The 112,874-nt window shown below is 69.8% G+C and carries 101 protein-coding genes, 5 pseudogenes and 1 riboswitch (2 of these 107 running past the window's edge); of the genes and pseudogenes, 48 read left to right on the top strand and 58 right to left on the bottom strand.

Annotated features, from left to right (window positions below; genetic code table 11):
* Both ACZ3H8_RS01925 and ACZ3H8_RS01920 read right to left on the bottom strand, forming a co-directional pair.
* Positions 1-451, bottom strand: partial view of a hypothetical protein gene (locus ACZ3H8_RS01925; RefSeq protein ID WP_467396279.1) — the 5' portion only. It extends 152 nt beyond the left edge of the window; 451 of the gene's 603 nt are visible here — the first part of the coding sequence; the start codon lies at positions 449-451; its stop codon lies beyond the left edge, outside the window.
* A gap of 116 nt (positions 452-567) precedes the next feature.
* Positions 568-1,914 carry a pyridoxal phosphate-dependent aminotransferase gene (locus ACZ3H8_RS01920; protein WP_467396277.1) on the bottom strand — a complete coding sequence of 449 codons (1,347 nt, stop codon included), beginning with the start codon at positions 1,912-1,914 and terminating at the stop codon, positions 568-570.
* 77 nt (positions 1,915-1,991) lie between these two features.
* Between ACZ3H8_RS01920 and ACZ3H8_RS01915 the strand changes: the two genes are divergently transcribed.
* Positions 1,992-2,729: a class I SAM-dependent methyltransferase gene (locus ACZ3H8_RS01915; protein WP_467396275.1), complete on the top strand. Its 738-nt coding sequence runs from the start codon at positions 1,992-1,994 to the stop codon at positions 2,727-2,729.
* Positions 2,730-2,813: 84 nt separating this feature from the next.
* Here ACZ3H8_RS01915 and ACZ3H8_RS01910 read toward each other — a convergent pair whose 3' ends face one another.
* The 5 genes from ACZ3H8_RS01910 to ACZ3H8_RS01890 form a co-directional block, all read right to left on the bottom strand.
* Entirely contained in the window at positions 2,814-3,950 is a 1,137-nt protein-coding gene (locus ACZ3H8_RS01910; RefSeq protein WP_467396273.1) for an XdhC family protein, read from the bottom strand.
* 36 nt (positions 3,951-3,986) lie between these two features.
* Positions 3,987-5,468 (bottom strand): NCS2 family permease, encoded by a 1,482-nt coding sequence (locus ACZ3H8_RS01905; protein ID WP_467396271.1) that lies wholly within the window; start codon positions 5,466-5,468, stop codon positions 3,987-3,989.
* Positions 5,469-5,751: 283 nt separating this feature from the next.
* The gene (locus tag ACZ3H8_RS01900) at positions 5,752-8,160 is read right to left on the bottom strand and encodes a xanthine dehydrogenase family protein molybdopterin-binding subunit (RefSeq protein WP_467396269.1); all 2,409 of its coding nucleotides are present in this window, start codon (positions 8,158-8,160) and stop codon (positions 5,752-5,754) included.
* A gap of 2 nt (positions 8,161-8,162) precedes the next feature.
* Complete coding sequence (locus ACZ3H8_RS01895; protein WP_467396267.1) at positions 8,163-8,756, bottom strand: (2Fe-2S)-binding protein; 594 nt, start codon at positions 8,754-8,756, stop codon at positions 8,163-8,165.
* Positions 8,747-9,634, bottom strand: coding sequence for an FAD binding domain-containing protein (locus ACZ3H8_RS01890; RefSeq protein ID WP_398981517.1), 888 nt, complete (start codon positions 9,632-9,634; stop codon positions 8,747-8,749). The genes ACZ3H8_RS01895 and ACZ3H8_RS01890 overlap by 10 nt, the downstream gene beginning before the upstream one ends.
* Before the next feature lie 278 nt (positions 9,635-9,912).
* On the opposite strand from ACZ3H8_RS01890, the gene ACZ3H8_RS01885 reads away from it, so the two are divergent.
* Together ACZ3H8_RS01885 and ACZ3H8_RS01880 are read left to right on the top strand one after the other, a co-directional pair.
* Complete coding sequence (locus tag ACZ3H8_RS01885) at positions 9,913-11,637, top strand: PucR family transcriptional regulator (protein ID WP_467396264.1); 1,725 nt, start codon at positions 9,913-9,915, stop codon at positions 11,635-11,637.
* Positions 11,638-12,161: 524 nt separating this feature from the next.
* On the top strand, positions 12,162-13,016 hold the full coding sequence (locus ACZ3H8_RS01880; RefSeq protein WP_467396262.1) for a hypothetical protein: 855 nt from the start codon (positions 12,162-12,164) through the stop codon (positions 13,014-13,016).
* Positions 13,017-13,032: 16 nt separating this feature from the next.
* Here the strand turns inward: ACZ3H8_RS01880 and ACZ3H8_RS01875 are convergent, their stop codons facing one another.
* From ACZ3H8_RS01875 to ACZ3H8_RS01865, 3 genes are all read right to left on the bottom strand, one after another.
* Positions 13,033-13,461 (bottom strand): pyridoxamine 5'-phosphate oxidase family protein, encoded by a 429-nt coding sequence (locus ACZ3H8_RS01875; protein ID WP_467396260.1) that lies wholly within the window; start codon positions 13,459-13,461, stop codon positions 13,033-13,035.
* A gap of 65 nt (positions 13,462-13,526) precedes the next feature.
* Entirely contained in the window at positions 13,527-13,886 is a 360-nt protein-coding gene (locus ACZ3H8_RS01870) for a hypothetical protein (protein ID WP_467396258.1), read from the bottom strand.
* Between the two features lie 73 nt (positions 13,887-13,959).
* Positions 13,960-14,157 carry a hypothetical protein gene (locus tag ACZ3H8_RS01865; protein WP_467396256.1) on the bottom strand — a complete coding sequence of 66 codons (198 nt, stop codon included), beginning with the start codon at positions 14,155-14,157 and terminating at the stop codon, positions 13,960-13,962.
* A gap of 199 nt (positions 14,158-14,356) precedes the next feature.
* On the opposite strand from ACZ3H8_RS01865, the gene ACZ3H8_RS01860 reads away from it, so the two are divergent.
* Positions 14,357-15,139, top strand: coding sequence for a MerR family transcriptional regulator (locus tag ACZ3H8_RS01860; protein WP_467396254.1), 783 nt, complete (start codon positions 14,357-14,359; stop codon positions 15,137-15,139).
* Between the two features lie 114 nt (positions 15,140-15,253).
* On the top strand, positions 15,254-15,838 hold the full coding sequence (locus tag ACZ3H8_RS01855) for a hypothetical protein (RefSeq protein ID WP_467396252.1): 585 nt from the start codon (positions 15,254-15,256) through the stop codon (positions 15,836-15,838).
* A 24-nt stretch (positions 15,839-15,862) separates the two neighbouring features.
* Here the strand turns inward: ACZ3H8_RS01855 and ACZ3H8_RS01850 are convergent, their stop codons facing one another.
* From ACZ3H8_RS01850 to ACZ3H8_RS01820, 7 genes and pseudogenes are all read right to left on the bottom strand, one after another.
* Positions 15,863-17,494 carry an alpha/beta hydrolase gene (locus ACZ3H8_RS01850; protein WP_467396249.1) on the bottom strand — a complete coding sequence of 544 codons (1,632 nt, stop codon included), beginning with the start codon at positions 17,492-17,494 and terminating at the stop codon, positions 15,863-15,865.
* Between the two features lie 206 nt (positions 17,495-17,700).
* Positions 17,701-17,991: pseudogene (locus tag ACZ3H8_RS01845) on the bottom strand (FCD domain-containing protein); the annotation flags it as partial.
* A gap of 94 nt (positions 17,992-18,085) precedes the next feature.
* Positions 18,086-18,634, bottom strand: coding sequence for an SUKH-4 family immunity protein (locus tag ACZ3H8_RS01840; protein ID WP_467396247.1), 549 nt, complete (start codon positions 18,632-18,634; stop codon positions 18,086-18,088).
* A gap of 49 nt (positions 18,635-18,683) precedes the next feature.
* Positions 18,684-20,216: a nucleic acid/nucleotide deaminase domain-containing protein gene (locus ACZ3H8_RS01835; protein WP_467396245.1), complete on the bottom strand. Its 1,533-nt coding sequence runs from the start codon at positions 20,214-20,216 to the stop codon at positions 18,684-18,686.
* 97 nt (positions 20,217-20,313) lie between these two features.
* Positions 20,314-21,960, bottom strand: coding sequence for a WD40 repeat domain-containing protein (locus ACZ3H8_RS01830; protein ID WP_467396243.1), 1,647 nt, complete (start codon positions 21,958-21,960; stop codon positions 20,314-20,316).
* Complete coding sequence (locus tag ACZ3H8_RS01825; RefSeq protein ID WP_467396241.1) at positions 21,957-22,835, bottom strand: SUKH-4 family immunity protein; 879 nt, start codon at positions 22,833-22,835, stop codon at positions 21,957-21,959. Before ACZ3H8_RS01825 ends, ACZ3H8_RS01830 begins: the two co-directional genes overlap by 4 nt.
* Before the next feature lie 50 nt (positions 22,836-22,885).
* A complete protein-coding gene (locus ACZ3H8_RS01820; protein WP_467396238.1) occupies positions 22,886-23,704 on the bottom strand; it encodes a GntR family transcriptional regulator in 819 nt (272 codons plus the stop codon).
* Positions 23,705-23,852: 148 nt separating this feature from the next.
* Here ACZ3H8_RS01820 and ACZ3H8_RS01815 point away from each other — a divergent pair, with 148 nt between their 5' ends.
* Both ACZ3H8_RS01815 and ACZ3H8_RS01810 read left to right on the top strand, forming a co-directional pair.
* Positions 23,853-24,698 (top strand): (2Fe-2S)-binding protein, encoded by an 846-nt coding sequence (locus ACZ3H8_RS01815; RefSeq protein ID WP_467396236.1) that lies wholly within the window; start codon positions 23,853-23,855, stop codon positions 24,696-24,698.
* A gap of 209 nt (positions 24,699-24,907) precedes the next feature.
* Positions 24,908-25,993, top strand: a complete 1,086-nt coding sequence (locus ACZ3H8_RS01810) for a DUF2637 domain-containing protein (protein WP_467396234.1) — start codon at positions 24,908-24,910, stop codon at positions 25,991-25,993.
* 50 nt (positions 25,994-26,043) lie between these two features.
* On the opposite strand, the gene ACZ3H8_RS01805 is transcribed toward ACZ3H8_RS01810, so the two are convergent.
* The 3 genes from ACZ3H8_RS01805 to ACZ3H8_RS01795 all read right to left on the bottom strand — a co-directional run bounded on the left by ACZ3H8_RS01805 (position 26,044) and on the right by ACZ3H8_RS01795 (position 29,858).
* Positions 26,044-26,505, bottom strand: coding sequence for an ATP-binding protein (locus tag ACZ3H8_RS01805; protein WP_307665766.1), 462 nt, complete (start codon positions 26,503-26,505; stop codon positions 26,044-26,046).
* A gap of 137 nt (positions 26,506-26,642) precedes the next feature.
* The gene (locus tag ACZ3H8_RS01800; RefSeq protein WP_467396232.1) at positions 26,643-28,385 is read right to left on the bottom strand and encodes a pyruvate dehydrogenase; all 1,743 of its coding nucleotides are present in this window, start codon (positions 28,383-28,385) and stop codon (positions 26,643-26,645) included.
* A gap of 60 nt (positions 28,386-28,445) precedes the next feature.
* Positions 28,446-29,858: a protein phosphatase 2C domain-containing protein gene (locus ACZ3H8_RS01795; RefSeq protein WP_467396230.1), complete on the bottom strand. Its 1,413-nt coding sequence runs from the start codon at positions 29,856-29,858 to the stop codon at positions 28,446-28,448.
* 246 nt (positions 29,859-30,104) lie between these two features.
* Between ACZ3H8_RS01795 and ACZ3H8_RS01790 the strand changes: the two genes are divergently transcribed.
* From ACZ3H8_RS01790 to ACZ3H8_RS01775, 4 genes are all read left to right on the top strand, one after another.
* A complete protein-coding gene (locus tag ACZ3H8_RS01790; protein ID WP_467396228.1) occupies positions 30,105-31,100 on the top strand; it encodes a helix-turn-helix domain-containing protein in 996 nt (331 codons plus the stop codon).
* Between the two features lie 26 nt (positions 31,101-31,126).
* Entirely contained in the window at positions 31,127-31,609 is a 483-nt protein-coding gene (locus ACZ3H8_RS01785; protein WP_467396226.1) for a DUF456 domain-containing protein, read from the top strand.
* 166 nt (positions 31,610-31,775) lie between these two features.
* Positions 31,776-34,139 (top strand): glycosyl hydrolase family 95 catalytic domain-containing protein, encoded by a 2,364-nt coding sequence (locus ACZ3H8_RS01780; RefSeq protein WP_467396223.1) that lies wholly within the window; start codon positions 31,776-31,778, stop codon positions 34,137-34,139.
* Positions 34,140-34,233: 94 nt separating this feature from the next.
* Positions 34,234-34,602, top strand: a complete 369-nt coding sequence (locus ACZ3H8_RS01775; RefSeq protein ID WP_467396221.1) for a PPOX class F420-dependent oxidoreductase — start codon at positions 34,234-34,236, stop codon at positions 34,600-34,602.
* A gap of 268 nt (positions 34,603-34,870) precedes the next feature.
* On the opposite strand, the gene rsgA is transcribed toward ACZ3H8_RS01775, so the two are convergent.
* The 5 genes and pseudogenes from rsgA to ACZ3H8_RS01750 form a co-directional block, all read right to left on the bottom strand.
* A complete protein-coding gene (rsgA, locus tag ACZ3H8_RS01770) occupies positions 34,871-35,986 on the bottom strand; it encodes a ribosome small subunit-dependent GTPase A (protein ID WP_467396219.1) in 1,116 nt (371 codons plus the stop codon).
* A 587-nt stretch (positions 35,987-36,573) separates the two neighbouring features.
* A pseudogene (locus ACZ3H8_RS01765) lies at positions 36,574-36,876 on the bottom strand (acetamidase/formamidase family protein); the annotation flags it as partial.
* A pseudogene (locus tag ACZ3H8_RS01760) lies at positions 36,876-37,050 on the bottom strand (AmiS/UreI family transporter); the annotation flags it as partial. The pseudogenes ACZ3H8_RS01760 and ACZ3H8_RS01765, both read right to left, overlap by 1 nt.
* Positions 37,051-37,157: 107 nt before the next feature.
* Positions 37,158-37,436, bottom strand: coding sequence for an FmdB family zinc ribbon protein (locus ACZ3H8_RS01755; RefSeq protein WP_467396217.1), 279 nt, complete (start codon positions 37,434-37,436; stop codon positions 37,158-37,160).
* 307 nt (positions 37,437-37,743) lie between these two features.
* The gene (locus tag ACZ3H8_RS01750) at positions 37,744-38,001 is read right to left on the bottom strand and encodes a hypothetical protein (RefSeq protein ID WP_467396215.1); all 258 of its coding nucleotides are present in this window, start codon (positions 37,999-38,001) and stop codon (positions 37,744-37,746) included.
* Here ACZ3H8_RS01750 and ACZ3H8_RS01745 point away from each other — a divergent pair.
* Positions 37,925-38,104: a hypothetical protein gene (locus ACZ3H8_RS01745; RefSeq protein WP_467397980.1), complete on the top strand. Its 180-nt coding sequence runs from the start codon at positions 37,925-37,927 to the stop codon at positions 38,102-38,104. The two genes, ACZ3H8_RS01750 and ACZ3H8_RS01745, sit on opposite strands and share 77 nt — an antisense overlap.
* A 217-nt stretch (positions 38,105-38,321) precedes the next feature.
* The gene (locus ACZ3H8_RS01740; RefSeq protein ID WP_467396213.1) at positions 38,322-39,485 is read left to right on the top strand and encodes an NAD-dependent formate dehydrogenase; all 1,164 of its coding nucleotides are present in this window, start codon (positions 38,322-38,324) and stop codon (positions 39,483-39,485) included.
* Between the two features lie 426 nt (positions 39,486-39,911).
* Here the strand turns inward: ACZ3H8_RS01740 and ACZ3H8_RS01735 are convergent, their stop codons facing one another.
* A complete protein-coding gene (locus ACZ3H8_RS01735) occupies positions 39,912-40,208 on the bottom strand; it encodes a hypothetical protein (protein WP_382728206.1) in 297 nt (98 codons plus the stop codon).
* A 271-nt stretch (positions 40,209-40,479) separates the two neighbouring features.
* Here ACZ3H8_RS01735 and ACZ3H8_RS01730 point away from each other — a divergent pair, with 271 nt between their 5' ends.
* Positions 40,480-41,229 (top strand): transposase, encoded by a 750-nt coding sequence (locus tag ACZ3H8_RS01730; RefSeq protein WP_467396209.1) that lies wholly within the window; start codon positions 40,480-40,482, stop codon positions 41,227-41,229.
* A 543-nt stretch (positions 41,230-41,772) separates the two neighbouring features.
* Here ACZ3H8_RS01730 and ACZ3H8_RS01725 read toward each other — a convergent pair.
* A complete protein-coding gene (locus ACZ3H8_RS01725; protein WP_467396207.1) occupies positions 41,773-42,624 on the bottom strand; it encodes a sulfurtransferase in 852 nt (283 codons plus the stop codon).
* A 14-nt stretch (positions 42,625-42,638) separates the two neighbouring features.
* Positions 42,639-43,994, bottom strand: a complete 1,356-nt coding sequence (locus tag ACZ3H8_RS01720; protein WP_467396205.1) for an MBL fold metallo-hydrolase — start codon at positions 43,992-43,994, stop codon at positions 42,639-42,641.
* A 738-nt stretch (positions 43,995-44,732) separates the two neighbouring features.
* On the opposite strand from ACZ3H8_RS01720, the gene ACZ3H8_RS01715 reads away from it, so the two are divergent.
* The 6 genes from ACZ3H8_RS01715 (at position 44,733) to ACZ3H8_RS01690 (ending at position 50,907) form a co-directional block, all read left to right on the top strand.
* Positions 44,733-45,401: a hypothetical protein gene (locus tag ACZ3H8_RS01715; RefSeq protein ID WP_467396203.1), complete on the top strand. Its 669-nt coding sequence runs from the start codon at positions 44,733-44,735 to the stop codon at positions 45,399-45,401.
* Positions 45,402-45,514: 113 nt separating this feature from the next.
* Entirely contained in the window at positions 45,515-45,751 is a 237-nt protein-coding gene (locus ACZ3H8_RS01710) for a ferredoxin (protein WP_467396201.1), read from the top strand.
* A gap of 16 nt (positions 45,752-45,767) precedes the next feature.
* Complete coding sequence (locus ACZ3H8_RS01705; RefSeq protein WP_467396199.1) at positions 45,768-47,135, top strand: NAD(P)/FAD-dependent oxidoreductase; 1,368 nt, start codon at positions 45,768-45,770, stop codon at positions 47,133-47,135.
* 54 nt (positions 47,136-47,189) lie between these two features.
* Positions 47,190-48,428 (top strand): cytochrome P450, encoded by a 1,239-nt coding sequence (locus tag ACZ3H8_RS01700; RefSeq protein ID WP_467396197.1) that lies wholly within the window; start codon positions 47,190-47,192, stop codon positions 48,426-48,428.
* A gap of 326 nt (positions 48,429-48,754) precedes the next feature.
* Positions 48,755-49,819 (top strand): right-handed parallel beta-helix repeat-containing protein, encoded by a 1,065-nt coding sequence (locus ACZ3H8_RS01695; RefSeq protein WP_467396195.1) that lies wholly within the window; start codon positions 48,755-48,757, stop codon positions 49,817-49,819.
* A 35-nt stretch (positions 49,820-49,854) separates the two neighbouring features.
* Positions 49,855-50,907 carry a methyltransferase gene (locus ACZ3H8_RS01690; RefSeq protein ID WP_467396193.1) on the top strand — a complete coding sequence of 351 codons (1,053 nt, stop codon included), beginning with the start codon at positions 49,855-49,857 and terminating at the stop codon, positions 50,905-50,907.
* A gap of 73 nt (positions 50,908-50,980) precedes the next feature.
* Here the strand turns inward: ACZ3H8_RS01690 and ACZ3H8_RS01685 are convergent, their stop codons facing one another.
* From ACZ3H8_RS01685 to ACZ3H8_RS01655, 7 genes are all read right to left on the bottom strand, one after another.
* Positions 50,981-51,313 (bottom strand): TcmI family type II polyketide cyclase, encoded by a 333-nt coding sequence (locus ACZ3H8_RS01685; RefSeq protein ID WP_307660448.1) that lies wholly within the window; start codon positions 51,311-51,313, stop codon positions 50,981-50,983.
* A gap of 40 nt (positions 51,314-51,353) precedes the next feature.
* Positions 51,354-51,833 (bottom strand): SRPBCC family protein, encoded by a 480-nt coding sequence (locus ACZ3H8_RS01680; protein ID WP_467396190.1) that lies wholly within the window; start codon positions 51,831-51,833, stop codon positions 51,354-51,356.
* A 1-nt stretch (position 51,834) separates the two neighbouring features.
* The gene (locus ACZ3H8_RS01675; protein ID WP_398981457.1) at positions 51,835-52,092 is read right to left on the bottom strand and encodes an acyl carrier protein; all 258 of its coding nucleotides are present in this window, start codon (positions 52,090-52,092) and stop codon (positions 51,835-51,837) included.
* A 15-nt stretch (positions 52,093-52,107) separates the two neighbouring features.
* A complete protein-coding gene (locus tag ACZ3H8_RS01670) occupies positions 52,108-53,358 on the bottom strand; it encodes a ketosynthase chain-length factor (protein WP_467396188.1) in 1,251 nt (416 codons plus the stop codon).
* On the bottom strand, positions 53,355-54,623 hold the full coding sequence (locus ACZ3H8_RS01665; protein WP_398981453.1) for a beta-ketoacyl-[acyl-carrier-protein] synthase family protein: 1,269 nt from the start codon (positions 54,621-54,623) through the stop codon (positions 53,355-53,357). The genes ACZ3H8_RS01670 and ACZ3H8_RS01665 overlap by 4 nt, the downstream gene beginning before the upstream one ends.
* Positions 54,620-55,087, bottom strand: a complete 468-nt coding sequence (locus ACZ3H8_RS01660; protein ID WP_356229345.1) for a cupin domain-containing protein — start codon at positions 55,085-55,087, stop codon at positions 54,620-54,622. The genes ACZ3H8_RS01665 and ACZ3H8_RS01660 overlap by 4 nt, the downstream gene beginning before the upstream one ends.
* Before the next feature lie 66 nt (positions 55,088-55,153).
* On the bottom strand, positions 55,154-56,275 hold the full coding sequence (locus tag ACZ3H8_RS01655) for a SchA/CurD-like domain-containing protein (protein WP_467396184.1): 1,122 nt from the start codon (positions 56,273-56,275) through the stop codon (positions 55,154-55,156).
* A gap of 274 nt (positions 56,276-56,549) precedes the next feature.
* Between ACZ3H8_RS01655 and ACZ3H8_RS01650 the strand changes: the two genes are divergently transcribed.
* Positions 56,550-58,181 carry an FAD-dependent oxidoreductase gene (locus ACZ3H8_RS01650; protein WP_467397891.1) on the top strand — a complete coding sequence of 544 codons (1,632 nt, stop codon included), beginning with the start codon at positions 56,550-56,552 and terminating at the stop codon, positions 58,179-58,181.
* Positions 58,182-58,321: 140 nt separating this feature from the next.
* Positions 58,322-61,003, top strand: a complete 2,682-nt coding sequence (locus ACZ3H8_RS01645; protein WP_467396182.1) for a SpoIIE family protein phosphatase — start codon at positions 58,322-58,324, stop codon at positions 61,001-61,003.
* Between the two features lie 9 nt (positions 61,004-61,012).
* On the opposite strand, the gene ACZ3H8_RS01640 is transcribed toward ACZ3H8_RS01645, so the two are convergent.
* Entirely contained in the window at positions 61,013-61,591 is a 579-nt protein-coding gene (locus ACZ3H8_RS01640) for a histidine phosphatase family protein (protein ID WP_467396180.1), read from the bottom strand.
* Between the two features lie 110 nt (positions 61,592-61,701).
* Positions 61,702-61,849: riboswitch (adenosylcobalamin (AdoCbl) riboswitch) on the top strand.
* A gap of 3 nt (positions 61,850-61,852) precedes the next feature.
* Between ACZ3H8_RS01640 and ACZ3H8_RS01635 the strand changes: the two genes are divergently transcribed.
* Together ACZ3H8_RS01635 and ACZ3H8_RS01630 are read left to right on the top strand one after the other, a co-directional pair.
* Positions 61,853-62,068 carry a CbtB domain-containing protein gene (locus ACZ3H8_RS01635; protein ID WP_175263808.1) on the top strand — a complete coding sequence of 72 codons (216 nt, stop codon included), beginning with the start codon at positions 61,853-61,855 and terminating at the stop codon, positions 62,066-62,068.
* A gap of 28 nt (positions 62,069-62,096) precedes the next feature.
* Complete coding sequence (locus tag ACZ3H8_RS01630; RefSeq protein ID WP_467396176.1) at positions 62,097-62,867, top strand: CbtA family protein; 771 nt, start codon at positions 62,097-62,099, stop codon at positions 62,865-62,867.
* 164 nt (positions 62,868-63,031) lie between these two features.
* Here the strand turns inward: ACZ3H8_RS01630 and ACZ3H8_RS01625 are convergent, their stop codons facing one another.
* From ACZ3H8_RS01625 to ACZ3H8_RS01615, 3 genes are all read right to left on the bottom strand, one after another.
* Positions 63,032-63,910, bottom strand: a complete 879-nt coding sequence (locus tag ACZ3H8_RS01625; RefSeq protein WP_467396174.1) for a substrate-binding domain-containing protein — start codon at positions 63,908-63,910, stop codon at positions 63,032-63,034.
* A gap of 162 nt (positions 63,911-64,072) precedes the next feature.
* Complete coding sequence (locus ACZ3H8_RS01620; protein ID WP_398981440.1) at positions 64,073-65,194, bottom strand: sensor histidine kinase; 1,122 nt, start codon at positions 65,192-65,194, stop codon at positions 64,073-64,075.
* A 5-nt stretch (positions 65,195-65,199) separates the two neighbouring features.
* Positions 65,200-65,976: a response regulator transcription factor gene (locus tag ACZ3H8_RS01615; protein ID WP_467396171.1), complete on the bottom strand. Its 777-nt coding sequence runs from the start codon at positions 65,974-65,976 to the stop codon at positions 65,200-65,202.
* A gap of 143 nt (positions 65,977-66,119) precedes the next feature.
* Between ACZ3H8_RS01615 and ACZ3H8_RS01610 the strand changes: the two genes are divergently transcribed.
* Entirely contained in the window at positions 66,120-66,515 is a 396-nt protein-coding gene (locus ACZ3H8_RS01610) for a VOC family protein (protein WP_467396168.1), read from the top strand.
* Here ACZ3H8_RS01610 and ACZ3H8_RS01605 read toward each other — a convergent pair.
* Positions 66,455-66,667: pseudogene (locus tag ACZ3H8_RS01605) on the bottom strand (AraC family transcriptional regulator); the annotation flags it as partial. The gene ACZ3H8_RS01610 and the pseudogene ACZ3H8_RS01605 sit on opposite strands and share 61 nt — an antisense overlap.
* Between ACZ3H8_RS01605 and ACZ3H8_RS01600 the strand changes: the two are divergent.
* Entirely contained in the window at positions 66,566-68,200 is a 1,635-nt protein-coding gene (locus ACZ3H8_RS01600; RefSeq protein WP_467397888.1) for a protein kinase domain-containing protein, read from the top strand. The pseudogene ACZ3H8_RS01605 and the gene ACZ3H8_RS01600 sit on opposite strands and share 102 nt — an antisense overlap.
* 26 nt (positions 68,201-68,226) lie before the next feature.
* On the opposite strand, the gene ACZ3H8_RS01595 is transcribed toward ACZ3H8_RS01600, so the two are convergent.
* Positions 68,227-69,399: a YihY/virulence factor BrkB family protein gene (locus ACZ3H8_RS01595; protein WP_467396166.1), complete on the bottom strand. Its 1,173-nt coding sequence runs from the start codon at positions 69,397-69,399 to the stop codon at positions 68,227-68,229.
* 17 nt (positions 69,400-69,416) lie between these two features.
* Here ACZ3H8_RS01595 and ACZ3H8_RS01590 point away from each other — a divergent pair, with 17 nt between their 5' ends.
* From ACZ3H8_RS01590 to ACZ3H8_RS01525, 14 genes are all read left to right on the top strand, one after another.
* Positions 69,417-71,051, top strand: coding sequence for an acyl-CoA dehydrogenase family protein (locus tag ACZ3H8_RS01590; RefSeq protein ID WP_467396164.1), 1,635 nt, complete (start codon positions 69,417-69,419; stop codon positions 71,049-71,051).
* Between the two features lie 307 nt (positions 71,052-71,358).
* The gene (locus tag ACZ3H8_RS01585; protein WP_467396162.1) at positions 71,359-72,657 is read left to right on the top strand and encodes a helix-turn-helix domain-containing protein; all 1,299 of its coding nucleotides are present in this window, start codon (positions 71,359-71,361) and stop codon (positions 72,655-72,657) included.
* A 66-nt stretch (positions 72,658-72,723) separates the two neighbouring features.
* Complete coding sequence (locus ACZ3H8_RS01580) at positions 72,724-73,290, top strand: GNAT family N-acetyltransferase (RefSeq protein WP_467396160.1); 567 nt, start codon at positions 72,724-72,726, stop codon at positions 73,288-73,290.
* Positions 73,291-73,386: 96 nt separating this feature from the next.
* Complete coding sequence (locus ACZ3H8_RS01575; protein WP_351448512.1) at positions 73,387-73,470, top strand: putative leader peptide; 84 nt, start codon at positions 73,387-73,389, stop codon at positions 73,468-73,470.
* Positions 73,471-73,585: 115 nt separating this feature from the next.
* Positions 73,586-75,283 (top strand): nitrite/sulfite reductase, encoded by a 1,698-nt coding sequence (locus ACZ3H8_RS01570; protein ID WP_467396158.1) that lies wholly within the window; start codon positions 73,586-73,588, stop codon positions 75,281-75,283.
* A complete protein-coding gene (locus tag ACZ3H8_RS01565; RefSeq protein ID WP_467396156.1) occupies positions 75,280-75,459 on the top strand; it encodes a hypothetical protein in 180 nt (59 codons plus the stop codon). The genes ACZ3H8_RS01570 and ACZ3H8_RS01565 overlap by 4 nt, the downstream gene beginning before the upstream one ends.
* On the top strand, positions 75,456-76,160 hold the full coding sequence (locus ACZ3H8_RS01560) for a phosphoadenylyl-sulfate reductase (protein WP_467396155.1): 705 nt from the start codon (positions 75,456-75,458) through the stop codon (positions 76,158-76,160). Before ACZ3H8_RS01565 ends, ACZ3H8_RS01560 begins: the two co-directional genes overlap by 4 nt.
* A complete protein-coding gene (cysC, locus tag ACZ3H8_RS01555; protein ID WP_467396153.1) occupies positions 76,142-76,726 on the top strand; it encodes an adenylyl-sulfate kinase in 585 nt (194 codons plus the stop codon). Before ACZ3H8_RS01560 ends, cysC begins: the two co-directional genes overlap by 19 nt.
* Positions 76,723-77,658 carry a sulfate adenylyltransferase subunit CysD gene (gene cysD, locus ACZ3H8_RS01550; protein ID WP_467396151.1) on the top strand — a complete coding sequence of 312 codons (936 nt, stop codon included), beginning with the start codon at positions 76,723-76,725 and terminating at the stop codon, positions 77,656-77,658. The genes cysC and cysD overlap by 4 nt, the downstream gene beginning before the upstream one ends.
* Before the next feature lie 2 nt (positions 77,659-77,660).
* The gene (locus ACZ3H8_RS01545) at positions 77,661-79,001 is read left to right on the top strand and encodes a sulfate adenylyltransferase subunit 1 (RefSeq protein ID WP_467396149.1); all 1,341 of its coding nucleotides are present in this window, start codon (positions 77,661-77,663) and stop codon (positions 78,999-79,001) included.
* Positions 79,002-79,220: 219 nt separating this feature from the next.
* A complete protein-coding gene (locus ACZ3H8_RS01540) occupies positions 79,221-80,336 on the top strand; it encodes an aliphatic sulfonate ABC transporter substrate-binding protein (RefSeq protein WP_467396147.1) in 1,116 nt (371 codons plus the stop codon).
* A 33-nt stretch (positions 80,337-80,369) separates the two neighbouring features.
* Positions 80,370-81,170 (top strand): ABC transporter ATP-binding protein, encoded by an 801-nt coding sequence (locus tag ACZ3H8_RS01535; protein ID WP_467396145.1) that lies wholly within the window; start codon positions 80,370-80,372, stop codon positions 81,168-81,170.
* On the top strand, positions 81,157-82,062 hold the full coding sequence (locus ACZ3H8_RS01530; protein WP_467396143.1) for an ABC transporter permease: 906 nt from the start codon (positions 81,157-81,159) through the stop codon (positions 82,060-82,062). Before ACZ3H8_RS01535 ends, ACZ3H8_RS01530 begins: the two co-directional genes overlap by 14 nt.
* 8 nt (positions 82,063-82,070) lie before the next feature.
* On the top strand, positions 82,071-82,817 hold the full coding sequence (locus ACZ3H8_RS01525; protein WP_467396140.1) for a sirohydrochlorin chelatase: 747 nt from the start codon (positions 82,071-82,073) through the stop codon (positions 82,815-82,817).
* A 34-nt stretch (positions 82,818-82,851) separates the two neighbouring features.
* Here the strand turns inward: ACZ3H8_RS01525 and ACZ3H8_RS01520 are convergent, their stop codons facing one another.
* The 3 genes from ACZ3H8_RS01520 to ACZ3H8_RS01510 form a co-directional block, all read right to left on the bottom strand.
* Positions 82,852-83,436 carry a TIGR03086 family metal-binding protein gene (locus ACZ3H8_RS01520; protein ID WP_467396138.1) on the bottom strand — a complete coding sequence of 195 codons (585 nt, stop codon included), beginning with the start codon at positions 83,434-83,436 and terminating at the stop codon, positions 82,852-82,854.
* Positions 83,437-83,516: 80 nt separating this feature from the next.
* Positions 83,517-84,137: a mycothiol-dependent nitroreductase Rv2466c family protein gene (locus tag ACZ3H8_RS01515; protein ID WP_467397884.1), complete on the bottom strand. Its 621-nt coding sequence runs from the start codon at positions 84,135-84,137 to the stop codon at positions 83,517-83,519.
* Between the two features lie 78 nt (positions 84,138-84,215).
* The gene (locus tag ACZ3H8_RS01510; RefSeq protein WP_467396136.1) at positions 84,216-85,226 is read right to left on the bottom strand and encodes a ketopantoate reductase family protein; all 1,011 of its coding nucleotides are present in this window, start codon (positions 85,224-85,226) and stop codon (positions 84,216-84,218) included.
* Positions 85,227-85,262: 36 nt separating this feature from the next.
* On the opposite strand from ACZ3H8_RS01510, the gene ACZ3H8_RS01505 reads away from it, so the two are divergent.
* Complete coding sequence (locus tag ACZ3H8_RS01505; RefSeq protein ID WP_467396132.1) at positions 85,263-86,108, top strand: aldo/keto reductase; 846 nt, start codon at positions 85,263-85,265, stop codon at positions 86,106-86,108.
* 21 nt (positions 86,109-86,129) lie between these two features.
* Here the strand turns inward: ACZ3H8_RS01505 and ACZ3H8_RS01500 are convergent, their stop codons facing one another.
* Entirely contained in the window at positions 86,130-86,678 is a 549-nt protein-coding gene (locus ACZ3H8_RS01500; protein ID WP_467396130.1) for a DUF1697 domain-containing protein, read from the bottom strand.
* 76 nt (positions 86,679-86,754) lie between these two features.
* The gene (locus ACZ3H8_RS01495; protein ID WP_467396127.1) at positions 86,755-87,954 is read right to left on the bottom strand and encodes a S8 family peptidase; all 1,200 of its coding nucleotides are present in this window, start codon (positions 87,952-87,954) and stop codon (positions 86,755-86,757) included.
* A gap of 368 nt (positions 87,955-88,322) precedes the next feature.
* Between ACZ3H8_RS01495 and ACZ3H8_RS01490 the strand changes: the two genes are divergently transcribed.
* The gene (locus ACZ3H8_RS01490) at positions 88,323-90,590 is read left to right on the top strand and encodes an MMPL family transporter (RefSeq protein ID WP_467396125.1); all 2,268 of its coding nucleotides are present in this window, start codon (positions 88,323-88,325) and stop codon (positions 90,588-90,590) included.
* A gap of 205 nt (positions 90,591-90,795) precedes the next feature.
* On the opposite strand, the gene mgt is transcribed toward ACZ3H8_RS01490, so the two are convergent.
* The 3 genes from mgt to ACZ3H8_RS01475 all read right to left on the bottom strand — a co-directional run bounded on the left by mgt (position 90,796) and on the right by ACZ3H8_RS01475 (position 94,125).
* Complete coding sequence (gene mgt / locus ACZ3H8_RS01485; RefSeq protein ID WP_467396123.1) at positions 90,796-92,001, bottom strand: macrolide-inactivating glycosyltransferase; 1,206 nt, start codon at positions 91,999-92,001, stop codon at positions 90,796-90,798.
* 42 nt (positions 92,002-92,043) lie between these two features.
* Positions 92,044-92,646, bottom strand: a complete 603-nt coding sequence (locus ACZ3H8_RS01480; protein ID WP_467396120.1) for a cysteine hydrolase family protein — start codon at positions 92,644-92,646, stop codon at positions 92,044-92,046.
* 228 nt (positions 92,647-92,874) lie between these two features.
* A complete protein-coding gene (locus ACZ3H8_RS01475; RefSeq protein ID WP_467396118.1) occupies positions 92,875-94,125 on the bottom strand; it encodes an MFS transporter in 1,251 nt (416 codons plus the stop codon).
* 138 nt (positions 94,126-94,263) lie between these two features.
* On the opposite strand from ACZ3H8_RS01475, the gene ACZ3H8_RS01470 reads away from it, so the two are divergent.
* The gene (locus tag ACZ3H8_RS01470; RefSeq protein ID WP_467396116.1) at positions 94,264-95,196 is read left to right on the top strand and encodes a LysR family transcriptional regulator; all 933 of its coding nucleotides are present in this window, start codon (positions 94,264-94,266) and stop codon (positions 95,194-95,196) included.
* Between the two features lie 46 nt (positions 95,197-95,242).
* Here the strand turns inward: ACZ3H8_RS01470 and ACZ3H8_RS01465 are convergent.
* The 6 genes and pseudogenes from ACZ3H8_RS01465 to ACZ3H8_RS01440 form a co-directional block, all read right to left on the bottom strand.
* Positions 95,243-96,314, bottom strand: a pseudogene (locus tag ACZ3H8_RS01465) (transposase).
* A gap of 43 nt (positions 96,315-96,357) precedes the next feature.
* Positions 96,358-98,262 (bottom strand): DUF4158 domain-containing protein, encoded by a 1,905-nt coding sequence (locus ACZ3H8_RS01460; RefSeq protein WP_467397883.1) that lies wholly within the window; start codon positions 98,260-98,262, stop codon positions 96,358-96,360.
* Positions 98,263-98,375: 113 nt separating this feature from the next.
* Complete coding sequence (locus ACZ3H8_RS01455; RefSeq protein WP_467396114.1) at positions 98,376-98,534, bottom strand: hypothetical protein; 159 nt, start codon at positions 98,532-98,534, stop codon at positions 98,376-98,378.
* Positions 98,535-98,786: 252 nt separating this feature from the next.
* Positions 98,787-100,082 (bottom strand): ABC transporter substrate-binding protein, encoded by a 1,296-nt coding sequence (locus ACZ3H8_RS01450; RefSeq protein ID WP_467396112.1) that lies wholly within the window; start codon positions 100,080-100,082, stop codon positions 98,787-98,789.
* On the bottom strand, positions 100,082-100,924 hold the full coding sequence (locus ACZ3H8_RS01445) for a carbohydrate ABC transporter permease (protein ID WP_467396110.1): 843 nt from the start codon (positions 100,922-100,924) through the stop codon (positions 100,082-100,084). Before ACZ3H8_RS01445 ends, ACZ3H8_RS01450 begins: the two co-directional genes overlap by 1 nt.
* Positions 100,921-101,865, bottom strand: a complete 945-nt coding sequence (locus ACZ3H8_RS01440; RefSeq protein WP_467397881.1) for a carbohydrate ABC transporter permease — start codon at positions 101,863-101,865, stop codon at positions 100,921-100,923. Before ACZ3H8_RS01440 ends, ACZ3H8_RS01445 begins: the two co-directional genes overlap by 4 nt.
* Positions 101,866-101,987: 122 nt before the next feature.
* On the opposite strand from ACZ3H8_RS01440, the gene ACZ3H8_RS01435 reads away from it, so the two are divergent.
* Positions 101,988-102,839: a phosphotransferase enzyme family protein gene (locus ACZ3H8_RS01435; protein ID WP_467396108.1), complete on the top strand. Its 852-nt coding sequence runs from the start codon at positions 101,988-101,990 to the stop codon at positions 102,837-102,839.
* A 34-nt stretch (positions 102,840-102,873) separates the two neighbouring features.
* On the opposite strand, the gene ACZ3H8_RS01430 is transcribed toward ACZ3H8_RS01435, so the two are convergent.
* Both ACZ3H8_RS01430 and ACZ3H8_RS01425 read right to left on the bottom strand, forming a co-directional pair.
* A complete protein-coding gene (locus ACZ3H8_RS01430; protein WP_356229178.1) occupies positions 102,874-103,596 on the bottom strand; it encodes a 3'-5' exonuclease in 723 nt (240 codons plus the stop codon).
* 72 nt (positions 103,597-103,668) lie between these two features.
* The gene (locus ACZ3H8_RS01425) at positions 103,669-104,901 is read right to left on the bottom strand and encodes an SAV2148 family HEPN domain-containing protein (RefSeq protein WP_307660485.1); all 1,233 of its coding nucleotides are present in this window, start codon (positions 104,899-104,901) and stop codon (positions 103,669-103,671) included.
* A gap of 297 nt (positions 104,902-105,198) precedes the next feature.
* Here ACZ3H8_RS01425 and glgX point away from each other — a divergent pair, with 297 nt between their 5' ends.
* Positions 105,199-107,319, top strand: coding sequence for a glycogen debranching protein GlgX (gene glgX, locus ACZ3H8_RS01420; RefSeq protein WP_467396103.1), 2,121 nt, complete (start codon positions 105,199-105,201; stop codon positions 107,317-107,319).
* A 196-nt stretch (positions 107,320-107,515) separates the two neighbouring features.
* Positions 107,516-109,873, top strand: a complete 2,358-nt coding sequence (gene treY / locus ACZ3H8_RS01415; RefSeq protein WP_467396101.1) for a malto-oligosyltrehalose synthase — start codon at positions 107,516-107,518, stop codon at positions 109,871-109,873.
* A gap of 36 nt (positions 109,874-109,909) precedes the next feature.
* Here treY and ACZ3H8_RS01410 read toward each other — a convergent pair whose 3' ends face one another.
* Positions 109,910-110,458, bottom strand: coding sequence for a DUF1707 and FHA domain-containing protein (locus ACZ3H8_RS01410; RefSeq protein ID WP_398981372.1), 549 nt, complete (start codon positions 110,456-110,458; stop codon positions 109,910-109,912).
* A 336-nt stretch (positions 110,459-110,794) separates the two neighbouring features.
* Between ACZ3H8_RS01410 and ACZ3H8_RS01405 the strand changes: the two genes are divergently transcribed.
* Both ACZ3H8_RS01405 and ACZ3H8_RS01400 read left to right on the top strand, forming a co-directional pair.
* Positions 110,795-111,685: a GNAT family N-acetyltransferase gene (locus ACZ3H8_RS01405; protein WP_467396097.1), complete on the top strand. Its 891-nt coding sequence runs from the start codon at positions 110,795-110,797 to the stop codon at positions 111,683-111,685.
* Between the two features lie 73 nt (positions 111,686-111,758).
* Positions 111,759-112,874, top strand: partial view of an MFS transporter gene (locus tag ACZ3H8_RS01400; protein ID WP_467396095.1) — the 5' portion only. The gene runs 105 nt beyond the window's last position; only the first 1,116 of its 1,221 coding nucleotides appear in the window; it begins with the start codon at positions 111,759-111,761; the stop codon falls past the right edge of the window.

Here is a 112,874-nt window from a genome sequence, read left to right as displayed (position 1 = left end):
TGCCCACTTGGTGAACGGTGTTGACCCGTACGCTCGTGCCGACCGTCGCCCCATTGGCCACGGTGGCGCCGCCGTGCACCGCGTACAGCCTGCCGCCGCGTTCCACGGCCAGCATGAAGTACGGCCCCGCGGACGGCGCGTCCCTGAACGTCTGCTTGAGGCTGATCCGGGTGCCGCCCAGGCTGGTGATCTTGAAGTAGCCCTCGAACTGGCGGGTGCCGCCGGTGTACGTGGCATACCGCCGCTCGGCGCGCTGATCGCCACTTCCGGTCGAGCAGGTGAGCTTGAAGGTGAGGTTGTCGACCTGGCCGCAGCCTCTCTCCTGGACGTTGAACGAGGGCGACTGCGAGGTCCAGCCGCCCGGCTCGACTTCGGCGGAGGCGCTCGGGGCCACCAGCAGGACTCCGCAGATTCCTGCTAAGCCGGCGAGCACGGGGCGTTTACCGGTCATCTTCCACTCCCTCGAGGCAGACTGTTCAGATATCTGAATGTTGGGCCGGTGGCTGAACAGCTCAGCGCGTAGCAACGTAAGGGCATGGCGTGTATACGTCAAGACAGTGGCCGGCTCTATGCCTGGGCGATCAGGCGGTCCACCGCCGCCGTGCCCGTGGAACGGACCGGCCCGAGGCCCCGCGCGTCGACCGGCTGCTGGGCGAGCGCCAGCATCGGCATCGGCCCCGGCTGCTGCACCGCCGGCTGTGGCTGTGCCTGCGGCAGCGGCTGCGGCTTCGGCTGGGGCGCCTGCGCCAGCATCGGCGCCAGCGGCTCCGGAAGCGGCTCGGGCACCTGGGTGCGCTGCCCGTACAGCACCTGCTCCATCGCCGACATCAGCCGCATCACATCCTGCTGCGGGCGCACCACCAGCCGCAAGAACCGGCTCGAACTGCCGATCTTGTTGCTGCACTCGCGCACCAGCACCCCGTGCTCGGCGAGCAGCCGGTCCCGCAGGACCGTCCCGTCCACGCCCTCCGGCAGGCGTACGTAGAGGAAGTTGCCCTGCGAGGGGTAGACGGTCAGCCCCGGCAGCTGGGAGAGCCGCCAGGTCATCTCCTGCCGGTCGCGGCAGGCCTGCTGAAGGCTCTCGGCGTACTCCTGGCGGTGCTCTTTCAGCATGAACACCACGGTCTCCGCGAAGGAGTTGAGGTTCCACTTCGGCAGTGCGGCCCGCACCTTGCCGGCCAGACTGGGATTCGACACGAGATAGCCGAAGCGCACTCCGTGCAGCCCGAAGTTCTTGCCCAGGCTGCGCAGCACGATCACATTCGTCCGCAGGACGGCCTCCGCGGCGACGCTCGGCTCCTGTTCGGCGTCCGAGAATTCGAGGAAGGACTCGTCGACGACGATCAGGTCCAGGTCCTGGAGCGAGTCGAGCAGAGCGATGACCTGCTGCTTGGGCAGGAAGCCGCCGTCGGGGTTGTTGGGGTTGCAGATGACCGCGGCGCGGGAGCCACGGGTCCGGACGAACTGTACGAAGGACGTCGGATCGAGGCGGAAGCCGTGCGCCTCGGGCAGCAGGAGCATGTCGACGCGCTTGCCGGTCTCCATCGGCTGGTCGGTCCACCGGCCGAAGGTGGGGACGGGCACGGCCAGCGACTCGTGCACCAGCAAGTGGTCGATCCAGGTGATCAGTTCGGTGGAGCCGTTGCCCATGGCGACGGTCTGCGGGTTGAGCCCGAGCACCTGGCACAGCTCGGCGGTGATGGTGTCGGCGCCGCTCGGGTAGTAGGTGAGGATCTCGCGCAGCCCGCGGCCGAGCTGGTCGAACATCGCGGGGGTGGGGAAGTACGGATTGCAGGGGATGCAGAAGTCGGTGATCTCACCGGCGGGGCCACCGCCTGCCCGGTTCAGCGTGAAGTACGACGGGCTGTGCGCGGTGGACGCGCGGAAGAGTGCGGTGACATTGCTGCCGGCCATTGACCCTGCCTCCCCTGCATGGAACGGCCCGTACGGATGCGCAGGGACCCTCCACGTATACGGAGGAAGATGGGGTGATGTTCACTCCTTCGGGCCCCACCTTCCGCGAGCTCGCCATGCAGGCGCTCTCGTCCACCGAACACGGCTACGACCTGCTCGCGCCGAAGTTCGACGAGACGCCCTTCCGGACGTCGGAGCGCCTGCTGGACGCGGTGGTTCACGCGGTCCGGCCGCTCGGCCCCTTCTCGTCGGGACTCGACGTCTGCTGCGGCACCGGCGCCGGAGTGGGTGTCCTGTCGCAGCTGTGCGAGGACCGGGTCACCGGTGTCGACTTCAGCGCGGGCATGCTCGCCGAGGCCAGGAGGTCGGCGGAGACCCGGCCGGGCGGACCGGGCGGACCGGCGGTGAGCTGGGTACGGGCCGACGCCCGCGCTCTGCCCTTCGAGCGGGCCTTCGACCTGGCCGTGAGCTTCGGGGCGTTCGGCCACTTCCTGCCCCGGGAGCGGCCGCTGCTGTTCGCCCAGGTCCACAAGGCCCTGCGGCCGGGCGGCCGGTTCGTCTTTCCCGTTCCCGCGCCGCCCCGGATCGGCTCGCGGCTCTACTGGACGCTGTGGGGTTTCGATGCGGCGATGCGCGTACGGAATCTGCTGTGGCGGCCGCGGTTTGTCATGTACTACCGCACCTGGCGGCTTCCGGATGTGCTGGCCGATCTGAGGCGGGCGGGGTTCTCGGTGGAGCTGCTGCCGATGAAGGATCTGCGCCGGTTGCCGGACGGCAGCCCGCGCTGCCGACTGGTGGTGGCACGCCGCGCGTGAGGTCCGGAGGTGCCACGCCGCCCAGCACGCCGTTCCAGCCAGGGCCCCGCGCCGGGGAAGCCCATGGCCCCCGTCAGGCGATCGTCAGGCGACCGACCCGATTCGTCCCGTCAGCTCCTGCTCGGCGTCGTGGTGGATCGGGGTGTGCGCTCCCGTCAGGGAGACCCCGCTGCCGCCGCGGCGGTTTGCCACGATCTCCGCTGCGATCGAGAGCGCCGTCTCCTCCGGCGTGCGCGCCCCCAGGTCCAGGCCGATCGGGCTGCGCAGGCGGGCCAGTTCGAGTTCTGTGACGCCGACCTCGCGCAGGCGGGTGTTGCGGTCCTCGTGGGTGCGGCGGGAGCCCATCGCACCGACGTAGGCGACGGGAAGTCTGAGGGCCAGTTCGAGGAGGGGGACATCGAACTTGGCGTCGTGGGTGAGCACGCAGAGGACCGTGCGGGAGTCGACCTCCGTCGACTCCAGATAGCGGTGCGGCCAGTCGACGACGATCTCGTCCGCCTCCGGGAAGCGGGTCTTCGTCGCGAAGACGGGGCGGGCGTCGCACACCGTGACATGGTAGCCGAGGAATTTTCCGACCCGCACCAGCGCGGAGGCGAAGTCGATCGCACCGAAGACGACCATCCGGGGAGCGGGGACCGAAGACTCCACGAGGAGGGTCAGCGGCTGCCCGCACCGGCTGCCGTCCTCACCGATGACCCGCGTGCCCGTGCGGCCCGCGTCGAGCATGGCGCCCGCCTCTGCCGCCGCCGTACGGTCCAGTGACGGGTGGCCGCCCAGCGATCCCTCGTACGAACCGTCGGGGCGGACCAGCAATGCGCGGCCCATCAGATCGGACGGGCCGTCCGTGATTCTGGCGAGGGCCGCCGCCTCCCCTCCGGCGGCGGCCGCCAGCGCGCCGGGGAAGACCCCGCCGCGTACCGGCGTGACGAGGATGTCGATGATGCCGCCGCAGGTCAGGCCGACGGCGAACGCGTCCTCGTCGCTGTAGCCGAAGCGCTCGAGGACGCTCCCGCCGTCCTCGAGCGCCTGCCGGCACAGCTCGTACACCGCGCCTTCCACACACCCTCCGGAGACCGACCCGATCGCCGTGCCCTCGCTGTCCACGGCGAGGGCCGCGCCCGGCTGCCGGGGCGCGCTGCCGCCGACGGCCACCACAGTGGCGACAGCGAACTCGCGGCCCTGCTCGACCCACCGGTTCAGCTCTTCGGCGATGTCCAGCACGTCGGTCTCCTCAAGGGTGTGGGTGGGCGGCGGGACTTACTTGACTCCCAGCCAGCCCTCGATCGGGTGAAGGGCGAAGTACGCCAGGAAGACGACGGACAGCACCCACATCAGCCAGCCGACGTCACGCGCCTTGCCCTGTACGGCCTTGATCAGGACGTGCGCGAGGACGCCCGCCGCGATGCCCGCCGTGATCGAGTACGTGAAGGGCATCAGCACGGTGGTCAGGAAGACCGGGATCGAGGTCGCCTGGTCGTTCCAGTCGATGTGCTTGGCATTCGTCAGCATCATCGATCCGATGACGACGAGCGCGGCGGCGGCCACCTGCGTCGGGATGACTTGGGCCAGCGGGGTGAAGAACAGGCAGAGCGTGAAGGCGAGGCCGGTGACGACGCTGGCGAAGCCGGTGCGCGCACCGTCGCCGACGCCCGCGGTGGACTCGACGAACACCGTCTGGCCGGAGGCGCCGGCGAGGCCGCCCATCGCGCCGCCCGCGCCGTCGATGGCCAGGGCCTTGTTGAGTCCGGGCATCTTGCCCTTGTCGTCGGCGAGGCCCGCCTGCTGGCCGATGCCGATGATGGTGCCCATGGCGTCGAAGAAGCCGGCCAGTACGAGGGTGAAGACGATGACGCCGACCGTGATGCCGCCGACGCTGCCGATGCCGTCGAAAGAGACGCTGCCGAAGAGGCCGAAGTCCGGCGTGCTGACGATGGAGCCGGTGATCTCGGGGGCGTTCAGTCCGCCCCAGGCCTTCCTGTCGAGCCCGGCGAACTGGTGGACCACGGCGGCGAACAGCGTGCCGCCGATGATCCCGATGAGGATCGCGCCGGGCACCTTGCGGACCTGCAGCATGAAGATCAGCAGGACGGTGACGGCGAAGCAGAGCACCGGCCAGCCGGTGAGCATGTCACTCGTACCGAGCTGGATCGGCTTGGCTCCCGCGATGCCGCCCTCTCCGGGCATGGAGGTGACGAAGCCGGCCTGGACCAGGCCGATGAGGCAGACGAAGAGACCGATCCCCATGGTGATCGCGTGCTTCAGTGCCAGCGGGATGGCGTTCATGATCAGTTCGCGCAGGCCGGTGACGACGAGCAGGACGATCACAAGACCGTAGATGACGCACATGCCCATCGCGTTTTCCCAGGTCATCTCCGGAGCGACCTGGAAAGCCATGACGGCGGAGACGCTGAGTCCCGCGGCGAGGGCCAGCGGCACATTGCCGAGGAGGCCCATCACGATGGTGGTTGTGGCGGCGGCGAAGACGGTCGCGGTGGTCAGCTGATCACCGTCGAGCTTGTGGCCGGCAGCATCAGGCACCGACAGGATCACCGGGTTGAGAAGGATGATGTACGCCATCGCCATGAAGGTGGTGATGCCGCCACGCACCTCCCGGCCGATGGTCGACCCTCGCTGGGTTATGTGGAAATACCGGTCGAGCCAAGACCGGCCGGCGGGCTGGCGCGAACCCGCGCCGGCGTCCTCCGCCGTGGTCTTGGTCTCAAGGGACTGCTGGGTCATGGTGCCTACTCCCAAGGTTCACAGGGGCACCCGCGTGAGCGTCGTAGCTGCGGGATTTGGGATGGTGCGTTGGCTGCACGACCCGGGGGACGGCCCGAGACGAACTGGTTTTGCCTGGTGTTACTGGTACTGCTGGTGTCGCTTGGTACTGCTGGTGTTGCTGGGATACGCAAGAACCGCGAGCGGTGCGGTACTTGAGTTCTCCGGGCGGTGCGGACGGGCGGAATTGTGACGTTCCTTGGAGGCACGGCGCCCCGCCCGGAGAGTTTGTGGGGGACGGTGATCAGGTGCCGGTGAGGTGCTCGGGGCGCACCGGCGTCCTGTTCAGCTCCAGACCCGTCGCGTTCCGGATCGCCGCGAGGACGGCCGGAGTCGAGGACAGGGTCGGGGCCTCGCCGACGCCGCGCAGTCCGTACGGCGCGTGGTCATCGGCAAGCTCGAGTACGTCGACGGGGATGGTCGGCGTGTCGAGGATGGTGGGGATCAGATAGTCCGTGAAGGAGGGGTTGCGCACCTTCGCGGTCTTCGGGTCGACGATGATCTCCTCCATGACCGCGACGCCCAGCCCCTGGGTGGTTCCACCCTGGATCTGGCCGACGACGGACAGCGGGTTGAGCGCCTTGCCGACGTCCTGGGCGCAGGCCAGCTCGACGACCTTGACCAGGCCGAGCTCGGTGTCCACCTCCACCACCGCGCGGTGTGCGGCGAAGGAGTACTGGACGTGGCCGTTGCCCTGGCCGGTGGCCAGGTCGAAGGCCTCGGTGGGACGGTGGCGCCATTCGAGCTCCAGGTCGACCGCCTCACCCTCGAGGACGTCCACCAGGTCGGCGAGTACCTCGCCGCCGTCGGTGACGACCTTGCCGCCTTCGAGCAGCAGCTCGGCGGTGGCCCATGCCGGGTGGTACGGGCCGAACTTGCGGCGGCCCATCTCCAGGACCTTCTCGCGGACGTTCTCGCAGGTGTGCTTGACCGCGCCGCCCGTGACGTACGTCTGGCGGGAGGCCGACGTCGAACCTGCGGAGCCGACCTGGGTGTCGGCCGGCTGGATCGTCACCTGCGTGACGCCGAGCTCGGTGCGGGCGATCTGCGCGTGGACGGTGACACCGCCCTGGCCGACCTCCGCCATCGCGGTGTGCACGGTTACGACCGGCTCGCCGCCCACGGCCTCCATGCGCACCCGCGCGGTGGAGTAGTCGTCGAAGCCCTCGGAGAAGCCGACGTTCTTGATGCCCACCGCGTAGCCCACGCCACGGACGACGCCCTCGCCGTGCGTGGTGTTGGACAGCCCGCCCGGCAGGGCGCGTACGTCCGCCTCCTCACCGGCCGCGAGCCACTGCTTCTCGGGCGGCAGCGGCCTGGCCTTGATACGGCGCAGCAGCTCGGCGACGGGAGCCGGCGAGTCGACCGGCTGCCCGGTCGGCATGATCGTGCCCTGTTCCATGGCGTTGAGCTGACGGAACTCGACCGGGTCGATGCCCAGCTCGGCCGCGAGCTTGTCCATCTGCGCCTCGTACGCGAAGCACGCCTGGACCGCGCCGAAGCCACGCATGGCGCCGCAAGGCGGGTTGTTGGAGTAGAGCGCGAGCGCCTCGATGTCGACGTCGTCGAGGACATACGGGCCGACGCTCAGGGACGCGGCGTTGCCGACGACCGCCGGGGAGGCCGACGCGTATGCGCCGCCGTCCAGGACGATCCTGCACTTCATGTGCGTGAGCTTGCCGTCCTTGGTGGCGCCGTGCTCGTAGTAGAGCTTTGCCGGGTGCCGGTGCACATGTCCGAAGAAGGACTCGAACCGGTTGTAGACGATCTTGACCGGCTTGCCGGTACGGAGTGCGAGCAGGCAGGCGTGGATCTGCATCGACAGGTCCTCGCGGCCGCCGAACGCGCCACCGACCCCGGAGAGCGTCATCCGCACCTTCTCCTCGGGCAGGCCGAGGACGGGAGCGATCTGGCGGAGGTCGGAGTGCAGCCACTGGGTGGCGACATACAGCTCGACACCGCCGTCCTCGGAGGGGACCGCGAGGCCGGACTCCGGGCCGAGGAACGCCTGGTCCTGCATGCCGAAGGTGTACTCGCCCTTGACGATCACGTCGGCGCGCTTGGCGGCCTCGTCGGCATTGCCGCGGACGATCGGCTGGCGGTGCACGATGTTCGGGTGCGGGACATGGCCGATGTGGTGGTCGGTACGGCCCTCGTGGACCAGGACCGCGTCGGGCGCGGTCGCCGATGCCTCGTCCGTGATGAGGGGGAGCTCGGCGTACTCGATCTTGATCTTGGCGGCGGCGCGGCGCGCGGTCTCCGGGTGGTCGGCGGCGACCAGGGCGACCGGCTCGCCGTGGTGGCGGACCTTGCCGTGGGCGAGCACCGGGGTGTCCTGGATCTCCAGGCCGTAGTTCTTCACCTCGGCGGGGAGGTCGTCGTAGGTCAGCACGGCGTAGACGCCGGACGTCGCGAGCGCCTCGGAGACGTCGATCGACTTGATCTCGGCGTGCGCGACGGTGGAGCGGAGCGTGTGGCCCCACAACATGTCCTCGTGCCACATGTCCGAGGAGTACGCGAACTCACCGGTGACCTTGAGCGTGCCGTCGGGCCGGAGCGTCGACTCGCCGATGCCGCCCTTGGTCTGGGAGCCCTGGGAGATGTTGGTGGGAGTGCCGACCGGAGCGGTGGCGACTCTGGTGTTCCGTGCCATCGTCAGACCGCCTCTTCCTGGCGGGCAGCCGCGAGGCGGACCGCGTCGAGGATCTTCTCGTATCCGGTGCAGCGGCAGAGGTTGCCGGAGAGCGCCTCGCGGATGTCCGCGTCGGACGGCTCGGCGTTGCGCTCGAGCAGCTCGTCGGCGGCGACCAGCAGGCCGGGGGTGCAGAAACCGCACTGGACGGCACCGGCGTCGATGAACGCCTGCTGGATCGGCGAGAGTGTCAACGGGTCGCTGCCGCACTCGCCGGTCTGCGAGTCCTGGGGCCTGGACTCCCACTGCTGGGCGTCCTGGAGGGAAGTACCGCAGGCACCGGTGGCGCAGCCGTGCTCGGCGCGCTGCTTGGCGAAGTCCGCCAGGCCCTCTACGGTGACGACCTCGCGGCCCTCGACCTGACCCGCGGCGACGAGGCAGGAGCAGACCGGCACGCCGTCCAGGCGGACCGTGCAGGAGCCGCATTCGCCCTGCTCACACGCGTTCTTGGAGCCGGGCAGGCCCATGCGCTCGCGCAGTACGTAGAGAAGGCTCTCGCCCTCCCACACGTCGTCGGCTTCCTGCTGACGACCGTTGACCGTGAAGTTCACGCGCACTGTGCGCTCCTCTCGTTGCCTCGAAAGGCCTCCCAGGTCCAGCCGAGGGTCCGGCGGGCCATGACGCCGACCGCGTGGCGGCGGTAGCTCGCGGTGCCGCGCACATCGTCAATCGGGCTGCAGCCGCCGGATGCGAGCTCCGCGAACTGCTTGGCGACCGACGGGGTGATGATCTTCTTGCTGTCCCAGAAGCCGCCCTCTTCGAGCGCGGCATTGAGGAACTCCTCGGCCGCCTTCGCCCGGACCGGGGTCGGGGCGGCGGAGCCGATGCCGGTGCGCACCGTGCGGGTCTCGGGGTGCAGGGCGAGGCCGAAGGCGCAGACCGCGATGACCATCGCGTTGCGGGTGCCGACCTTGGAGAACTGCTGCGGCCCGTCGGCCTTCTTGATGTGGACGGCGCGGATCAGCTCGTCCGCGGCGAGCGCGTTGCGCTTCACGCCGGTGTAGAACTCGTCGATCGGGATGAGGCGGCTGCCTCGCACCGACTCGACCTCGACCTCGGCGCCGGCGGCGAGCAGCGCCGGGTGGGCGTCGCCGGCCGGGGACGCGGTGCCGAGGTTGCCGCCGACGCCGCCGCGGTTGCGGATCTGCGGGGAGGCCACGGTGTGCGACGCCAGTGCCAGACCGGGCAGCTCGGCCCGGAGGTGCTCCATGATCTGGGTGTACGGCACGGAGGCGCCCAGGCGAACGCTCTCCTCGCCGACCTCCCACTCGCACAGCTCACCGATGCGGTTCAGGTCCATGAGGTACTCGGGCCGGCGGTGGTCGAAGTTGATCTCGACCATCACATCGGTGCCACCAGCAATGGGTACAGCGGTGGGGTGCTCGGCCTTGGCGGCGAGCGCCTCCTCCCAGCTGGCGGGGCGAAGGAAGTCCATGAGTGGCTCTCTTCTTCTTCATCGGGGGTCGTTCGTCGCAAGCGGGCCCGGACGGTTGGCCCTCGACTGGTTATTCATGTGCTGTTAACGCGGTGTGGCCCCAGTACACAAGCCGTGCCCCGCTCGGTGCAGTCACCGAAACCATGAAGGAGTTGGCTGGTCGCCCGTCTCGTCTTGTAGATTCGAACGAAAGGCGAGGCCCAGTAACCTCACCGTTTTCCCATGAAAACCGTGGCCACGGGCCACCGGCAACAACGAGACAGATCGGCGGCGACGAGATGCGGCTGCGCGCACTTCTGGAAACCGAAGCGCTGGGGCTGCGGCTGCTCGGCGGCGAGGACGAACTCGACCGTGGTGTACGTGGCGTGATGACGACCGACCTGCGGGACCCGAGCCGGTATCTCTCGGGCGGCGAACTGGTGCTGACCGGGCTCGCCTGGTGGCGTACGGCCGCCGACTCCGAGCCGTTCGTCCGGATCCTGGCGGGTGCCGGGGTGGCAGGTCTGGCGGCCGGTGAGGCGGAGCTCGGAGACATTCCCGGTGATCTGGTCGAGGCGTGTTCGCGCCATCGACTGCCACTCTTTGCAGTCAATGAATCCGTTGCATTTGCGACGATCACGGAGTACGTCGTACGCCAGGTCTCGGGTGAGCGGGCCGGTGATCTCGCGGCGGTGGTGGACAGGCACCGGCGGCTGATGACGTCGGGACCGGCGGGCGGCGGACCCGAGGTCGTACTGGACCTCCTCGGCTCCGATCTGGACCTCCGTGCCTGGGTGCTGTCCCCCACCGGACGTCAGATCGCGGGGGCGGGCAAGCCGCTGCCGCCCGCGGTGAGCGCCGCGCTGGCGGGCGAGCACCTGGCCGCCACGCGCACCGGCCGCCGGGGGCCGCACCGGGCGACAATCGGCGGAGTCACGTACTCCCTCTTCCCTATCCGGAACACCGGTCGCGGGGCCGCCCCCGCCTCCAGGGATGTACGCGAGACCGTCCTGTCGGACTGGCTGCTGGCGGTCGAGGCGGACGCGAGCGACTGGCCCGCCGCCCGTCTTGACCTGCTGCAGGGTGTGACCCAGCTGATCGCCGTCGAACGGGACAGGCGCGAGGCGGCCCGTACGGTACGGCGCCGGCTCGCCCAGGAGGTCCTGGAACTGGTCCAGGCGGGCGCCGCGCCCGCCGAGATCGCGGCCAGGCTGCGGGTGGCTGCGCCGGTGCTGCTGCCCGGCCTCGGGACCGCGCCGCACTGGCAGGTCGTGGTGGCCCGGGTGGACTGGGGTCAGGACGGCGCCGCGGGTGCGGGGGTGGCGGCCGGCGGGACGGCTACGGCGATCGAGGCCGGGCCTGTCGCCCAGTCCCTGCTCGAGGAGATCCTGGTCGACCCGGCGGCGGCCGGACCCGACGCCACCGACCGGATCGCGGTCGCCCACACCGGCGAAGAGGCCATCGCACTGCTCCCGCTGCCCGCCGTCCCCGTCGACCCGGACGCGCCCGACGCCGGGTCCACGGAGGCCGGGCTGCACGCGGACGCACTGCTGAGCTCCGTACGCGACCCGCTCTCGGCCGGCCTCGCCGACGACGGCAGGCTCACGCTGGGCGTCTCCGCCGCGGTCAGCTCGGCGGAGGGGCTGCGCGGCGCACTGGAGGAGGCCCGCCACGCCCGCCGCGTCGCGGCGGCCCGCCCGGGCCGGGTCTGCGCGGCGGGCCACCACGAACTGGCCTCGCACGTCCTGCTGCTCCCCTTCGTCCCGGACGACGTCCGCCGCGCGTTCACGGCCCGCCTGCTGGACCCCCTGCGCGACTACGACCGCCGCCACCGCGCGGAGCTGATCCCGACGCTGGAGGCGTTCCTGGACTGCGACGGGTCCTGGACGCGATGCGCGACGCGGCTGCATCTGCATGTGAACACGCTGAGGTATCGGGTGGGCAGGATCGAGCAGCTGACGAGCCGTGATCTGTCCCGGCTGGAGGACAAGCTGGACTTCTTCCTGGCGCTGAGGATGAGCTGAGGGGGGTCGCCTGCGGCGGGCCCGTTCCCCTGCCCTCCCCCTACGCCCTGGCGGGCGTGGGGCCCCCACTTCCCGAACTGGGGGCAAGCCCCCAGCCCCCCGTACGCCCTTCGGGCGTTGTCCTCAAACGCCGGTCGGGCTTGAAGTCCCGCCCGTCCGGCGGAAACTCAAGCCTCTCCGGCCAGAACTTCAAGTCCGACCGGGCGAAAATCCAGCCCCTCCGGCGATTGAGGCGCGGGGTCCGGGGCGGAGCCCCGAAACCAGCCCGTCCGGACGGAAACTCAAGCCTCGCCGGCGATCGAGGCGCGGTCCCGGACGCGAAATCCAGCCCCGCCGGCGATCGAGGCGCGGGGTCCGGGGCGGAGCCCCGAAACCAGCCCGTCCGGACGGAAACTCAAGCCTCGCCGGCGATTGAGGCGCGGGGGTCCGGGGGCGGAGCCTCCGGCGGGGCAAGCCCATCCGCCACCCGCGATTGTGAATTCATTCACCTGACCCCTTGGCCAGGCATGCCCATCCATGCTGAGATGCGACAGACTCAACAGCTCAATGGCGTGCTCGGGGAGGGCAATGTGGCGCATACCGCCATGTCTGGTTCCGGAACCACTGCAGGTGACGATCCACTCCAGACCGCGGTATGGCGGCTGCGCTCGCGCGGCTGTTGGACCGATGCGGCAGCTCTGCTCGAAGCCCACACAGCGAATCCCGCCGCAGCACTCGAACGGGCCGGACTGCTCGTCGAGCGCTGTCTGTTCACCGCCGACGGCTGGGCCGAGGCGGAGGACGCGCTGCGTACGGCGGAGGCCGTGGCCCAGGACGACGAGGAGCGCGGCGGCGCGGCGAGCGAGCGCGGGCGGCTCGCGTACGCGGCGACCCGCCTCGGCGTACGCGACCGTGCCGACGAGGCCCGCTCCGCGCTCGGCCGGGCTGCGGCGCTACTCGCCCCCACTTCAGCGAGACGCCCGCTGCTCGACTTCCGCCGCGGCCTGGTCGCGGAGCACATCGCGGACTCTCCGCAGGCCGCCCGTGCCGCGTACCAGCGCGCCCACGCCGGAGCCACCGCGCAGGGGGACGCGCTACTGCTCTCCTTCACCTGGCACCACCAGGCCGGACTCGCCCTGCGGGACGGGGAGTTGGCGGAAGCGCGGCACGGTTTCACCGAGTCGCTGCGGATCCGCGAGGAGCTCGGCTATCTGATCGGCACGGCCCCGGTGCTGGCCGCGCTCGCCGACTGCGAGCCGGAGCCGGAGGCGGGCCGACTGCGGGCGGAGGCGGGCCGGCTGTTCCGCCTGCTGGGCGGCGTACCGGTGTGGCTGGCGGGCCAGTTGTCATCTTCGGCCCCGGCCCAGTCCTCCCCTCCGCAGCCCGAGCCTGCGGCTTGACCGGAGGCGGGCCCGGTCACCCCTCGCCGAGGTCCGAGCTGATCCAGCGCTGCGGCCGCATGTGAATGACCACCTGCTCGCCGTGCTCCTTCCAGGCGAAGTCGACGTAGCCGTCGACCTTTTCGGCCGGGAGGTAGCGGGCCGAGATCTGGACGAGCTGTTCGCGGGTGGCCGGGACGGTCTCGATGACGGGCCCTTCGACGGAGACGTACCGGACGGTGGGCGTGAAGCGGTCGACCATCAGGCTGAACCGTCCCGCCCGGGCGATCAGAGCGGCCTTACGCGAGTCACGCCCCGTCATGATCCAGATGTCGCCGCCCGGCGCGTACTGGTACCAGATGGGCACGGTGAGCGGAGCCCGCCCGTCCTCGCCCGCGTCCACCGCCAGCGCGGCGATGTGGGGCTCACCCAGAAACTGCTCACGCTCTTCACGGGTCAAGGCCACGGATGACTCCTTCGCAGGGTTTCGGGGCGCTCCCGGCCGGGATGCCTCCTACCCAGCTTCCCCTCTTAGCCGACCAGCCAGGAAAGGGACTTGGCCGGATTCATCACGACCAGAACGGTCCCGACGACCACGAGCACCCAGAAGACGCCCCACACCCTGCGCCGCCGCGCCTGCCGCTGCTGGGACGGCCACGCCCGCCACGCGTCGGGTTCCGCCCGAACCTGGGTCCTGCGCCTGCCCCATCCTCGTACTTTGCCGTGCCGCCGCGCGGCCTCCTCGTCCTCGCGCCGCAGCCGCTCGGTCACCATCCGCGCCCGCGCGGACGGCTCCTTGGGCGCGGCGAGGCGTGCGGGTCCTTCGCTCTCGCGCTGGAACTCCTCCCACGCCTCGTCAGGTATGGACGACTCGGGCAGCTCCGCGGACATGAATGACCCCCCACTCGATGGACAACCCAGCTCTGGCCAAAGGTTAGCGGCGGATTCGGCGCGGCAGCGAAGCTCAGGACTCGGTGGTCGTGATGACGCTCCACTGGCCGACCTCGTGGTAGTTCGAGTCGTAGACGACCGAACCAGTGCCGGGTTTCAGGTCGTAGTGGTGGAGGTTCCCACCCCAGTACCGCAGGATCCGGCCCAGCTCGCCGACGGCGTTCCCGTCAAATGCCTTGTCACCCATATCGACTTCGAGAAGAAACTTCACCTCTCGCCTCCATTTCCAGATTGGTCACCGATGCCGATGCGCCCACCGGCTCGTGGCTTCAATCATTTCATTGAACTGCTATGAGGGACTTTTGAGGCAGCATCCTTGATCAGCGATCAGAAATGCCCGAAAAGTCTCAACCCGCAGTGAGGCAGTACGGTGTGCTGTCCCGCACGCAACTGCCAGGAGGCGAGGCGGTGTGAGTGACCGATTGCGAGCCATCGACCTCGCACGTACGGCAGGCATCTCGGTTCAACAGGTCCGCAACTACATAGAGATGGGGATTCTGCCGCCGGTCGAACGCACCGCCGGTGGCTACCGCATCTTCACGAGCGCCCACGCCAAGGCGCTCGTCGCCGCCCGGGAGGTAGCCGCCGGTCACGGCTGGAAGACGGCTCGTACCGTCATGCGTGCCGTCCACGACGGCGACCTGGAGACCGGGCTGGCCGCCCTCGATGCCGGCCACGCCGAACTGGACCGGGAACGGGCCGAACTCGCCAAGGTGCACGATGCCCTCAACGCAATCCTGGCGAGCCAGACCACGTCCGGGCCCACGTTCCGGCGGGGTATGCGCATCGGCCAGGTTGCCGGCGTCGTGGGCGTACGGCCACCGGTGCTCCGGCTCTGGGAGGCCCGCGGTCTGCTGCGTCCAGCCCGTGAAAAGTCCACGGGATACCGCGTCTACACCGATTCCGAGGTGCGGATGGCACACGTCGTCGCGCTTCTGCGACGCGGCAATCACCCCCTTGCCACCGTGCGCGCGGTTCTCGATGAACTGCGCACCACCGGCAGCCCCGAGCGCGTGGGCGACGAGCTGGCCAACCGCGAACGGGATCTGCACCGCCGAAGCCTGCACCGGCTCAGGGCCTCTGCGGCCCTGTACACCTACGTTCAGTACCTCGGACAGCCTCAGGGATCGGCGGCAGCGGCACCGGGCTCGCCAAATGAATCCAGCCCGCTTGTCGCCGAACCCGAAGTCTGACGGTCAGTCCGCCTCGCGGCCGGGTCACGCAGGCCGGGCGTCAGCCCAGCGGACCACCTGGAGCAGGCGCAGAGGCTGATGGAACGCGACGGGTGGGGCGGCAGGATGAGCCCCATGAGCACTCTGGACGCCGCCACCACCGCAGACTCCGTTGCGCCGCCGCCCCGTTGGGCGATCTGGGCCGCGCATCTGACCACGTTGGTTGTACTGCCGAGCGGGCTGTGGCGGATCGCCCTGGTGCTCGGCCATCCGGCCGGCTACCTGGACGAGAGCTTCGCGGACTTCGAGGCGCTCGGTGCGAAGGTCTGGATGCTGACGCTGAGCGTGGTCTGCGAGCTTCTCGCCTTCCTGACGATCGGTCTGGTGCGGCCCTGGGGCGAGGTCGTGCCCCGTTGGATACCGCTGATCGGAGGGCGCGCCGTGCGCCCGGTGGCCGTCGTCGTCGCAGCCGCCCTCGGCGCGGTGGCACTGACCGTGATGTGGGCCAATGTTCCCTGGTGGTGGACGTACCCGCACGATGACATGACGGACACCGGCGACCTCGTGGTCGGCATCCTCTACCAACCGCTGGTCCTGTGGGGCCCCCTGCTCGCCGCCGTCACCGTCTCCTACTACCGCCGTCACCACTCCCGGCGCAGCCGGAGCTTCGGGTCGTCCGTGGGGATACCGAAGGGCACCAAGCCACGGCGCACTCACTGAGGCTGAGAACATGTGAGTCATGACTCAGGAGGCGACGCCGGCCATCCCGCCCCCGCCCGTGGTTACGCCGCCGTGAGGCTTGGGTGCGCGGAACGGGGGCGTGTCCTGTTGGCACGTTGTTCCGGCCGGCGGGAGGGTGCCGTCGATGAAATAGCGGCTCTCGTATTCCTTGACGCAGCTGCTGGGGTTGATCAGTGCGGTGTGCCCGTACCCGCTGTTGGTGAGCAGGCGGGCGTTGGCCAGCTCTTTGGCCATGGCCTGCGAGCCCGAGTAGGGAGTGGAGGGGTCGTAGGTGGTGCCGACCACCAGGACGGGGTGCGCCGTCGGCTTGTTCCACGGGCCGCGATAGCGGTTGGCCGCTACGGCCGGCCAGTCGGCACACTCCTCGGTGGCCCAGGTCCAGAAGCGTCCGGCGTCACCCGCACGGAGGGCGCTGGCCTCCTCCAGGGCGTGGTAAGCACCGGGGTCACGCGGATTGGGGCTGTCGCCGCAGAGCACCGCACCGGCCTGTTCATCGCCCGTGTACGGCTTCGGATTCGGGACCGGTGGTGCGGGTGGGGGTGGGGACGGCTCCGGGACGCGGCCCTGCCAAAGGGTCTGCAGCCTGCCGGCGAGGTCCGTCCATCCGGGGTGGACAACGTAGAGGCTGCTCACTGCGTCACTGGCCGTACGGCCATAGGTCCACGCGCCCACGGGATGTTCCCGGAGCCGCCGCAGCAGCTGGTCGAACTTGTCCCGGGTCGCTTTCGGACTGCCGGCGGAGAAGGCGCAGCGGGCGGTGGTGGTGGACCCGCACAGGGCGAGGAACCTGTCCAGGATCGCTGCCGCGCCGCGGTCCGCGCCCATGCGCAGGGATGTCGTGAGCCGGGGCTCCTCGTTGGACACGTGGTTCGTCCAGGCCTGCGGGTCGATATTGCTGTCGAGGGCCATGGCGCGGACCTTGCCGGGGAACAGGTTGGCGTAGGTCGCGCCGAGGATCGTGCCGTAGGAGATCCCGAGGTAGGTGAGTTGTGGGTCGCCCACCGCCTGGCGGAGCTGGTCGAGGTCGCGAGCGGTGTCGGCGGTCGGCACATGCCGTAGGAGCTCGGGGTCACGCTGCTGGCAGCGCCGGGCCAGATCCTTGTACGCGGCGATCCAGGTCGTCCGCTCCTTTTCGCCCACCGGGAAGCCGCCGGCCGGTTTGCCCGAAATCCAGGCCTCGGCTTCCTCGGGACTCTCGAAACAGTTCACCGCGGTGCTGCTGCCGACCCCGCGGGGGTCCCAGCTGACGATGTCGAACCGCTCCCGTACCTCCCGCGGGAAGGCCTCGTAACTCTGTGGCATCTGCACCGTTCCGGGCCCGCCGGGGCCTCCGGGGTTGAAGAACAGGGTGCCGATGGGCCGTCCTGGGCCGGTTGCCTTGTGTCTCACGACTGCCAGCTCGATGGTGCGACCACCAGGGTTGAGGTAGTCCAGCGGTACCTTCGCGGTCGCGCAGTCGAACGGACTGCCCTGGACACAGGGTTTCCAGTCCAGCTGCGGGGCGGGCACCGAAGGTGACGGCGCGCCGCCGGCCGGAGCGAGATCCGTCCCGGTGAATATCGTCGAGGAGATCACCGCCGCGGCGAGGGCCGCCGCATGATGCCGGCGGCCCGCTGTGGATCCGGGTATGTGCATACTCCGTCCTTCCTCCTTCGTGGCTGGGCGCCGGATGCCACCAAGGCCCTGGACGTCGGCACGCATTCGCATCAACACCACCGCGGTCCTACAAGGCGCACAAGCCGACCGCGGCCGAATGCGCGACCTACTCGAGGGCGCGTACATCGCCGGCCGCTCCGGGCAACGTCACGGCCGTGCGCGGCGCACCACTGTCCTTGGGGCCGTCAGCCGTCCGCGCCCGTGAAGTGCTCCCGCACCAGCGACCGCACCACCGCCAAGTCCTGCGCGGTCAGCGCCTCCAGCAGTGCCATGTGTTCCGCCGCGTCCGCCACCAGGTCCGCGCGGCGCATGGCGGGGGCGCTCGTCAGGGGCCATTGGGAGCGGCGGTGGAGGTCGTCGGCGACCATCACCAGTTGGTGGTTGCCGGACAGCGCGAGCACCGCGCGGTGGAAGGCACGGTCCGTTTCGGCCTGGGCAACCACGGTGTTGTCCTCGGCCCGTGCCCCGACAACGGCCGTATGGCTGTCTCACCAGGGGGATGTTGGCTGTCCACCCCTGGCCGGTCGACGAGGCGCTGCCCAGGGAATCCGAGGACGGCAAGCCCACCGGTCAGGCGGACCAAGACTCCTCAAGAACCCCGTCGATGATGCGAACCCATTCCGATTCCTCGTCCGAGAACGGGATCGGGTCGAACGCGTCGATCTTCTCCTTGAAGCGGCTCTCCAACTCATCGAGCCCGGCTCCATCGCTGCACGCATCCTGGAATTCCATGAAGGCGACAATGGTGTAGACGAGGGACTCGACATCCCGGTGCAGCCGGCTGTAAGCGTCGAGCGGGTCACCCTCGCCGAAGCCATACACCTTCCCGTCATCCGGGTCCAGGGCGATCACCATGTACTGGAACCAGCCCAACACCAGCCAGGACCGGCATTCCTTGGGAAGCCCGTCGCTTTCCTCCGCGAAGTGCTCGGCAATGCTGACCGTATCTCCTTCCGCACGCGAGAGGAACTGGTCGCCATGGGGCAGACCCACGGAGCTCAGGAAGTCCGCGGTTTTCGCGTCGAAAGCGTGCTCAGCGGACTCGTAGCGCGGGAAGTAGACGACGCCTGAAAGACCGAACGTCCGGATCAGTTCGTCCGGCGTGACCGCGTAGCTCATGGGCTGCTGACCTTCGTGTTACGGGGTGGGAGGCGTGCTGGTTCGGGTGTCACCGACCATGCGACATCTTCAAGGCTGCCACATAGTCCTGATGTTCCTTGTCGCGGCGGTGGCGCGGGATCGACTGATCATAGTCGGCCACATGGTGCACCGTTTGGGCATCCTTGAAGTGAAGGTCAAGCCACCGGTCGCAACTTGGCTTCAGTTGGCATGGTTCTCGCTCCGTAAAGACTTCCTTTAATCCGGACTGCTTGTTGTTGTGCAGAATCGGATACCCGATGGAGCGCTCCGAGTGCATCCCCTTGGGCTTTTCGCTGTAGCCGACGAGTATGCTCTCGCCTTTTCCATCGGGATCGATGTAGCGGCCCGCAGCGTAGTTGTTTCCGTTGTAGTCATTTCTGGCATATCGGGCCAGCTGTGTGGCCTGGCCCAACTGGTCGGAGTAGGGGTCGACCTTGGTGGAGGCGACCTTTTTGGTATGACCGTTCGGCACCTTCGTGTCGTCCTGATCCCGCCTCGTCGTCGGACGCCACGCCTTGCCATTGTCGAGGACTCCGTCCAGCCTGGCCTGATCCACGCCGTCGAGGGCGCGCGTCGTGCCGTTCGGCAGAAGGCGTTCCACGGTTCCATCCGTACTGAGCAAGTACGTGCGGACCTCCTCGTCCTCCCCCTCCCCGCACTCCTCGAACTTCCGCTTGCGACGGTCCTCGTGGTCCTTGTGGCTGCCCTTGCTCTTGTCGATCTTGCCGCCGTGGTCCTCCAGCGTCTTGACCATCTCGTCGGACTTCTTGTCGACTGCGTCTTCCGCCTTGTCCATGACGGTGCCCAGCTTGTGGAAGCGGCTGTCCTTCTTGAGAGTGCTCCGGCGCTTGCCGCCGCCGTCCTTGAAAGAACCTTTCTTCTCGTCGAAGTTCTTGGCGGTCTTCTTGTAGTCGCCGGACGCCTTGTCGAATTCGTCGAACTCGATGACGAGGTCCTGGGCCATGAGGGCGCTACCCACGGCCTTGACGTCCGCGTCGTCGTCCGTGCCCAACTGGTCGGTGAAGAGCTTCTCGATCTCCGCGAGGATCTTGGCCTCGATCTTGTCAACGACGATCGTGGTGATCTCGTCGACCGCGTAGTCGATGGCCTCATGGATCACGATGCGCGCGGCCGCGATCGCGCCCGCGGTCAGGAGTCCGCTGAGGCCGGCGGTGAAGAACATGCCGATGACGCCCGCGGTGGCGGCCGCCGCGGTCGTCCCCAGTTCGGCGATGACGGCGACCTTGCAGCCCAGGATCAGGTCGGCGCAGTCGTCCAGCGCGCCGGCGAGGTCGTCGCAGCCTTTGGCGAAGGTCGTGAGGTCCTTAGTGGTGAGCGTGCCCCAGCGCTTGTCGATCGCCGTGACGGTCTTGCCCTTGCTCTTGCCCGCGACGATGTTCGAGCAGGCGTTGTTGCCTTCCTTGATCGCATCGCGTATGCCTTCGGCCAGATGCCGGTAGTCCTTCGCCGAGGCCTTGACCTCGTCCTCGTCGATCTGTGGCCACTCGATGCCTATGAGGTCGAGGACCTCGACGAGTTCGTCGGGCAGCTTCTTCCCCACGTGACACGTCCCCCTCGCAGTCAACTCCCTTCACCCTTGCAATCGAATGAATGACCGTCAACTCTGAATCACCACGCGGGGTGTGAGATGCGCCAACTCACCGGGGTTGCAGACAGACCAAGGACTCATCCGTGCCAATGAGCAGGCCTCCACAGGGAGTTGCCGCGAGTGCGCGGACCGGTGAGCCCGGGTGGAAGGTCAGCGTCCGGCCCGAGTCGAGGGCTCGGTACTCGACCCGGCCGTCGCGCCAGCCAACTGCAAGGACCGGCCCCTGAGGTGTGCGAGCAGCGGTCAGAGCGACCACCGGGGAAGGTGCCTCAGCCACCGGCGCTGCGAGCGGTTCGAGTCCCGGGGCCCAGGCCCGTACCCTGCCGTCGGCGCCGCCGCTGTAGATCAGCGGCGCTACCGTCCCCTCCTCGTCGACCGGCACGTCGAGCGCTGCCAGGGCCGTGACGCGTCCCTCGTGCAGAGTGGCAGCGGCGGTCTCCTCGCCGAAGGCGCGCACCGTACCCGCCGCATCGCCCACGGCCGCCACTCCCCCGCCCGTCGCCAGCGCCGTGCCCTCGTGCTCCAAGAGGGCCTCTGTGAGCTGTTCCGTATCGGTGGGGCCGTCGTTCAGCAGCGCGTCTATGCCGGAGCCAGCAGGGCGCGCCGCCCAGGCCCGTTCCGCGTGCACTCGACCGGACTCGTCCAGCGACAGGACCGTGCCGTCCGGCAGTCCGGCGATCGCCGTCAGCAGTCCGGCGGCCGACGGACGGCGGCCGTACGGCATCGCGTCGGACGTACCCAACAGGCGTACGGTGCCGAGGTGATCGGCGGTCAGGAGCCGGCCCGCCAAGGGGCCGACGCCGACCGCCAGGGCCGCGACCGGTCCCGGCCAGGGCGGTGTGAGGTCGCCCCGGCCTCGGGACCACACCGCTTGCCACGGTGCGTCCTCGGCGAGTTCGGTCAGGGCCGGTCCCAGTCTCGGGTCGGCGCCGTCGCCCAGTGCGGTGAGCAGGACCAGCGCGCGATCCGCCGGAGCCTGGTCGCGGGACAGCGACTGCCCTGCCCTCAGCCACGCCGGACGCAGGCCGCCACAGTTGTCCGGTTCGGCTTCGTACGCAGCGGTGACGCGCACCGGGTCGGCCGCGCAGACCGCCGCCGGGTCGTCCAGGTCCACCACCGCGGGTGCCCGAGCGGGGGCAGCGGCTCGGTACTCGGTGGATTCCGCTCGCCACGCCTCATAGCGCGCCCGGTCCGTCCACTGCTCCAGGTTCAGGTCGAGCTCCGCGGCCGCCCGCTTCCCCGCGAGGAGACCGTGCGCCTGGCCACCCGAGCGCACCTCGACGATCAGCCGGATGTGCTCCAACTTCCAGAGGACGAGGACCAGTTCGGCCAGCGCCTCGGGGTCCTGGCCCGAGTCGAGGTCCGGCAGGACGATGACGGTACGGCGCGCATCGGCTGCCAGCGCCTCGGCCAGCTCGCCCGGGGCCCGGGCCACCACCCCCAGCTGGTCGGCGAGCGCCCACACCGTTCCCCGTACGCTCTGCCCCTCCAGTGGGACCACCGCGTGGACCGCGCGCTCCGCAGGTGTCCCCAGGCGGCGGCCGTGGTGGACCAGCCAGGCAAGCAGGGCGGACTTTCCGCAGCCCGCGGTGCCGAATATCAGGCACAGGCGCGGGGCGTGCGGGTCGGCGAGCCAGCCCAGCAGGGCCGCAGCGGCGGGTTCACGGCCGGCCGCGGGGCGCTCCCAGCGGGTCACTGCCCCCTCGCCTGCTCGGCCGCGTAGGTGATCAGCGCCTTCAGCCCCTCCTCGCGGGACTCGGCCGTGTCGCCGTAGTCGAAGCTGTGGGTGAACTCGGCCCCGGGAAAGGTCTCTTGGAGCCAGACCGCGCAGTAGTGGCCGGGCATCAGGCACGGCTCCAGCTCGCAGTACACGCGGCGTACCTGGTCCGGTGCCACGCCCTCCCCGTACAGTCGTCGCCAGATCAGCTCCTCCGGGTGCGGCTGCCCCGGCCCGGTCGCCGCGGTGACGATCTGCTTCTTGCCCGCCTTGTCGAGGTACTCGAAGGCGGCGGAGAAGGGGAAGTTGAGCGTGTGCCGGACGTCGTCGAGGACCCGTGGCCACCAGCTCTCCCGCTCGGCGAACGCCGCGGCGTCGATCCGCCGCAGTTCCCCGGACAGTTCGCGGAAGACTCCGGCGGATTCGGCCAGTCCCGAGGACGCCGCGATCGTGGGCAGCGCCCGGTCCAGCGCCAGCAGGGAGGCATTGAGCGTGGACACATCCGTATTGACGAACATGTCATCGGCGACCTCTTCGAGCACGACCGCCTGCACCGCGCCGTCCGGCCGTACGCACAGATGCGCCAGGCCGTCGCCGCCGACCCGCGGCCAGTCCTCCAGCTCGGCCGGCGGCCGCGGCAGATCCGCACGGGCGGCGACGACGCCCAGCGCGACCGCGTCGTCTGCGTCCGGCGCGCGGAAGTACGGGGTGACGCCCAGTGGTACGCCCGTCTCCTCCAGCAGTGTCCGCGCTGTCTCCGGCAGCCGGGCGCCCTGCAGGCTGCCGCGCTCGAACCGTCGCAGGCCGTCCCGGCCGAAGTGCTGGACCAGGGGATCTGGATAAGGCGACGACATGGACTACCTCACGCACAGGGTCGGTTGACGGGCACAACCGACCTTAGCCGTCAGCCGTCCGCGCCCGTGAAGTGCTCCCGCACCAGCGACCGCACCACCGCCAAGTCCTGCGCGGTCAGCGCCTCCAGCAGTGCCATGTGTTCCGCCGCGTCCGCCACCAGGTCCGCGCGGCGCACGGCGGGGGCGCTCGTCAGGGGCCATTGGGAGCGGCGGTGGAGGTCGTCGGCGACCATCACCAGTTGGTGGTTGCCGGACAGCGCGAGCACCGCGCGGTGGAAGGCGCGGTCCGTTTCGGCGTAGGCGGCGCGGTCGCCGGTGGCCGCAGCCGCCGCCGTTGCCTCGGCCAGGGGACGCAGGGCCGCCCAGCGGGCGGCCGGGACCGTGCGGGCCAGGCGGAGCATGACCGGGACCTCGATCAGGGAGCGGACCTCTGCCAGGTCGGCCAGTTCGCGGGCGCTGCGTACCGTGACGCGGAAGCCGCGGTTGGGGACGACCTCGACCGCGCCCTCGATCGCCAGTTGCTGCATTGCCTCGCGTACGGGCGTCGCCGAGACGCCGAAGCGCTCGCCGAGGACGGGGGCGGAGTAGACCTCGCCCGGGATCAGCTCGCCGTCGACCAGGGCGGTGCGCAGGGCTTCGAGGATCTGGCCGCGGACCGAGTGGCGCTGGACCGTGCGTGGCGCGGTGCCGGGAGCAGGGGGCTCGCTGTGGGTGTGCTCGCCTCGCGCGTCTTCCGGGGCGCGGGCGGACTGCGCCGGAATGCGTGGCTGCGCGGGGCCCGGGCGGCCGGGCGGGCTTGCCTGTCCGGGGACGCGGGCGGACGCGTACGGCTGCGGCATCGCGGCATCGCGCGCTCGGGCCTGCTCCACTCGGGTCCTCCTCCGGCTTGGCGCCAGGCCCGGCACCAAGCGCAGGGCCCCTGTGCACCATAGGCGGACGCTGCCGCAGTTCAAACATCGAATGCGTCGGGTAAGGTAAGGCTTACCTGCCAACGATCGCGATCGGTGGTCCCTCAGCATGACCGTTCCCGACCTGTTGCCCGCCCTTGCCTCGCCCTTCGGCGAGGCGTACGCGCGCCTGGCCGAGGTCTTCCCCGGACTGCGGGTGCGGGAGCTCACGGAGGGCGAGCGGCCCCCGTCCGGCGCGGGCTGGGTGGGCGCGGCCGAGCTCGCCGGCGGAGGACCCGCCCTCGACGCCTTTCTCGCCTGGGACAACGCTCAGGTCCTGCGGGACTACGGACAGCAGGCCCGCCCCGACGTGATCGCCAGCTTCGGTCTGCACCGCTATGCCTGGCCCGCCTGTCTGCTGATCACGGTCCCCTGGTTTCTGCACCGCCGGGTGGTGCGGGCGCCCGTCGAGGACGTCGCCTTCCACCGCGCGCGGGGGCGGATGGCGGTCCGGGTGACAGAGTTCGCCTGCCTGCCGGACGACCCCGCGGCACAGCTGCCCGGCGCCCGTGTCGTACCGGACGAGGAGGCGCTGCGCGCCGAGGTCCGCGCCGCCGTCGCCGAGCACATCGAGCCCGTCCTGGACGGCTTCGGGCAGCGGATGCGCCGCGGCAAGCGCGCGCTGTGGGGCATGGCGACCGACGAGATCGTCGAAGGCCTTTGGTACGTCGCGCATCTGCTCGGCGAGGAGCAGCGCGCCGTCGTGGAGCTCGAGCAGTTGCTGCCGGGCGCCGCCAAGCCGTACGTCGGCACCGCCGGCTTCCGTGAGCTCGCCGGGCCGGGCGGCGAGCCGCTGCCGACCCGCGACCGGGCGAGCTGCTGCCTCTTCTACACGCTGCGGCCCGACGACACCTGCGTCACCTGTCCGCGCACGTGCGACGCCGACCGAGTGAGCAAACTGCGGCCGAACGCCTGATCTCCCGCAGCCCGCTGTCACGTCACCTGACCGGATGGCGTAAATCGAACCAAAACCCCTTGCCCATACGGCAGTTCGACCGAAACGCACCTATCCGTATGCGATGCGACCCCGTTGGCGTTCTATTGCCCCGAAAGCCCCTGGGGGTCCCTGGAGTTCGGCCACTATTGCGGCCGAAACGCCCTACCGCGATGCAAGGGACACCGCCCATGAGACTGACCGACATATCACTGAACTGGCTGCTTCCCGGCGGCGTGATGCTCGTGGGCGTCCTGGTGGCGATGGCGGTGCTCGCGCGCGGCAGGCGCGCCGGTGACAAGGCCGCGGCCGAAGACTCCTGGGAGCGCAGCGAGGAGCGCCGAAGGCGCAAGGAAGCGGTCTACGGCACGGCCTCCTATGTGCTCCTGTTCTGCTGCGCGGCGGTCGCCGCCGCGCTCTCCTTCCACGGCCTGGTCGGCTTCGGCCGGGAGAATCTCAGCCTCAGCGGAGGCTGGGAGTATCTGGTCCCCTTCGGCCTCGACGGCGCGGCCATGTTCTGCTCGGTGCTCGCGGTGCGCGAGGCCAGCCATGGCGACGCGGCGCTCGGCTCACGGCTGCTGGTGTGGACCTTCGCGGGAGCGGCCGCCTGGTTCAACTGGGTCCATGCGCCAAGAGGGCTGAGCCACGCGGGCGCCCCGCAGTTCTTCGCCGGCATGTCACTGTCGGCCGCGGTGCTGTTCGACCGCGCGCTGAAGCAGACCCGCAGGGCCGCGCTGCGCGAGCAGGGCCTGGTGCCCCGCCCGCTGCCGCAGATCCGGATCGTACGGTGGCTGAGGGCGCCCCGGGAGACCTTCGGCGCCTGGTCGCTGATGCTGCTCGAAGGCGTACGCACGCTGGACGAGGCAGTCGACGAAGTCCGCGAGGACCGGCAGGAGAAGCAGCGGAACCGTCTGCGCAGGCGGGACAGGGAGAAGCTGGAGCGGGCGCAGATAAGGGCACTGAACCGGCAGCACCGGGCCTGGGGCCGCGTTCACGGCGACCGCCGGGCGGAACTTCCCGCCCTCAGCTCCACGGCGGGATCCACGCAGACCGCCTCCGGCGGCGTCGGGTCCGGCGTCGGGTCCGTCGCGGAGCCTGTCATAGCTGAACCTGGGCAGCTGCCGCTTCGTTCCCGGCCCTCACTCCAGGCCGTGAAGGCGGCCAACGGCACTGAGCCGCACAGGGTCGACCTCACCGCCGAGGACGACACTCTGACGCTGCCGCGTCTCGACTCCCTGGAGCGGAAGCTCAGGGATCTCGAGCGGCAATACGGGTAGAGGCCGAAAGCCCGTCGGCACACAGTCACGCGAAGGCCGGTCTGCGACTGTCAGGCCGGCCTTTCGTGCAGCTCGAACCAGACCACCTTGCCCACGCCGTGGGTGCGCACACCCCACGCGTCCGCGAGACTCTGCACCAGGACCAGCCCTCTGCCATGGGTGCCGAGGTGCGCTGCTGCCGGCACATGCGGCACCGGCAGTCCGGCCATGAAGTCCCGTACCTCCACGCGGAGTGTGGAGGCGGCGACGGTGGCCGTGACCACCGCGCCGTGATCGGTGTGGACCAGCGCATTGGTCACCAGCTCGCTGGCGAGCAGCTCGGCCACCTCCGCCGTGTCCTGCTTTCCCCAGTGCCGCAGCAACTCCCGCAGCGCACGCCGTACTTCAGGGACAGCGGTGAGATCCGCGCAGCCTAATCGGCGACGCAGCCGACCGCCCGGGTCCCCCTCCGCCCCAGGTTCCCGGCCGTGCCCGCTCGCTGCAGGCCCGGCCCCTCCCTGACGCCCAGTCATCATCCCCACCCGCACGTCGAACAGCCCTCTCTCCGGAATGGCCCCTTGTGTCGAATACGTTCACGGAAATGCATGCCCCGCGCGGAGAGCGCCACTCATACCGATTCATGTCGATCCCTCAACCAACGGCAGCGGCGTCAGAGCCTCGGTACGTTCCGCAGATTGGAGCGGGCCATCTGGACCATCCGGCCTACGCCCCCGTCCAGCACGATCTTGCTGGCGGAGAGCGCGAAGCCCGTCACCATCTCCGCGCTGATCTTCGGCGGGATGGAGAGCGCATTCGGGTCGGTGACCACATCCACCAGGGCGGGGCCCTTGTGCCGGAAGGCATCCTTGAGCGCGCCCGCGAGCTGCTTGGGCTTCTCGACCCGTACGCCGTGCGCCCCCGCCGCCCGCGCGATCGCCGCGAAATCCGGATTGCGGTTGGTGGTTCCGTACGACGGGAGTCCGGCGACCAGCATCTCCAACTCCACCATGCTCAGTGAGGAGTTGTTGAACAGGACGATCTTCACGGGAAGGTCGTACTGGACGAGGGTGAGGAAGTCGCCCATCAGCATGGTGAAGCCGCCGTCGCCCGACATCGAGACGACCTGTCGGTTCCGGTCGATGAACTGGGCGCCGATGGCCTGCGGCAGGGCATTCGCCATCGAGCCGTGGCTGAACGAGCCGATGATCCGGCGGCGGCCGTTGGGCGAGAGATAGCGGGCCGCCCACACATTGCACATGCCCGTGTCGACGGTGAACACCGCGTCTTCGTCGGCGAGTTCGTCCAGTACGGAGGCGACGTACTCGGGGTGGATCGGGACGTGCTTCTCCACCTTGCGGGTGTACGCCTTGATCACACCCTCGAGCGCGTCGGCGTGCTTCTTCAGCATCTTGTCGAGGAACCTGCGGTCCGTCTTGGCCCGCACGCGCGGGGTGAGACAGCGCAGTGTCTCGCGTACGTCGCCCCAGACGGCCAGATCCAGCTTGGAGCGGCGGCCCAGGTGCTCGGGCCTGACGTCGACCTGAGCGATCTTGACGTCGTCGGGGAGGAAGGCGTTGTACGGGAAGTCCGTGCCGAGCAGGATCAGCAGGTCGCACTCGTGGGTGGCTTCGTAGGCCGCGCCGTAGCCGAGCAGACCGCTCATGCCGACGTCGAAGGGGTTCTCGTACTGAATCCACTCCTTGCCGCGCAATGCATGCCCGACCGGGGACTTGATGCGCTCGGCGAACTCCATGACCTCGGCGTGCGCGCCCGCCGTGCCGCTGCCGCAGAAGAGCGTGACCCTGTCCGCATCGTCGATCATCCTGACCAGCTTGTCGATCTCCGCGTCGCCCGGCCGCACGGTGGGACGGGAGGTGACCAGGGCGTGCTCGATCGACTTCTCCGGGGCGGAGTGCGAGGCGATGTCGCCGGGGAGCGAGACGACGCTGACGCCGCTCCGGCCGATGGCGTGCTGGATCGCGGTCTGCAACAGGCGTGGCATCTGCTGCGGGCTGGAGATCAGCTCGCTGTAGTGGCTGCACTCGCGGAACAGCTGGTCGGGGTGGGTCTCCTGGAAGTAGCCGAGGCCGATCTCGCTGGAGGGGATGTGCGAGGCGAGGGCGAGCACGGGGGCCATGGAGCGGTGGGCGTCGTACAGCCCGTTGATGAGGTGGAGATTGCCCGGGCCGCAGGAGCCGGCGCAGGCCGCGAGCTTCCCGGTGATCTGGGCCTCGGCGCCCGCCGCGAAGGCGGCGGCCTCCTCGTGCCTGACCTGGACCCAGTCGATGGCGGAATTGCGGCGGATGGCGTCGACGACGGGGTTGAGGCTGTCGCCGACGACTCCGTACAGCCGCTGGACGCCGGCGCGGACGAGGATGTCGACGAACTGCTCCGCCACATTCTGCTTGGCCATGGGATGCGTACCCTTTCTCGGCTTGGGGCCTGAACATCCATCAACCCATGGCGGGGTCGGTTACGCCTCCCAGACTGCGACAGCCGTACGGTCGTCGGCGTATCCCTTCACCCTCACCTGGGTGTCGGCGAGGAACGCGGCCAGGCCCGGCGGCTCGCCGTGCGCCCAGCGGCCGCCCAGCTCTTTGGCGAGTGCGGGCTCGCCGCGCAGCGGTTCGGCGAGGCCGGTGCTGCACAGCAACAGGGCGTCGCCCGGGTGGGCCACGGAGGCGCGGAACCGGAACGGTTCGGCGGGTGGCGGGGGCGGTGCCTCGATGTACGGGGACGGAGGCGTCGCGATCCCCAGGTCCATCGTGAGCCGGTCGCCGTCCGGGGTCTCGGAGGGCGGTGAGCCGAATCCGACAACGGGTTCGCCTCTGGCCGCCGCGGGCTCGGGAACCAGGGGCTCGAGGTCCTGCCAGACACCGTCGCGGAGGCGGAAGAGACCTCCACCGCCGACGCCGAAGAACACGCGGGTACGGCACTCGGGGTCGGCCGAGAGCAGCAGGCACCGCAGGTTGGCGGTGTACTCCTGCGGCTCCACGCCCTGTTCGGCCGCGCTGGCGCGCAGCTTGCCGAAGCTGCGGTCGGTGAGCCGGTGCAGCCCTGATTTGAGGTCGCCGCGGCGGCCTGCCCTTATGTCCTCGGAGAGGCGGGCGTGGCTGCGGCCGACGGCTGTGCCGATCCAGCGGCAGGCGTCGGCGGCGGCGCGATGGGCGCCCTCGGCGGCGCGTGCGCCGCTGGCGACGGCGACCAGGACGAGCGCGGCGTCGCCGGTGCCGAAGCGCGCGGTGAGCAGGGCGTCGCGGCGCGGCTCGCCGCGGTAGCGCGCGGAGTCCCCCCGGATGGAGACGGCGCGCAGGGTGTACGTGCCGTAGCTCGCGCCGTCGAGCACGGTGTCGGCGACGAGCTCGTCCAACTCCTGCGGCTGGGCGGCGGGCAGGGCGGTGGGCTCGGCGTCGTAGGTGGGCGGGCCCTCTCCGACATACGCGACGTGCGGCCGCGCGCCACCGGTCTGCGCCTGGACGGCCGGGGCGGGGCCGGGCCGGGGCGGTTCGGTCCGGGGCGGTTCGGTCCGGGGCGGTTCGGGCGGCGGCAGGGGCGGTAACGCGGGCGGTCGTTCGGGGGTCGTCGGCGGTTCCCACGGTGCGCGTTGCCGCGGGGGCGCGGTCGGCCGTGGCGGGGTTTCCCGCGCGGCCGCATCCGTCTCCCACCAGGCGCGCGGACGCGCCGGTTCCGGCGCCGCTTCGGGCGGCTCGGGCGGGTCAAGCGGCTCAGGCGGGTCGTCCGCGGCCACCGCATCCGCCGCGGAGTCGAATCGGTCGTCCAGCGTGTCGCCCGCCCTCGCCGCGGGACCTGTGTCCGGGGCGGACTCGTCGTACAGCCGGTTCCACCAGTCGTCCTCGGCGGCGGGCCTCTCCCCCTGCTGACTCATGCCCTTATTGTCCACCGCGTCGGCCGTACGAAAACGAGGCATCCCAAAAAAGCACAGTACGACAAGTGTTCAGGCCACGGCGTATGCGTTGGCCACGAGCTGGGTGACGGAATTTGCGGCATCACTGTCGGGCGCATCGCTCTCCCCATCCGAAGCAGGGATAGGGATGATGTACGCGGCGGGAATACGCCGTGGCCGGTCTCCGCCACGGCGGCTGGGGAAGTGCACGTCCGGGGAGGGGTCTGGGTGCTGGGAGCGATAGGTCTCGACGAGAGACAGGAGTCGGCGTACCGCGCGCTGGTCGCGCTCGGGGCAGCGGAGGTCACCGATCTCGCCCACCGTCTCGCTCTGCCGGAGACGGACACCGAGCGCGCGCTGCGCCGACTGGAGCAACAGGGGCTGGCGGCGCAGTCGTCGGCCCGCACCGGCCGCTGGGTGGCGGCCCCACCAGGCGTCGCGCTCGGCGCGCTGCTGACCCAGCAACGGCACGAGCTGGACCGGGCGGAGCTGGCGGCGGCACTTCTCGCCGACGAGTACCGCGCCGAGGCCACCGAGCCCGCCGTGCACGACCTGGTCGAGGTGGTGACGGGCGCGAGCGCCATCGCGCACCGTTTCCTACAGCTCCAACTGGGCGCGGCCGAGGAGGTCTGCGCCCTGGTCACCGGCGATCCGATGGCCATCTCCGCCACGGACAACGAGGCCGAGGAGAAGGCGGCACAGCGCGGAGTGACGTACCGCGTGGTCATCGAGCGGGCGGTGCTCGCGGCGCCCGCGGGCATCACCGAGCTGACCGCGGCGCTGGGCCGTGAGGAGCAGGTACGGGCGGTGGACCGGGTGCCGACCAAGCTTGTCGTCGCCGACCGCGCCCTGGCGATGCTGCCGCTGACGGCGCGCGGGGCGGAGCCCGCGGCGCTCGTCGTCCATGCGAGCGGGCTGCTGGAGTCGCTGATGGGCCTGTTCGAGGCGGTGTGGCGGGAGGCGCTGCCGCTGCGGCTGCGGCTCGGAGCGGGCGGCGGGGTTTCGGAGGAGGACGCGCCGGGGCCCGACGCCACGGATCTGGAGATCCTTTCGCTGCTGCTCGCCGGGATGACGGACGCGAGCGTGGCCAAGCAGCTGGACCTCGGACTGCGGACCGTACAGCGCCGTGTGAAGGGGCTGATGGAGCTGACCGGCGTGACGACCCGGATGCAGCTCGGCTGGCAGGCGTACGCGAAGGGCTGGGTGGCTCGCGACCTGCGGTAGTGATCCCGATCCTGCACCCTTGGCAGATGGGCGTGTGGCAGCTCCTGATGGTCGGCCTGGTGATGCTGCTGGGCCTGTTCGGGGTACTCGTCCCCGGCGTGCCGGGACGCTGGCTGATATGGGCCGCCATCCTGTGGTGGTCGATGAACGTGAAGTCCGGTCTGGCCTGGGCGTTGCTGGTGGCCTCGACGGTGGTGCTGCTGATCGACCAGGTAGTGGTGTGGCAGCTGCCGCCGCGCCGGCCGCGTGGGGTGGGGGTGACCCGGCGCATGGTGGTGTGGGCGGGCGCGGGGGCGCTCATCGGTTTCATCCTGGTGCCCGTCGTGGGCGCGATACCGGGATTCATCGGGGGGATCTACGCCTCCGAGCGGCAGCGGCTCGGCGGGCACGGACCGGCGGTGGCCTCCACCCGGGCGGTGATGCGGGCGGTGGGGACGAGTGTGCTGGTGGAGCTGTTCGCCTGTCTGCTGGTCGTGGGGGCGTGGCTGGGCGTGGTGATCTCGGGCTGACGGCCGAGCCCCTCCTCTGCACCGGCGCGCTGAACACCGTGCAGATAGAGAGATACACATCGGATCTCTTCCGCTGTATTGACTGCCTCCCGCCGCGTCCCTACCTTCCGTCGAGGGATAGCTCGGATGAATTGACATGTCTGCGTACGAGCCGCCGGGAGGCGACATGGCCACTGCATCAGACCCGTCCAGGGACCCGTCCAGGAGATCCGTTCTTGCCACGGGCACGGCGATCGGCGGAGCGCTGGTGGTGGGCGCCGCCGGAACGATCCCCGCACAGGCCGCGCCCTCGTCCGCTCTCGTCGGGGCAGCCTCCCTCACCGCGCCCGAGGACTCCTGGCGCACGGTCCTCGACGACGCCGACCTCGTCTGGCAGAAGATGCCGAAGACTTGGTACGAGGGCCCGTATCTCGGCAATGGCTGCCTCGGCTCCGGCATCTACGCCGAGCCCGGGGGCAAGAACGCCGTCCGCTTCAATGTCCAGCACTCCGAAGTCCAGGACCACCGTCCGCAGTTCGGCTCCCTCTTCGGCCTCGCCCGGCTGCCCATCGGCCACTTCACTCTGGAGCCCGTCGGCACCATCACCGGTCTCGACTGGCGGCTGCGGCTGCGCGACGCCGAACTCACCGGCACCCTCACCACCACGGCGGGCACCCTGCGCGTGCGCGCCTTCGTGCACACCACAACGTCCGTACTCGCCGTCGAGATCACGCCGAGTGAGGGCGAGAAGGACTTCCGCTGGGTCTTCCACCCGGCCGATGCCATCAGTCCGCGCGCCGCCTTCCGTCCGCTGCCCGACGGGTACACCGGCAACCCGCCCCCCGTCGTCGAGCGGCACGGCGAACTGACCGCCGCCGTCCAGCCGTTGCTCGCGGGCGGCCAGCATGTCACCGCCTGGCGCGAGCGCGTCCGGAACAGCGCACGGACGCTGTACGTCTCCGTCGCGCACTCGTTCCCGAAGACGACCGCCCGCGACCGGGCGCTGCGTACGGTGCGGGGCGCGTCCTCGGTTCCGTACGACGTACTCGCCCGCCCCCACCGCACCTGGTGGGAGCGCTTCTACCGCAAGAGCTTCCTGTCGCTGCCCGACGCGCGGCTGCAGCGGTTCTACTGGATCCAGCTGTACAAGACGGCAGCGGCGGCCCGGCGCGACGCCCCCGTCATGGCGACCTGCGGCCCCTGGCTGGAGTCCACGCCCTGGCCCAACACCTGGTGGAACCTCAACGTCCAGCTGGAGTACTGGCTGATCCACGGTTCGAACCATCTCGAACTCGACGCCGTATCAAGGGCCTTGGGTGAATTCCGGGACCAGCTGACCGCCGAGGTCGCCGCCCCCTACCGCGGCGACTCCGCGGGCATCCCCCGCACCACCGACACCCGCCTGGTCAACGGCGGCGCCACCCCGAACGGCAACGGCTACGGCGTCGGCATCCCCGGCCAGAACCCGCCCACCCCCGAGGTCGGCAACCTGACCTGGGCGCTGCACAACGTCTGGCTGACCTACCGTCACACCATGGACGAGTCGCTGCTGCGCGACCTCCTCTTCCCGCTGCTGCGCAAGGCGGTCAACTACTACCTGCACTTCCTCGACCCCGGCCCGGACGGCAAGCTGCATCTGCCGCCGACGTTCTCGCCGGAGTACGGATTGGACGCCCCGGACTGCAACTACGACCTGATGCTGCTGCGCTGGGGCTGCCGCACGCTCATCGACTCGGCCGCCGAACTGGGCATCTCCGATCCGCTGGAGCCCCGTTGGCAGGAGGTCCTGGCCAAGCTCGTCCCGTATCCCGTGGACGCCAACGGCTACATGATCGGCGCCGGGGTCCCCTTCGCGAAGTCGCACCGCCACTACTCGCATCTCCTCGCGGTCTACCCGCTGTACGAGATCACCGGCCGTACGCCGCAGGAGCGCGCCCTGATCGAGAAGTCGCTCAGCCACTGGGTCAGCTTCGAAGGGGCGCTGCAGGGATATACGTTCACGGGCGCGGCGTCCATGTCCGCGCTGCTTGGCAAGGGCGAGGACGCACTGAAGTATCTGGGCGAGCTGATGACCCGCTTCATCCAGGCCAACACCATGTACAAGGAGTCGGGCCCGGTCATCGAGACCCCGCTCTCGGCGGCGCAGTCGCTGCACGACATGGTGTGCCAGTCGTGGGGCGGGGTGATCCGGGTCTTCCCGGCGCTGCCGGCGGCGTGGCGGGAACTGGTCGTGCACGACTTCCGTACACAGGGGGCGTTCCTGCTCAGCGCGGTACGCGAGGCGGGCAGGACCCGCTGGATCCGGATCACGAGCGAGGCGGGCGCGCCCTGCGTCGTACGACACGGCATCGAGGGCGAGATCGAGGTCCGCGACGGGCGAGGCGGTCGGCTGCGATGGGAGGAGGCGGGGGACGGCGCGATCCACATCCGGCTGCGGAAGGGCGAATCGGCGCTGATCACGGCGCGGGGGGACCGTCCGGACCTCCGCATCCGCCCGGTGAAGCCGAACGCGCCGGCCCCGGCGTGGGGGCTGCCGGCCCGACCGGCGTGAACCTGACCGGCGTGAAACCGGGCTGAGGTCCTAGGACTCGCCTAGGTCCCGCATCCGATGCGGCAGACGAGGTACGCGTGTGAGGCTGCTATTCATGACCGAATTCAGCGAAGCCGAGCGCGCGTACCTCTCGTCCCAGCGGCTGGGCCGGCTGGCGACCGTCGACCATAAGGGTCAGCCGCAGGCGAACCCGGTCGGCTTTTTCCCGCAGGACGACGGGACGATCCTGATCGGCGGCTATGCCCTGGGCACGACGAAGAAGTGGCGCAACCTGAAGGCGAACCCGAAGGTGGCGCTGGTTGTCGACGACATTGTGAGCTTCCGCCCGTGGAAGGTACGCGGAGTGGACATCCGGGGCGAGGCGGAACTCCTGACGGGGCCGCACGAGTTGGGGCCGCACTTCAGCGAGGAGCTGATTCGTATCCACCCGAGGAAGATTCACAGCTGGGGCCTGGAGGAGTAGGGGCCTTTCGCCACCCCGCCCCTTCCCGTAACTGGGGCTCCGCCCCAGACCCCGTACGGCCTTCGGCCGTGTCCTCAATCTCCCCCAGACTTCGTCCGGGGGACCCCCAACGGGCTTGAATTTCCCGCCGGTCGGCCTGAAAAATCAGGCCGACCGGCGGAACTTCAAGTCCGCCCGGGCGAAAATCAAGCCCCGCCGGCGATTGAGGCGCGAGGCCTGAGCCCCGGGCCCGACCCCGGGCTCGGGGCTCGGGGCCGAGCCCCGAAAATCAGCGCACGCGGCCGCGCTTCGCCCGCATCGCCGCGCGGCCCTCCGCGCCCTTCTGCTTCCAGTCGCGCAGAATCTCCGCCCGCACCCTCGCGTCCGTCTTCGCGACGATGCGCTGGTTCTCCCGCAGTAGCTTGCGGTAGCTCTCCAGCCGCCGCTCCGGCAGCGAACCGTCCTCGATCGCGGCGAGCACCGCGCATCCCGGCTCCGCATCGTGCGCGCAGTCGTGGAAGCGGCACCCCTCGGCGAGTTCCTCGATCTCCGAGAAGACCTGGCCCACACCGGCCTCCGCGTCCCACAGCCCGACCCCCCGCAGCCCCGGGGTGTCGATGAGCACGCCCCCGCCGGGCAGGGCGAGGAGGTTGCGGGTCGTCGTGGTGTGCCGGCCCTTGCCGTCGACGTCGCGGGTGGCCTGAACATCCATCACGTCCTCGCCGAGCAGCGCGTTGGCGAGCGTCGACTTGCCCGCGCCGGACGCCCCGAGCAGCACGCTCGTACCGCCCGACACGACTGCCGCGAGCACCTCGACACCCTCACCGGTCGCCGAACTGACGGGCAGCACCTGCACTCCCGGCGCGGTCGTCTCCACGTCCTGGACAAGGTACGAAAGCCCGGTCACATCCGGTACGAGGTCCGCCTTGGTGAGGACGACCAGCGGCTGCGCCCCGCTCTCCCACGCCAGCGCGAGGAACCGCTCGATCCGCCCGAGGTCGAGCTCGACGGCGAGCGAGACCGCGATGATCGCGTGGTCGACGTTGGCGGCGAGGATCTGCCCCTCGGAGCGGTTCGACGAGGTGGAACGTACAAAGGCGGTACGGCGCGGCAGATACGTCCGTACGAAGCGGGGATCGCCGTCCCGGTCGACGGCGCCCCAGTCACCGGTGCAGACGACCCGCAGCGGATCGTGCGGCGTCACGAACGCGGTGTCGGCGCGGACCAGCCCGTCGGCGGTGACGACATCGCACTGGCCACGGTCGACCCGTACGACCCGGCCGGGCAGCAGCCCCTGCTCGGCGTACGGAGCGAACTCCGCCTCCCAGCCCTCATCCCAGCCGTAGGAGGCGAGGGCGTGCTGGGCATCAGAAGTGGAAGAGGTGTTGAGCGAAGCGTGGAACAAGGGGAACCCTTCGAAGGGTGGCCCCGGCGGCGCGCTCGGCGCGCGGAAGATGTGTGGGTGTCAGCCGGAGACCACAGGGGTGGAAACGATGATGAACTCCTGAATGCGGGCAGCGCCCGTCACCGTGACAGTCATCAATGTCCTCACCTCCTGCTTCCTCAACGAACCAACGCTGTTCCCTCGGGAACGGAACACGACCGTGCCCCGGAACGAAGAGAACCGTAGCCCCACCCCAGGGCACGGCGCCAGCGATTAACTGTCGGGGCTCATGCGTACGAAACCCGCAGCCAGCGGACCGACCTCACGCCGCGAGTCGTACAGCGTTCTGCGCGAGGTCCAACAAAACAGCGCCTCTGTGTGTCGACCAGCTGACGCGAGTCGGTTCCGCTGGTCTCGCTTCATCGTTCGGTAGACCACGTTGGACAGACGTCGTTTGAGGACCCTTCGAGCCTCGGTGGGTGTCTTTCTCTCGGCGATATTGCGCAGGCATATCCCTGGCCGCGGCCCGCCGTCACGGATCTGGCAAATGGCGATGATGTGCAGGGCTGAGATGCAGCCGGGACCGCGGGGCCGCAGCTGGGGTCCGGTCATGCGGTGGTCAACGCGCACTTGCCTCGGTCGGCCTTCATCGGGCCGGCGGGGGTGGGCCGGACGTCGAAGTCGAACATGGCGGTGGGTACGTACAGCGAGCAGCAGGCGTTGGGTATGTCGACGATGCCGCTGATACGTCCCTCTATGGGGGAGGAGCCGAGCAGCAGGTAGGCCTGCTCTCCGCTGTAGCCGAACTTCTTGAAGTACTCGACGGCGTTGAGGCAGGCCCGGCGGTAGGCCAGCGTCGCGTCCAAGTAGAAGTTGGTGTCCGTGTCGTGGTCGACGGAGATCCCGATGAACCTACGTAGAGGTAGGTGAAGCCGAACAGATAGTTACCGGATGCCGCCAGGATCCTGGTGGGGTCACCAGCGGCGGCGAAGATGAGGTAGGTCGGCGTCAGTACCTGCAGTGCGCCTACGAAAAGATTGAACACCCCTGCCGCCCGGGCATCGACCCTTTCCGAGCAACAGCATTCCGCTGATGAAGAGCACCGCACCGACAAAGAGCAGTCCCACGTTGCGCCTGGGGGACGGAATCGTCGAAACCCGCCTGAGACGTTCTGCCTTGACGACCACCGTCCTCAGGGACGCGGCAACCGCGAGAGCGCGGGATGCGGGTGCCTTGGCACCCTCCTGCGTGGCGGCACTTCGGAGACCACTGCCGGGGCCTCACGGGCCCGCTCCTCCCGGCCATGGAGGGCGGCGACCGCGTGCGAGGTCAGCGTAAGGCCGGGCGAGGAGTACACACGTCTCGCGGCGCCTGCACAAAGAGGGCAGCCGTAATTTCTGGGCGCCGTCCCGATCGCCAGCTTCACGTCGAAAAGCCCACAGCGGCTGCATAGATATTCATAGGTTGCCATCAGCAGCCTCCGGATGCCGGTGGACGCTGGCCAACCCGAGTGTGTGCGGCACGCCCCGATAAGCGTGCGCCACAACCCATTTCGTCTCTTCAAGAGACGTCTTGTAAATCCACGTGTCAAGTCCCGGACGGCTGGGCCCGTCCTTTGTCAGAACGCCCCGACGGCGAGCCCCGACGCTGCTGCCTGTGATGTTGATCAGCCAGGTGCCGCGCGGGAACATGCCCGGGCTTCGGTACTGCACGTACTGGTCGAGTACGTAGCGCGACTGCCCCGGCCGCGGCCGCCGCAGCGACGGCGAGCAGGGTGATCACCGTACCCACCAACCGTATCGGCGGGCGCGGCCGCGCCGCGTGGCGATCCGTGCCCGCCGGGCCGGCCCCAGCCTCCCGACCGCCAGGCCCAGAACGGTTGCGGCCAGGCCGGCGAAGAGACTGCCGAAGACGTTGAACGGCGCGGCAGTGTAATGGCCGTGGCCCAGAAGGCGATCGGTGCCGACCATCCAGGTCGAGAAGGTCGAGAAGGTGGTGAACGAGCCGAGGAGCGAGACGGCGGCGAACGGCCGCACGTTCCAGGCCCAGCGCGTAGCGGGCCGTCCCGCCCAGGAGGCCGCCCAGCGCGACAGCCGCCAGGACGCCCCGGTGCAGACGGGCGCGGAACGGCTCGCGTGATCGTGCGGGCCCACCATCCGGTTCGGGCACCCGAGCTCCTGCCGCAGGCCTCATTGGAATGGCCGTATCCCTATCCACTAGCACAGCTCCCCCATTGTCGCCGGGGATTGCAGCGCCGATGCCCACTCGACTAAAATTCAAGATCATCGGTGCCCGACCGGTTCAAGGTGCCCGGCCGGTTTACCGGAGCAGTGGCCCCCACCGATGGAGGACGGCCATGGCAAAGATTCTTGCGGTGCTCTATCCGGACCCCGTGGGCGGTTACCCCCCCGATTACGCCCGCGACGAGATTCCCAGCATCACCGGCTATCCGGGCGGTCAGACCGCGCCGACCCCGCAAGCCATCGATTTCACCCCGGGTCAGCTCCTCGGCAGTGTCTCGGGCGAGCTGGGACTGCGCCGGTTCCTGGAGGACCGGGGGCACACCTTTGTCGTCACCTCCGACAAGGAAGGGGCGGACTCGACCCTGGACCGCGAGCTTCCCGGCGCCGACGTGGTGATCTCGCAGCCCTTCTGGCCCGCCTATCTGACCTCCGAGCGGATCGCCGCGGCTCCCCGGCTCAGGCTCGCGATCACCGCGGGAATCGGGTCGGACCACGTCGACCTGCCGAGCGCCATCGCCCACGGCATGACGGTGGCGGAGGTGACCTACAGCAACAGCATCAGTGTGTCCGAACACGCCGTCATGCAGATCCTCACCCTGGTGCACAGCTACATGCCCGCCCATGACTGGGTGACCGCCAAGAAGGGCTGGAACATCGCCGACAGCGTCTCGCGCGCCTACGACCTCGAAGGCATGGACGTCGGCGTCCTCGGCTCCGGCCGTATCGGCCAGGCGGTACTGCGCCGCCTCAAGCCGTTCGACGTCACGCTGCATTACTGCGACGTGCACCGGCTGCCCAAGGAGGTCGAGGAGGAGCTGGAGCTGACCTGGCATCCCGACGCCCGTTCGCTGGCCTCCTCCGTCGATGTGCTGTCGATCCACACTCCGCTGCATCCACAGACGGAGAACCTCTTCGACGACGAGCTGATCGGGGCCATGAAGCGCGGTTCGTACATCGTCAACACCGCACGGGCACTTATCGTCAACCGGGACGCCGTGGTGCGGGCCCTCAACAGCGGCCAACTGGCCGGTTACGCCGGTGACGTCTGGTACCCGCAGCCACCACCGCCCGACCATCCCTGGCGCACCATGCCGTACGAGGCGATGACGCCGCACGTGTCCGGTACGACCCTCTCGGCGCAGGCACGCTACGCGGCCGGTACGCGGGAGATCCTGGAGTGCTGGCTCGACGGGCGCCCCATCCGCCCGGAGTACCTGATCGTCGAAGGCGGTGGGCTCGCCGGGACGGGAGCAAGCTCCTACACGGTCGCCGGATAGCCGACACAAACGGGGATGACGTCCGGCGGACAAGAAATCAGCTGAAGATTCAACAGAAGATCCACCACCCCGGCTGCGAGCCGATTTCACGCACAATTTGCGGGACGGGCACGGGCGAGGCCTTTAGCGTCCGTAAATAGGTTGTTCTTTTCACTATGCGGAGATACCGGCGCCGCGTGTCTCGTAAGAAAAAACCAAGGCGAACGCCGGGAAGGTGGATCAGTGAGCTCTTTCAACGTGGCCACGGATCGGGTGAGGGCTACCGACGAAATGCGTTGACCTGTGGTTCTGCGGATCGCGCCAGTGGCGATCCCCCTGTCGAGTCGCAGCATTCCCTGAGGACGGGGGCTGAGGGGGTGCCGTGGCACCCCCTCAGCCGGGGCTGTGGGTCATGCCTCAGCTCGTCGTGTACCAGAAGACCGACGGCTACGGGGTCACCAGGTTGAAGACCGGGTAGATCTTCGGCTCCACCTCCGGAGCACCGGCCTCCCGCAAAAGCGGCAGGACGACTTCACTGAACCGGTGGAACGCCTCCTCGGACTCCCAGACGTCGGCGACGTACCAGCCATCGGGAGTGGGGGCGGAGGTGTGCGAGATGAGGCCGGGTACGGGCCAGTCCGCGGGCTTCTTGACCAGGCCACGGTCGCGGTTCACCTTGTTGGAGACCTGTTCGTACTGGGCCTGGGTCATGCCGGGTTGGTCGAAGATCGCGATGATTGCCACGCTGGGCTCCCTTGCGCGCAAGTTTGCAGAGTCAGGCCCAGCCGACCATCTCGGGCAGCCGGCCGCACCTCCGGCTGCGCCGTACGGACGGACGGCTCGAAGCTGTCCACGCCGCTCAAGCCCTTTAGGGGCAGCACGCCCCCCTTTCGTCACCCAGTACCCGCGCATTTCGTCGGTGACCCGGTGAGGGGGTCGGTGTCCGCAACGCACGACGCTCCCGTGCCGTTGAGGGAGGTGTTCGAAGTCTCAACTCACCGGCGCAGGAGCCTCGTTGGTTTCCAATCCTGCCGCACTCGACCTGCCCCATGCCCTGGTCGAGTGGGTCACCATGCTCATCGTCACCCGCGAGGGTGACCGCCGCTGCAAGCTCCCGCCGCACCAGCGTGCCCTGGTCGGCCTGGTGTACCTGCGACGGCACGACCCTCTTGCGCAGATCGCGGCCGGTTTCGGTATCGCCGTCGGCACCGCCCACGCCTACACGGCAGCCGTCATTGACCTGCTTGCCGAGCGCGCACCCGGCTTGCTGCGTGCCCTGCGTGAAGCCGACCCCGACTACGTCCTGCTGGACGGCACCCTGGCGGAGTGCGACCGGGTCGGCGACGGCCGGGCCGACTACTCCCACAAGCACCGTCGGCACGGGGTGAACGTGCAAGTGGTGACCGATCCGGCCGGGCGGCTGCTGTGGATCTCGCCCGCCCTGCCTGGCCGCACGCACGACCTGACCGCGGCCCGTACCCACCGGATCATCCGGATCTGCGAACGCCAGGGCATCCCGGTGCTCGCCGACCGCGCCTACCTGGGGGCAGGGCCGTGGGTGACGACACCCGTCAGGCGCCCACCCGGCCGCGGGTTGCCGCCGACCCAGCAAACGGTCAACCGCGCATCCTCGGTGGCACGGGCACCGGTGGAGCGGGGCGTGGCCCGTCTGAAGTCCTGGCACATCTTCCGCAAAGCCCGGTGCAGCCCGAATCGAATGTCGTCAATCGCCGCGGCCGTCCGCACCCTGGAGCGGCAACGCTGAAAGAGCTCAATGAGCATGGACGCAGTGTGGGTCCGGGGCGTGACCAGCATTGAGATGCACCACGTGACCGACCTTCAGGATGCCGGCAGGTTTTTGGGCAACGCAGCGATGGCACTGCGGGCCGCGCACGTAAGGACCGGCGCCGACCGGTACTCCGGCATCTCCGCCGAGCTGAAGGCTCTGGTGGAGCGAGTGCGGGAGCTGGAGGACGAGGCGCGGTCGAGCATGCACGAACTGCACTCCACCGACCCCGAGCGGTTCGTCCGCTGCCGGGACGGCCACGAGCCGTGGCCCGGCGAGATCCCGGCAGGATTCATCCCGCGCCACACCTGCAAGGACGAGTGCCCGCGAGGTCCTCGACGCCATCATGCAGTGCACCTGCGGCCTGGCCGCCGTGCCGGGCCTGTGAGATCGGCGGGAAGCTCTGACGAGCCCCGTGGCTCCCGTAGCCGAGCCGGATCGAAACACCACCTGATCACCGACGGTCATGGCACCCCACTCGCGGTGATCCGGACTGACTGTAACCACAACGACGTCACCCGATCACCCCATCTCGACGGGGGCCCGTACCAGCGAGCCGTACTCGGTCCAGGAGCCGTCGTAGTTCTTGACGTCCGGGTAGCCAAGCAGTTCGTGGAGGGCGAACCACGTGTGCGACGAGCGCTCACCGATACGGCAGTAGGCGATGATCTCGCGGTCGGACGTGATGCCCTTCCGCGCGTAGAGCGCCTTCAGCTCGTCGGCCGACTTGAACGTCCCGTCGTCGTTGGCCGCCTGCGCCCAGGGGACGTTGGCCGCGCCGGGGATGTGGCCGGGCACCTGTGCCTGCTCCTGCGGCAGGTGAGGGGGCGCCAGCTTCTCGCCCCGATACTCTTCCGGGGACCGTACGTCGACCAGGCGAGCGGCGGACCCCACCTTCTCCAGCACTTCGCCGCGCAGCGCGCGGAACTGCGGGTTCTCCTCCCCCGCCACCCTGAAGCCGGTGTGCCGGCGGTCCATGACCTCCTGGGTCATCTCCCGGCCTTCCAGCTCCCACTTCTTGCGCCCGCCGTCGAGCAGCTTCACCTTGCCGAAGCCGCGCAGCCGCAGGATCCAGTAGGCGTACGCCGCAAACCAGTTGTTGTTGCCCCCGTAGAGGACCACGGTGGTGTCGTCCTCCACGCCGGCCGCGGCCAGAAGCCGCCCGAGCGCGGCGCGGTCCAGGTAGTCCCGGCCCACGGCGGTGTGCAGGTCCCTGGTCCAATTCCAGCCGACGGAGCCGGGGATGTGGTCATTTTCGTATGCGGTGGTGTCCTCGTCCACGTCGATGACGCGCACCGTTCCGTCGTCGAGGTGGGCGGCCAGCCACTCGGTGTCCACCAGCGTCTCCGGATGTGCGTAGCCACTGCTGCCCATGATCTTCTCCTCACTCACATGAGTGCCATCAGGTCCTGCACGCCACCGCTGACCACCGCCGTCACGGGCATGCCGGCCTGGTCGAGCAGGCTCGCTGCGATGATCGCCCGGCGACCGCTTCCGCAGACTGTCCATATCTCGCGGTCCCTGGGGATCTCGTCGAGCCGCCCGGGCAGTTCGGCGAGGGGCACGCCGAGCGTGCCCGGAATTCCGCCCTCCGGACGTATGGGCCGAACGTCGAGCACCCGCACCTCGGCGATGTGCGCGGCCAGCTCGGACACGTCCGCAGTACCGAAGGCACGAAGCGGGCGGCCGTCGGCCTGCCAGGCGTAGATGCCTCCCTCCAGGTAGCCCGCGACGTTCTCGTATCCGATCCGCAGCAGCTGGGTCATCGCCTCGTCGGCCGCCTCCTCCTCTGCCGGCTCCGGCAGCACCAGCACCATGCGTGTGCCGAACGGCACAACCTCGCCGATCAGGCTCGCGAAGCGGTCGTCCAGCTCGTCGCAGAGCGACCCGGGCACATGGGCTGCGGCGAAGGTTCCGCGGTCACGCCCGTCGACGATCTGCGCCCCTCCCGCGGCCATTCCTTGCGCCATGCCCGGCGTCAGCGGCCCAAGAGCGGGCGGACCACCGAGTACACCCGGTCCGAACCGGTTGATCGGTGCCATGTACTGGTAGTAGGCGGGGTACGGCGCCATGCCGGACAGCCGTTGGCTGATGAACTCCTCCTCGTCCTGGGTGGTCAGTGCGGGGTTGGTGCGCCGCTCGGCGCCCACGGTGGTGGTCCTGTCCTGCGACACCGGTCCGGCCGCACAGGAGCTGCCCGCTCCGTGCGTCGGCAGCACCCGGGTGGCGTCCGGCAGCAGCGACAGTCGCCTCAGCGAACGGAATTGCGCCCGGGCGAGCTCTTCGGTGTGGTCGTCACCGGACAGGTCGGTACGGCCGGCGCCGCCGACCAGCAGGCTGCCTCCGGTGAAGACGGCTGTCGGCACCGGCTGGGTGTCTTCGAAGACGAGGTACGACGTGTGCTCAACCGTATGCCCGGGTGTCTCCATCGCCCGGACGATCACGTCTCCGACGGCGATCTCGTCGTTCTCCGCCAGCGGCAGGTGGTCGAAGGCGTACGGCGCCCGTGCCGGGCCGGCCACCGTGGCGCCGGTCGCCGCGCGGACCTCCAGCGCGCCGGAGACGTAGTCGTTGTGCACATGCGTCTCCAGGGCGTACCGGATCCGCACCCCCCTGGAGGTACAGGACTCCATCAGCTCCCAGCTGTCCCGCTGGGGGTCGACCAGCGCGGCCTCGTCTCCGCTGACGAGGAGGTAGCTGGTGTCACCGAGTGATGCGGTGGTGATGATCTCGATCTCGTTCATGCCGTCACCCTGCTCCGCCTTCGTTCCCCAGGCGTTCCCTGTTCGTCCGCGGCACGACTCGGGTGCCCGGGCCGTGGCGCAGAGCTCCGGGGGATTGCCGATGCGGGCGCGGGTTATTTCAAGGCTACGTCCGGAGGCCGACGGCCCGATGTGGCCCAGCGGCATGCCCGCAGCGGGGCGAAAATTTCGTCCCGCGGAAAGCGAGGCAGGCCCTTGACTAGAACAGAATGGGGAGGAAACTGGTCAATACACCGGACAACCGGAAAGAGCCGCAATGCCTATGGAGACGTCCATAGGTGGCGTGACCCTATTCTCGGCTCTGGCCAGGCCCCCGGCGGAATCTGTCGGTATCGGAGCCAGCAGCGACGACTGAGACTCACGGCATCGACAAGGACTTGCCGGGGACTGTCGTGTCCGCAGCTATGCCGCGGCCCTCGCGCGGTCGAGGGCGCCCCGGTCACCGGTGCTGATGACCCGCAGCGGATCGCGCGGCGTCACGACCGCGGAGCAGGCTCCACAGGAACCCGTACTCCCCCACCCCAGGCAGGGCCGCCCGCTCGCGACGCTCCGTGCGGCACAGCTCGTGTCCGCGTGCCGGGGCCGGTGCTCACTGCTGGTCCCCGCACGTCACCCTCACGCGTGGTCCGGGTGGCGCTGCCGCGTGCGCGGGTGCTTGCTGGTCCTAGTCGTCCTCGGATCGGGTGACGCAGGGACAGGGAGAGGAGCGAACGGCCGCCCATGGAGACGAGACATCAGTCGTTGCGCACTCCACGAGCCGCGGGTCTGGTAGGGATCATCTTCGCCCTATTGCTGGCCGGCGCCATCATTCTGGTCCGCCTGGCGATACCGGACGAGCCGAGCAACGGGGGCAGCAACTGGTTCATCGATCCCTCGCGTCGGCGCACGGTTCAGACGGCGCTCGACCTCATCCCATTCGCGGGCATCTTCTTCCTGTGGTTCATGGGCGCTGTGCGCGCACGTATCGGAGAAGCGGAAGACAAGTTCATCGCCACTGTATTCATGGGCAGCGGTCTGCTGTTCGTGGCGACTCTTTTCGGGGCCTCGGCAGCAGCCGGAAGCCTGCTGGCCACGGCTGATGGGTCCGGGGCCGGCTCCAACGAGCAACTGTCGTCATTCGGCCAGCACTTCACCTACAGCCTTCTGACGACCTACTCGATGCGCATGGCCGCGGTATTCGTCTTCTCGACCTCCTCCATCGGGCACCGGCTCGGAGTTCTTCCGCGCTGGCTTTCCCTCCTGGGCTATCTCGTCGCCCTGACACTGCTCCTCGTGACGGACAGCATCGCCTGGTCCGAGCTGGTCTTCCCGCTGTGGGCGCTGATTGTCAGCATCCACATTCTTGTGGCCAGCTTCCGCCCACGGCCCGCACCAGGTGTCTCTTCATGACGAGCCATTTCCCGAGCGTTATCGACCGATAACTCCTTTGGCCTGCTGTGCTCGCGGAAGCACAACAACGCTCGCATGCTGGGGCAGGGGACTACTGAAAGGGCGGCCCCTTGATGAGGCTTGTCGTCGATCTCAACCGGTGCCAGGGGTACGCGCAGTGCGCCTTCCTCGCACCCGATGTATTCGCCATGCACGGCGACGAGGCGCTGTTGTACAACCCGCACGCCGACGACGCACAGCGCGAGCACGTGGCACGCGCCGCCGCGTCGTGTCCGGTCCAGGCCATCTTGGTGGACGACCTGGGCGATGGGGCCGGCACGGTGAAGGGGGGCCTGTCCAGTGGCCAGTGACGGGTTCTTGGAATGGATGAGGCGCGAGGGGCGGATCGTGATCGTGGGCGCCTCCCTCGCCGGCCTCCGGGCCGCGGAGACCCTACGGGAGGAGGGCTTCACCGGTTCACTGACGCTGATCGGCGACGAGCCCCACGAACCGTACGACCGGCCGCCGCTCTCCAAGCAGGTCCTGCTGGGCAAGGCGACCGCCGATCGCACCGCACTGCCCCGGCGTATGGCGATCGACGCAAACTGGCGGCTCGGTGTCGCCGCAACCGGGCTGGACATGGCGGCCAAACGGGTGCGCCTGGCCGACGGCGACGAGGTGGAGTACGACCGGCTGCTGATCGCGACCGGCGTTCATGCCCGGCCATGGCCGCATGAGGCAGAAGCCGACCTGGAGGGGGTCTTCGTACTGCGTACGCGCGACGACGCGGCCGGTCTGCACCGGCGGCTGATGGCCGCGCCGCGCCGGGTGCTCGTCATCGGCGCCGGCTTCACCGGCTCGGAGATCGCATCCGCCTGCCGCGAGCGCGGGCTGCCGGTCACTGTCGTCGAACGCGCAGCCGCGCCTCTCGTGGGCGCGCTCGGCGGCGTCGTCGGCCAGGCGGCCGCAGAGCTGCAACGCGAACACGGCGTGGACCTGCGCTGCGGAATCATGGTCACGGGGTTGGAGGGCGACTCGGCAGGACGCCTGCGGAGCGCCCACCTGTCCGACGGCACCACCATCGACGCGGATATCGCGGTGGTCTCGCTCGGCGCGACGCGCAACACCGCGTGGCTGGCGGATTCCGGACTCGGCGCCGGTCCGCGCGGAATCGCCTGCGACGCCGGATGCCGCGCCTTTGACGTCCGGGGCATCGTGACCGACGACATCTTCGTCGCCGGCGACGTGGCACGATCCCCGCACGCGCTCTTCGGGTACCAGTTCCTGTCCCTCGAACACTGGGGCAATGCCGTCGCACAGGCCGAGATCGCGGCGCACAACATGATCAGTGCCAGTTCGGACCGCCGTCCGCACCTGTGGGTGCCGGCCTTCTGGTCCTCCCAATTCGGGGTCAGCATCAAGTCGGTCGGCGTCCCGTCCCTGGGCGAGGAGGTCCTCATCGCCCAAGGGTCACTCGCCGAGCGCCGCTTCACCGGCGTGTACGGATACCAGGGCCGCGTCATCGCCGCCGTCACCTTCGACCAGACGAAGTGGCTGGAGTTCTACCAGCAGCAGATCGAAGCGGCTGCGCCGTTCCCGCCGGCATTCCCCACGGTGGACCGCCGTCCCGAAGGTCTACGGCCGGTCCCGGCCGACTTCCCCGACCCCTCACTGCCCACCCACGGGCCGTCTGTCACCCTCAGCGGCTACTCGCCGACCGACCGGCGGATCACCTTCACCCCTGCCCGAGCCTGACCGCGGCACGGGGAACCCGGAAGCCCGCTGTCCAACGCCCACAAGGACGCCACCATGACGCAAGGCATGCTCCTGCGGCAGATCACCGACCACGCCAACCGTGCCGACCCCTATCCCCTGTACGCCGAGCTCCGCAAGACGCCGGTGTCCCAGCAGGGAGACGCTCTGTTCGTCGTCAGTACCTACTGGGAGATCAAGAGCCTGCTGCACGATCCGCGGATCAGCTCGGACGCCCGTAACCTCTCCCCCCAGGCCGCCGGCGCACTCCCCCAGCAGGAAGAGGAGACAACGGCTCTGCCGCCCGCCTTCCTGAAGCTCGACCCTCCGGAGCACGACCGGTTGCGCCGTATGACGATGCGCCCGTTCGGACCGCCGCACACACCCCGGCGCGTCCACAACATGCACGGCGAACTCGCCCGGATCGTTTCCGACCTCATCGACGGCTTCGGAGACCGGGACCAGGTCGACCTCGTCGACAACTTCTCCTACCCCTTCCCCGTGACCGTGATCTGCCGACTGCTCGGGATTCCACGCGAGGACGAGGCACGCTTCCACTCCTGGGCCGACACCATCGCCGCCAGCCTCGACCCGGACCCGGACCAGGACCCCGGCGAGCGGCTCCGCGTCACCCAGCAAGCCCGCACCGAACTGGGCATGTACCTGTCGGGGCTCATCGACGAACGTCGCGGCGCACCCGGCGACGACATGCTCTCCGCGCTGGTCACCGACCATGGCCCGGACGGGCAGATGACCCCGTTGGAGGTGCTCAGCACTGCTGCCCTGCTCCTGATCGCCGGCCACGAGACCACGGTCAACCTCATCACCAACGGCATGCTCACCCTGCTGCGCAACCCGGACGTTCTCAAGCGGCTGCGGGACGAACCCCGCCTGGCCGTACCGCTCGTGGAAGAACTCCTGCGCTTCGAGCCCCCCGTGCAGCTGCTTCCACAGCGCACCACCCTCGCGGACATCGACATCGCCGGCACCACCATCCCCAAGGGCGCCTCCGTCTGGCTCGTCCTGGCCTCCGGCAACCGGGACCCGCAACGGTTTCTCGACCCCGACCGGTTCGACCCCGACCGGAAGGACAACCAGCACCTCGGCTTCGGCAGCGGTATCCACAACTGCTTCGGCGCGCCCCTCGCCCGCCTGGAGGCACAACTCGCCCTGACCGAGCTCGCCCGCAGGCTCGACAACCCCCGCCTGCTGGAGGACCCACCCCCCTACCGCCAGAACGCCGTCCTGCGCGGACCCCGCCACCTGAACATCGCGTTCGACGGCTTCCGTGCCTAGCGAAGCTCCGTGGGGCGAATAGCTGTTATCGCGGAGCCTCCTTCATCGTCTCCTGTGCGACCCCGCCGCCCGAGTGGGCGGCGGGGTCGCCGTCGCGATGTCCGACGACGACCCCGGCGCCCCACCGAACCGCGCGGCCCACGATCACACCGCGGCAATTCGCGCCTCAGCGGTTGGCGGGGCTCGGCCCACACCCCCCTGAGCACCGCCCGGGCCGAGGCGCAGTTGGCCCAGTCGGGGGGACGTGAGCGGCCATTCGCGCACAGTAGGTATCCATCCGCTCACTCCATGTGGCGAGCGCGGATGATCGCCCATAGCTTCGCCTCATGACGAAACGACAGATCAGATGCCTCGCATGCATCTCAGTAATCATGGTCACCGGACTGGGCGCGGCGGCACCGTCCACCGGACCGGTCAGGCACACGGTGTATCCGGGCGAATCGATTCAGGCGGCGGTCGACGCCGCGGCGCCGGGAGACACGATTTTCCTCTACCCCGGCACCTACCGCGAGAGCGTGCTCATCACCAAGGCGGACTTGACCCTGCGCGGGTCCGGCAGGAGCACGGTCATCATGCCGGGACCCGCTGCCACGCCGGCCACCAACACCTGTGCACAGAGCGGCAACGGCATCTGTGTGATGGGTACGGCGGCCAAGACCGTCGACGGGGTCAGCATCCGCTCGCTCACCCTCTCGGGCTTCAAGAAGAACGCCATCTGGGCGTCCGGCACCGACCGGCTGACGGTCAGGCGGGTGCTCGCCGAGAAGAACGGCATCTGGGGCATCGCTCAGCAGAAGTCCACCCGGGGTGTGTTCCGTGGCAACGTCGCCCGGGACAACGGAGACGCCGGCATCTTCATCGCCAACACGGTCGAGGAGGAGGGCGGGGCGACCGACACCATGGGTGCGGTGGTCGCGGACAACGTGCTGATCGGGAACCGGATCGGAGTCACCGTCAGGCGGGTCCGTAACCTCACCGTCCGCGGCAATGCCATGACCGAGAACTGCGCCGGCGTGTTCGTCGTGGGCGACGAGTCGAAGCCCGCGGCCGGCGCGATGACCGTACGCGGCAACATGATCTACAAGAACAACAAGTTCTGCGCCGCCACCCCGCGCCTGCCCGCCATTCAGGGCTCCGGCATCGTCCTCACCGGTTCCGAGGCGACCGTCGTCCGCTCGAACCAGATCCTGAACAACGTGGGCTCCACGCCGCTCTCCGGCGGAATCGTGCTGTTCAAGAGCTTCGTGGGCGCCCAGAACACCGCCAACGTCATCCGGAACAACCAGGTGCAGGGCAACAAGACGGCGGACCTGGTCAACCAGGACGGGGGAACGGCCAACACATTCCTCAACAATGTGTGCCGGGAATCCGCCCCCGCAGGGATGTGCTGACCGGTGTTCCCCGACACCCGGAGAATCGAGGCGGTATGACTACCGTTACCCCCAGACCAGCGTCAACCTTCGAGTCCACTCCCCAGTCGGCCATGCGCATGCGGGAGCTCGTCTTCGGAGCGGCATGCGCCGCTGCCGTGCGTGCGGCGGCCCGGCTGGGTGTGGCCGACGCACTCGGTGACGCGCCGGCGACCGCGGAGGAACTCGCGGCCGCGCTGAACACCGAACCGCAGCCCCTGCGCCGGCTCCTGCGCGCCCTGTCCTGTTACGGCGTCTTCGTCGAGACCGAGGACGGGACGTTCGCCCATACGGACATGTCCTGCATGCTGCGCGAGGACGCCCCCAACAGCCTGCGGTACATCGCCCTGTGGTGCACGGAGCCGTGGACCTGGGACGCGTGGCCGCGGCTCGACGACGCGGTGCGTTCGGGCAAGAGCATCTTCCACGAGCTGTACGGCAAGGGGTTCTTCGAGTATCTGCACCAGGACGCGCACGAGTCGGCCCATGTCTTCAACCGGGCCATGACCACCTCCAGCGTGCAGTCCGCGCTGGAGGTCGCGGAGCTCCTCGACCTGACCGGGATCCGTGTGGTCGCGGACATCGGGGGCGGCCAGGGGCATGTGCTGGCGAGTCTGCTCGAGAAGCATCCGGACGTCCGGGGCACCCTGCTCGATCTGCCCGACGTGGTGGCGAAGGCGGACCCCCGGCTGCGGGCCGGCGGCTCACTGGCGGAGCGGGTGCGCATCGTTCCCGGGGACTGCCGGGAGGACATCCCGGTCGAGGCCGATCTCTACATCGTCAAGAACATCCTGGAGTGGGACGACGAGAGCACACTCAGGACGCTGGGGAACATCGTCACGGTGGCCCGCCCGGGCGCCAGGGTCGTCGTCATCGAGAATCTCGTCGACGACACTCCCTCGATGAGGTTCACGACGGCGATGGACCTGCTTCTGCTCCTCAATGTCGGAGGTGCGAAGCACACCAAGGCAAGCCTGGTGGACAGGATGACGGAGGCGGGCCTGCTCGTCGGCGAGATCCGTCCGGTGAACGCGTATCTCCATGCGTTCGAGGGCGCCGTGCCCGAGTGACTCCCCGCGGCACACTCCTACGGCGCAATTGCCCCGGGCCCGGCACAGAGCCGGGCCCGGGGCAATTGTTGTGTCAGGCCGCTCCGTCACGCTCCCACCGGTAGAACTGGCGGGCCATCGCGTCCTTGGGGGTGCGCCAGGTCTCCGGGTCGTACGGGCTGACGAAGGCCGTGAGCCGGTCGCTGATGTCCCGGAACGCCGGATGGTCCGTCACCTTCGCGATCTCGGGGCCGGGGGGCCGCTCGGATTCGATCAGGTGCAGATACACATCGCCGAACTGGAACAGGCTGCGCCGCGCGACCCCGACGAGGTGCGGCAGTTCGCCGTTGTCGGACGCCTCGAACAGCCTGGCGATGTCCGGGGCGGACTCCGGCGCCATACGGGCGACGATCAGGGCTTGGTGCATCGGGGAGCTCCCTTTCTCTCTCAGGTCCCTTGCCCGGGGTTCAGTTGGCGGTGACCGAGGCGGTGCGGCTCTCGCGGTCGCGCTGCTCGATCTTGTCCCGGATGAGTTCCATCTGGACGCGGGAGTTGCGGTTGATGTTGTCGGTCATCCAGTCGTCGTCGACCGGGGCGTCCGGCTTCATCGCGAAGTCCTGCGTCCAGTGCATGCGCGTGCCGCCCGGGACCTCCGAGTACTCCCAGAGGATGTCCATGAACTGGAAGGGCCCGGTCTCGACGCGGCGGGCCCGTACCTTGCGGCCCTTGCGGTCGGTCGTACGCTCCGAGACCCAGCTCCAGACCGTGCCGTTGTCGTCGGGGTGCATGGTCAGGCGGAAGGTCGTGGTGCTGCCCTCCCGGGAGAGGATCTCGACCGACGCGTACTCGCTGAACAGTTGGGGCCAGTTCTCGATGTCGTTGGTCACCTCCCAGACGAGGTCCAGGGGGGCGGCGACGGTGATCTCGTTCTCGGTGTGTCCGGGCACTTCAGGCTCCAGTCATGAGGGTGTTGTTGACGAGGTCCACGAACTCCTGGGGGGTCTTGCAGCGGTCCGCGTCAGGGGGCAGCGGACGACCGTGCCGGTTCTCCAGCTCGCCGACGATGCCGAGCAGGCCCAGCGAGTCGAGGCCGAACTCGTCGAAGCGGGCCTCGGGCCGGCTCGCCAGGTCGACGGGGTCGACGGTGAGTCCGGCGCCCTTCTTCATCAGGGCGGCGAGTTCTTCGATGGTCAGTCGATCGGACATGGGGGCTTCTCCTTCTCACGAGGGGGTGTCGGTGGCCCTGCGCAGCAACAGCGCCGCGTTCGAGCCCATCAGCCCGCGGCTCAGCACCAGCGCAGTCCGCAGCTGCGCGGGGCGGGCCTTGCCCGTGACGACGTCGAGGTCGTGGCACACGTCGAAGACGTTGGGCGTGGGCGGTACGAGGCCGTGCTCCATGGCCAGCACCGCGGCGGCCGTGTCGAGCACGGGGCCTCCGCAGTAGGCCCGTCCGGTACCGGTCTTGGGTGCCGTGACCGGTACGCGCCGGCCGTGTGTGCCCAGCGCGTCGGCGATCGCCAGCGCCTCGGCCCGGTCGGCCTCCGGCACGCCGAGCGCGTCCGCGAAGACCACGTCGACGTCCTCGGGCGCGCACTGGGCCTCCGCCAGCGCACCGCGGATCGCGTGGGCCAGACCCTCCCGGGACTGCTCCCACTGGGAAGGCCCGGTGAAGGTGGCCGCGTGCCCTGCCACCAGGGCGCGCGGCCGGGCGCCTCGGCGGCGGGCCGCCGCCGCCTCCTCGACCACGAGCATCGCTCCGCCTTCGGCGGGGACGAAGCCACAGGCGTCGGAGGTGAAGGGCCGGTAGGCGCGCGTCGGGTCCTCACAGGTGCTCAGGTCCTCGTACCCGAGCTGGCAGACGACCGAGTACGGCGCGAGCGGGGCTTCCGCGGCGCCGACGACGACGGCGTCGGTGCCGCGTCGTACCGCCCTTGCGGCGTGCGCGAACGCGTCGAGTCCACCAGCTTCGTCGCTGGCGACGACGCCGCAGGGTCCCTTGAAGCCGGCGCGGATGGATATCTGGCCGGTGCTGGCCGCGTAGAACCAGGCGATGGACTGGTACGGGCCGACGAAGCGGGAGCCCTGTCCCCACAGCCGCTGCAGTTCACGCTGTCCGAATTCGCCGCCGCCGGACCCGGCGGCGGTCACCACACCGACGGCGAAGGGTGAGCCTTCGTAGTCGGCGCGGCCGAGCCGGGCGTCGTCGAGTGCGAGATCGGCCGCGGCCATCGCGAAGTGCGTGAAGCGGTCGGTCTGGACGAGGTAGCGCTCCTCGATCAGCGCACCGGGGTCGAAGTCGCGCACCTCCCCCGCCACGCGGAGCGGCAGTTGCTCGCAGCCCTCGCGGGTGACCCGGTCGAGGACGCTGGTGCCCGCCTGGGTCGACTTCCAGAAGACTTCGGTGCCGAACCCGTTGGGGGCGATGACGCCGATGCCTGTGATGACCGTCTGCCGGGCTTCTCCGGAGCTCATCGCGCCCTCCCACTTGGCCGGGTCAGGACGACCGCTGACTGGAATCCGCCGAACCCGCTGCCGACCGAGAGCACGCTGCGCAGCTTCCGGGGGCGGGCGGTGCGCGGCACATAGTCCAGGTCGCATTCGGGGTCGGGGGTCTCGTAGTTCGCCGTCGGCGGCACTACTTGCCGGTCCATGGCGAGGACGCAGGCCACGAGTTCGATCGCTCCGATGGCGCCCAGTGAGTGGCCCACCATGGATTTGATCGAGCTCATGGGCGTCTTGTAGGCGTGGTCGCCCAGGGAGCGTTTCACCGCTGCCGTCTCGTGCCGGTCGTTCTGTTTGGTGCCCGAGCCGTGCGCGTTGACGTAGTCGATCTCGGTGCTGTTGATACGGGAGTGCTCGAGGGCGCTGTTGATCGCCTGGGCCATCTCCAGTCCATCGGGGGTCAGTCCCGTCATGTGGTAGGCGTTGCCGAAGGTGGCGTAGCCGCCTATCTCGCAGTACACCCGAGCGCCGCGAGCCCGGGCGTGCTCCAGTTCCTCCAGGACCAGTACGGCGCCGCCCTCGCCCATGACGAACCCGTCCCGGTTGGCGTCGAACGGCCGGGATGCGTGGGCCGGGTCGTCGTTGTTCGGCGAGGTCGCCTTGATCGCGTCGAAGCACGCGACCGTGATCGGGGAGATCGGTGAGTCCGACGCACCCGCGACGCAGACGTCGAGCCGGCCGTCCTGGATGGCGTGGCAGGCGTAGCCGATCGCGTCGAGCCCTGAGGTGCAGCCCGTCGAGACGGTCTGCACCGGGCCGTGGGCACCGACCTGTTCGGCCACCGCTGAGGCGAGGGAGCTCGGCGAGAACGCGCGGTGCAGATGCGGTCCGGCCGGCCGGTGGTCCACGTCCCAGCGCTCGCCCTTGCCGCTGACCGCGACATAGTCGTGCTCCAGGCGGGTGGTTCCACCCACCGCCGTGCCGAGCGAGACCCCCATACGCCAGGGGTCCTTCTTCTCCGGATCGATGCCGGAGTCGCGTATCGCCTCCTCGGCGGCCACCAGCGCGAACTGGATGTACCGGTCCGAGCGCGCCACCTGCTCCCGGTCGAGACCGTGGGCCCCGGGATCGAAGTCGACCTCGGCGGCGATGCGCGAGCGGAAGCCCTCCGGGTTGAAGAGCGTTATGCCGCGCGTCGCCGTACGGCCGTTCGCGAGCAGGTCCCAGAACGCCTGGGCGCCGACTCCGCCGGGGGCGACGATACCGACCCCGGTGACCGCCACCCGCCGGCTCACGAAACGACCCCAGTCCGTTCCGGCGGCCTGCCCTGCTCGGCGCTTCCGGGGTGTCCGGTGTCGGTGTCGTCGGGCCGCTCGTTCTCCTCCGTGTCGACGTGCCCGAGCTCCGGGCGCGGGGCGAGCGGGCCGAGGTGGAAGACCATGCGGGCTTCCACGTCCCCGACGTTACGGAACCGGTGGCGCACGTTCAGGGGGATCAGGAGGCCCTGATCCGGCCGCATCGGGTGCGTCTCACCATCCAGATCCACCTCCAGAAGCCCGTTCACCACGTACACGAACTCCTCGGAGTACGGGTGGTAGTGCTCGCCGATTCGTTCGCCGGGCTGCACGATGGCAAGGCCCATGAATCCACTGGTGGCGCCCACCGCGGTCGGGGTGAGCATGGCGCGCAGGTCGCCTCCGCGCCTGCGGTTGGGCTGGGTTTCGCTGAGGTCCACGATGCGTGGGCGGTGCGTGGTCATGAATGGTTCCTCCAGGTGCTTGCCCCCGACGGCTCGGCCGGTGGCCGTGATGGCCGGACGCGCGGTTCAGGATTCCGGCGACGCGATCCGGTCGGTGATCAGGTGCATTTGGGAGTCCGCGAGGAATCGCGACATCTCCTTCTTGGTGGTCGGCATGCCGACCTCACCGACGGCGAGCAGCCGGGCGAGGGTGGCTGCCTTGCGGGGTCCGCTGACGCCGAGCGCCAGGGCGGGCTGCGCATCGAGCTTGCCGCTCACATCGACCAGGCGGACGACGATGTCGTCGCGCTGGAAGATGGTGCTGCTCGCGATGGGGCTCTCCGGGTTCTCGGCCGCCGCCTCGTCCTGCTTGGCGAGCAGCCGGGCCAGCGCCATTCCGCAGCCCTCCTTGGCCGGGTAGTAGAGCGCGTGGCGGCTCAGCTCGGCGGGGTTCCGCCCGTCGCCCGCCACATGGTGGACCGCCGGGAGAGCCGCCCGGGTGAAGAACATCCGGGCGGAGTCGGGGTCCTCAAGGTCCCGGTCCTGTTCCAGATACGGGTTGATGGCTTCTTCCACGGCCCTGACCTCGGGCTGCCTGGCCACATGGCGCAGTCCGGCGAGGAGGTCGCCCTGCACCTCGATCGCCCGCACGACACGGTTGCCGTGCATGAAGAGCGAGGTGCGGCGCAGGTGGGTGTTCTCGTCGACGCGGGCCGCCGGGGAGGTGTACCCGGACAGGATCTTCGCGACTTCCTTCTCGCTGCCCGGCTTCACCGTGAAGGTGAGGGCATGCCGTACGACGCCGTCGCCGACCCGGGGTGCGGCCTGGAGCCTGCCCTTGAGCTGTGCGGGTGTCTCGGTGAAGGCCTGTCCGGTCTCCCGCAGGACGCTGAAGCGCAGCGAGCGGGTGTCCCGTACGCAGTTGTGCAGCGGCTGAACCGTCGTCACGTGCTCCTCGCTGTTCACCCAGGCGAGGAAGGGCGGGGCGCCCTCCCACTCGCTGGTGATGAGCCACTGCGAGGGGTTCTCGATCGACTGGCACAGCTGGTCGCTGATGTGGCCAGGGACCGATGCGACCTGATTGCGCAGATGCTCGTACGCCTCGAGGAACTGGTTCTGTGCGCCGTCTTGGAGGTCCAGCAGCAGCACGACTCGAAGCCTGGAGCCATCGAAGGCGGACTGCGATATCCGTTCCGACAGGGTTGTCATCGTTCACACTCCTTATCGACAGCTCGGCCGCCACGTGTCGTGGCGCTCCTCGTCCGTCGTCGGTGGAATCCGCCCGGGTTTCAACCACCCTGCGGATACGGACGGTCCGCCTCCCTGGCTCGGGTGGCGCTCCCGCAATTGATCGTGGTCCGGTACTTCGACTGGCGCGAGAGCTGAGAACCAAGCGGGTGAATGGGCGAGGGAACCGTTGCCCCACAGGGCATGAAAGTTCCATCCCCCCGGGCGGCAGGAGCTGGAGCGACTCATGGCAGATATGGAAGAGAACGTCGACCACCGCGTACCGGTCCTGATCGTGGGCGGTTCCTTGGTGGGCCTGTCCACGTCGCTGTTTCTGGGCCGCCACGGCGTCAGACATCTGCTGGTCGAAAAACACTCGGGCACCTCGATGCACCCGCGCGGGCGCGGCAACAACGTGCGGACGATGGAGCTGTTCCGGGGTGCCGAGGTGGAGGCGGACATCCGGCAGGCCGCGTCGGTCCTCGCGGACAACCACGGCATCCTGCAGGCGGGCTCGCTGACCGGCGACGACCAGGAGTGGCTGTTCAAGGAGATCGACCCCGGCGGCGGGCTGGCCCGCTTCAGCCCGACGACATGGTGCCTGTGCAGCCAGAACGACCTCGAACCCGTGCTGCTGGACCGGGCCCGCGCGCAAGGCGGCGACGTGCGGTTCTCCACCGAGCTGCTCAGCTTCGAGCAGGACTCGACGGGCGTGATGGCGGTCCTGAAGAACCGGGACACCGGGGAGCACAGCACCGTGCGTGCCGACTATCTCGTCGCGGCCGACGGGCCTCGCAGCCCCGTCAGGGAACAGCTGCGCATCGGCCAGACCGGCAACGGCGATCTGTTCCACAACGTGAGCATCGCCTTCCGCTCCCGGCAGCTCATGGACGCGGTGGGAGACCGGCGCTTCATCGTCTGCTATCTGACCAACCCCGAAGCGGACGGGGCCCTGCTGCCGGTGGACAACCGGGAACTGTGGGTGTTCCACGCGCCCTGGCACCCCGAGCAGGGCGAAGCACTCGAGGACTTCACCGACGAGCGCTGCGCCGAGCACATCCGCAAGGCAACCGGTGCGCCGGGCCTGGACGTTAAGATCACCGGCAAGGCGCCGTGGCACGCCGCGGAACGGGTCGCCGGAAGCTACTCGTCAGGCCGGGTCTTCCTGGCCGGCGACTCGGCCCACGAGATGTCCCCGACCGGGGCGTTCGGCTCCAACACCGGCATCCAGGACGGCCACAACCTGGCCTGGAAGCTCGCGCTGGTGCTGGACGGATCGGCGGGTCCCGGACTGCTCGAGACGTACGACGCGGAGCGGCGCCCGGTGGCGCGCGCGACGAGCGAACGCGCCTCGTCCCGCTCGGCTGAACACAGCCACCCCGGCTACGCACCCGCGGTCACCCCGGGCGGCGGGCGCAAGGGCGGGATCCTCTCGGTGGCGATGGGTTACAGCTATCTGCACGGTGCGGTCCTGGGCGTCGCCCCGGACCGGCCCATCGTGCCGGAGCGGATGGAGCTGATGGGCGCACCCGGCACCCGGGCCCCGCACATGTGGGTCGGCGGGCCGACCGGGCGGGTGTCCACTCTGGACCTCTACGAGCGGTCGTTCGTGCTGCTCAGCGCGGCGGGCACCGCGTGGCAGGCAGCGGCGCGGAGGGTCGCCGAGCGGCTGTCCGTGCAGCTGGACGCGTACGCGGTCGGTGCGGGTCCGGACGCCGATCTGGTCCCCGAGGGCGATGCCGACTGGGCCGCAATGCACGGCACGACGCCCGAGGGCGCGCTGCTGGTACGCCCGGACGGCTTCGTGGCCTGGCGTTCGCCGGGCGCGGTCCAGGATCCGGAGGCGACGCTCCACGCGGCTATGAGCACGCTGCTGAGTCGCGCCTGACCGACGTCCCGCTACCCCTCCCCGGCACAGATCCGCGGGCCGGACCACACTAAATCTGTGGCGAACGCGTCGCGCGTGCGGCCTTTGCGCTCTACGGTGCGCAGATAGCTCTGCGTATGGGGGAGGTGTAGAACTAGGATATGGCCGCACGCTACGGCCGCCCGCGCTCGGTTCTACGGATGCGAACTGTCGCAGGCCAGGTCTTTCTCCTGCAATTGGCGATCGTGGTGTTGCTCGTCGCGGCCGCCATGGTCGCGCTCGTCCTGCAGTCCAGGTCCGACAGCGAGCGCGAGGCCCGCAACCGGTCGGTCGCTGTCGCCGAGACCTTCGCCAATTCGCCGGGCATCGAGGCGGCACTGAAGAGTCCCGATCCGACGGCCGTTCTCCAACCGCGCGCCGAAGAGGCCCGTAAGCGGTCCGGCGTCGACTTCATCGTCGTCACCAACACCGACGGCATCCGCTACACCCACCCGCTGACCGACCGGATCGGGAAGAAGTTCGTCGGCAATCTGGGGCCCGCGCTGGCCGGCGGCGTCACGACCGAGAAGATCATCGGGACGATCGGGCCGCTCGTCCAGGCGGTGGTGCCGGTCAAGGGACGTGATGGCTCGGTCGTCGGCCTGGTGTCCGCCGGGATCACGATCGCGCATGTCAGCAATGTCGTGGAGGAGCAGTTCCCGCTGCTGTTCGCGGCCACCGGGGCGGTGCTTCTCGTCACCACCGGCGGTACGGCACTGGTGACCCGACGGCTGCGCCGCCAGACCCACGGCCTCGGCCCGGCCGAGATGACCCGGATGTACGAGCATCACGACGCGGTGCTGCATGCCGTACGCGAGGGCGTGCTCATCGTCGGCGGCGACGGGCGGCTGCTGCTCGCCAACGACGAGGCGCGCAGGCTGCTCAATCTGCCGTCGGACGTGGAAGGCCGCCCGGTCACCGAGCTCGGCCTTGACCCGCTCACCGCCAGGCTGCTCGCCTCCGGGCGGACCGCCACCGACGAGGTGCATCTGGTCGGGGACCGGCTGCTCGCCGTGAACCAGCGGCCGACGGACCAGGACGGCGGCCCGCCCGGCAGCGTCGCGACCCTGCGCGACACCACCGAGCTGCGAGCGCTGACCGGGAAGGCGGATGTGGCGCGGGGGCGTCTGAAGCTGCTGTACGACGCCGGTACGGAGATCGGCACCACCCTCGACGTGGTAGGCACCTGCGAGGAGCTGGCGGAGTTCGCCGCGGCCCGGTTCGCCGACTACGCCACCGTCGACCTGGTGGAGGAGGTGCTGCGCGGCGAGGAGCCGACTGCCGCGGGCACCAACCACGACATGCGCCGTGTGGCCTTCAGGGGACGGCGGGACGACACCGCGCTCTACCCGCTGGGCAAGCTGATCCACTTTGTGCCGTCCACCCCGCTGGGTTTCGGCATCCGCAGGGGCGAGGCGGTCATGGAGGCCGATCTGGCCGCGTACGCCGGGTGGCAGGAGCAGGATCCGGTGCGGGCCAGGAAGCTCGTCGAGCACGGAATCCACTCGATGATCGCGGTGCCGATGCGCGCCCGCGGCGTGATTCTGGGCGTGGCGATGTTCTGGCGCTCCGAGAAGCCCGAGCCGTTCGAGGAGGAGGACCTGTCTCTCGCGGAGGAGCTGGTCGCGAGGGCCGCGGTCAGCATCGACAACGCCCGCCGCTACACCCGCGAGCACACCATGGCGGTGACCCTCCAGCGCAGTCTGCTGCCGCGCGGCCTGCCCGAACAGAACGCCATCGACGTCGCCTACCGCTACCGGCCCGCGCAGGCAGGGCTCGGCGGGCTCGGCGGCGTCGGCGGGGACTGGTTCGACATCATCCCGCTGCCGGGCGCCCGGGTGGCGCTTGTGGTGGGCGACGTCGTGGGCCACGGCCTGCACGCCGCGGCGACCATGGGCCGGCTGCGGACCGCGGTCCACAACTTCTCCAGCCTTGATCTGCCGCCCGACGAGCTCCTGTGGCACCTCGACGAGCTGGTCGCCCGCATCGACCAGGACGAGACCGCGGACGGCACCGAGGGGGTCACCGGAGCCACCTGCATCTACGTGATCTACAACCCGGTGTCCGGACACTGCACGATGTCACGGGCCGGCCATCTCCAGCCCGTCATCGTCCGCCCGGACGGCACCGCGGTCTTCGCCGATGTGCCCGGCGGCCCGCCGCTCGGGCTCGGCGGACTGCCCTTCGAGACCCTGGACCTCCAGCTGCCCGAGGACAGCCGCCTGGTCCTGTACACGGACGGGCTCGTGGAGGACCGCGACCGCGACATCGACGACGGCCTGGCGCTGCTGCGCCAGACGCTGGCGGAGCACGCGGACCGGAGCCCGGAGGAAACCTGCGAGGCGGTGCTGAAGGAGCTGCTGCCGGAACGCCCGCGCGACGACATCGCGCTGCTCGTCGGCCGTACGCGCGTCCTGGACTCCAGCCGGGTGACCGACTGGGAGGTGCCGTCCGACCCGTCGGCCGTGGGCGAGGTGCGGTCCGCCGTCTCCCGCAAGCTGGCCGAGTGGGGTCTGGAGGAGGAGGCCTTCACGACGGAGCTGATCCTCAGCGAGCTGGTCACCAACGCGATCCGGTACGCCTCGGGCCCGATCCGCGTACGGCTGATCCGTGACCGCTCCCTGATCTGCGAGGTCTCGGACCACAGCAGCACGTCCCCGCACCTGCGCCAGGCGGCGACCACCGACGAGGGCGGCCGGGGGCTGTTCCTGGTCGCCCAGTTCGCGGAACGCTGGGGCACGCGGTACACCCCGGACGGCAAGGTCATCTGGACGGAACAGCCACTGCCGACCGAGGGGCAGTGAGCGCGGGTGTCAGCCGGCCTCCGGGCCCAGCGGGCGTCCGCACTTCATGTTCCAGCGGCCCCCGCGTCCGGTGAGTTCCGTCAGGGTCAGGGGGGCGACGTCCAGGCGCCAGAACGCCTCAGGTGGCAGGGACAGCGACTGCACGATCGCCGCCCGCGTCACCGCCGGGTCGACGACCGCGAGGACACGGCCCGCGTCGGGCGGGAGCGACTCCAGCCACGCGCCCACCCGCGTGCACAGCGACCGTAGCGACTCGCCGCCGTGCGGTGCGCACGACGGGTCACTGAGCCACGCCGACACCGACTCCGGTTCGCCGGCGCTCACTTCGTCCAGTCGTCGCCCACGCCAGCGGCCCAAGTCCCAGTCGCCGAGGGCCTCGGCGGGCTCCGCCCGCAGGCCCAGCTCGGCGGCTGTCTCCCGGCAGCGCGCGGACGGGCCGCTCAAGAGCCGGTCGGCGCGCGGCAGCGTACCCGCGGCGGCGCGGGCGCGGCGTGCTCCAGACTCGTCCAGCGGCGCGTCGCCGTCGAAGCGGGCCTCCCGCAGCGCCGCGTTCGTCGCAGGTGAGACCAACATCACCCGTACCGTCATCCCGTGCGCTCCCCTCCCCTTCGCGGCCAAGGAACAAGCACATCATGGGCGTTCGGGCGCCCGGTCACGCGCCCCTGCGCCGTAGCGGTGCAGGCCCGCAAGCGGTACGGTCTCGTGGACATTGACGACGGTGTGACGGAAGCCCGGTGAGAATCCGGCACGGTCGCGCCACTGTGTACCCGTTCCCCGCGGGAAGTCAGACCCAGCACCTTCGTCTCAGGCACCACGATCGGGACGCGTGTTCCCCCAGGAGGTTCTGCCATGGCACAGTCTGCTGCGCCCGCCACCGCCGCGCCGGCCATCACCCCCATCTCGCTCACGGCCATCGCCCCCTGGGCGCTCTTCTTCGGCGTTCTGATGCTGGTTCTGCTCTACTTCGTCGGCGCCGAGCAGGGCGCCACCTCGCTCATCTCCGGCGAGAACGTCCACGAGTGGGTCCACGACGGACGTCATCTGCTCGGATTCCCCTGCCACTAGAACTTCTTCAGAGCTCAGGGGAAACACCATGAACTCCATATCTGTCAGAGGCCTGCTCGGCCGCGGCATGCTCGCGGGCCTGGTCGCCGGTGTCTGCGCTCTCGTCGTCGCGTATCTGCTCGGTGAGTCCCCTGTGGACGCCGCCATCGCGTTCGAAGAGAGCCACAGCCATGCGCACGGGGACGGCGGCGAGGAACTCGTCAGCCGCGCCATGCAGTCCACGGGCGGTCTCGCCACCGGCGTACTGGTCTTCGGCGTCGCGATCGGCGGCATCGCCGCCCTCGCGTTCGCCGTCGCACTCGGCCGCATCGGCCGGTTCGGCCCGCGCGCCACAGCCTTGCTGGTCGCTCTCGGCGCGCTGCTGAGCGTGTACGTCGTGCCGTTCCTCAAGTACCCGCCGAACCCACCGGCCGTCGGGGATCCCGACACGATCGGCCAGCGCACAACGCTGTACTTCCTGATGATCGTGCTCAGCGTCCTGCTCACGGTCGCCGCGGTGATCCTCGGCAAACGCCTGGCTCCCCGTCTTGGCAACTGGAACGCGACCGTCGCCGCCGCGGCCGCGTTCGTCGTCGCCGCCGGTCTCGCCTTCGCCTTCCTGCCCTCGTTCAACGAGGTGCCGAAGGGCTTCCCGGCAGCCGTGGTCTGGGAGTTCCGGCTGGCCACGCTCGCCATCCAGGTCACCCTCTGGACCTGCTTCGGACTGGTCTTCGGGTACCTCGCCGAGCGGCTCCTCGCCCCGGGGACCGCGGTGGTGGACGGGAAGGGCGCATCGCGGGCGACAGCCGCCGCGAACTGACCGAGCTGGGGCTCCGCCCCGGACCCCGCGCCTCAATCGCCGGCGGGGCTGAGTTTTCCCGCCGGTCGGCCCGAATCTTCAGGCCGACCGGCGGAAATCAAGCCCGTCCGGCCGATTGAGGACAACGCCCGAACGGCGTACCGGGGTCTGGGGCGAAGCCCCAGTTATCCCGCAGACGCCTCCACCGCGTCCGCGACAGCGTCGAGGAAGCGTGCGTGCGCGAGGTGGCTGCACGGAATCTCGGGGTTCCACGGCACCAGCCGCGCCCCGCCCGCCGCAGGCCGCCACGCCTCGATCGCGCTGAGCCGGTCGACCGGCAGGGCATTGGCCCGTACGTCCCTCAGCACGATGTCCGGCCGCAGTGACGCGGCCGCCGTCCAGTCGACGGTGGACCAGCTGGCGCCCGGTCCACGCTCGGGCTCCACCAGGCCGACACCGCAGTCGGCCAGCGCCCGCAGGTCCGCCCAGGCTCGGGGCCTGGCGAGGTGGACACTGTCCGGGGTGGCGGGCGACAGAGCCAGTACGCGTAACCCGGCGGCCTGGGCCGCGAGAGTACGTAACCGGCCTTCCGCACGGGCGAGTTCCACCGCACCCGAGCTGTCGGCGTCCGCTCCGAGCGACCGGGCGAGCGCCGTGAACCGGTCGCGTACGTCACCGAGTGAGCGGCCCTGCCCCACGTCGAAGACCACCACCGGGACCCGTTCCTCGATGTACTTCGCCGTGTCCGGATCCAGGCCGTACACCTGATCGGTGCCGTAGGTGACGGCGACCACCAGGTCGGGGTCCACCCGCAGGACCGCGTCCGCGTCCACGCGTGATCCCGACCCGAGGTAGGCGATGTCCCCGATGGGCAGGGAGCCGGCCTTGACCGGGTCTGCGGTGTCGCCGTCGTGGTGGGAACCGAAGATGCCCACCGGGCGAATGCCATGGTCGAAGAGTGTCGCCCCGGCCTGGATGTAGGCGACCGGCCTCGACGGTGTGGTTGCCGCTGCCGCCAGGCGGCCGCGGTCGTCCAGGAATTCCCAGTCCTTCCTACGCGCCATACCGTCCCCGCCCCTGCCTATTGCCGGTTACAGATCGCGACGCCTCCCCCGAGGGCATCGACGTTTGACTGCCCGGCGGGCTCGGCGGTCACTCATGCGGACCGTCGCCGTTTCAACCGCCTCATGTTTCAACGACTCCTGTGACTCAACGACCCCTGTGGCTCAACGCCCTTGGGCCGCAGCGGCGGGCAGCGACACCTCGAAGCGGCAGCCGCCCGTCACATTGCGTACGTCGGCGTGGCCCGCGTGCGCCTCGACGATGCCGCGGACGATGGCGAGGCCAAGACCCGCGCCGGCCGGGGGCGTACGGGCCTGCGTGCCGCGCCAGCCAGTGTCGAAGACGCGGGGCAGGTCCTCCTCCGGGATGCCGCCGCAGCCGTCGGTGACGGACAGCACAACCCACTCCTCTCGGCGCTCGGCGGCGACGGCGACCGTGCCGTCGGCCGGGGTCCGGCGGATCGCGTTGACCAGGAGGTTCGCCAGGACGCGGGTCATCTCCTTGCCGTCCACCTCGACCGGGAACGGCTCGACACGGTCGCCGACGAGGCGTACGCCGTACTCGCGGGCGAGCGGGTCCGCCCCGGCGAGCGCCTCGCCGACCAGGTCGTACACCGACATCCGGGTGGGTGTGAGGGCCAGCGTGCCCGCGTGGATGCGGGAGAGCTCGAAGAGGTCGCCGACCATGGAGTTGAGGCGGTCGACCTCGGTGCGGATCTGGCGGAAGTAGCGCTCGGGATCCTGGACGACGCCGTCCTCCAGGGCTTCGGACATCGCGCGCAGCCCGGCCAGCGGGGTGCGCAGATCGTGCGAGATCCAGGCGACGAGCTCGCGGCGGGAGGTCTCCAGGGCGCGTTCGCGCTCGCGGGAGGCGGCGAGCCGGTCGCTGGTGGCGGCGAGTTCGCGGCTGAGTGCGGCCAGTTCGGCGGTGGACGCCCCGTCGGGGGCGGCGAAGGAGCCGCCGTCACCGAACGAGCGTGCTGCCAGGGCGAGTTCACGGCTGCGTGCGACGACCCAGCGGCCGAGCAGCAGCGCGGTGGCGAGCGAGACGACCGCCGCCATCGCGACGACCGTGGTGACGACGGTGAGGTCGTGCGCGGACAGGAACATGGCCTGGGCGACCGCGAGCGTCCCGGCGAGCATGGCGGTGACCGCGACGGCGGCGACGACGGTGAGGGAGACGGCGACGGACCGGTGGCGCAGCAGACGCAGGGTCAGCGCGCCGAGGAGACCGACGGCCGCGGCCCCGAGGAAGGCGAAGAGCGCGATAAGGAGCATGTCCCGCACGGTGATCAGGCCTCTTCTCGTGGTGCGTGGCCGTGCGGTGCTTGGCCGTGCGGTACGTGACCGTGCGGTACGCCGTCGCCCGGGGAGGCGTCCTCCGGCACGTCGAAGCGGTAGCCCACGCCCCACACCGTCTGGATCAGCCGCGGCCTGGCCGGATCGTCCTCGATCTTGCCGCGCAGCCGCCGCACATGAACCGTGACGGTGGACAGATCGCCGAACTCCCAGCCCCACACGTCCTGCATCAGCCGCTCCCGGCCGATCGCCTCCCCCGGGTGCCGCATCAGATGCGCGAGCAGGTCGAACTCCCGCAGGGTCAGGCCCAGTTCACGCCCGTCCTTGGTGGCCCGCCGCGCCGCCGGGTCCAGCACGATGCCCGCGGCCGCCAGTTCGGGCCCCGCCCGCCGCTCCCCCGCCGCACCGCCCCGGCGCAGTACGGACTCGACCCGGAGCACCAGCTCGCGCGGGCTGAACGGCTTGGTGACGTAGTCGTCCGCCCCTACTTCGAGCCCCAGGATCCGGTCGTCCTCGTCGCCGCGCGCGGTCAGCATGATCACCGGCACGGCGGCGGGCGCGCCGGCCCGGAGCCTGCGGCACACCTCCAGGCCGTCCATGCCCGGCAGCATCAGATCGAGGACGACCAGATCGGGCAGCCGGGCGGCGGCGAGCCGGAGCGCCTGGGGCCCGTCGGCCGCCCGGTCCACGGTGAAGCCCGCGCGCTCCAGATAGCCGGTGACGACCTCGGCGACGGTCGGATCGTCGTCGACGACCAGAATGTTGTGCATACCGCCAGTGTCCTCGTACCGAGCACGGTCCATGGCATGCGCCGCCTTACGAAACCATGACGCCCGAAGAACTGGGTCCGGCGAAACCGCAGACGTCCGATTCGTTCAAGACCGCAGGCCGGGGCCCTGCCTACGGTGAGGTCATGACTCCACGACTCGATGCGATCGGCCTCGTCGTCGCCGACATGGCCGCCTCGCTCGCCTTCTACCGCCGGCTCGGCCTGGACATCCCCGCCGAAGCCGACTCCGCGCCCCACGCCGAGGCGACGCTGCCGAGCGGGCTGCGCGTGCTGTGGGACACCGGGGAGACCGTCCGCTCCTTCGACCCCGGGTGGACCCGGCCCACCGGCGGCGGCGAGCGTCTCGGTCTCGCCTTTCTCTGTGACAGCCCCGCCGAGGTGGACTCGGTGTACGCCGAGCTGATCGAGGCCGGCTACCAGGGGCACCTGGGGCCCTGGGACGCCTTCTGGGGGCAGCGTTACGCGCTCGTCCTGGACCCCGACGTCTGTGCCGTCTCGCTGTTCGCCAGCGCGGAATAAGCCCCCAGGGTGATTCCGGCCAGATCGCGCATCTCGCGGGCGAGGTGCGCCTGGTCGGCGCAGCCCGCGGCGAGTGCCGCTTCGGCGTACGGCACACCTTCCCGTACGAGCGTCAGCGCACGCTGCAACCGCAGCACCCGGGCCAGCGTTTTGGCACTCCCCGCTATCTCGCCCCCGAGCGCATCACGTCCAGTCACGGGAGCTGGCTCGGGCCGATCGATCTGTACTCCTTGGGCTGTGTGCTGTACGAACTCGCCACCGGCTCGTACGCGATACCCGGGGACGATCTTCAGACCGTACTGCTAGGGCATCTGGAGGCTACGCACGAGAGGCACAGACCGCGGCTCGCGGCCCTGTCCCCCGCGCTCCGTTCGGTGATCCTCGAACTGCTCGACAGGGATCCCCGGCAACGAGAGGTGGGCGCAGCCCGGCTGGGCGCTCTCACGGCGGAGACTCTCCCCTCCCCCTCCCCCTCGCTACCGGCGCAGAGGCTCCGCTACCGGGTGCTCGGCTCGCCGATGGCCGAGGACGGCGAGACCGTGCTGGAGGTGCCGTACGAGCCGAGCGTGGTGCTGGCGCGGCTGCTGCTGGCCCGCGGCAGCCCGGTGCCCGTCACCGAACTGCGCACGCTGTCCCCGGGAGCGAGCGAAGATCTGCGCGGACTGGTCGGGCGGCTCCAGGAACACGGGCACCCGGTCCGCGCCGCGGAGTACGCCTTCGTTCTGCCGCTCGACGACATCGAGCTCGACCTGCTCGACATGGAGCGCCATGTGGAGCTCGCACGGGAGGCGCAGGCCGCCGGCGCCCCTGCCAAGGCCATCCGCCACTACGACGCGGCGCTCTCGCTCTGGGACTACGAGCCGCTCGCGAACGTGCCGGGCGGCTGGGCCCGGGCGGAGCGGCAGCGGTTCCTGGACCGGCGCGAATCGCTGACCAGGGACCGGGACGATCTGCTGCGCGCCATCGCGCCCGACGCCTCCGCGTGGGTCGTGCTGGAAGTCGTCCCGCCCGTGAACGTACATCCGCTGGAGCCGTTCGCCACGGCGCTGCACACCGCGACAAGCGGATTCTTCGAATCCGTGCCCCCTCCGCACCGGGGACATCTCCTGGGGCAACCGTCCTATGTGATCCGCCTGCCCATTCCGAGCGGGACCGCCACCTCCGCTGTCGTCACCTGGGCTGCCCGGACACTGCCCCAGCGCATGGTGCGGCTGCTGCCGGACGCTCCGGCGCCCGTACTGATGCGCGTCCTGGTCATGCAGTGGGGCGCCGAGCTGGCCGATCTGCTGCCCTTCGGGCTCGAGAGGCCCGGTACGGGGCTGGTGGTGACCGTCGGTGTGTCCAACGCGGTCCACGCCGAACTGGACCCGGATCTGCAGCAGGACTTCGTCCGGACCGTAGGCGGGGTCTCCGGCCGGAGCGCGTCGGTCACCGGTCACTTCAGGGTCGTCGACGTGGGCCGCGGTGCCGCTACGGGACCGTCGACCTCGTCCCGGAGCCGCCGCGCGCAGAGACGGCCGGAGTGGCCGGCGGAGACGAGAAGGGAGACGCCGAAGGCACCGCGGGCCAGGGCCCCCCTGTCGGAGTCGGCCGAACCGGCACAGGAGGAGGGCCGTGCTTCCTGGCTGCGGCGCCTCTTCCCGCGTCGCAGCGATGACGACAACGGCCCGAGGGGCTCGATCTGACTCCTCGCCCTCTCCGCCCGGCACCGCTACTCCCTGGACTCCTTGTCACGACCGTTGTCGCGGTGCTCCTTCTCACGGTGCTCCCGGGTCGTGTGCAGCCGGGACTTCACATCGTCCGGCGGCAGGAACCGCGACCACCGCTCCGGGAACTCCGAGGGCATGTCCCCGTTGTCCGCGTCGTCCTCGTCCTCTTCCGGGAAGACGTGGTCCGCCTTCGCCCGGGCCAGGACCTCGGCCGCGTGGGCAGCGCGGACACGTTCGTTGGCCGCACGGGCCGCGGCCGTCGCCACCGACGGCCAGACACGGTCGATCGCGGCATTGACCGCCGCGCCCACCAGGACCGCGAAGGCTGTGAGGCCGATCCACAGCAGAACGGCGATCGGGGCGGCGAGCGAGCCGTAGATCGTGGGGCCCTCGACCGTGCTGGTGAGGTAGATGCGGAGCAGGAAGCTGCCGAGCACTCCCATTCCGAGCGCCACCAGCGCTCCGGGGACGTCCTCGATCCACGGGGACCGGACGGGAACGGACACGTGGTAGAGCGTGGTCAGGAACGCGATCGAGAGCAGGCTGACCACCGGCCAGTACAGGACGCTGACGACTTCCGTGCCCCACGGGATGAACTCCACCACCCGGTCCGGGCCGACGACCGCCAGCGGCAGCACCACCGCGCCGATCAGCAGGGCCACGATGTAGAGCAGGAAGGCGAGCAGCCGGGTGGCGACGATGCCGCGCTGGCCGTCGAGGCCGTACATCACGGTGATGGTGTCGATGAAGACGTTCACCGCCCGGGATCCCGACCAGAGGGCGATCGCGAAGCCGATCGAGATGATGTCGGGACGGCCGCCGTGGGTGACGTCCTCCAGCAGGGGCTTGGCGATCTCGTTGACACCCCGGTCGGACAGCACCGTGCCGACCGCGGCCAGGATGTTCTCCTCGATCGAGGCGACGGTGGTGGTGTTGGTCCAGTTGTCGATATAGCCGAGGAGACCGATCAGGCCGAGCATCAGCGGCGGCAGGGACAGCAGCGTGAAGAACGCCGCCTCGGCGGCGAGGCCCAGGATGCGGTATTCGATGCACGAATTGACCGTGTCTTTCAGCAGCAGCCATGCCATCTTGCGCTTGGAGACGTTGCGATAGAGGACTCGGGCCCGGTGGAGTCGGCCCGATGGCCGCTCGGGTGTTTCATTTGCTGCCTGCACCTCCTTACCGTATCGGCATGGCAGCTACCACCCACACAGTGACCAACCAGGCTCCGCCCCTGGTGGGGTACGACGTCTACACCTCCGACCAGGCGCTCACCGAGGGCGTGGAGCGGCATGTCGCGCCGGAACTCCTCGACGAGGCACGGGATGAGCTCACGGGGCTCGGCACCACCGCGGGCTCCGCGCAGGCCCAGGAATGGGGGGTGCAGGCCAACGAGAATCCGCCAAAGCTGCGGACGCACGACCGGTACGGAAACCGGATCGACGAGGTCGAGTTCCACCCCGCCTGGCACCGGCTGCTGGGCCACGGCGTCTCCGCGGGTCTGACGAACGCCTGGGGCAGGCCGGCCGGACATGTGCGGCGCGCGGCCGGGTTCCTGGTGTGGACGCAGGCCGAGGCCGGGAACGGCTGTCCGCTGTCGATGACGCACGCCTCCGTCCCCGCGCTGCGTACGGACCCGGCGCTGGCGGCCGAGTGGGAGCCGCGGCTGACCTCGCAGGTGTACGAGGAGGGGCTGCGGCCGGCCTCGCTGAAGGCGGGGTCGCTGTTCGGGATGGGGATGACGGAGAAGCAGGGCGGCAGCGACGTCAGGGCAAATACGACGCGTGCCGAGCCCATCGCCGGTGACGGGGAGTACGTGCTCACCGGTCACAAGTGGTTCTGCTCGGCTCCGATGAGTGACGGTTTTCTGGTACTCGCCCAGGCGGCCGGGGGCTTGACCTGTTTCCTGGTGCCTCGGGTGCTGGAGGACGGGACGAGGAACGTGTTCCGGATCCAGCGGCTCAAGGACAAGCTGGGCAACAAGTCCAATGCGTCGAGCGAGGTCGAGTTCGACGGGACGTGTGCGCGCCGGGTCGGCGACGAGGGGCGCGGGGTGCGCACGATCATCGAGATGGTGGCGGCGACCCGGCTCGACTGCGTCGTCGGATCGGCCGCGCTGATGCGGCAGTCGGTGGCGCAGGCGATCCACCACAGCGCGTACCGCAGCGCGTTCGGCGGGCTGCTGATCGACAAGCCGCTGATGCGCAACGTACTGGCCGATCTGGCACTGGAGTCGGAGGCGGCGACGACGCTGGCGCTGCGGCTCGCCGCGGCGTACGACGCCGATACGGAGGAGGAGCGGGCGTTCTTGCGCCTGGCGGTGCCGGCGGCCAAGTACTGGGTGACCAAGCGGTGTACGCCGACGGTGGCCGAGGCGCTGGAGTGTCTGGGCGGCAATGGCTACGTCGAGGAGTCGGGACTGCCGCGGCTGCTGCGCGAGTCGCCGCTCAACTCGATCTGGGAGGGCTCGGGCAACGTACAGGCCCTGGACGTCCTGCGGGCGCTCCAGCGGGAGCCGCAGGCGCTCAACGCGTTCCTGCAGGAGGTCGGCACGGCGCGGGGCGCGGACCACCGGCTGGACGGGGCGATCAAGGACCTGCTGACCGAGCTGGCCGATCTGAACGGCATCGAGGCACGGGCGCGCCGGCTGGTGGAGCGGATGGCGCTGGTGCTTCAGGGGTCGCTACTGGTGCGCTGGGCGCCGCCGGAGGTGGCGGACGCGTTCTGCGCGTCGCGGCTCGGCGGGGACTGGGGCACGGCTTTCGGCACGCTGCCGCACACGCTGGATCTGGCGTCGGTCGTGGACCGGGCACGAGCGGTGGTCTGACAGCCGGTGGTGGAGCGGCGCCGCCGCGACCCGCAGTCCGCCGCGTCGGGAAGATTGTCGGGGTGGTGCTGCGCCGACACGGCACCACCCCGCGCTCCGTCATGCGCCCACAGCAAAGCGGTGCGGTGCATGACGGACCACCGGAACGAACCGGTGCTCCGTCAGCCTCGTGCACACGCACGCCCGTTCGCGAGGGTTGCAAAAGGTTGCAGCTTTGTGCGCCGTATCGCCACGGCTCTCGCCCCGGAGGGGCACGATTGTGCCAGCCCCCCGCACTCGGACGCTGGCCTCGCCCAGGAGGACCCCAGTGCAAACGACATCACTCGACCTGGCCAGACTCGCCGCCATGGACAGCGCGGAGGCCGCCCGACTGCTGAAGGGAGTGCGGGACGCCACGCTCAACGGCCGCCCGTCCCGGGTCGGCCCGCGGGCGGACATCGGGGAATCCTGGCAGCGGATGCTGCGCGGGGGCCTGGATCCCGACCGGGGCCGAAGGGCCGGGCTGCTGCCGCTGGAGGAGCTGGAACGCCGCCGGCACGCCTCGCCACTGCGGGAGGTGCTGCCCGTCCTGCGGGACGGTCTGGTGTCGATCGCCGAGGCGGCACAGCACATCATGGTCGTCGCGGACACCGAGGGAAAGCTGCTCTGGCGCGAGGGCAAGGCCACCGTGCTGCGCAAGGGCGACTCGCACGGCTTCGTACTGGGGGCCGACTGGAATGAGGATCTGGTCGGCACCAACGGCATCGGCACCCCCCTCGTCTCCCGGCGGCCGGTCCAGGTTCACTCCGCCGAGCACTTCGTCTCCGCCAACCACAACTGGACCTGTGCGGGAGCGCCGGTCACCGATCCGCGCGACGGCAGGCTGATCGGTGTCGTCGACATCAGCGGACCGGTGTCCACCATGCATCCGGCGACCCTCTCGCTGGTCACCTCGGTCACCCGGCTCGCCGAGGCCGAGCTGCGCAACCGGCATTTCGCGGCGCTGGACCGGCTGCGCGGTGTGGCGGCCCCGCTGCTCGCGAGGCTGGCCGGCCGGGCACTGGCCGTGGACGTGAACGGCTGGCCCGCCGCGGTCACCGGCATGCCGCCGACCGGGCGGCTGCCGCTGCCGAAGTCCATCGGCGGCGACCGGCTCTGGCTCCCCTCGCTCGGCATGTGCACGGTCGAGCCGCTGCCCGGCGGCTGGCTGGTGCGGGTGGACGAGGAGCGTTCCGCGGCGGCGCCGGCCCGGGTGGTGCTGGATCTGAGCAGATCCCGGCGGCCCTCGGTCACCGTCTCGGGCGACGCGGGCAGCTGGGTGCAGGAGCTCAGCCCCCGCCATGCCGAGCTGCTGTATGTGCTGGCGCTGCACCGGGACGGGCGCAGCGCCGTGCAGCTGGCGCAGGACATCTTCGGGGACGGGACACGGACGGGGACGGTACGGGCCGAGATGTCGCGGCTGCGGCGGCATCTGGCGCCGGTCCTCGCACACCGCCCGTACCGCTTCGTCGAGGACGTCGAGGTGGAGCTGGTGCGGCCGGAGCAGCCGGCCGAGCTGCTGCCGCACTCCACGGCCCCGGCTGTGCGCCGCGCCCACCGCGATCCTCAATGGTCCGATGCTCAATGATCCGGTCCTCAGTGATCCACGGACGCGGCTTTGGCCTGATCAAGGCGCCGTGATTTCCTGGCGGGCATGAGCATCACCGTGACCACCTGGTCCCTGGAACAGACCTCGCCCGCGGATCTGCGGTCGGCCGCCGGGCCCGAAAGGGATGTGCGGATCGTCCGCGCCGAGGTGCCGTCCCCGGAGTTCAGCCGCTTTCTGTATACGGCCGTCGGCGGTGACGTCCAATGGAACGACCGGCTCGGCATGACGTACGCACAGTGGGAGGAGCTGCTCGCCAGGCCGGGCACCGAGACCTGGGTGGCGTACGAGAAGGGCACCCCGGCCGGCTATGCGGAGCTTCAGGCGCAGGACGGCGGCTCCGTCGAGATCGTCTACTTCGGGCTGATCCCGTCGTTCCGGGGCCGGCGGATCGGCGGCCATCTCCTCTCGTACGCGGTCGCCAGGGCCTGGGACCTGGCGGAGCGATGGCCGGGGCTGCCGCCGACGAAGCGGGTGTGGCTGCACACCTGCTCCAAGGACGGCCCGCACGCCATGGACAACTATCTGCGACGCGGCTTCACTCTCTTCGACACAGTGGTCGAAGAGGAGTCCGAATCAGCCGCTCCCGGTCCCTGGCCCGGCGCTCACCGCTGAGTGACGGGCAACACACCGTCTCGCGATGCAGGACGGTGTTGTCCACATTCTGGATAACGGTGGACTGCCGTCGGATCGCCGTGACACGCTTCCGTCATGTCTCGAGCTGGAATTGCCTTGGTGAGTCGGCGGCACGTCGACCTCGGCCGCATGTCCAGCGCCATCTGTCCGGTCTGCTGAAAGACCAGCACAGCCGAGCATTCCACACCCCGTTGAACCTCCTGCGCACCGCCGCGCCCCCACGCGAGTGTGCAGCTGAGAGCCGCCCTCCTGCAGTCTCGAAGGACATACCGCCATGGCCGCCACCCCCGAAAAGCCCGCCCCCGCCACGCCCCGCCGCAAGGCCGGACGCCACCGCGGCGAGGGCCAGTGGGCCGTTGGCCATATGACGCCATTGAACGCCAACGAGCAGACCAAGAAGGACGACGACGGTCTCAATGTGCGGACACGCATTGAGACGATCTACGCCCACCGCGGCTTCGACTCGATCGACGGCGCCGACCTGCGCGGCCGGATGCGCTGGTGGGGGCTCTACACCCAGCGCAAGCCCGGGATCGACGGCGGCAAGACCGCGATCCTGGAGCCGGAGGAGCTGGACGACAAGTACTTCATGATGCGCGTCCGCATCGACGGCGGCCGGCTGACCACCGAGCAGCTGCGCGTCATCGGTGAGATCTCGCAGGAGTTCGCGCGCGGCACCGCCGACATCACCGACCGGCAGAACGTCCAGTACCACTGGATCCGCATCGAGGACGTCCCGGAGATCTGGAACCGTCTTGAGGCCGTGGGCCTGTCGACGACCGAGGCCTGTGGCGACACGCCGCGCACCATCCTCGGCTCGCCGGTCGCCGGGATCGCCGCGGACGAGATCGTCAACGGCACTCCGGCGATCGAGGAGATCCACCGCCGGTTCATCGGCAACAAGGCGTTCTCCAACCTGCCCCGCAAGTTCAAGACGGCGATCTCCGGCTCCCCGCTGCTGGACGTGGCCCACGAGATCAACGACATCGCCTTCGTCGGTGTCGAACACCCGGAGCACGGCCCCGGCTTCGACCTCTGGGTCGGCGGCGGACTGTCCACCAACCCCAAGCTCGGGGTGCGCCTCGGTGCCTGGGTGCCGCTGGACGAGGTCCCGGACGCCTGGGAAGGCGTCATCTCGATCTTCCGCGACTACGGCTACCGGCGGCTGCGCACCCGCGCACGCCTGAAGTTCCTGGTCGCCGACTGGGGCGCCGAGAAGTTCCGCCAGGTTCTCGAGGACGAGTACCTGAAGCGCAAGCTGATCGACGGGCCCGCCCCGGCGCAGCCCGTACAGCAGTGGCGCGACCACGTCGGTGTGCACCGGCAGCAGGACGGACGTTTCTACGTCGGGTTCGCACCGCGCGTCGGCCGGGTCGACGGCGCCACGCTCACCAAGATCGCCGAGGTGGCGGACGCGCACGGCTCGGGCCGGCTGCGTACCACCGTCGAGCAGAAGATGATCGTGCTCGATGTCGAGGAGTCGCAGGTCGAGTCGCTGGTGGCCGGTCTTGAGGCGCTGGACCTGCGGGTCAACCCGTCGCCGTTCCGGCGCGGCACGATGGCCTGCACCGGCATCGAGTTCTGCAAGCTGGCCATTGTCGAGACCAAGGCCCGTGGTGCCTCGCTGATCGACGAACTCGAGCGCCGCATCCCCGAGTTCGACCAGCCGATCACCATCAACATCAACGGCTGCCCCAACGCCTGCGCCCGTATCCAGGTCGCGGACATCGGTCTCAAGGGCCAGCTGATGCTGGACGACGAAGGCAACCAGGTCGAGGGCTTCCAGGTGCACCTGGGCGGCGCACTGGGCCTGGAGGCCGGCTTCGGCCGCAAGGTCCGCGGTCTGAAGGTCACTTCGGCCGAGCTGCCGGACTATGTCGAGCGCGTCCTCAAGCGCTTCCAGGCGGAGCGCGAGGACGCCGAGCGCTTCGCGACCTGGGCGGCGCGTGCGTCCGAGGAGGCTCTGTCGTGAGCGAGAGGGCTGCACCCTTCTACTGCCCGTACTGCGGCGACGAGGACCTGCGTCCGAACGAGCAGGGCCACGGCGCATGGGAATGCGCGGCGTGCAATCGAGCCTTCCAGTTGAAGTTCCTCGGTCTGCTGACCCGGGGACTTCAGCGCAATGACGGTGGAGGGAACGAGATATGACGGTGGTTCAGACCAACCTCAAAGAGCTCGCGGAGCAGGCCGGGCGGGACCTCGAAGAGGCCTCCGCCCTGGACATTCTGAAGTGGGCGGCCGACACCTTCGGGCCGCGCTTCTGCGTCACGTCCTCGATGGAGGATGCGGTGGTCGCCCATCTCGCCTCCCGTGTCTTCCCCGGCGGCAGCCCGGTCGACGTGGTCTTCCTCGACACCGGCTACCACTTCCCGGAGACGATCGGGACCCGGGACGCCGTGGACGCGGTGATGGACGTCAACGTCATCACGCTCACCCCGCGGCAGACCGTGGCCGAGCAGGACGCGGAGTACGGCCCCAGGCTGCACGACCGCGACCCCGACCTGTGCTGCGCGCTGCGCAAGGTCAAGCCGCTCGAAGAGGGCCTGACCGGGTACGACGCGTGGGCGACGGGCCTGCGCCGCGACGAGTCCCCGACCCGGGCGAACACTCCGGTCGTCGGCTGGGACGAGAAGCGGCAGAAGGTCAAGATCTCGCCGATCGCCCGCTGGACGCAGGACGACGTGGACGCGTACGTCGCCGAACACGGCGTCCTCACCAACCCACTGCTGATGGACGGTTACGCCTCCGTGGGCTGCGCGCCCTGCACCCGCCGGGTGCTGGAGGGCGAGGACGCACGCGCCGGCCGCTGGGCCGGCCGGGGAAAGACCGAATGCGGGCTGCACGGCTGATGAACGACGACGAGAAGCAGCGGGAGAAGCACGTGACTGGGGCCACCATCTGGCTCACCGGTCTGCCGAGCGCGGGCAAGACCACCATCGCCTACGAGCTGGCGGACCGGCTGCGCGCCGACGGCCACCGGACCGAGGTGCTCGACGGCGACGAGATCCGCGAATTCCTCTCCGCGGGCCTCGGCTTCAGCCGCGAGGACCGACACACCAACGTCCAGCGGATCGGCTTCGTCGCCGAACTCCTCGCGTCCAACGGCATCAAGGCGCTGGTGCCGGTGATCGCCCCGTACGAGGACAGCCGCGAGTCCGTCCGCAAGCGCCACCAGACCGAGGGCACCGCGTATCTGGAGGTGCATGTCGCCACTCCGGTGGAGGTGTGCTCCGTACGCGATGTGAAGGGTCTGTACGCCAGGCAGGCGGCCGGCGAGATCAGCGGTCTTACCGGCGTCGACGACCCGTACGAGGAGCCGCAGAACCCGGATCTGCGGATCGAGTCGCACACCCAGACCGTGCAGGAGTCCGCGGCGGCACTTCACGCGCTGCTCACCGAGAGGGGCCTGGCATGACGACCGCCGCCACTGTTCACGAGGGCACTGACAGCCCCTACGCCCTGTCGCACCTGGACGCTCTGGAGTCCGAGGCGGTGCACATCTTCCGCGAGGTGGCGGGCGAGTTCGAGCGGCCGGTGATCCTCTTCTCGGGCGGCAAGGACTCGATCGTCATGCTGCATCTGGCGCTGAAGGCGTTCGCGCCGGCAGCGGTCCCCTTCACGCTGCTGCATGTGGACACCGGGCACAACTTCCCCGAGGTGCTCGAGTACCGCGACCGAGTGGTGGCCGCACATGGGCTGCGGCTCCATGTGGCCTCCGTACAGGACTACATCGACCGTGGTGTGCTCCGCGAACGCCCCGACGGGACGCGCAACCCGCTGCAGACCGTGCCGCTCACCGAGAAGATCCAGGCCGAGAAGTTCGACGCGGTCTTCGGCGGTGGCCGGCGGGACGAGGAGAAGGCGCGCGCCAAGGAGCGGGTGTTCTCGCTGCGGGACGAGTTCTCGCAGTGGGACCCGCGCCGGCAGCGGCCCGAGCTGTGGCAGCTCTACAACGGCCGCCACGCGCCCGGCGAGCATGTGCGAGTCTTCCCGCTGTCCAACTGGACCGAGCTGGACGTCTGGCAGTACATCGAGCGCGAAAAGATCGAGCTGCCCGAGATCTACTTCGCGCACGAGCGCGAGGTCTTCCAGCGCTCCGGCATGTGGCTGACCGCCGGTGCGTGGGGTGGCCCGAAGGAGTCCGAGAGCGTCGAGACGCGGCTGGTGCGCTACCGCACCGTCGGCGACATGTCCTGCACCGGCGCCGTCGACTCCGACGCCACCACGCTGGACGCCGTGATCACCGAGATCGCCGCATCGAGGCTCACCGAGCGGGGCGCGACCCGCGCCGACGACAAGATGTCCGAGGCCGCGATGGAAGACCGCAAGCGCGAAGGGTACTTCTAGCCATGACCAACACGACCGAGCAACTCGCCGGGATCTCGGCCACCACCCTGCTGCGTTTCGCCACCGCCGGTTCCGTCGACGACGGCAAGTCCACCCTCGTCGGGCGGCTGCTGCACGACTCCAAGTCGGTCCTCACCGACCAGCTGGAGGCCGTCGAGCGGGTCTCCGCCAGCCGCGGCCAGGAGGCGCCCGACCTGGCGCTGCTCACCGATGGTCTGCGGGCCGAGCGGGAGCAGGGCATCACCATCGATGTCGCGTACCGCTACTTCGCCACGCCGCGCAGGCGGTTCATCCTCGCCGACACCCCCGGGCATGTGCAGTACACCCGGAACATGGTCACCGGCGCGTCCACGGCCGAGCTGGCCGTCGTGCTGGTCGACGCCCGCAACGGCGTGGTCGAGCAGACCCGCCGCCATGCCGCCGTCGCCGCCCTGCTGCGCGTCCCGCATGTCGTCCTCGCCGTCAACAAGATGGACCTCGTCGACTACGCCGAGCCCGTCTTCGCCGCGATCGCAGAGGAGTTCACCGCCTACGCCGCCTCCCTGGGCGTCCCCGAGATCACCGCGATCCCGATCTCGGCGCTGGCCGGTGACAACGTGGTGGACCCGTCCGCGAACATGGACTGGTACGGCGGCCCGACCGTGCTGGAGCACCTGGAGACGGTCCCGGTCAGCCACGATCTGACGGGCTGCCACGCCCGGCTGCCGGTGCAGTACGTGATCCGTCCGCAGACCGCCGAGCACCCGGACTACCGGGGCTACGCGGGCCAGATCGCCGCGGGCACGTTCCGGGTCGGCGAGCAGGTGACCGTCCTGCCGGCGGGCCACACGTCGAAGATCACCGGGATCGACCTGCTCGGCGAGTCGGTGGACATCGCCTGGACCCCGCAGTCCGTCACGCTCCTGCTCGAGGACGACATCGACATCTCGCGGGGCGACCTGATCGTGCCGAGCGGCGACGCGCCCGCGACCACGCAGGACGTCGAGGCGACCGTCTGCCATGTCGCGGACCAGCCCCTCGCCGTCGGCCAGCGGGTGCTGCTCAAGCACACCACCCGCACGGTCAAGGCGATCGTCAAGGAGATCCCGTCCCGGCTGACCCTCGACGACCTGTCCCAGCACCCGAACCCCGGGCAGCTGGTCGCCAATGACATCGGCCGGGTCAAGATCCGTACCGCCGAGCCGCTCGCGCTCGACTCGTACGCCGACTCCCGCCGTACCGGGTCGTTCCTGCTGATCGACCCCGCGGACGGCACCACGCTGGCGGCCGGCATGGCGGGGGACTCGTTCACCGCGACTGCCGAGGCCGTGCAGGTGACAGACGACGAGGGGTGGGACTTCTGATGTCCACCGACTTCTACGCGACGTTCGCGAAGGAGGGCGGCCGCGTCGGCAGCGGCGCCCTCGGCGCGGGCACGGGCGGGGTCGCGCGATGTGCGCGATGACGTACGCGCACTGCCTGCGCGCCCGCACCCCCCGCACCCTGCGCAAACGAAGATCTGCCGACTTCCCGGCCGCGTCCGAAGTGACGTAAGAACCGGGCCTCCGAGAGGAAACCCTCCCGTGCCTGCCACCCGTACCACCCTGCGCCGCAGCCTCGCCGCGGCCGCCGCGCTGCCGCTGCTGATCGGCGCGCTCGCCTCGTGCGGCTACGGCTCAGAGGCCAAGAAGGACGACGGCAAGAAGGCCAACGTCGCCGCCGGCGGTAAGAAGCTCTCCGCCGACACCGTGAAGATCGGCTACTTCCCGAACCTCACGCACGCCACCGCTCTGGTGGGCCTCCAGGAAGGCCTCATCGCCAAGGAGCTGGGCGGCACCAAGGTGGCCCCCCAGGCCTTCAACGCCGGTCCGTCCGAGATCGAGGCCCTCAACGGGGGCAGCATCGACATCGGCTTCATCGGCCCCTCCCCCTCCATCAACGGTTACACGAAGGCCAAGGGCCAGAACCTGCGGATCGTCTCCGGCTCCGCATCGGGTGGCGTGAAGCTGGTCGTCAACCCGGACAAGATCAAGACCCTGGACGACGTCAAGGGCAAGAAGATCGCCACCCCGCAGCTGGGCAACACCCAGGATGTCGCCTTCCTCAACTGGATCTCCGAGAAGGGCTGGAAGGTCGACGCCCAGAGCGGCAAGGGCGACGTCTCCGTGGTTCGCACGGACAACAAGGTGACCCCGGACGCCTACAAGTCCGGTGCCATCGACGGCGCCTGGGTGCCGGAGCCGACCGCGTCCAAGCTGGTCTCCGAGGGCGCGAAGGTGCTGCTCGACGAGTCCACCCTGTGGCCCGACAAGAAGTTCGTGATCACGAACATCATCGTGAAGCAGAGCTTCCTCAAGGAGCACCCGGACGTCGTCGAGGCCGTACTGCGCGGCACCGTGAAGACCAACGAGTGGATCAACGCCAACCCGGACAGGGCGAAGGCCTCGGCCAATGCCGCCCTCAAGGAGGAGACCGGCAAGGAGCTCCCCGCCAAGGTCATCGACCTGGCCTGGCCGAGCATCCAGATCACCAATGACCCGCTGGCCGCCACGCTGAACAGGCAGGCGCAGCACTCGGTCGCGTCCGGTCTGCTGAAGGAGCCCGACCTGAAGGGGATCTACGACCTGACGCTCCTCAACAAGGTGCTCAAGGCCGCAGGGCAGCCCGAGGTCGCCGACGCCGGTCTCGGCGTCAAGTAGTCCACCCGCCCACGTTCCCAGGAGGTGACGACCATGGCCACCACCCTCACCAAGGACAAGGCCCAGGCCGATGACCGTGCCGCGGTGACGCACGCCGCCCGTATCGAGCATGTCTCGAAGTCCTTCGGCGGTCCGTCCGGGCGGCAGCTTGTGCTGGACGACATCACCCTTGATGTCGCGCCGGGCGAGTTCGTCACCCTCCTGGGGGCGTCGGGGTGCGGTAAGTCCACCCTGCTCAACCTTGTCGCGGGGCTCGACCGCCCGACCGCGGGGTCCATCGAGACCCCCGGCGGGCGGCCCGCCCTGATGTTCCAGGAGCACGCACTCTTCCCGTGGCTGACCGCGGGCAAGAACATCGAACTGGCGCTGCGGCTGCGCGGCGTCGCCAAGTCCGAGCGGCGCGCGGAAGCGGAGCGTCTCCTTGAGCTGGTACGGCTCCAGGGCGCGTACGGCAAGCGGGTGCACGAGCTCTCCGGCGGCATGCGCCAGCGCGTGGCGCTGGCCCGTGCGCTGGCGCAGGACAGCGAACTGCTGCTGATGGACGAGCCGTTCGCCGCGCTCGACGCCATCACCCGGGACGTCCTGCACGACGAGCTGACGCGGATCTGGCGCGAGACGAACGTCTCGGTCCTGTTCGTCACCCACAACGTCCGCGAGGCCGTGCGGCTCGCCGAGCGTGTGGTGCTGCTGTCCTCCAGGCCGGGCCGGATCGCGCACGAGTGGACCGTGGACATCCCGCAGCCGCGCCGTATTGAGGACGCCGACGTCGCGGAGCTGTCCGTCGAGATCACCGAACAACTGCGTGGGGAGATCCGCCGCCATGGCCAGCACTGAGGTTCGCGACGACGTCGCAAAGGCAGGCACGAAGGCCGACGACCTCGCCGGCCTCGAAGCCGGCCTGGACGCACTGGACGCCGTACAGGTCAGTCGCACCCCGGTGCACCAGGTGCTGCTGCAGAAGGTGCTGCCTCCCATCCTGGCCGTGGCCCTCGTGCTGGTCGTCTGGCAGGTGCTGGTCTGGGCGAAGGTCACCGAGGACTACAAGCTGCCCGCCCCGTCCGCGGTGTGGGACAGCGCGGCCGAGCAGTGGGTGCAGGGCACGCTGCTCGATGTCGTCTGGACCAGCGTCTCGCGTGGCCTGCTCGGCTTTCTGCTGGCGCTCGCCATCGGTACCCCGCTCGGACTGCTCGTCGCCCGGGTGAAGTTCGTCCGTGCGGCGATCGGACCGATCCTCTCCGGCCTCCAGGCGCTGCCCTCGGTCGCCTGGGTGGCTCCGGCGGTGATCTGGCTCGGCCTCAACGACTCGATGATGTACGCGGTGATCCTGCTCGGCGCGGTCCCCTCGATCGCCAACGGGCTGGTCTCCGGAGTGGACCAGGTGCCGCCGCTGTTCCTGCGGGCGGGCCGGACGCTGGGCGCCACCGGCTACCGGGGCATCTGGCACGTGGTCATGCCTGCCGCGCTGCCCGGCTATCTGGCGGGCCTCAAGCAGGGCTGGGCGTTCTCCTGGCGCTCGCTGATGGCCGCCGAGATCATCGCGTCGTCGCCCGATCTGGGCCTGGGGCTCGGCCAGTTGCTGGAGAACGGGCGCAACAACGCCGACATGCCCGGCGTACTCCTCGCCATCATCCTCATCCTGATCGTCGGCATCGCCATCGACCTGCTGATCTTCAGCCCGCTGGAGCGGCGGGTGCTGCGCAGCCGCGGTCTCCTCGTCAGGAACTGAGCACCGCCATGCGCAGCCCTGTCCTCCTCGTCATCGCCCACGGCAGCCGCGACCCGCGGCATGCCGCGACCGTGCACGCCCTGGTGGAGCGGGCCAGGTGGCTGCGGCCGGGGCTGCGCGTGGAGACGGGCTTCCTGGACTTCAACGCTCCCGCCGTACCGCGGGTGCTGGAGCGGCTGGCCGCCGAGGGCGTCGAGGATGTGGTCGCGCTGCCGCTGCTGCTGACCCGCGCCTTCCACGCCAAGGCCGACATCCCCGCCGTACTGCACGAGGCGTCGGCGCGCCTGCCGCGCCTGCGGATTCGCCAGGCCGAGGTCCTCGGCCCCTCGCCGCTGCTGCGCTCCGCCCTGGAGCGACGGCTGTACGAGGCGGGGCTCGCCCCGTCCCGTAAGTGCTCGACCGGCCTGGTACTGGCCTCGGCGGGCTCCACAGACCCGGAGGCGATCGCAGTGATCGCTGAAATCGCGCGGGAGCTGCGGCACACCGGTTGGTGCGCCGTGCGGCCTGCGTTCGCCTCCGCATCCCTTCCCCGCACCGAGGACGCGGTACGACAACTGCGGGCCGAGGGCGTCCGCCGGGTGGCGGTGGCTCCGTACGTCATCGCTCCCGGCCGCCTCCCGGACCGTATCGCCGCCGGGGCCCGCGAGGCGGACGTCATCGCCGATGTCCTTGGCGCGGCACCGGAGTTGGCGCGGCTGCTGCTGCGGCGCTTCGACGAGGCGCGGGTCGAGGAGCGGGTCGCGGCGACAGGCTGAGCGGCGGCTGAGCGCGGCGGGCCGAGCGCGGCTGCTAGGGCGTCCAGCGCGGGTCGCGGCCGGAGCCGGCCAGGGCGCGCTCGAAGGCAGGGGCCGAGTCCGGCAGCGGTAGGGGATCGGTGAAGCCGCCGTACTGACGGTAGACCTCGGCGTGCTCGTCGACGACGGACAGGACCAGCGCCGCGGCATCGTCGGAGATCCGGTACCGCTGCCCGGTCGCGCGGGCCAGGTCCCAGCCGTGGACGGCAAGTTCCTTGGTGATCAGCGAGGCGATCTCGGGTGCGGGCATCGAGGTGAAGCCCAGGTCCACCTCGCCCTCCCAGACGGCCGGGTCGGACCAGGCGGCGAGGGCGCAGTCCAGCTGGGCCGCGTACTGCTCGGCCCAGTCGGCGCCGGCAGTGAAGTCGCGACTGGTGAGCCCGTCGGGGAGCTGCTTGCGCAGGGCGCGGTGTTCGAGGCCGTGGGACGAGTAGAGGACGAGATGGCTGACGAGTCCGCGGACGTCCCACTCCTTGCAGGGCGTCGGCGCGGACAGCTGGTCGGCGGTGACGCCGCGGGCGATGCGGGAGGCTTCGCTCGCGCACTCGGTCAGGTAGGGGTACACGCTGTCCATGTCCATGCCCGGCACCTTAGGGACGGGCGCGGGGCCGGGTCTTGAACAAACGCGACGGCCGGTCGGCGGGCGGGCCGGTCCCCCCGTCAGCCAAAGTTCACGCTGCCGGTGCGCGTGCGCTTCAGCTCGAAGAAGTCCTGGTGTCCGGCGATGACCCGGAAGCTGTCGAAGAGCCGCGCCGCCTCCTCGCCGCGCGGGATGGAGTTGAGCACCGGGCCGAACCAGACCGTGCCGTCGACATGGATGGTGGGCGTGCCGACATAGGCGTCGGCCGCCGGGTCCTTGCCCGCGTCGTGGCTGCGGCGCACCGCTTCGTCGTACGACTCGTCGTGCGCCGCCTTGGCGAGTGACGCGGGCAGGCCGAGTTCGGCCAGGGACTGGGCGATGACCTCGTCGAAGTCCTCGATCTTGCGCTCGTGGATGCGGGTGCCGAAGGCGGTGTAGAGGCCGCGCAGGATCGCGTCGCCGTGCTGCTCGGCCGCGGCGACCGCCACTCGTACAGGACCGATCGACTTGTCGACCAACTCGCGGTACCACTGAGGCAGTTCATTGCCGATGTTGTGCAGATACAGACTCATCGGCCGGAAGTTCAGCGCGATGTCGCGCTCCCGCTCGACCTCCAGCATCCAGCGGGAGGTAATCCAGGCGAAGGGGCAGGCGGGGTCGAACCAGAGATCGACTGCGATGTTGTTCTTCTCAGTGGTCATGTCAGTGGTCATGTCGGTGGTCATGCCTTGAGGCTAGCCATCAAGTGGCCCGGAATCCTGGGCCACTCACGAGCTGATTCAGTGGTCCATTTCGGCGTCGACGAGCGCGGTCAGCTCGGCGACGGACATCGAGCCGGCTGCCCTGCGCTCGCGGGCGAAACTGTTCGCCACGCGCTGGAGGGCGTCATTGACGGGCGTCGGAACGCCATGCAGTCGGCCCAACAGGGCGATCTCGCCGTTGAGGTAGTCGGCTTCGATCGTGCCGGTGCCGCGGTTGAGCGACTGCCAGGACGAGCCGCCGCCGCGCTCGGAGCCGCAGAGGGGCTCGAGCCGGACCTTCTCGGCGCGGGTCCGCTTCTGCTCCTCCTCGCCGGCGGCCTCGATGCCCGCGGCCGCGAGCACGGCTTCGCCCTCCGCGCGGGCCCGTCGGTAGAGTGCACGCCCGTCCTCACCGGTGAGGAGGCCGGTGACGGCCTCGATGGAGTTTGCGAGATTGCCGAGGAGCTTGGCGTACTTCCAGCGCATCACGTCCGGGACGACCGGCGCTTCGAACCGCGACTTCTCCAGATCGCCGGAGATGCGGTGGGCGGTCTCATCGGTGCCGGACGGGTACCCGCCGATGTGCAGAATGCCGGTGAGCGGGGCGCCCGCGGCGGAGACCGCGCCCGGCTCGACATAGGTGGCGGGCAGCCACACGCACATGCCGTACACACGGCGGAAGCGGCGCAGCGCGATACGTTCGCTCGCCACACCGTTCTGGGCGCAGACCAGCGGCAGGCGCTCAGCCGCGGTGCCGCCGCCCGCCACCGGCCGGTGGCCCCAGGTGTCGACGGCGGCGGTGCTGTCCTGAGTCTTGACGGCCAGTACCAGCACATCGTCCTCGCGCAACTCGCCCAGCTGCTGCGGTCCTTCGACGACGGGCAGCCGGTGAGTGTGCCTGCCGTCGGGTGTGGTCAGGCGCAGACCGCCGTCGCGCAGTGCCTCGTAGTGCGCGCCGCGTGCGACGAGCACCACCTCGTGCCCCGCCTCGGCCAGCCGCCCGCCAATGGTGCCGCCGACCGCCCCTGCCCCAATGATGATGTAGCGCATGCGTATGAGACTCGCACAGTCGGATACCGTCCAGCCATGATCGTGGACAGTCTCCGGCTCGTCGGGGAGCCGGCCCTGCGAAGGCTCGGTTACGGCACGGCCCAGCTCACCGGCACCGGCTACTGGGGGCCGCGCGGCGAGCGTGCAGACGCCGTCGCGGTGCTGCGGCGGGCGGTCGAGCGGGGAGTCACGCTGATCGACACCGCCGACAACTACGGCCCGGGTCTCGCGGAAGAGCTGGTCGCTGAGGCGCTGCACCCGTACCCCGCGGACCTGGTCGTCGCGACGAAGGGCGGGGTGGTGCGTACGAGCGACAGCGCCTGGCACATCGCGGGGCGGCCCGGGCAACTGCGCGCGATGTGCGAGGCCAGTCTGCGCCGGCTGCGTACGGAGACAATCGATCTGTATCAGCTGCACCGGCTGGATACCGAGGTGCCGCTGGCCGAACAGCTGGGCACACTGGGCGAGTTGAGGCACGAGGGCAAAATCCGGCACATCGGTCTGGACACGGTGACCGTCGAGCAGCTGAAGGAAGCACTGGGCCTTGCCGAGACCGACTCGATCGCCTCGGTGCAGAACCGCTTCAGTCTGATCGACCGCGAGTCGGAGGCGGTGCTTGAGGTGTGCGAGTCGCACGGCCTGGCGTTCCTGCCGTGGTTCCCGCTTGCCAACGGGGCGCTGACGGGCGAGGCCGCGGCGGCGCTGGACGCGGTCGCCGCTCGGCATGGTGCGAGCAGGGGGCAGATCGCGCTGGCCTGGCTGCTGCACCGTTCCCCGGTGCTGTGTCCGACGCCGGGCACCGGCTCGCTCGCGCATCTGGAGGAGAACCTGGACGCGGCCGCGATCCGGCTCTCGGAGGAGGATCTCGCCGCCCTTCGGTGATCGGCCTTCGGCGATCAGTTTTCACTCACGCGTCAGCTCCACCAGTTTGACGACGGTGTTCCAGTTGCGGCTGGTGGCGACGGTGCCCCTGAACAGGCTCGGTTTTCCGAGCGCTTCGGCGAGTTTGGAGCGGCCGAGGCCGTTCGGCGCGTACAGATACAGCGCCCGGTCACCGAGCCGGAACTCCTCGGGCAGATACGCCGCCGCGTCGATCGACGCGAGCCGCTCGGGACCGACCAGCTCCGAGAAGTAGATGACGTGCAGCTGCTTGCCCTCCAGCGAGGCGGCGGGAAAGGGGCACGCCTCGGCCACCGCGCGCAGATACGGACCGCTGCGTACCAAGCAGTCGACGCCGAAGCCGAATCGCTTCTCGATGGCCCGTTCCAACGCGGCACAGATGGCGTTCTCGTCGTCCGAGTCGCTGGTGAAGACGGCGTTGCCGCTCTGCAGATACGTGGCGACGTCGCCGTGGCCCAGTTCCGTGAGCAGTTCGCGGAGTTGGGCCATCGGCACCTTCTTGTGCCCGCCCACGTTGATTCCGCGCAGGAGTGCCGCATACCTCGTGGTCATGGCACACCATAGGACGGCCGCCGCGCCCCGTGGGGGAGGGCACGGCGACCGCCGGTTGAGCGATGGAGAGCGTCGGTTACTCGACGACCTTCAGCAGCTTGTTGGGCGTGCCCTCGCTGGGGTTGGTGATCTTGTCGGCCGTGGCGCCGTCGGTCAGCGCCGTGGCCACCTGCTCCGGGGTGGCGTCCTGGTGGGCGCCGAGGTAGACCGCCGCGGCGCCGACGACGTGCGGCGTCGCCATGGAGGTGCCGGAGATGGTCTTCGTACCCTCGTCGCTGTCGTTCCACGCCGAGGTGATGTCCGAGCCCGGGGCGTAGATGTCCACGATCTGGCCGAAGTTGGAGAACTCCGACTGCGCGTCGTCCTTGGTCGAGGAGGCCACGGTGATGGCTTCCTTGACGCGCGCCGGGGAGCCCTGGCTCGCGTCGGTGGACTCGTTGCCGGCCGCGACGGCGAAGGTGACACCGGAGGCGATCGCCTTGCGGACGGCCTCGTCGAGCGCCTCGTCGGCGCCGCCGCCGAGGCTCATGTTGGCGACGGACGGGCCCTGGTGGTTCTTGGTGACCCAGTCGATACCCGCGACGACCTGCTCGGTGGTGCCTGAGCCGTTGTCGTCGAGGACACGGACGGCGACGACCTTCGCCTTCTTGGCGACGCCGTGGGCGTCACCGGCAATGGTGCCGGCGACATGGGTGCCGTGGCCGTTGCCGTCGTCGGCGGAGTCGTCGTTGTCGACGGCGTCGAAGCCGTGGGCCGCGCGACCCCCGAAGTCCTTGTGGGAGATACGGACTCCGGTGTCGATGACGTACGCCGTGACACCCTCGCCCGCGCTGTCCGGGTAGGTGTACTTCTTGTCGCCGGCGGTGTCGGCCTGGTCGATCCGGTCCAGACCCCAGGACGGTGGGTTGTCCTGAGTCGCGTTGATCGAGAACTTCTTGTTCTGGACGACCTTGTCGACGGCCGGGTCGGCGGCGAGGCGCTTGGCCTCCGTCTCCGAAAGGCCGCTCGCGGAGAAGCCGTTGACTGCGGAGCTGTAGTTGCGCTGCAGCTTGCCGCCGTACTCCTTGGCCAGGTCCTGCTTGTCTGCCTTCTTGTCCAGCAGCACGATGTAGCTGCCTGCGACGGCACCTTCGGCGTTCGCGCCGTAGATGGTGCCCTGGGCAGGAGTCGCCGCTCCGGCGAAGGACGTGCTGAGTACGGTCACTCCGGCTGCGGCAGCCACGGCGGTTATCGCCGCGGTGAGCTTGATCCTGCTCGCGCGCTTGTGAGTTGCCATGAAGAGGGGTCTCCTCGTCATCATTTGTGGGGGGATTGGCCCGCGGACGGAAAATCTCCGGGGGCTGGTTCGAAACCCTGACCGATTGACGGGCTCAGATCAAGACCTTCATACAGCTGTGACTTAGACAACAAGGTTTCGTAATAAGAAATCGGCCAGGGCCGCACAAGTCGGACTTCGCCCCTCAACCCCCTATACATGTAAGGGGCTTCGATCCTTCTTGTCGGGGATCCGACCGGTCCGAAAGGAGGAGTGAACCGCCCAGCGGGGTCACCGGCGAGCAGGAGGAGAAGGCCTGAATGAGCCCATAACTTCGAAGCGGGGACGACGGCGCCGCGCCGACGTCATGCTCAAGGGACAGGGCTGTCATGGGAAATGCAGGAGGAAGGCCGCGCGGAATCGCCGCGCGGGCCGGCGGCTGGAGTGCGCAGCACCGCTGGGCTGCCGTGGGGATCTGGGTGTTGTTCGTCCTTCTCACCATGGTGGCCGGTTCGGCCGTGGGCACGGTGGAGCTCAAGGACAGCGATCAGCTGAAGGGTGAGACGACCCAGGCGTCGCGGATCACGGAGGAGGCGGGCGTCGAGGAGCCGGCCGGCGAGACCGTGCTCGTCCAGGCCAAGAACGACACAACGAAGGCGACCGACCCTGAGTTCCGCAAGGCCGTCGACGCAGTGGTGAAGGCGGTCGGCGGCACCGGTGAAGCAACCGCGGTGACTTCTCCGTACGACACCAAGAGCATTTCCAAGGACGGGCGCAGTGCGCTCGTCCAATTCAATGTGCGCGGTGATCCAGAAACGGCGAGCGACCGGATCGAGCCGGTTCTGCAGGCCGTTGCCAAGGTCCAGGACGCGCACAAGGAGCTGCGGATCGAGGAGATCGGCAGCGCAAGCATGAACAAGACCTTCGACGACGCTTTCGGCGACGACTTCCAGCAGGCGGAGCTCTCAGCGGTGCCGGTCGCCCTCGGCATTCTGCTGATCGCCTTCGGCGCGCTGGTGGCTGCGCTGCTGCCGGTAGCTCTGGCCATCACCGCGATCGTGGCCACGATGGGACTGATGGGTGTCGTCAGCCATCTCCAGCCGATGAGCGATTCAGCAAGCTCTGTGATGCTGCTGGTGGGTCTGGCGGTCGGCGTCGACTACTGCCTCTTCTATCTGCGGCGTGAGCGCGAGGAGCGGGCCGCGGGGCGTGACCGGCAGACAGCGATGCAGATCGCCGCGGCGACCAGCGGGCGGGCCGTCATCGTCTCCGGCGTGACGGTGTGCGTGGCCATGGCCGGCATGCTCTTCACCGGGATCGGCGAGTTCAAGTCGATGGGCCTGGCCTCGCTGATCGTGGTGGCCGTGGCGATGGTCGGCTCGGTGACGGTGCTGCCGGCGCTGCTCTCGCTGCTCGGTGACCGGGTCGAGAAGGGCCGCATCCCCTTCCTCAACCGCTTGAAGCGCGGCGCCAACGGCACCGGCGGCGAGAGCCGCGTATGGACCTGGGTGCTCGGCGGCGTACTGAAGCGGCCCCTGGTGTCGCTGCTCGTCGCGGCGGGGGCGCTGGTGGCGATCGCGCTGCCCGCGATCGGCATGAAGACCCAGAGCTTCACGCTGGACCAGGAGTTCGGCGACTCGGTGCCGATCGTGGCGACGTACGAGCGGATCAACGAGGCGTTCCCAGGCGGGGCGGATCCGGCGGAGGTCGTCGTCAAGGCGGACGACATCAACGCGGCGCCGGTACGGCAGGCGATCGCCGAATTCCGTAAGCAGGCGGTGAGTTCGGGCGCGTCCCGTGGCCCGGTCGAGGTCGTGACGCACGATGCGCAGAACCTCGCGTTCGTATACGTACCCCTGGTGGGCGGCTCCGACCAGGACAAGGCGGAGAAGAGCCTGGACATCCTGCGCAACGACGTCCGGCCGGCCACCCTGGGCAAGATCGACGGACTTGAGGCGCCGATCAGCGGTCAGGTCGCGGGTTCGAAGGACTTCAACGACCAGCTCGGTGGGGCGGTGGCGCCGGTCTTCGCCTTCGTGGTGGTGTTCGCCTTCGTGCTGATGCTGCTGTCGTTCCGCTCGCTGACGATCGCGATCACGTCGATCGTGCTCAACCTGCTGTCGGTGGGGGCGGCTTACGGCATCCTGACGGCCGTCTTCCAGCACGGCTGGGGCGCGTCGGTGTTCGGCGCGGAGGGCGTGGGCGCGATCATCGCCTGGCTGCCGCTGTTCCTGTTCGTGATCCTGTTCGGGCTCTCGATGGACTATCACGTGTTCGTGGTGTCGCGGATCCGCGAGGCGAAGATGCAGGGGCGCGGCACGCGGGACGCGATCACGCACGGAGTGGTGACGACGGCCGGTGTGGTGACGAGCGCGGCGATCATCATGGTGGCGGTGTTCGCGATCTTCGGCACGCTGTCGATGCAGTCGATGAAGCAGATGGGCGTGGGTCTTGCGGCGGCGGTGCTGATCGACGCGACGATCATCCGCGGGGTGCTGCTCCCGGCGATCATGGCGCTGCTGGGCGAGCGCAACTGGTACTTCCCGAAGTGGCTGCGGTGGCTGCCGGATCTGACGCACGACGAGCCGGCGGTCGGTCCGGCGCCGGGGGTCCGGGACCATGACGGCGACGGGCGCCAGTCGCCGGTGCGGGTCTAGCGTCTACGCACGGGGCCCGGGCCCCTGGCTGGGGCTCCGCCCCAGACCCCGGGTCCTCAATCGCCGGACGGGCTTGAGAATCAAGCCCGTCCGGCGATTGAGGACGCGCCCGAAGGGCGTACCGGCGTCAGGTCCGGACGGCTGAACTTCGGGGGACGGGCGGCAAATTCAAGCCCGTCCGGCGATTGAGGACAAAGCAGTGACCTCAGCCCTGCCGGTCGCCGAGCTCCGCCTCGATCAGGTCCGCCGCACGCATCGTGCCCCCCTCCGACGTCATCCCGACGCCGATCTCCTTCAGTTTCCGCGCCACTTCGGGATCTCCCGTCAGCCCCAGCACCGCCTCCCGCAGCTCATCCGCCGTCGCCGTCTCCGAGTCGAGCCGACAGGCCACGCCCAGGCCGACGAGCATGTCGGCGTTGCCGAACTGGTCGACCGCCTGCGGGACCGCGACCATCGGGGTGGCCGTCGCCAGGCCCTCCTGGCTGCCGCCCGCGCCCGCGTGGGTGATGAAGGCGTCCGCCTGGCGCAGGATCGCCAGTTGCGGTACCCATCGGTGCACCTCGACATTGGCCGGAACCTCGCCCAGCTCCGAGGCGTCGACGTGCCGACCGATCTGCAGCACCACATGCCAGCCCGGCAGATCGCCGAACGCTTTCACGCACTCGCGGTAGAAGGCGGGTTGCTTGGTGAAGGCCGAGCCGAGCGAGACCAGCAGCACCTTGTCCGCACCGGCCGGCCGCTGCCACTCCCCCTGTTCCTTCCGGTCGCCCTGGCACGCGCCGACGAAGGAGTGGACGGACTCGTCGACCCGGTCGGCGTGCGGCTGGAGCGCCTTTGGGATCAGCACGATCGACCGCGCGGGCCGGCCGACGAAGGGGTCGGGATGGGTGTCGATGCCGTTCTCGGCGAGCCAGGCACAAAAGCGTGCGTAGTACGCCTGGCCCCGCTCGGATGCCTTCAGCTCCGCGAACATCGGCCCTGCCACCTCCTCCTCGTACCCCTCCCAGGCGACGAGGTTCGGCGAGAGCGAGATCGCGGGCACGCCCCACCGGTGGGCGAGGACGACCGCCGGATACGAGGTGATGTCATGGATGACCAGATCCGGCTCGTCCCCCTCGAACGCCGCCGCCGGCTGCGGCAGCACCTGAATCGCGTCGTTCAGGAACGGCTCGATGTTGTCGATCAGTTCCGTGCCCCACAGCTCGGGTTCGTCCTCCGTGGGGAGCGTGGAGGTGTAGATCACCGGCTCGGCGCCGGTCGCGGCGACTTTGCCGGCGTAGGACGCGGGGATCGCGTAACTGACGCGGTGCCCGCGGGCGACGAGCTCCCGGATTACCTCGATGCTGGGGTTCACATGCCCGGGGGCGGCGATGGAGAACATGGCGATATGGGCACGCTGGGGTTCGATCATGCCGCAACCATAAGCGAGACGATACGTCTCGTGCAACCTGATTCATGCACCCGATTCATTCAGTGGTGAGCACGACCTTGCCGGTGATCTCCCGGCGTTCGAGCGCTGTGTGCGATGGAGCAGGATGTTGTGGACTTCGGTGTCAGGGTCGGCGACGCCGTCGGACAGGACGTAGAGCTGGTAGTCGCGGTCGGCCGCGTCGATGACGGTAGACAGGACGACGCCGCTGGTACTGAAGCCGGAGACGACCAGAGTGGTGATCTCGCGCTCGCGTAGCTGCTCGTCGAGGTCGGTGGTGGACATGCCGCCGTAGCGGATCTTGCGCACGATGATGTCGCCGTCCTGGGGCGCCAGGCGCTCGTGGATGGCGGTGGCAGGGTCCTCGTGGTGCATGAGGCGGCGCTGGGCCAGCGGGGCAAAGGACTTGTTGGTGGCCGGGATCGCGTCCCAGTCGGCCTCGGTGAAGCCGACGCGGACGTAGGCGATGGTGCCGCCCCTGGCGCGGATGTCGGCGATGGCACCTTCCATGCGGGCCAGCAGGGCTTCGCAGTCCCAGCCCTCGGGCAGAAGAGCCAGGAGCGCGGGCTGGTAGTCCATGACGAGAAGGGCGGTGCGCGCGGGGTCGAGCGCGGGGGCAGTGCTCACGCGAGTTCTCCTTGCTGGTGGTGCTGGTCGGCGCTCATGCCGGCCGGTGGCTTCAGACGGAGGTCGAGCAGGGGCATTGCCGGCAGGGCAGCTGCGGCTGTGATCGGAACGTCCGGCAGTGCAGTTGGCGCGCCACCGAGTTGCTCGTGGGCAGCCAGTGATGGGACGGGACGCGCATTGGTGGACCGGCCGCAGCCTGCTTTCGGGCGGGTGGCGAGTTGCGGTGTGTCACGTTGGGCTCCGGGCCAGATCTCGCTCGTGGTGCGGCGAGTGGTCGTGCCGGGGGAGCAGGAAGGGGGTGATCAGCATGAGAAGACCGGCGACGGCGATTGCGGTGCGGGGGCCGGTGATGCCGGCCAGCAGGCCCCACAGCCCGGTCATGGCCGCGACAGTTGCCTTGCTGGTGACCGACCACGCTGACAGGGTGCGTGCGATCCGGTCCGTCGCTGTCTGGTCGAGCCGGTATGTGGCGAACACCGGGTTGAACACGCCCATGCAGGTGATCAGTCCGAACTCGACCGCGATGACGAGCACGAGCCCGGCCACGCCGGGGCGGATGAAGGCCAGCCCGAGCGACCAGCACGCGCGCAGTGTCCCGGCGGTGAGCATGACCTTGTGCCGTCCGAACCGTGCGACGAGTCGGGGGGCCAGCCGTGAGCCGATGATGCCGCCGATGCAGGGCAGGCCGAACGCGAGGCCGTACTGCCAGGGGGCGAACCCGAGGTCGCCGAGCATGAGGACGGCGAGCAGCGGCGAGGTCGCCATGATCAGGCCGCTGACCAGAACCGTGTTGAAGAACAGGGGGCGCAGGGCCGGGTGGGCCAGGATGTACCGCCACCCTTCGAGCAGGTCGCCGAACCGGAGCCGCGCCTCCTGCGTACCGGTGCGCACGGGGCGCGGCTCGCTGCCGCCGATCGCACGAATCCCCGCGGCCGAGAGCAGATAGCTGACCGCATCGGCCACCACCGTCATCACCGGGCCGAACAACCCGATCGCGGCTGTGCCGACCGGCGGTCCGAGCACGGTTGCGGTCCAGGTCGTGGACTCGAATCGCCCACTCGCGACGAGCAGGTCCTCCGGCCGCACGAGCGCCTTGAGATACGCGCCACTGGCCGCGTTGAAGGCGATGTCGGCCGCACCGACGACGACGGACACAACCAGGAGCTGGACGAAACTGAGCAGGCCGAGTGCGTACGCGGCGGGGACACTCATCAGTGCCACGAACCGGGTCAGGTCCATCGTGACCATCACCGGCCGCTTGCGACGAAACTCCACCCACGGCCCGAGCGGCACCGCCACCGCGGCCCCCACCGCCAGCCCTGTTGCCGCCAGCACCGACACCTCGGTCGGCCCGGCGTGCAGCACAAGGATCGCGATCAGAGCGAACGCGTCGAACGCGAGCCGCGTGCCGAACGTGCTGACCGCGTACGCCGCCCACAGCCACCCGAACTGCCGGCCCAACCGTCTCCTGCCCACCACGCTCAGCGCACCCCTTGATGTCCCACCCGAACAAACCGACGTTGACCGGTAAGAGCAAAGCTGGCAGCACAACAGCAGGTCAAACAACCAATCTGCCGGGGAGCCACAACCGAATGTTGTGCACTAGGGTGCATCGGCGTGGACCTCGACACCGCCCGGACCTTCGTCGCCGCCGCCGACGCGGGGCAGTTCCAGGAAGCCGCCGCCGAACTGGCGGTCACCCAGCAGGCTGTCTCCAAGCGCATCGCCGCGCTGGAGCGCAACCTCGGCGTGCGGCTGTTCACCCGCACCGCGCGCGGCGCCGAACTCACCATCGACGGGCAGGCGTTCCTGCCCCACGCGCGCGAGCTGCTGCGCGTCGCCGAGCGCGCGGTCGCGTCCGTACGCACCGGCAGCCGTCCGCTGCGCGTCGACGTGCTCGCCTCGCGCAGCGCGGCGTCGGGCCTGATGCGAGGCTTCCACCGCGCGCACCCCGAGATCGAGCTCGACGTGGTGTGGCTGTTCGACATCGAGACGGCCGTCGCCGCCATCCGGTCCGGTGCGATCGACGCGTCCTTCCGCGCCGTCGCCGTGCCCGGCAGGCCCCTTCCCGAGGACATCGAGTCCGTCCGGGTGCTCGACGAGCCGCTCCAGCTCCTCACCGGCCCCGCCCACGCGCTGGCGGGCGCCCGGTCGGTGACCGTCGCTCAGCTCGCCGGGCACCGAATCTGGATGCCCGGCATCGTCCCCGGTACCGAGTGGGCCGCCTACTACGACGACCTCGTCGCCGAGTTCGGCCTCACCATCGAGGCGACCGGCCCCAACTTCGGCTCCGACGCGCTCCTGGACACCGTCGCCGACACCCCGGCCCTGGCCACCTTCATGGGCGAGCAGACCCGCCTCGTCTGGCCCGCCGGCCACGACCTGCGCCGCATCCCGGTGACCGACCCGACGCCCGTCTACCCGCACTCACTGATCTGGCGCCGCGACAACCCACACCCCGCACTCACCACACTCCGCAACTACCTCGGCTCCACACAGCCCGACCGCCCCGGCAGCGAGACTTGGACACCCGCATGGACACAGCGGTAAGCAGCACCGCGTCAACCATCGGCAACGACCTCGTGAGCCGCAACAGCTAGTCCTCCGTCCCCTCGTCGTCATCGTCGAGTTCGACCGCGTCCGGGTCGCGCAACGGACGCAGGCCGCCGCCGACCGGGATGGAGGCGGTGAAGCTATAGCGGCCCAGGACGTTGAGGTTCTTGTGCTTGAGCGGGGACAGCCGCGCGATGTCCTCGTCACGGATCTCGTGTCCCTCGGCGCGGAGCTGGGCGACGGCGGCGTCGATGTACCGCGTCGTCCAGAGCACCACGGCGTTCAGGACCAGACCGAGTGAGCCGAGCTGGTCCTCCATCCCGTCCCGGTACGCCTGGTGGATGGTTCCCTTCTTGCCATGGCAGATGTCGCGGGCGAGCTTTTGCCGGGACTCCTGGACGGTGAGCTGCTTGTGCATCTGGCGCCGGTAGGTGTCGTCGACCGGGTCGACGACGGCGAGCAGGTGCAGGGTCTTGGCGATCCGCCCGTACTCGGCGAACGCCTGCCCCAGCGGGGTGGGGTGGCCCTCGCGGCCGAACATCCGCAGCAGGTCGTAGGCCCGGACCTGGTTGGTGACCAGGGAGCCGGCCACCCGCAGCATGTCCGGCCAGGCGGAACCGCTGGTCTTGAAGGTCCTTGAAGCGCGGGGAGAAGCGGTAACCGAGCATTTTGAAGATGCCGAAGACCATGTCGGAGTACGAGGCGTTGTCGGTGGCGACCATCTCCGGCTTCACCCCGCTGTCCAGGTTCAGCAGGGCGTCCAGGATGAACAGGGAGTCGCGCGGGGTGCCGGGCACCACCATCTGCCCGATGCCGATGACCTGGTCATTGATGGCGTTCAGCCAGGTGATGCCCTTCTTCTTCGCGAAGTACTTGGGGCTGGGGGCGGTGTTGATGGTGCGGACGGGGACGACGAAGCGCAGACCGTCGACGGAGGCGAGCAGGCCCTTGCCCCAGTGCTGGACGATCGGCACCCGGGCCTGGGCCTCGATCAGCGCGGCGTTCGCCGCGGCGATGGTGTCGGCGCGCAGGTAGTACTGGTCGACGTGGACGAGCCGGGCCCGGGTGAGCGCCTCGTAGTTCGGGTTGGGACCGGGGTCATGCCGATGTTGCACGCCTCGCTCACGAGCAGCGCGACGACCGAGGTGGTCAAGTCCTTCATGCGGGTCCGGCCGTCGCCCAGGTGACGAAGGCGTCCAGGAATCCGGTCCAGGCGTGCACCTCGAACAAAAGGTCCGGCAGGTCGATCTTGGGGAGCATCTTCTCGACCCTCTTGCGCAACCAGGCCAGGGACTTCGGCTCTCCGAGCGCGTGGAGCTTCTCCACGTTCAGCTTCGCCCGGCCGTTCGGCTGGACCTCGATGCTGATCTTCGCGTCGGTGCCGGCCTCCTCCAGGCGCTCGGCCATCTGCTTCCACGTCGCGTCCAGGACCTCGACCAGCTCCTTGAGGTGCTGCTCGGCGTCCTCCTCCAAGCTCAGGCCCGCCAGGACGTCCTCGCGTACCGCCTCCCAGCCCTTGCCGTCCAGCAGGCGGGCGCGCGGGTCGGACCAGCGGTGCGAGGGGGAGGCGAAGATGTCACGGCGCTTGAGCGCGCGGAACAACTGCTCCAGCACGCACACCACATACGCGTCGCGGTCCACCGCCCCCTGCGGCAGCCCGGCGTTCGCGTACACCGCCTTGCGCCAGTGCCCCGGCACCAGCTTGTCGTCGACCTCCCGCGGCAGCAAAGGCTTCTCGCCCACCTTCCGCCGCGACAGCGCCGGCAGCCACTTCACCCCGGCCAGGACGCGCATCCCGCCGGTCGCCGCCCCGAGCGCCTTCGACTCGCCCAGCAGCGACAGGAACGGCTTGACGGTGTTGTAGCGCAGCGCCCCGCGCAGCGCACTCTCGGCTGTGCCGTCGTCCTCCGGGACCAGGCTCACCACCACGGTGGCCGCACTGGACAGCGCCGCCCGGGGTGCGACCTCCTCCAGCGCCGCCCACAGCGCGGCCACGTCCACATCGCAGCCGCTCTGCTCGATGAGCTCCAGCTCCTCGATGAACACCGTCGCCGCCCTGGCGACGAGCCGCGATGCCTTCTCCAGCTGCGGCAGCGTGGACAGGCGCTGTTTGTCGGTGGACCGCTTCGCGGTGCTGATCAGCCGCGTGGCCATCAGGATCTCGAACAGGTCCAGGGCATCGTCGATCGCCTTGGCCTCCAGGTGACGCATCACCGCGGTGAGCATCGCTGTGCGCTTGGGCTCCGGAGTCCGCTCCAGCTTCGGCGCTTTGGTACCCAGCCCGTAGCGGGCCAGCGCGGACAGCCGGTTCGGCGGGATCTGCTCCAGCTTCAGGCGGCCCAGCTGGAAGGCGGCGATGTCCTCGACCCGCTGCAACGCGCCCTTCATCGCGGTACCCGTGGTCCGCGTCGGCGGCTGGCGCATCCGCTCCAGCTCCGAGTACCGCCCGCCCTCGGGCGTCTTCAGCGTGGCCACCAGATCGCCGGGCAACGCCGGGTCCGCCCGCCGGGCGGCCTTCGCGACCGTGGTGTGCAGCCGCTTCTCCGCGATGACGCGGACCTCGGAGACCTGCCGGGCCAGCACGCTCACCCCTGGCAGCAGCACCCGGTGCCGGCGCAGCCAGCCCACCGAGTGATCGAACAACGCCTTCGGCACCTCGGCGTGCGCCGTCCACGCCCGGCCGTGCAGGAACGCCCGGAATCTCCGGCCCTGGGCGTGGTCCTCGAACGGGTGGTAGCCATACGCGTCGCGGATCTCCCACGCGTGCTCGTACGCCGTCTTCAGCCGCTCGGTGTACTCCTTTGACGCAGGAGACGTCCTCGATCTCCAGCTGCGCGGCCAGATGCTCCACCACCGCCACGGCACGGCCAGGGGGTCCTCCAGGAACAGCCCGATGTAGCGGACCGTGCACATCTGGAGGGCGAAGCCGAGCCGGTTGTGATCACCACGCCGCTTCGCGATCAGCTTCCGGTCCTCGTCATCGAGGAAGAAGAACCGCTCCAGCTCGGGCCTCGTCGGCTCCTCGGCGAACTTCCCGTACGCCCCGGCCTGCTCATCAGTCAGAAAATTCCACCGGCATGCGGCGGACGGTAGCCAGCCCCCGCCAGCGATCGAGGATCTTCCGCAGAACCCCGCAGCAGGCCGACCACCTGTGCTAGGCGACCAAGATCAAGTGCTTAGCGCCAACGGCTGTACCGCTGGTCCTCATGGCCGACCATGCTCAGGGCGGCGCGGCGGCCGGGTCGCAGATTCATCAGCTTCACGCGGCCGGCCCCGCGCACGGTGTCGGCCACCTTCCGCCCCGGCCGGCCCGCGAACGCATAGCTGACGCTCACGCCCGCAGGCCATGAGGCGGCACGCGAGGTGGCCGGGATCGAGGCCGGACTCCATGCGCGCATCGAGGCTGCCGCGGCCGGGCACGACCTGGACGGGGTCTGACCTTTCTGCGCACCCTCGTCGCAGGCCGGAGCGCGGGTGACGCCGTGGCCCGCCGCGCCGGCCGGGAGCCCGCTCCCGGCGCGACCGCCTCACGCTGACCACTCCCGGGCGCGAACGCCTCACCCTGATACCGCTCACGGCGCGAACGCCTAGCGCTGATAACGGGCCAGCACCAGATTCCCGTCCTTCACCAGGCGTTTCTCCAGCTCATCGGCGTCGATCGCGCCGCTGTAGTACTCCTGCAGCGCCGGCGTCGCCACCTTGTCCTTCCACTCCGGATAGCCGCGCACCGACTGCGCGGGCGCGGACCGCAGATCCCGCGCGAGCGCCGCGCCGGTGGCCCAGCCGTCCTTCTCGGTGTGCAGCGACGGGTCGGCCAGCGCCTGTGTACCGGTCGGCAGCATCCAGTCGCCCTTCGCCAGCCGCACCATGTTCTGCGGCCCCAGCATGAAGTCGATGAACTGCGCCGCCTCCTTCTTGTACGGACTGTCCTCGGCGACCGAGAGAGTCTGCGGGCTTACTCCCTGGGCCGGGCCATCGGGTCCTGCCGGGGCGGGCAGCACCGTCCATTCGAAGCCCTTGGGCGCCTGCTGCACAATCTGCTGCCGGTACGAGAAGCCGAGCGGGACCATCGCGTACTTGCCACCGAAAAGGCCGGGCAGGGTGTCCGAACCGCCCATGCCGAGGGTGCTGCGCGACGCGCTCTTGTCGGCGTTGACCTGGTCGTGGACGGTGCCGGGCACCACCCCGTCGCCGTCCGTGAATCTGATCGTGACCTTGCCGTCGTCGCCGCGGTGGAAGAGCCGACCACCGGCCGACAGACCGAGGTTGAGGGTGAGAGACACCGGCTCCTTGAGCGGCCAGGCGACGCCGTACTTCCCCGGTCCCATCTTCTCCGTCAGAGCCTTGGTGACCTGCCGGAACTCCTCCCAGCTCCACGGCTTCCGGGCGGTCGGGACGCGGATCCCGGAGGAGTCGAGGATCTTCTTGTTGGCGATCAGGACGCGCGGCTCCTGCAGGAAGGGAACGCCGTAGATCCCCTTGCCGAAGGTCGTCGTCTCCCAACTCCGCTGCGGGATGTCGGACTTGAGGCGCTCGGGCAGCAGCTCGCTCAGATCGGCGAGATAGCCGCCGTACGCGAAGTCGGCGAGGTCGTCGGAGGCGTCATGGATGATGTCCGGCGCCTCACCGCCCTCGAAGGAGGTCAGCAGCTGGTCATGGACGCTGTCCCAGCTGCCCTGGACGTACTGGACCTGGATGTCGGGGTGGCTCGCGTTCCACTCCTTCACCAGCTCCTTGTTGGCGTCGACGGACTCCTTCTGCCAGGCCAGGGACTGGAAGCGAAGCGTGATCTTGCCGTCGGCGCCGGAGCCGTCACCGTCCGTGCAGCCGGTCAGCAGCAGCGCGAGCCCGGCGGTGAGTGCCGTCAGCAGTCGTACGCGCATCACGACTTCACCGCCCCTGCCAGCATGCCGCCCGTGATCCGCTTCTGGATGATCGCGAAGATGACGAGCGAGGGAAGCGTCGCGAGGAACGCGGCAGCTGCGAGCGGGCCCAGGTCGGCGACGCCCTCCGCGCCGAGGAAGTGTGTGAGGACGACCGGCAAGGTCTGCTTCTCCGGGGTCTTGAGCAGGACGAGCGCGAAGAAGAACTCGTTCCATGCGGTGATGAAGGCGAAGAGCGCGGTGGCGACGATGCCGGGCGCGAGCAGCGGTGCGGTGACCGAGACGAGCGTGCGGAGCCTGCCCGCGCCGTCGACGGCCGCGGCCTCCTCCAGCTCGCGCGGCACGGCCCGTACGTATCCGACCAGCATCCAGAGCGCGAACGGCAGCGCCCACACGACGTACACCATGATCAGTCCGAACAGGGTGTTGATCAGATGCAGGTTCTTCAGGATCAGGAACAGCGGAATGATCACCAGGACGAACGGGAACGCCTGGCTGACCACGACCCAGCCGGTGGCGGCGGTGGAGAGCCTGCTGCGGTGACGCGCCATGACGTACGCCATGGGCGTGGCGATCACCACGGCGATCAGGGCTGCGGCGAGCGCCGCGATCAGGCTGTTGGCGGCAGCCTGGAGGAGGGGCTGTTCGTCGAAGGCCTGCCGGAAGTTGCCGAGGGTCGGGTCCTCGGGGATCCAGGTGGGGTGCAGGGAGCCCAGTTCGCGCGGCGGTTTGAAGGCGGTGGAGACAAGCCACAGGAAGGGGAACGCGAGGAAAACGAGGTAGCACAGGAGCGCGAGGTACTGGCCGGCTCGGCCGGACCTGCTGGTGCGCAGTGCCGTCACTTTTCATCGCCTCCCTTGAGCCGACCTACGAGATAGAGGGCGAGCATCACCGAGATCACCGCGACCATGACGCAGCCCATCGCGGCGGCGTACCCGAACTGGCCGTAGCGGAAGGCCTCTTCGTAGGCGAAGAGCATGGGGAGGCGGGTGCGTCCGCCGGGGCCGCCGTTGGTGAGCACGTACACCAGCGCGAAGGAGTTGAAATTCCAGATGAAGTTGAGCGCGGTGATGGCGAGCGCGACGGGCTTGAGGGCGGGCCAGGTGACGGTGCGGAACCGGCGCCAGGCGCCCGCGCCGTCGAGGGCCGCGGCTTCGTGGAGTTCGTACGGCGTGTTCTGGAGCCCGGCGAGGAGCGCGACGGTGGTCTGCGGCATGCCGGCCCAGATGCCGACGACGATCACGGCGGGCAGCGCGGTGGCGAGGCCGCTCAGCCAGTCCCGGCCGTCTCCGAGGCCCAGTTCGCGGATGGTCTCGTTGAGGATGCCCGCGTCGGGGCTGTAGACGAGCCGCCACATGATGGCGACGACGACCTCGGGCATGGCCCAGGGAATGATCGCGAGAGCGCGCGTCAACCAGCGGAAGCGGAGGTTCTGGTTGAGCAGCAGAGCGAGGCCGAGGGCGAGCACGAACTGCGGGACACTCACGCCGACGGCCCAGAGCAAGCCGATGCGGAACGAGTCCCAGAAGAGTGTGTCGTGCGCCAGGTCCTGGAAGTTGAGCGTCCCGATCCACTCGGTGGGCTCGGTGCGGCCGGCCTGGGAATCGGTGAAGGCCAGCGAGATGCCGTAGAGCAGCGGCCCGACGCTCAGCACCAGGATCGGTATCAGGGCAGGCAGTACGAGGAACCAGGCCCCGTGGTCCAGGTGCCTGACGGGCCGCGGTTTGCCGGGCCGCGGCCTGCTGGGCCCCGGCTCTCCGGACCGCGGCGCTGCGCTCGCCAATGTCACGGATTCGACTCCTTCGGGCGGCTCGACCTGGTCCGCCGCCCCGGCGGCCCCCGTCATCGTGCTGACGGTCCGTCGGTTCGTCAAGGCAGCCTGCACGGATGCGAGACTTTGCCCCCATGGACGAGACACGGGCACGCGAGGTGCTGACGGCCGCGGGGCTCCCCTCCGATGCGTCGCTGCTGGCGCTCGGTGAGAACGCGGTGTTCCTGGCGGGCGATGTGGTCGTCAAGGTCGGCCGGGACGCGGAGCTGCTGGCGCGCGCGGAACGCGAACTGACCGTCGGGGCGTGGCTGAGGGAGGCGGGCGTGCCCGCGGTCCGGCCGGCCGAGCCGAAGGCCCGCCTGGTGGAGGGCCATCCGGTGACGGTCTGGCACCGGCTGCCGGCTGCGGTGCGTCCGGCGGAGCCCACGGATCTGGCGCGGCTGCTGCGCCTGATCCATGCGCTGCCCTCGCCGTCGTTCGCGCTGCCACGCCGGGAGTTGCTCGGCGGCGTCGAGCGCTGGCTGCGGCTGGCGGGCGACGCGATCGACCCGGCGGACGCGGCGTACTTGCGCGAGCGCCGCGACGGTTTCGCCGCGGCGGCGTCCGCACTGACTCCCCACCTGCCCCCGGGCCCGATCCACGGCGACGCGCTCCCCCGCAACGTCCATGTGGGCCCGGACGGCCCGGTCCTGGTGGACCTGGAGACGTTCTCGGGGGACCTGCGCGAACACGACCTGGTGGTCATGGCGCTGTCCCTCGACCGGTACGGCCTGGCGCCCGATGCGTACGAGTCCTTCACCGTGGAGTACGGCTGGGACGTGCGCGAGTGGGAAGGCTGCGACGTCCTGCGCGGCGCACGCGAAACGGCGAGCTGCGCATGGGTGGCGCAGCATGCCCCGGCAACCCCGAAGGCGCGCGAGGAGTTCGCCCGCCGGGTCGCCTCCCTGCGCCAGGACGCGCGCGGGGTCCGCTGGTTCGCGTTCTGACCCGGGCTCAGCTGGTATGCGTTCTGACCTGGGCTCAGCCCGTCGTCGGCACCAGTTCCCGCAACGGCCAGGACGCGTCCACCACCGCCTCGGGGCTGCCCTTCTTCCGCAGGAAGCGCTGGAAGTCCGCCGCCCACTCTGCGTACCAGTCGATCTGACGCTCATGCAGCTCAGCCGGTGTCAGCGCGGCCACCGGAGCATGGCGTTCCGCAATCGCACAGGCCACCCGCACCGCCGCCAGGGCGTCCGCCGACGCGTCGTGGGCGGCGTCCAGGATCACGCCGTACTCGACGCAGACCGCCTCCAGCGTGCGCTTGCCCTTGCGATAGCGGTCAACCGCCCGGTCGATGGTGTACGGATCGATCACCGGGCCGATCGGGCGTCCGGCCAGCCGGTCGCTCAGTGAGGGCAGGCCGTGGCGCTGCAACTCGGCCGTGAGCAGGGTCAGATCGAATGCCGCGTTGTACGCGACGACCGGCACGCCCTGCGCCCAGTACCCCGTCAGCGTCTCCGCGATCTCGTCCGCCACCTCCCGCGCCGGACGCCCCTCCGCGGTCGCCCGTTCGCTGCTGATGCCGTGGATCGCCGACGCCTGCGCGGGGATGCGGATCCCGGGGTCCGCCAGCCACCCCCGCCGCCGCACGGGCTCCCCAGCCCGCACCCCGACGATCGCGGCCGTCACGATCCGCGCCTCCAGCGGCTCCGTGCCCGTCGTCTCCAGATCGAAGCCGACCAGCGGTTCCCCGTGCCAAGCCATCGTGGCCCTCCTTCGTGGTGCGGTGGTGCTTTCCCCCAGCGGGTACTCACCCTCCCACGCGCCACTGACAACTCAGGAGACGGGACGTGAGTCCGCCCATACGGACTCGAACTCCTCACGGTATGTCTGAAAGAGTCCGTTCTCACTGTCGTGCCCCGCACGCACGACCGCCCGCCCGCCGCCCCGCAGCACCAGCACCGGCGCCTCCATGCCCCGTGCCCTGCGCAGATAGGACTGAACGACGGCCAGACCGTCGGGACCATCGCCGTCGACCAGATAGGCCGTGAAGCGGGGGGTCTCGTCGAAGACCTGGATCTCGAACGCTCCCGGGTCGCGCAGACGGGAGCGCACGCGGCGCATATGAAGGATGTTCATCTCCACCGTACGGCTCAACTCCCCCTTCTTGAGGCCCAGTTCGCGCTCCCGGCGCTTGACCGCACTGCTCGCCGGGTTCAGGAAGACAAGGCGGACCCGGCAGCCCGATTCGGCCAGCCGGACCAGGCGGCGTCCGGAGAAGTTCTGGACCAGGAGGTTCAGGCCTATGCCGATCGCGTCGAGGCGGCGCGCACCGCCGAAGAGGTCCTCGGCGGGGAGCTGACGCTGCAGCCGGACCCGGTCGGGGTGGACGGAGACCACGTCCGCGTAGCGGTCGCCGACGAGATCCTCGACCGCGTCGACCGGCAGGCGGTCGGCGGAGGGCACACCCGCACCGCTGTCGAGTATCTCCAGCAGACGTGCGGAGGCGCGCTCGGCCTGGGCGAGGACCGCCTCATTCAGCGCCCGGTTGCGCGATACGACGTTGCGCGCGACCTCCAGCTCGTCCAGCGCCAGCTCGACGTCGCGCCGGTCGTCGAAGTACGGCTCGAAGCAGGGCCAGTGCTGGACCATCAGTTCGCGCAGCTGAGGAAGGGTGAGGAAGGACAGGACATTGTCGTCCGCCGGATCGAGGAGATAGCCCTTGCGGCGGGAGACCTCCCGCACCGCGACCGCGCGCTGCACCCACTCCTGCCCCGCGGGCCCCGCCGCGGCCACCACCCAGTCGTCGCCGTGCACGGGCTCGTAGATGGGGCGCAGCACGGCTGCCACCACGGCCCGCAGCCGCTGCTCCACGAGGTTCAGCCAGATGTAGGCCCGCCCGGCACGCTGGGCGCGCGTACGCACTTCGCTCCAGGCGTCCGCGCCCCAGTCCAGTTCCGCCCCGATCTCCATCGGTCTGGCGAGGGAGACCGCTCCGGGCGGGACGTCGGTGGAGTCCCCCTCGTGACCTGCGTCACCGGGGGGTAGCTCCAGCCCTCCCGAGCTCACCCGCGCACCGCCTTCCCAACCCCTTCAACGATCAAGGAAGACTACTCCGCCTGCGGGACACGGTGCAGCCGGATCGGCAGTGTACTTTCCCAACTCCCTTGTCAAATCCGGCCGTTCTGCCAGGCGAGATCTGCCGTAGTGAGCGGATTCATAGCGGTTGCGTCCTGGGGCGACACAACGAACCCGATGTTGACCGCGTCGTCCACCGCTGTCGGGGCCCCTCACCGGCGATACTTTCGGGGAGGATCTGGGCCAAGTCCCCCCAGCACCCGGAACAGAAGTGGAAGAGTCATATCTATGCAGGTCTGGCCGGGACAGGCGTATCCCCTCGGTGCCACGTACGACGGCGCCGGCACCAACTTCGCGGTGTACTCCGAAGCCGCCCGACGCATTGAGCTGTGCCTGTTGCACGACGACGGCTCAGAGACCGCGGTGGAGCTCCGCGAGACCGACGCGTTCGTACGGCACGCGTATCTGCCGGGCGTGATGCCGGGTCAGCGGTACGGATTCAGGGTCCACGGTCCGTACGCGCCCGAGCGCGGGCAGCGCTGCAACTCCGCGAAGCTGCTCCTCGATCCGTACGCACGTGCGATCAGCGGCAGCATCGACTGGGGGGAGACCGTGTACGGCTACCACTTCGGCAAGCCGGACTCCCGCAACGACCTCGACTCGGCGCCGCACACGATGACATCGGTCGTGGTCAACCCGTACTTCGACTGGGGCGACGACCGGCCGCCGCGTATCGACTACCACCGGACGGTGATCTACGAGGCCCACGTGAAGGGCCTCACGATGCTGCATCCGGAGCTGCCGCAGGAGCTGCGCGGTACGTACGCCGGGCTCGCGCATCCCGCGGTGATCTCGCATCTGACGGAACTGGGCGTCACGACGCTCGAATTGATGCCGGTGCACCAGTTCGTCAACGACCACCGGCTGGTGGACGCGAAGCTGAACAACTACTGGGGCTACAACACCATCGGGTTCTTCGCGCCGCACAACGCCTACGCCTCCTGGGGCGACCGGGGCGAGCAGGTGCTGGAGTTCAAGCAGGCGGTGCGGGCGCTGCACCAGGCGGGCATCGAGGTCATCCTCGACGTCGTCTACAACCACACGGCGGAGGGCAATCACCTCGGCCCCACCCTCTCCTTCCGGGGCCTGGACAACGCCTCGTACTACCGGCTGTCCGACGATCCCCGCTACTACACCGACACGACAGGGACCGGAAACTCGCTGCTGATGCGCAGCCCCCATGTCCTCCAGCTGATCATGGATTCGCTGCGCTACTGGGTGACCGAGATGCATGTCGACGGCTTCCGCTTCGACCTCGCGGCGACGCTGGCCCGGCAGTTCCACGAGGTGGACCGGCTGTCGTCGTTCTTCGACCTGGTGCAGCAGGATCCGGTGGTCAGCCAGGTGAAGCTGATCGCCGAGCCGTGGGACGTCGGCGAGGGCGGCTACCAGGTGGGGAACTTCCCGCCGCTGTGGACCGAGTGGAACGGCATGTACCGGGACTGTGTACGGGACCTGTGGCGGGGCGAGCCGCGGACACTGGCGGAGTTCGCCTCCCGGCTGACCGGCTCGTCCGATCTCTACCAGGACGACGGGCGGCGGCCGCTGGCCTCCATCAACTTCACCACCTGCCACGACGGGTTCACCCTGCACGATCTGGTCTCCTACAACGAGAAGCGCAACGAGGCGAACGGCGAGGGCAACCGCGACGGCGAGAGCCACAACCGGTCGTGGAACTGCGGGGCCGAGGGCGATACGGACGACCCCGAGGTGCTCGATCTGCGCGAGCGGCAGATGCGCAACTTCATCGCGACGCTGATGCTCTCCCAGGGTGTGCCGATGCTCAGCCACGGCGACGAGTTCGCGCGTACGCAGGGCGGCAACAACAACGCGTACTGCCAGGACAACGATGTTTCCTGGGTGCGCTGGCCGGAGCCAGGCACGGACCAGGACGGCACGCTGCTGGCCTTCACCCGGGCAATGGTGTGGCTGCGGCGGGACCATCCGGTGTTCCGGCGGCGCAGGTTCTTCCACGGGCGGCCGGTGGAAGGGACGCACGACGAGCTGTCCGACATCGCGTGGTTCACCCCCGAGGGCGAGGAGATGGTCCAGCGGGACTGGCAGGCGGTGCATGCGAAGGCGCTGTCGGTGTTTCTGAACGGCCACGCGATCTCGGAGCCGGGACCGCGAGGTGAGCGGATCGCCGACGACTCTTTCCTGCTGATGTTCAACGCGAGCGCCGAGGATCTGGACTTCGCGGTGCCGGTGAACCACGGAAGGCAGTGGCAGGTGGTCGTGGACACGGCACGCAAGGAGGGGGTCCCGCCGGGAGAGGGCCCGAAGGTGGCGGCCGGGGAGCGGGTGCGGCTGGTGGGGCGGAGCCTGACGGTGCTGCGGCGGCCCGCGTAGCCGTCGACGCGGCAAGGGCCGGCTGAGCTCGACGTTGTGGGCCGCCGGGCTGCGCGAGGGTGCTCGTCAGGGTGAGAGCCGGTGCTTCGCGGTAGCTGCGGACCATGCGGGGCAGCGGGCGAACGTAGCCCGATCGGCCGATACCGGCGCATGGGCCGATGACACAGAAGCGCTCAAGGTGGGTACGTACGTTCGCATGACGCCCACCGCCACCTACCGGCTGCAGATCCAGCCGGACTTCCCGTTCTCGGCCGCCGCGGATGCCGTGCCGTACCTCGCCGAGCTCGGCGTCTCGCATCTGCATCTGTCGCCGGTGCTCGAGGCGGTCCCCGGGTCGACGCACGGCTACGACGTCGTCGACCCCGCGCGGGTGCGGGAGGAGCTCGGCGGCGAGGCGGGCCTGCGGGAGCTGTCCCGTACGGCGCACGAGCACGGCCTCGGACTGGTCCTGGACATCGTCCCGAACCATATGGCGGCGGTGCCGCGCCACAACCGGGCCCTGTGGGAGGTGCTGCGCGAGGGTCCCCTGTCGCCGTACGCCCGCTGGTTCGACATCGACTGGGAAGCGGGTGGCGAGAAGGTGCTGCTGCCGGTGCTCGCGGGCCGGATCGGGGACGAGCTGGGCGAGATGCGGGTCGAGGGGGACGCGCTGCACTACGGCGAGCAGCGCTTCCCGCTGCGCGAGTCCACCGCGAAGCTGCCGCTGCCCGAGCTGCTGGACGCGCAGTGGTACCGACTGGGCTGGTGGCGGCTTGCCCGTACCGAGCTCAACTACCGGCGGTTCTTCACCATTTCGGATCTGATCGGGGTACGGGTGGAGGACCCTGAGGTCTTCGACGCCACCCACGGAAAGATCCTTGAACTGGTGCGGGACGGGGTCGTCGACGGCCTGCGCATCGACCACCCCGACGGGCTCGCCGACCCCGAGGCGTATCTGCGGCGGCTCGACGAGGCGACGGGCGGGGCGTGCTGGACGGTCGTCGAGAAGATCCTCACCGGGGACGAGCGGCTGCCGGCCGGCTGGCCGGTGGCGGGGACGACGGGGTACGACGCGCTGCGGCAGGTCGACGGGCTGTTCACCGATCCGGCGGGCGCGGCGGAACTTGTCAGTCAGTACCGGGAGTTCGCGGGCCCGGCCGGTGACCGTGGCGGCTACTGGGAGGTGACGGCGCGCCGCGCCGCGTACAAGGTGGTCACGCATGAGCTGGCCGCCGAGACCGCGGCGCTGACCCGCCTGGCGGAGCGGATCTGCGCGGCGGACCCCGCGCTGCGCGACCACGCCCCCTGGGCGCTGCGGGTGGCGGTCCGCGAGCTGCTGGTGCGGGTGCCCGTCTACCGCCCGTACCGCTTCGGCGGCGAGGAGGCGCTGCCGGTGGAGGCGGCGGCCGCGGCGAAGGGGGCCTTCACGGTGGCCGAGGAGGCCGCGGCCGTCGACGTGGTGCGGGACCTGGCGCTCGGGCGGCTCGGCGAGGGGCCCGACCACGCGGCGTTCCGTGCGCGCTTCGCCCAGACGTCGTCAGCGCTGCGCGCCAAGTCCGTCGAGGACACGGCGTTTTACCGCTACGCGCCGCTGATCTCGGCGAACGAGGTGGGCGGGGACCCGGGGCGGCCGGCGGTGGATCCCGAGGACTTCCATGCGTACTGCGCACGGCTCGCGCGCGACTGGCCCGCCACCGGCACCGTGCTGACCACGCACGACACCAAGCGCAGCGCGGATGTACGGGCCAGGATCGCGGTGCTTTCCGAGTGCCCCGACCGCTGGGCCGACTTCCTGCGGCGCATCACGGAGGAGGCGGCCCGCCTCGATGGCGGGCGCGCGCCCGATCCGCACCTGGCGTGGGTGGCCTGGCAGACCGCTGTCGGGTTCGGCATCCCGAACCACGACAGGCTGGAGACGGCGCTGCTGAAGGCGGTGCGGGAAGCGGGTCTGCACACCAGCTGGACAGAGCCGGACCCGGCGTACGAGCGGGCGGTCACCGCGTTCGTGGGCGCGGGACCGGCGGGGCCGCCGCTGTACTCGGCTGCGCTCTTCGCCCGCGAGCTGGATCCGTATGTACGCGCCAACGCGCTGGGCGCGGCGCTGGTGCAGCTGACGATGCCGGGGGTGCCTGATGTGTACCAGGGCACGGAGCGCCAGTACTTGGCCCTGGTGGACCCGGACAACCGGGGGCCCTTCCGCCAGGGCCCGCCGGACGAGAAGACGGCGGTCACACAGGCGGCGCTGCGGCTGCGGCGGGAACGGCCGGAGGCCTTCGGCGAGTCGGGGACGTACACACCACTGACCGCGAGCGGCCCCGCGGCCGGCCACTGCGTGGCGTTCTGCCGCACGGGCGAGGTGGTCACGGCGGTCACCCGGCTGTCGCGGCGACTGTCGGAGACGGGCGGCTGGGCGGGTACGGAACTGACGCTGCCGGAGGGCCGTTGGGCGGATCTGCTCGCGCCGGAACGGGAGTTCGGGGGCGGACCTGTGCCGGTGGCCGAACTGTTCGCGGACCGCCCGGTGGCGCTGCTGAGCCGCGCGGCGGTACGGGAGGGATCCGCGGCGAGCGAGTGAGCAGCCGGTCGCGGTCAGATTGGCCTCAAGCCGGCTTCAGCGCGCGGTGAGACGGAAACTCATCCGGCCGAAGCCCACCATGTCCCCGTCGTGCACGACGACCGAGCCGGTGACCCGCCGCCCGTTGACCGTGGTGCCGTTGGTCGAGCCGAGGTCGCGCAGGATCCACAGGCTGCCCTGCCTGCTCAGTTCGGCGTGCAGTCGCGAGACCGTGTCATGGCTCAGCCGCAGTCCGTTGGCCGGGTCACGGCCTATCCGCAGGGGGTACGGGCCCGGTTCTGGCAGCAGCAGCGGCGGCAGTTTCTCGGCCTGCCAGGCCCTGCGCAGCCGTACGGAGAACGCGGACACGCGGCCCACCGCGGCGTACAGCCGCCGCGACCAGCGGCCCTCGGTGCCGAGGTCGGCGGTGAGCGCCTGGAGTTCGTCGGGCCGGCGGGCGACCAGGGCGAGTTCCATGCGCCGCATGAAGGTGTCGTGCGACAGCTTGCCCTGGGCCGCGCCCTCTCTGAGCACACCGAGGACACGGTCGCGCTCGGCATCCGAGAGCCGAGCGGGATACGTGTGGAACTCGTAGGAGGACGTCACATACGAGATTGTCGGGCCGAAGACCCCGGGGTGTCCAGATGAAGCGGCTTTCCCGAACACGGTCGGGACATTGCTGACCTGCGCGGAAGCTTTCGTGCCTGTGGGCGGCCGCTACTGTCCGGCCGCAGGCGATCATTCCTGGGGGACGGAACGGGGGACGGAAAAAGCGCTGGACGGCTCCCCGCCCGGCCGTCTAGCGTGATCGCGACGCCACGGACCGACGGAAGGAGGCGAGAGCAGTGCAGACCACACAACCCCCGCGCTCCCGCCCCGTCCACCGTGCGTTCGCTGTCTGACCGGGAGCGCATGCCGCACATCTTCCCGGAGGCTTCTGCCATGACCGAACTGGTCATCCGCGCGCTCACCGAGAGCGACGCACATCTCTTCGACACCCTGCCCGACCCGCTCGGTGTAGGCGGCGCGCTGGCCCGTGCCACGCACCGGCCCGGCTGGAAGCGGGTCGCGCTGCGCGACGGCAAGGCCGTCGCGCGGGCCGCCTGGTGGGGCGGCCCCGATGACGAATCCCCCGTCAACGTCAACTGGTTCGACGTCGCCGAAGGCGAGGAGGAGGCGGGCGCCGAGCTGCTGCGCACCTCCCCGTTCCAGGTCGAGTACGAACTGATCCTGCCCGCCGGCTGGCGCGATCACCCGGCGACCCGGGCTGCCGGTGAGGCCCGGATCCGAGCCGCGACCGCGGCCGGAATGAAGGTCCTGGTGGAGCGGTACCAGTACCGCTGGACGCCCGAGTGCGGGCTCCCGGAGCGCCCCGGGCGGCTGGAGTTCCGGCCGGAGCCCGACGACGCCGTGGTCCTCGACGTCCTGCGCCGAGTCCATTCCGTCACGCTCGACGCGCACGCGCTGCGCGCCATCGCCGAGGGCGGGCTGGACCGGGCCGCACAGGAGGAGCTGGACTTCTTCCACTGGTGCCCGTCGCCACGCGAGTGGTGGCAGCTGGCGTACACCACGGCCGGTGAGCTGGTCGGCATCCACGTCCCGGCGCGCAACCCGTCGGGACCGTGCGTCGGCTTCATCGGCGTCGTCCCGGAGCAGCGCGGCAACGGCTATGCGTACGACCTGCTCGTGGAGTGCACCAACTTCCTGGCGGAGCAGGGCGCTGAGTTCATCGCGGGCGCGACCGATCAGGGCAACTTCCCGATGGCCGCGAACTTCGCCAAGGCCGGGCATCCGGTGATCCAGGAGCGGATCCACTTCCTTCCTGCATCATAGGTATTGATCACGCGCGGGGGTGTCCGTAGGCTCCGGGCACCCCCGAGCTGATGGCGAGCGGCCCCCCATGGTCATGGACGATCCCCGCACGGAGCCGCAGCATCGCGTGGGCGGCAGCTGGATATCCGCTCTCGTACTGGCCAACCTGGGCCTGTTCATGGCCTTTCTCACCCCGATCCAGATACTGCTCGCCGAGCAGATCGACGCGCTCGACCCGTCGGGCAAGGAGGTCGCGCTGGGCTGGGCGACGGGTGTCGGGGCGCTCGTCGCCGTGGTCGCCAATCCGCTCGCGGGCGCGCTCTCGGACCGTACGGGCGGGCGCTTCGGCCGCCGTCGGCCGTGGATCCTGGGCGGCGCTGTGCTGGGCGCGGTGGGACTCGCCGTCACCGCGGCGCAGACGACGGTCGTCGGGGTCGCGCTCGGCTGGTGCCTGGCACAGCTCGGGCTGAACGCCATGCTCGCCGGGACCAACGCGGTGGTGCCCGACCAGGTGCCGGTGCGTCAGCGGGCCGCGGTCTCCGGCTTCATCGGGATACCGATGACGCTGGGTCTGGTGGTCGGCGCGCTCCTGGTGACCATGGTGGTGACGGGGATCGCGACGGGCTATCTGCTGCTGGCTGTGCTGACGGTGCTCTGCGCACTGCCGTTCGTTCTGTTCATGCCGGACCCTCAAGTGCCGGTATCCGCACGGGAGTCGGTACGGCTGAAGGACTTCTGGGTGAGCCCCCGGGCGTATCCGGACTTCGGCTGGGCCTGGCTCACCCGTTTTCTGGTGATGCTCGGCAATGCCATGGGCACGCTCTATCTGCTGTATTTCCTCAAGGATGCCGTGCACTACGCGGATCCCGACGAGGGCGTGCTGATCCTGACGCTGCTGTACACAGCGGGCGTGGTGGTGACGGCGATGACGGGCGGGGTGGTCTCGGACCGGCTGGGGCGGCGCAAGGCGCTGGTGGCAGTCGGTTCGGCGGTGATGGCGGCGGCCTCGCTGCTGCTGACGTTCTGGCACACCTGGCCGGTGGCGATGGGCGCCGCGGCGCTGCTGGGGCTCGGCTTCGGGTTGTACATCGCGGTCGACCAGGCGCTGATCACCCAGGTGCTGCCGCGGGCAGGCGACCGCGCCAAGGATCTGGGCGTCATCAATATCGCCAACTCGGCGCCACAAGTCCTCGGCCCGGCGCTGGCCGCG

It is taken from the genome of Streptomyces sp. NPDC002868, assembly GCF_055563295.1.
This window is presented reverse-complemented; position numbering and strand designations above follow the sequence as displayed.

Bases quoted from the DNA above. Each gene is read 5' to 3' on its own strand.
- ACZ3H8_RS01920 (WP_467396277.1), bottom strand. From the start codon at position 1,914: ATGGCCGGCAGCAATGTCACCGCACTCTTCCGCGCGTCCACCGCGCAC.
- ACZ3H8_RS01915 (WP_467396275.1), top strand. From the start codon at position 1,992: ATGTTCACTCCTTCGGGCCCCACCTTCCGCGAGCTCGCCATGCAGGCG.
- ACZ3H8_RS01905 (WP_467396271.1), bottom strand. From the start codon at position 5,468: ATGACCCAGCAGTCCCTTGAGACCAAGACCACGGCGGAGGACGCCGGC.
- ACZ3H8_RS01900 (WP_467396269.1), bottom strand. From the start codon at position 8,160: ATGGCACGGAACACCAGAGTCGCCACCGCTCCGGTCGGCACTCCCACC.
- ACZ3H8_RS01890 (WP_398981517.1), bottom strand. From the start codon at position 9,634: ATGGACTTCCTTCGCCCCGCCAGCTGGGAGGAGGCGCTCGCCGCCAAG.
- ACZ3H8_RS01885 (WP_467396264.1), top strand. From the start codon at position 9,913: ATGCGGCTGCGCGCACTTCTGGAAACCGAAGCGCTGGGGCTGCGGCTG.
- ACZ3H8_RS01880 (WP_467396262.1), top strand. From the start codon at position 12,162: ATGCGACAGACTCAACAGCTCAATGGCGTGCTCGGGGAGGGCAATGTG.
- ACZ3H8_RS01870 (WP_467396258.1), bottom strand. From the start codon at position 13,886: ATGTCCGCGGAGCTGCCCGAGTCGTCCATACCTGACGAGGCGTGGGAG.
- ACZ3H8_RS01855 (WP_467396252.1), top strand. From the start codon at position 15,254: ATGAGCACTCTGGACGCCGCCACCACCGCAGACTCCGTTGCGCCGCCG.
- ACZ3H8_RS01850 (WP_467396249.1), bottom strand. From the start codon at position 17,494: ATGCACATACCCGGATCCACAGCGGGCCGCCGGCATCATGCGGCGGCC.
- ACZ3H8_RS01840 (WP_467396247.1), bottom strand. From the start codon at position 18,634: ATGAGCTACGCGGTCACGCCGGACGAACTGATCCGGACGTTCGGTCTT.
- ACZ3H8_RS01825 (WP_467396241.1), bottom strand. From the start codon at position 22,835: ATGTCGTCGCCTTATCCAGATCCCCTGGTCCAGCACTTCGGCCGGGAC.
- ACZ3H8_RS01815 (WP_467396236.1), top strand. From the start codon at position 23,853: ATGACCGTTCCCGACCTGTTGCCCGCCCTTGCCTCGCCCTTCGGCGAG.
- ACZ3H8_RS01810 (WP_467396234.1), top strand. From the start codon at position 24,908: ATGAGACTGACCGACATATCACTGAACTGGCTGCTTCCCGGCGGCGTG.
- ACZ3H8_RS01805 (WP_307665766.1), bottom strand. From the start codon at position 26,505: ATGACTGGGCGTCAGGGAGGGGCCGGGCCTGCAGCGAGCGGGCACGGC.
- ACZ3H8_RS01800 (WP_467396232.1), bottom strand. From the start codon at position 28,385: ATGGCCAAGCAGAATGTGGCGGAGCAGTTCGTCGACATCCTCGTCCGC.
- ACZ3H8_RS01795 (WP_467396230.1), bottom strand. From the start codon at position 29,858: ATGAGTCAGCAGGGGGAGAGGCCCGCCGCCGAGGACGACTGGTGGAAC.
- ACZ3H8_RS01785 (WP_467396226.1), top strand. From the start codon at position 31,127: ATGGGCGTGTGGCAGCTCCTGATGGTCGGCCTGGTGATGCTGCTGGGC.
- ACZ3H8_RS01780 (WP_467396223.1), top strand. From the start codon at position 31,776: ATGGCCACTGCATCAGACCCGTCCAGGGACCCGTCCAGGAGATCCGTT.
- ACZ3H8_RS01775 (WP_467396221.1), top strand. From the start codon at position 34,234: ATGACCGAATTCAGCGAAGCCGAGCGCGCGTACCTCTCGTCCCAGCGG.
- ACZ3H8_RS01755 (WP_467396217.1), bottom strand. From the start codon at position 37,436: ATGGCAACCTATGAATATCTATGCAGCCGCTGTGGGCTTTTCGACGTG.
- ACZ3H8_RS01740 (WP_467396213.1), top strand. From the start codon at position 38,322: ATGGCAAAGATTCTTGCGGTGCTCTATCCGGACCCCGTGGGCGGTTAC.
- ACZ3H8_RS01725 (WP_467396207.1), bottom strand. From the start codon at position 42,624: ATGGGCAGCAGTGGCTACGCACATCCGGAGACGCTGGTGGACACCGAG.
- ACZ3H8_RS01720 (WP_467396205.1), bottom strand. From the start codon at position 43,994: ATGAACGAGATCGAGATCATCACCACCGCATCACTCGGTGACACCAGC.
- ACZ3H8_RS01715 (WP_467396203.1), top strand. From the start codon at position 44,733: ATGGAGACGAGACATCAGTCGTTGCGCACTCCACGAGCCGCGGGTCTG.
- ACZ3H8_RS01710 (WP_467396201.1), top strand. From the start codon at position 45,515: ATGAGGCTTGTCGTCGATCTCAACCGGTGCCAGGGGTACGCGCAGTGC.
- ACZ3H8_RS01705 (WP_467396199.1), top strand. From the start codon at position 45,768: ATGAGGCGCGAGGGGCGGATCGTGATCGTGGGCGCCTCCCTCGCCGGC.
- ACZ3H8_RS01700 (WP_467396197.1), top strand. From the start codon at position 47,190: ATGACGCAAGGCATGCTCCTGCGGCAGATCACCGACCACGCCAACCGT.
- ACZ3H8_RS01695 (WP_467396195.1), top strand. From the start codon at position 48,755: ATGACGAAACGACAGATCAGATGCCTCGCATGCATCTCAGTAATCATG.
- ACZ3H8_RS01690 (WP_467396193.1), top strand. From the start codon at position 49,855: ATGACTACCGTTACCCCCAGACCAGCGTCAACCTTCGAGTCCACTCCC.
- ACZ3H8_RS01685 (WP_307660448.1), bottom strand. From the start codon at position 51,313: ATGCACCAAGCCCTGATCGTCGCCCGTATGGCGCCGGAGTCCGCCCCG.
- ACZ3H8_RS01675 (WP_398981457.1), bottom strand. From the start codon at position 52,092: ATGTCCGATCGACTGACCATCGAAGAACTCGCCGCCCTGATGAAGAAG.
- ACZ3H8_RS01670 (WP_467396188.1), bottom strand. From the start codon at position 53,358: ATGAGCTCCGGAGAAGCCCGGCAGACGGTCATCACAGGCATCGGCGTC.
- ACZ3H8_RS01660 (WP_356229345.1), bottom strand. From the start codon at position 55,087: ATGACCACGCACCGCCCACGCATCGTGGACCTCAGCGAAACCCAGCCC.
- ACZ3H8_RS01655 (WP_467396184.1), bottom strand. From the start codon at position 56,275: ATGACAACCCTGTCGGAACGGATATCGCAGTCCGCCTTCGATGGCTCC.
- ACZ3H8_RS01650 (WP_467397891.1), top strand. From the start codon at position 56,550: ATGGAAGAGAACGTCGACCACCGCGTACCGGTCCTGATCGTGGGCGGT.
- ACZ3H8_RS01645 (WP_467396182.1), top strand. From the start codon at position 58,322: ATGGCCGCACGCTACGGCCGCCCGCGCTCGGTTCTACGGATGCGAACT.
- ACZ3H8_RS01640 (WP_467396180.1), bottom strand. From the start codon at position 61,591: ATGACGGTACGGGTGATGTTGGTCTCACCTGCGACGAACGCGGCGCTG.
- ACZ3H8_RS01635 (WP_175263808.1), top strand. From the start codon at position 61,853: ATGGCACAGTCTGCTGCGCCCGCCACCGCCGCGCCGGCCATCACCCCC.
- ACZ3H8_RS01630 (WP_467396176.1), top strand. From the start codon at position 62,097: ATGAACTCCATATCTGTCAGAGGCCTGCTCGGCCGCGGCATGCTCGCG.
- ACZ3H8_RS01625 (WP_467396174.1), bottom strand. From the start codon at position 63,910: ATGGCGCGTAGGAAGGACTGGGAATTCCTGGACGACCGCGGCCGCCTG.
- ACZ3H8_RS01615 (WP_467396171.1), bottom strand. From the start codon at position 65,976: ATGCACAACATTCTGGTCGTCGACGACGATCCGACCGTCGCCGAGGTC.
- ACZ3H8_RS01610 (WP_467396168.1), top strand. From the start codon at position 66,120: ATGACTCCACGACTCGATGCGATCGGCCTCGTCGTCGCCGACATGGCC.
- ACZ3H8_RS01590 (WP_467396164.1), top strand. From the start codon at position 69,417: ATGGCAGCTACCACCCACACAGTGACCAACCAGGCTCCGCCCCTGGTG.
- ACZ3H8_RS01580 (WP_467396160.1), top strand. From the start codon at position 72,724: ATGAGCATCACCGTGACCACCTGGTCCCTGGAACAGACCTCGCCCGCG.
- ACZ3H8_RS01575 (WP_351448512.1), top strand. From the start codon at position 73,387: ATGTCTCGAGCTGGAATTGCCTTGGTGAGTCGGCGGCACGTCGACCTC.
- ACZ3H8_RS01570 (WP_467396158.1), top strand. From the start codon at position 73,586: ATGGCCGCCACCCCCGAAAAGCCCGCCCCCGCCACGCCCCGCCGCAAG.
- ACZ3H8_RS01560 (WP_467396155.1), top strand. From the start codon at position 75,456: ATGACGGTGGTTCAGACCAACCTCAAAGAGCTCGCGGAGCAGGCCGGG.
- cysC (WP_467396153.1), top strand. From the start codon at position 76,142: ATGCGGGCTGCACGGCTGATGAACGACGACGAGAAGCAGCGGGAGAAG.
- cysD (WP_467396151.1), top strand. From the start codon at position 76,723: ATGACGACCGCCGCCACTGTTCACGAGGGCACTGACAGCCCCTACGCC.
- ACZ3H8_RS01545 (WP_467396149.1), top strand. From the start codon at position 77,661: ATGACCAACACGACCGAGCAACTCGCCGGGATCTCGGCCACCACCCTG.
- ACZ3H8_RS01535 (WP_467396145.1), top strand. From the start codon at position 80,370: ATGGCCACCACCCTCACCAAGGACAAGGCCCAGGCCGATGACCGTGCC.
- ACZ3H8_RS01530 (WP_467396143.1), top strand. From the start codon at position 81,157: ATGGCCAGCACTGAGGTTCGCGACGACGTCGCAAAGGCAGGCACGAAG.
- ACZ3H8_RS01525 (WP_467396140.1), top strand. From the start codon at position 82,071: ATGCGCAGCCCTGTCCTCCTCGTCATCGCCCACGGCAGCCGCGACCCG.
- ACZ3H8_RS01520 (WP_467396138.1), bottom strand. From the start codon at position 83,436: ATGGACATGGACAGCGTGTACCCCTACCTGACCGAGTGCGCGAGCGAA.
- ACZ3H8_RS01515 (WP_467397884.1), bottom strand. From the start codon at position 84,137: ATGACCACTGAGAAGAACAACATCGCAGTCGATCTCTGGTTCGACCCC.
- ACZ3H8_RS01510 (WP_467396136.1), bottom strand. From the start codon at position 85,226: ATGCGCTACATCATCATTGGGGCAGGGGCGGTCGGCGGCACCATTGGC.
- ACZ3H8_RS01505 (WP_467396132.1), top strand. From the start codon at position 85,263: ATGATCGTGGACAGTCTCCGGCTCGTCGGGGAGCCGGCCCTGCGAAGG.
- ACZ3H8_RS01500 (WP_467396130.1), bottom strand. From the start codon at position 86,678: ATGACCACGAGGTATGCGGCACTCCTGCGCGGAATCAACGTGGGCGGG.
- ACZ3H8_RS01495 (WP_467396127.1), bottom strand. From the start codon at position 87,954: ATGGCAACTCACAAGCGCGCGAGCAGGATCAAGCTCACCGCGGCGATA.
- ACZ3H8_RS01490 (WP_467396125.1), top strand. From the start codon at position 88,323: ATGGGAAATGCAGGAGGAAGGCCGCGCGGAATCGCCGCGCGGGCCGGC.
- mgt (WP_467396123.1), bottom strand. From the start codon at position 92,001: ATGATCGAACCCCAGCGTGCCCATATCGCCATGTTCTCCATCGCCGCC.
- ACZ3H8_RS01450 (WP_467396112.1), bottom strand. From the start codon at position 100,082: ATGCGCGTACGACTGCTGACGGCACTCACCGCCGGGCTCGCGCTGCTG.
- ACZ3H8_RS01435 (WP_467396108.1), top strand. From the start codon at position 101,988: ATGGACGAGACACGGGCACGCGAGGTGCTGACGGCCGCGGGGCTCCCC.
- ACZ3H8_RS01430 (WP_356229178.1), bottom strand. From the start codon at position 103,596: ATGGCTTGGCACGGGGAACCGCTGGTCGGCTTCGATCTGGAGACGACG.
- glgX (WP_467396103.1), top strand. From the start codon at position 105,199: ATGCAGGTCTGGCCGGGACAGGCGTATCCCCTCGGTGCCACGTACGAC.
- treY (WP_467396101.1), top strand. From the start codon at position 107,516: ATGACGCCCACCGCCACCTACCGGCTGCAGATCCAGCCGGACTTCCCG.
- ACZ3H8_RS01405 (WP_467396097.1), top strand. From the start codon at position 110,795: ATGACCGAACTGGTCATCCGCGCGCTCACCGAGAGCGACGCACATCTC.